This window comes from Telluria sp. ZB4P37 (genome assembly GCF_059685855.1).
Genome location: NZ_JCASID010000003.1, coordinates 57,672 through 170,832 on the forward strand (window position 1 = coordinate 57,672; position 113,161 = coordinate 170,832).

General features: G+C 64.4%; 106 protein-coding genes, 1 tRNA gene and 3 pseudogenes (2 of these 110 only partly in view). 54 read left to right on the forward strand and 56 right to left on the reverse strand.

Going from position 1 to position 113,161, the window contains the following annotated elements; genetic code table 11:
• From AC56K1_RS07560 to AC56K1_RS07570, 3 genes are all read right to left on the reverse strand, one after another.
• Nucleotides 1-519, reverse strand: the 5' portion of a protein-coding gene (locus AC56K1_RS07560) for a transposase (RefSeq protein ID WP_497157235.1). Its footprint begins 192 nt before the window's first position; 519 of the gene's 711 nt are visible here — the first part of the coding sequence; the start codon lies at nt 517-519; the stop codon falls past the left edge of the window.
• Nucleotides 520-800: 281 nt separating this feature from the next.
• A complete protein-coding gene (locus AC56K1_RS07565; protein WP_489874849.1) occupies nt 801-1,481 on the reverse strand; it encodes a response regulator transcription factor in 681 nt (226 codons plus the stop codon).
• An 11-nt stretch (nt 1,482-1,492) separates the two neighbouring features.
• The gene (locus tag AC56K1_RS07570; protein WP_497157236.1) at nt 1,493-2,596 is read right to left on the reverse strand and encodes a PAS domain-containing sensor histidine kinase; all 1,104 of its coding nucleotides are present in this window, start codon (nt 2,594-2,596) and stop codon (nt 1,493-1,495) included.
• Between the two features lie 226 nt (nt 2,597-2,822).
• Here AC56K1_RS07570 and AC56K1_RS07575 point away from each other — a divergent pair, with 226 nt between their 5' ends.
• Complete coding sequence (locus AC56K1_RS07575; protein WP_171087024.1) at nt 2,823-3,071, forward strand: DUF3297 family protein; 249 nt, start codon at nt 2,823-2,825, stop codon at nt 3,069-3,071.
• 244 nt (nt 3,072-3,315) lie between these two features.
• On the opposite strand, the gene AC56K1_RS07580 is transcribed toward AC56K1_RS07575, so the two are convergent.
• On the reverse strand, nt 3,316-6,429 hold the full coding sequence (locus tag AC56K1_RS07580; protein ID WP_497157237.1) for a DEAD/DEAH box helicase: 3,114 nt from the start codon (nt 6,427-6,429) through the stop codon (nt 3,316-3,318).
• A 263-nt stretch (nt 6,430-6,692) separates the two neighbouring features.
• On the opposite strand from AC56K1_RS07580, the gene AC56K1_RS07585 reads away from it, so the two are divergent.
• Nucleotides 6,693-9,059 carry a Tex family protein gene (locus AC56K1_RS07585; RefSeq protein ID WP_497157238.1) on the forward strand — a complete coding sequence of 789 codons (2,367 nt, stop codon included), beginning with the start codon at nt 6,693-6,695 and terminating at the stop codon, nt 9,057-9,059.
• A gap of 45 nt (nt 9,060-9,104) precedes the next feature.
• Here the strand turns inward: AC56K1_RS07585 and AC56K1_RS07590 are convergent, their stop codons facing one another.
• Both AC56K1_RS07590 and AC56K1_RS07595 read right to left on the reverse strand, forming a co-directional pair.
• On the reverse strand, nt 9,105-9,389 hold the full coding sequence (locus tag AC56K1_RS07590; protein ID WP_497157239.1) for a hypothetical protein: 285 nt from the start codon (nt 9,387-9,389) through the stop codon (nt 9,105-9,107).
• A 61-nt stretch (nt 9,390-9,450) separates the two neighbouring features.
• On the reverse strand, nt 9,451-9,762 hold the full coding sequence (locus AC56K1_RS07595; RefSeq protein WP_497157240.1) for a hypothetical protein: 312 nt from the start codon (nt 9,760-9,762) through the stop codon (nt 9,451-9,453).
• A 175-nt stretch (nt 9,763-9,937) separates the two neighbouring features.
• On the opposite strand from AC56K1_RS07595, the gene grxD reads away from it, so the two are divergent.
• Nucleotides 9,938-10,252: a Grx4 family monothiol glutaredoxin gene (gene grxD, locus AC56K1_RS07600; protein ID WP_497157241.1), complete on the forward strand. Its 315-nt coding sequence runs from the start codon at nt 9,938-9,940 to the stop codon at nt 10,250-10,252.
• Nucleotides 10,253-10,269: 17 nt separating this feature from the next.
• Nucleotides 10,270-10,863, forward strand: coding sequence for a UbiX family flavin prenyltransferase (locus AC56K1_RS07605; protein WP_497157242.1), 594 nt, complete (start codon nt 10,270-10,272; stop codon nt 10,861-10,863).
• 14 nt (nt 10,864-10,877) lie between these two features.
• On the opposite strand, the gene AC56K1_RS07610 is transcribed toward AC56K1_RS07605, so the two are convergent.
• The 3 genes from AC56K1_RS07610 to AC56K1_RS07620 all read right to left on the reverse strand — a co-directional run bounded on the left by AC56K1_RS07610 (nt 10,878) and on the right by AC56K1_RS07620 (nt 12,897).
• Nucleotides 10,878-11,051: a hypothetical protein gene (locus tag AC56K1_RS07610; RefSeq protein WP_171087040.1), complete on the reverse strand. Its 174-nt coding sequence runs from the start codon at nt 11,049-11,051 to the stop codon at nt 10,878-10,880.
• 117 nt (nt 11,052-11,168) lie between these two features.
• Nucleotides 11,169-11,585 carry a hypothetical protein gene (locus AC56K1_RS07615; RefSeq protein ID WP_497157243.1) on the reverse strand — a complete coding sequence of 139 codons (417 nt, stop codon included), beginning with the start codon at nt 11,583-11,585 and terminating at the stop codon, nt 11,169-11,171.
• 259 nt (nt 11,586-11,844) lie between these two features.
• The gene (locus AC56K1_RS07620) at nt 11,845-12,897 is read right to left on the reverse strand and encodes an MBL fold metallo-hydrolase (RefSeq protein ID WP_497157244.1); all 1,053 of its coding nucleotides are present in this window, start codon (nt 12,895-12,897) and stop codon (nt 11,845-11,847) included.
• A gap of 129 nt (nt 12,898-13,026) precedes the next feature.
• Between AC56K1_RS07620 and AC56K1_RS07625 the strand changes: the two genes are divergently transcribed.
• The 8 genes from AC56K1_RS07625 to AC56K1_RS07660 all read left to right on the forward strand — a co-directional run bounded on the left by AC56K1_RS07625 (nt 13,027) and on the right by AC56K1_RS07660 (nt 21,760).
• Nucleotides 13,027-13,428 (forward strand): MerR family transcriptional regulator, encoded by a 402-nt coding sequence (locus tag AC56K1_RS07625; RefSeq protein WP_489874838.1) that lies wholly within the window; start codon nt 13,027-13,029, stop codon nt 13,426-13,428.
• A gap of 120 nt (nt 13,429-13,548) precedes the next feature.
• On the forward strand, nt 13,549-14,733 hold the full coding sequence (locus tag AC56K1_RS07630) for an isovaleryl-CoA dehydrogenase (RefSeq protein ID WP_497157245.1): 1,185 nt from the start codon (nt 13,549-13,551) through the stop codon (nt 14,731-14,733).
• 375 nt (nt 14,734-15,108) lie between these two features.
• Nucleotides 15,109-16,947, forward strand: a complete 1,839-nt coding sequence (gene aceK / locus AC56K1_RS07635; protein ID WP_497157246.1) for a bifunctional isocitrate dehydrogenase kinase/phosphatase — start codon at nt 15,109-15,111, stop codon at nt 16,945-16,947.
• Nucleotides 16,940-18,139 (forward strand): acetyl-CoA C-acyltransferase, encoded by a 1,200-nt coding sequence (locus tag AC56K1_RS07640; protein ID WP_497157247.1) that lies wholly within the window; start codon nt 16,940-16,942, stop codon nt 18,137-18,139. The genes aceK and AC56K1_RS07640 overlap by 8 nt, the downstream gene beginning before the upstream one ends.
• 129 nt (nt 18,140-18,268) lie before the next feature.
• Nucleotides 18,269-18,937, forward strand: a complete 669-nt coding sequence (locus tag AC56K1_RS07645; protein ID WP_497157248.1) for an SDR family oxidoreductase — start codon at nt 18,269-18,271, stop codon at nt 18,935-18,937.
• A gap of 33 nt (nt 18,938-18,970) precedes the next feature.
• Entirely contained in the window at nt 18,971-20,098 is a 1,128-nt protein-coding gene (locus AC56K1_RS07650; protein WP_497157249.1) for an acyl-CoA dehydrogenase family protein, read from the forward strand.
• Nucleotides 20,095-20,631, forward strand: coding sequence for a GNAT family N-acetyltransferase (locus tag AC56K1_RS07655; protein WP_497157250.1), 537 nt, complete (start codon nt 20,095-20,097; stop codon nt 20,629-20,631). The genes AC56K1_RS07650 and AC56K1_RS07655 overlap by 4 nt, the downstream gene beginning before the upstream one ends.
• Before the next feature lie 58 nt (nt 20,632-20,689).
• On the forward strand, nt 20,690-21,760 hold the full coding sequence (locus AC56K1_RS07660; RefSeq protein WP_497157251.1) for a hypothetical protein: 1,071 nt from the start codon (nt 20,690-20,692) through the stop codon (nt 21,758-21,760).
• A 12-nt stretch (nt 21,761-21,772) separates the two neighbouring features.
• Here the strand turns inward: AC56K1_RS07660 and AC56K1_RS07665 are convergent, their stop codons facing one another.
• The 4 genes from AC56K1_RS07665 to AC56K1_RS07680 form a co-directional block, all read right to left on the reverse strand.
• Complete coding sequence (locus AC56K1_RS07665; protein WP_497157252.1) at nt 21,773-22,828, reverse strand: S66 peptidase family protein; 1,056 nt, start codon at nt 22,826-22,828, stop codon at nt 21,773-21,775.
• A gap of 96 nt (nt 22,829-22,924) precedes the next feature.
• A complete protein-coding gene (locus AC56K1_RS07670; RefSeq protein WP_497157253.1) occupies nt 22,925-25,774 on the reverse strand; it encodes a TonB-dependent receptor domain-containing protein in 2,850 nt (949 codons plus the stop codon).
• Nucleotides 25,775-25,960: 186 nt separating this feature from the next.
• Nucleotides 25,961-27,748 (reverse strand): ABC transporter substrate-binding protein, encoded by a 1,788-nt coding sequence (locus AC56K1_RS07675; RefSeq protein WP_497157254.1) that lies wholly within the window; start codon nt 27,746-27,748, stop codon nt 25,961-25,963.
• Entirely contained in the window at nt 27,745-29,280 is a 1,536-nt protein-coding gene (locus AC56K1_RS07680) for a serine hydrolase domain-containing protein (RefSeq protein WP_497157255.1), read from the reverse strand. Before AC56K1_RS07680 ends, AC56K1_RS07675 begins: the two co-directional genes overlap by 4 nt.
• A gap of 190 nt (nt 29,281-29,470) precedes the next feature.
• On the opposite strand from AC56K1_RS07680, the gene AC56K1_RS07685 reads away from it, so the two are divergent.
• On the forward strand, nt 29,471-30,709 hold the full coding sequence (locus AC56K1_RS07685) for a nucleoside recognition domain-containing protein (protein ID WP_497157256.1): 1,239 nt from the start codon (nt 29,471-29,473) through the stop codon (nt 30,707-30,709).
• A 10-nt stretch (nt 30,710-30,719) separates the two neighbouring features.
• Entirely contained in the window at nt 30,720-32,204 is a 1,485-nt protein-coding gene (gene dacB / locus AC56K1_RS07690; RefSeq protein WP_497157257.1) for a D-alanyl-D-alanine carboxypeptidase/D-alanyl-D-alanine endopeptidase, read from the forward strand.
• Between the two features lie 89 nt (nt 32,205-32,293).
• Here dacB and AC56K1_RS07695 read toward each other — a convergent pair whose 3' ends face one another.
• A complete protein-coding gene (locus tag AC56K1_RS07695; RefSeq protein ID WP_497157258.1) occupies nt 32,294-33,211 on the reverse strand; it encodes a polysaccharide deacetylase family protein in 918 nt (305 codons plus the stop codon).
• 613 nt (nt 33,212-33,824) lie between these two features.
• Here AC56K1_RS07695 and AC56K1_RS07700 point away from each other — a divergent pair.
• Nucleotides 33,825-33,914 (forward strand): annotated as a pseudogene (locus AC56K1_RS07700) (PEP-CTERM sorting domain-containing protein); the annotation flags it as partial.
• Nucleotides 33,915-33,931: 17 nt separating this feature from the next.
• Here AC56K1_RS07700 and AC56K1_RS07705 read toward each other — a convergent pair.
• From AC56K1_RS07705 to AC56K1_RS07745, 9 genes and pseudogenes are all read right to left on the reverse strand, one after another.
• A complete protein-coding gene (locus AC56K1_RS07705; protein WP_497157259.1) occupies nt 33,932-34,558 on the reverse strand; it encodes a M15 family metallopeptidase in 627 nt (208 codons plus the stop codon).
• The gene (locus tag AC56K1_RS07710; protein WP_497157260.1) at nt 34,555-35,460 is read right to left on the reverse strand and encodes a LysR family transcriptional regulator; all 906 of its coding nucleotides are present in this window, start codon (nt 35,458-35,460) and stop codon (nt 34,555-34,557) included. The genes AC56K1_RS07705 and AC56K1_RS07710 overlap by 4 nt, the downstream gene beginning before the upstream one ends.
• A gap of 330 nt (nt 35,461-35,790) precedes the next feature.
• Nucleotides 35,791-36,573, reverse strand: a pseudogene (locus tag AC56K1_RS07715) (N-acetylmuramoyl-L-alanine amidase); the annotation flags it as partial.
• Between the two features lie 20 nt (nt 36,574-36,593).
• Nucleotides 36,594-37,517 (reverse strand): N-acetylglucosamine kinase, encoded by a 924-nt coding sequence (locus tag AC56K1_RS07720; RefSeq protein WP_497157261.1) that lies wholly within the window; start codon nt 37,515-37,517, stop codon nt 36,594-36,596.
• 90 nt (nt 37,518-37,607) lie between these two features.
• Complete coding sequence (locus AC56K1_RS07725) at nt 37,608-39,212, reverse strand: glycoside hydrolase family 10-like protein (RefSeq protein WP_497157262.1); 1,605 nt, start codon at nt 39,210-39,212, stop codon at nt 37,608-37,610.
• A gap of 20 nt (nt 39,213-39,232) precedes the next feature.
• Nucleotides 39,233-40,375: an acyltransferase family protein gene (locus tag AC56K1_RS07730; RefSeq protein WP_497157263.1), complete on the reverse strand. Its 1,143-nt coding sequence runs from the start codon at nt 40,373-40,375 to the stop codon at nt 39,233-39,235.
• A 68-nt stretch (nt 40,376-40,443) separates the two neighbouring features.
• Nucleotides 40,444-41,739 carry an MFS transporter gene (locus tag AC56K1_RS07735; RefSeq protein ID WP_497157264.1) on the reverse strand — a complete coding sequence of 432 codons (1,296 nt, stop codon included), beginning with the start codon at nt 41,737-41,739 and terminating at the stop codon, nt 40,444-40,446.
• A gap of 44 nt (nt 41,740-41,783) precedes the next feature.
• Nucleotides 41,784-42,662, reverse strand: a complete 879-nt coding sequence (locus tag AC56K1_RS07740; protein WP_497157265.1) for an N-acetylmuramic acid 6-phosphate etherase — start codon at nt 42,660-42,662, stop codon at nt 41,784-41,786.
• 164 nt (nt 42,663-42,826) lie between these two features.
• Nucleotides 42,827-43,570, reverse strand: coding sequence for a GntR family transcriptional regulator (locus tag AC56K1_RS07745; RefSeq protein WP_497157266.1), 744 nt, complete (start codon nt 43,568-43,570; stop codon nt 42,827-42,829).
• Nucleotides 43,571-43,805: 235 nt separating this feature from the next.
• On the opposite strand from AC56K1_RS07745, the gene AC56K1_RS07750 reads away from it, so the two are divergent.
• The 12 genes from AC56K1_RS07750 to AC56K1_RS07805 all read left to right on the forward strand — a co-directional run bounded on the left by AC56K1_RS07750 (nt 43,806) and on the right by AC56K1_RS07805 (nt 57,846).
• Complete coding sequence (locus AC56K1_RS07750) at nt 43,806-45,170, forward strand: serine hydrolase domain-containing protein (RefSeq protein WP_497157267.1); 1,365 nt, start codon at nt 43,806-43,808, stop codon at nt 45,168-45,170.
• Between the two features lie 112 nt (nt 45,171-45,282).
• The gene (locus AC56K1_RS07755) at nt 45,283-46,530 is read left to right on the forward strand and encodes a D-amino acid dehydrogenase (RefSeq protein ID WP_497157268.1); all 1,248 of its coding nucleotides are present in this window, start codon (nt 45,283-45,285) and stop codon (nt 46,528-46,530) included.
• Nucleotides 46,531-46,572: 42 nt separating this feature from the next.
• A complete protein-coding gene (locus AC56K1_RS07760) occupies nt 46,573-47,013 on the forward strand; it encodes a YchJ family protein (protein ID WP_497157269.1) in 441 nt (146 codons plus the stop codon).
• 20 nt (nt 47,014-47,033) lie between these two features.
• Nucleotides 47,034-48,641: a carboxyl transferase domain-containing protein gene (locus tag AC56K1_RS07765; RefSeq protein ID WP_497157270.1), complete on the forward strand. Its 1,608-nt coding sequence runs from the start codon at nt 47,034-47,036 to the stop codon at nt 48,639-48,641.
• Between the two features lie 13 nt (nt 48,642-48,654).
• The gene (locus AC56K1_RS07770) at nt 48,655-49,440 is read left to right on the forward strand and encodes an enoyl-CoA hydratase/isomerase family protein (protein ID WP_497157271.1); all 786 of its coding nucleotides are present in this window, start codon (nt 48,655-48,657) and stop codon (nt 49,438-49,440) included.
• 13 nt (nt 49,441-49,453) lie between these two features.
• Nucleotides 49,454-50,794, forward strand: a complete 1,341-nt coding sequence (gene bioA, locus AC56K1_RS07775; protein ID WP_497157272.1) for an adenosylmethionine--8-amino-7-oxononanoate transaminase — start codon at nt 49,454-49,456, stop codon at nt 50,792-50,794.
• Nucleotide 50,795: 1 nt separating this feature from the next.
• Nucleotides 50,796-51,983, forward strand: coding sequence for an 8-amino-7-oxononanoate synthase (bioF, locus tag AC56K1_RS07780; RefSeq protein ID WP_497157273.1), 1,188 nt, complete (start codon nt 50,796-50,798; stop codon nt 51,981-51,983).
• Entirely contained in the window at nt 51,980-52,810 is an 831-nt protein-coding gene (gene bioD, locus AC56K1_RS07785; protein WP_497157274.1) for a dethiobiotin synthase, read from the forward strand. The genes bioF and bioD overlap by 4 nt, the downstream gene beginning before the upstream one ends.
• 28 nt (nt 52,811-52,838) lie before the next feature.
• Nucleotides 52,839-53,873: a biotin synthase BioB gene (gene bioB / locus AC56K1_RS07790; protein ID WP_497157275.1), complete on the forward strand. Its 1,035-nt coding sequence runs from the start codon at nt 52,839-52,841 to the stop codon at nt 53,871-53,873.
• Nucleotides 53,874-53,938: 65 nt separating this feature from the next.
• Nucleotides 53,939-55,963 carry an acetyl/propionyl/methylcrotonyl-CoA carboxylase subunit alpha gene (locus AC56K1_RS07795; RefSeq protein ID WP_497157276.1) on the forward strand — a complete coding sequence of 675 codons (2,025 nt, stop codon included), beginning with the start codon at nt 53,939-53,941 and terminating at the stop codon, nt 55,961-55,963.
• 27 nt (nt 55,964-55,990) lie between these two features.
• Nucleotides 55,991-56,920: a 2-hydroxyacid dehydrogenase gene (locus tag AC56K1_RS07800; protein ID WP_497157277.1), complete on the forward strand. Its 930-nt coding sequence runs from the start codon at nt 55,991-55,993 to the stop codon at nt 56,918-56,920.
• Between the two features lie 5 nt (nt 56,921-56,925).
• Nucleotides 56,926-57,846: a hydroxymethylglutaryl-CoA lyase gene (locus tag AC56K1_RS07805; RefSeq protein ID WP_497157278.1), complete on the forward strand. Its 921-nt coding sequence runs from the start codon at nt 56,926-56,928 to the stop codon at nt 57,844-57,846.
• A gap of 97 nt (nt 57,847-57,943) precedes the next feature.
• On the opposite strand, the gene AC56K1_RS07810 is transcribed toward AC56K1_RS07805, so the two are convergent.
• Nucleotides 57,944-58,020, reverse strand: a tRNA-Pro gene (locus AC56K1_RS07810).
• Between the two features lie 73 nt (nt 58,021-58,093).
• On the opposite strand from AC56K1_RS07810, the gene AC56K1_RS07815 reads away from it, so the two are divergent.
• Nucleotides 58,094-58,747, forward strand: coding sequence for a cell envelope integrity TolA family protein (locus AC56K1_RS07815; protein WP_497157279.1), 654 nt, complete (start codon nt 58,094-58,096; stop codon nt 58,745-58,747).
• A gap of 55 nt (nt 58,748-58,802) precedes the next feature.
• Here the strand turns inward: AC56K1_RS07815 and rsmI are convergent, their stop codons facing one another.
• A complete protein-coding gene (rsmI, locus tag AC56K1_RS07820; protein WP_497157280.1) occupies nt 58,803-59,714 on the reverse strand; it encodes a 16S rRNA (cytidine(1402)-2'-O)-methyltransferase in 912 nt (303 codons plus the stop codon).
• A gap of 11 nt (nt 59,715-59,725) precedes the next feature.
• Between rsmI and AC56K1_RS07825 the strand changes: the two genes are divergently transcribed.
• From AC56K1_RS07825 to AC56K1_RS07845, 5 genes are all read left to right on the forward strand, one after another.
• Nucleotides 59,726-61,000, forward strand: a complete 1,275-nt coding sequence (locus AC56K1_RS07825; RefSeq protein WP_497157281.1) for a penicillin-binding protein activator — start codon at nt 59,726-59,728, stop codon at nt 60,998-61,000.
• Between the two features lies 1 nt (nt 61,001).
• Nucleotides 61,002-61,361, forward strand: coding sequence for a YraN family protein (locus AC56K1_RS07830; protein WP_497157282.1), 360 nt, complete (start codon nt 61,002-61,004; stop codon nt 61,359-61,361).
• A 67-nt stretch (nt 61,362-61,428) separates the two neighbouring features.
• The gene (locus AC56K1_RS07835) at nt 61,429-62,025 is read left to right on the forward strand and encodes a phosphoheptose isomerase (protein WP_489874799.1); all 597 of its coding nucleotides are present in this window, start codon (nt 61,429-61,431) and stop codon (nt 62,023-62,025) included.
• Nucleotides 62,018-62,638, forward strand: coding sequence for a BON domain-containing protein (locus tag AC56K1_RS07840; protein WP_497157283.1), 621 nt, complete (start codon nt 62,018-62,020; stop codon nt 62,636-62,638). Before AC56K1_RS07835 ends, AC56K1_RS07840 begins: the two co-directional genes overlap by 8 nt.
• A gap of 53 nt (nt 62,639-62,691) precedes the next feature.
• The gene (locus tag AC56K1_RS07845; protein ID WP_497157284.1) at nt 62,692-63,210 is read left to right on the forward strand and encodes a peroxiredoxin family protein; all 519 of its coding nucleotides are present in this window, start codon (nt 62,692-62,694) and stop codon (nt 63,208-63,210) included.
• Nucleotides 63,211-63,214: 4 nt separating this feature from the next.
• Here the strand turns inward: AC56K1_RS07845 and AC56K1_RS07850 are convergent, their stop codons facing one another.
• The 3 genes from AC56K1_RS07850 to AC56K1_RS07860 all read right to left on the reverse strand — a co-directional run bounded on the left by AC56K1_RS07850 (nt 63,215) and on the right by AC56K1_RS07860 (nt 66,221).
• Nucleotides 63,215-63,634 carry a PaaI family thioesterase gene (locus tag AC56K1_RS07850; protein ID WP_497157285.1) on the reverse strand — a complete coding sequence of 140 codons (420 nt, stop codon included), beginning with the start codon at nt 63,632-63,634 and terminating at the stop codon, nt 63,215-63,217.
• 107 nt (nt 63,635-63,741) lie between these two features.
• Nucleotides 63,742-65,724, reverse strand: a complete 1,983-nt coding sequence (locus AC56K1_RS07855) for a helicase-related protein (RefSeq protein WP_497157286.1) — start codon at nt 65,722-65,724, stop codon at nt 63,742-63,744.
• 92 nt (nt 65,725-65,816) lie between these two features.
• Nucleotides 65,817-66,221: a rhodanese-like domain-containing protein gene (locus AC56K1_RS07860; RefSeq protein ID WP_497157287.1), complete on the reverse strand. Its 405-nt coding sequence runs from the start codon at nt 66,219-66,221 to the stop codon at nt 65,817-65,819.
• A 90-nt stretch (nt 66,222-66,311) separates the two neighbouring features.
• Between AC56K1_RS07860 and ftrA the strand changes: the two genes are divergently transcribed.
• Nucleotides 66,312-67,283 carry a transcriptional regulator FtrA gene (ftrA, locus tag AC56K1_RS07865; RefSeq protein ID WP_497157288.1) on the forward strand — a complete coding sequence of 324 codons (972 nt, stop codon included), beginning with the start codon at nt 66,312-66,314 and terminating at the stop codon, nt 67,281-67,283.
• Between the two features lie 59 nt (nt 67,284-67,342).
• On the opposite strand, the gene lipA is transcribed toward ftrA, so the two are convergent.
• The 7 genes from lipA to AC56K1_RS07900 all read right to left on the reverse strand — a co-directional run bounded on the left by lipA (nt 67,343) and on the right by AC56K1_RS07900 (nt 73,212).
• Nucleotides 67,343-68,335 (reverse strand): lipoyl synthase, encoded by a 993-nt coding sequence (lipA, locus tag AC56K1_RS07870; protein WP_497157548.1) that lies wholly within the window; start codon nt 68,333-68,335, stop codon nt 67,343-67,345.
• 27 nt (nt 68,336-68,362) lie between these two features.
• Entirely contained in the window at nt 68,363-69,052 is a 690-nt protein-coding gene (lipB, locus tag AC56K1_RS07875; protein ID WP_497157289.1) for a lipoyl(octanoyl) transferase LipB, read from the reverse strand.
• Between the two features lie 84 nt (nt 69,053-69,136).
• On the reverse strand, nt 69,137-69,424 hold the full coding sequence (locus AC56K1_RS07880) for an HP0495 family protein (RefSeq protein ID WP_497157290.1): 288 nt from the start codon (nt 69,422-69,424) through the stop codon (nt 69,137-69,139).
• Nucleotides 69,425-69,730: 306 nt separating this feature from the next.
• Nucleotides 69,731-71,722 carry a DUF6600 domain-containing protein gene (locus tag AC56K1_RS07885; protein WP_497157291.1) on the reverse strand — a complete coding sequence of 664 codons (1,992 nt, stop codon included), beginning with the start codon at nt 71,720-71,722 and terminating at the stop codon, nt 69,731-69,733.
• Nucleotides 71,723-71,876: 154 nt separating this feature from the next.
• Nucleotides 71,877-72,518 carry a LysE family transporter gene (locus tag AC56K1_RS07890; RefSeq protein ID WP_497157292.1) on the reverse strand — a complete coding sequence of 214 codons (642 nt, stop codon included), beginning with the start codon at nt 72,516-72,518 and terminating at the stop codon, nt 71,877-71,879.
• Between the two features lie 98 nt (nt 72,519-72,616).
• Nucleotides 72,617-72,901 (reverse strand): HU family DNA-binding protein, encoded by a 285-nt coding sequence (locus tag AC56K1_RS07895; protein ID WP_489874787.1) that lies wholly within the window; start codon nt 72,899-72,901, stop codon nt 72,617-72,619.
• An 89-nt stretch (nt 72,902-72,990) separates the two neighbouring features.
• Nucleotides 72,991-73,212 carry a BrnA antitoxin family protein gene (locus AC56K1_RS07900; protein WP_497157293.1) on the reverse strand — a complete coding sequence of 74 codons (222 nt, stop codon included), beginning with the start codon at nt 73,210-73,212 and terminating at the stop codon, nt 72,991-72,993.
• A 197-nt stretch (nt 73,213-73,409) separates the two neighbouring features.
• On the opposite strand from AC56K1_RS07900, the gene AC56K1_RS07905 reads away from it, so the two are divergent.
• Nucleotides 73,410-74,345, forward strand: coding sequence for a DUF808 domain-containing protein (locus AC56K1_RS07905; protein ID WP_497157294.1), 936 nt, complete (start codon nt 73,410-73,412; stop codon nt 74,343-74,345).
• 68 nt (nt 74,346-74,413) lie between these two features.
• On the opposite strand, the gene AC56K1_RS07910 is transcribed toward AC56K1_RS07905, so the two are convergent.
• Nucleotides 74,414-74,899, reverse strand: a complete 486-nt coding sequence (locus AC56K1_RS07910; RefSeq protein WP_497157295.1) for a hypothetical protein — start codon at nt 74,897-74,899, stop codon at nt 74,414-74,416.
• Between the two features lie 35 nt (nt 74,900-74,934).
• Between AC56K1_RS07910 and AC56K1_RS07915 the strand changes: the two genes are divergently transcribed.
• Nucleotides 74,935-75,288, forward strand: coding sequence for an NAD-dependent epimerase/dehydratase family protein (locus AC56K1_RS07915; protein ID WP_497157296.1), 354 nt, complete (start codon nt 74,935-74,937; stop codon nt 75,286-75,288).
• The gene (locus AC56K1_RS07920; protein WP_497157297.1) at nt 75,171-76,196 is read left to right on the forward strand and encodes a zinc-dependent alcohol dehydrogenase family protein; all 1,026 of its coding nucleotides are present in this window, start codon (nt 75,171-75,173) and stop codon (nt 76,194-76,196) included. The genes AC56K1_RS07915 and AC56K1_RS07920 overlap by 118 nt, the downstream gene beginning before the upstream one ends.
• Here the strand turns inward: AC56K1_RS07920 and AC56K1_RS07925 are convergent, their stop codons facing one another.
• The 4 genes from AC56K1_RS07925 to AC56K1_RS07940 form a co-directional block, all read right to left on the reverse strand.
• Complete coding sequence (locus tag AC56K1_RS07925) at nt 76,197-76,967, reverse strand: glutaminyl-peptide cyclotransferase (protein ID WP_497157298.1); 771 nt, start codon at nt 76,965-76,967, stop codon at nt 76,197-76,199.
• 41 nt (nt 76,968-77,008) lie between these two features.
• A complete protein-coding gene (locus tag AC56K1_RS07930) occupies nt 77,009-77,692 on the reverse strand; it encodes an SOS response-associated peptidase (RefSeq protein WP_497157299.1) in 684 nt (227 codons plus the stop codon).
• A gap of 50 nt (nt 77,693-77,742) precedes the next feature.
• On the reverse strand, nt 77,743-78,087 hold the full coding sequence (locus AC56K1_RS07935) for a DUF6644 family protein (protein ID WP_497157300.1): 345 nt from the start codon (nt 78,085-78,087) through the stop codon (nt 77,743-77,745).
• Nucleotides 78,088-78,221: 134 nt separating this feature from the next.
• Complete coding sequence (locus AC56K1_RS07940) at nt 78,222-78,560, reverse strand: DUF6152 family protein (RefSeq protein WP_497157301.1); 339 nt, start codon at nt 78,558-78,560, stop codon at nt 78,222-78,224.
• Nucleotides 78,561-78,668: 108 nt separating this feature from the next.
• Here AC56K1_RS07940 and AC56K1_RS07945 point away from each other — a divergent pair, with 108 nt between their 5' ends.
• Nucleotides 78,669-79,208, forward strand: a complete 540-nt coding sequence (locus tag AC56K1_RS07945) for a GNAT family N-acetyltransferase (RefSeq protein ID WP_497157302.1) — start codon at nt 78,669-78,671, stop codon at nt 79,206-79,208.
• Between the two features lie 22 nt (nt 79,209-79,230).
• On the forward strand, nt 79,231-79,863 hold the full coding sequence (locus AC56K1_RS07950) for a DUF6624 domain-containing protein (RefSeq protein ID WP_497157303.1): 633 nt from the start codon (nt 79,231-79,233) through the stop codon (nt 79,861-79,863).
• Here AC56K1_RS07950 and nfsB read toward each other — a convergent pair.
• Genes nfsB through AC56K1_RS07965 form a run of 3 tightly spaced genes read right to left on the reverse strand, consistent with a single transcriptional unit; the run spans nt 79,850 to nt 82,264 of the window.
• The gene (gene nfsB, locus AC56K1_RS07955; protein WP_497157304.1) at nt 79,850-80,503 is read right to left on the reverse strand and encodes an oxygen-insensitive NAD(P)H nitroreductase; all 654 of its coding nucleotides are present in this window, start codon (nt 80,501-80,503) and stop codon (nt 79,850-79,852) included. The two genes, AC56K1_RS07950 and nfsB, sit on opposite strands and share 14 nt — an antisense overlap.
• 21 nt (nt 80,504-80,524) lie before the next feature.
• Nucleotides 80,525-81,595, reverse strand: a complete 1,071-nt coding sequence (locus tag AC56K1_RS07960; RefSeq protein WP_497157305.1) for an NAD(P)H-dependent flavin oxidoreductase — start codon at nt 81,593-81,595, stop codon at nt 80,525-80,527.
• A gap of 54 nt (nt 81,596-81,649) precedes the next feature.
• A complete protein-coding gene (locus AC56K1_RS07965) occupies nt 81,650-82,264 on the reverse strand; it encodes a LysE/ArgO family amino acid transporter (protein WP_497157306.1) in 615 nt (204 codons plus the stop codon).
• A 95-nt stretch (nt 82,265-82,359) separates the two neighbouring features.
• Here AC56K1_RS07965 and AC56K1_RS07970 point away from each other — a divergent pair, with 95 nt between their 5' ends.
• Nucleotides 82,360-83,253 carry a LysR family transcriptional regulator ArgP gene (locus AC56K1_RS07970; RefSeq protein ID WP_497157307.1) on the forward strand — a complete coding sequence of 298 codons (894 nt, stop codon included), beginning with the start codon at nt 82,360-82,362 and terminating at the stop codon, nt 83,251-83,253.
• 9 nt (nt 83,254-83,262) lie between these two features.
• On the opposite strand, the gene AC56K1_RS07975 is transcribed toward AC56K1_RS07970, so the two are convergent.
• Together AC56K1_RS07975 and AC56K1_RS07980 are read right to left on the reverse strand one after the other, a co-directional pair.
• On the reverse strand, nt 83,263-83,724 hold the full coding sequence (locus AC56K1_RS07975) for a hypothetical protein (RefSeq protein ID WP_497157308.1): 462 nt from the start codon (nt 83,722-83,724) through the stop codon (nt 83,263-83,265).
• Between the two features lie 138 nt (nt 83,725-83,862).
• Nucleotides 83,863-86,115 carry a PhoX family protein gene (locus tag AC56K1_RS07980; RefSeq protein ID WP_497157309.1) on the reverse strand — a complete coding sequence of 751 codons (2,253 nt, stop codon included), beginning with the start codon at nt 86,113-86,115 and terminating at the stop codon, nt 83,863-83,865.
• Between the two features lie 181 nt (nt 86,116-86,296).
• Here AC56K1_RS07980 and AC56K1_RS07985 point away from each other — a divergent pair, with 181 nt between their 5' ends.
• Nucleotides 86,297-89,008 (forward strand): PAS domain-containing hybrid sensor histidine kinase/response regulator, encoded by a 2,712-nt coding sequence (locus AC56K1_RS07985; protein ID WP_497157310.1) that lies wholly within the window; start codon nt 86,297-86,299, stop codon nt 89,006-89,008.
• Nucleotides 89,009-89,168: 160 nt separating this feature from the next.
• On the forward strand, nt 89,169-89,582 hold the full coding sequence (locus AC56K1_RS07990) for a DUF2750 domain-containing protein (protein ID WP_497157311.1): 414 nt from the start codon (nt 89,169-89,171) through the stop codon (nt 89,580-89,582).
• A gap of 8 nt (nt 89,583-89,590) precedes the next feature.
• Here AC56K1_RS07990 and tssG read toward each other — a convergent pair whose 3' ends face one another.
• The 3 genes from tssG to tssE are packed head-to-tail and all read right to left on the reverse strand — an operon-like array spanning nt 89,591 to nt 92,978.
• Entirely contained in the window at nt 89,591-90,670 is a 1,080-nt protein-coding gene (gene tssG / locus AC56K1_RS07995; protein WP_497157312.1) for a type VI secretion system baseplate subunit TssG, read from the reverse strand.
• Nucleotides 90,634-92,475 carry a type VI secretion system baseplate subunit TssF gene (gene tssF, locus AC56K1_RS08000; RefSeq protein ID WP_497157313.1) on the reverse strand — a complete coding sequence of 614 codons (1,842 nt, stop codon included), beginning with the start codon at nt 92,473-92,475 and terminating at the stop codon, nt 90,634-90,636. The genes tssG and tssF overlap by 37 nt, the downstream gene beginning before the upstream one ends.
• A gap of 2 nt (nt 92,476-92,477) precedes the next feature.
• Nucleotides 92,478-92,978, reverse strand: coding sequence for a type VI secretion system baseplate subunit TssE (gene tssE, locus AC56K1_RS08005; RefSeq protein WP_497157314.1), 501 nt, complete (start codon nt 92,976-92,978; stop codon nt 92,478-92,480).
• 213 nt (nt 92,979-93,191) lie between these two features.
• Between tssE and tssK the strand changes: the two genes are divergently transcribed.
• Genes tssK through AC56K1_RS08035 form a run of 6 tightly spaced genes read left to right on the forward strand, consistent with a single transcriptional unit; the run spans nt 93,192 to nt 101,853 of the window.
• Nucleotides 93,192-94,532 carry a type VI secretion system baseplate subunit TssK gene (gene tssK / locus AC56K1_RS08010; protein WP_497157315.1) on the forward strand — a complete coding sequence of 447 codons (1,341 nt, stop codon included), beginning with the start codon at nt 93,192-93,194 and terminating at the stop codon, nt 94,530-94,532.
• A complete protein-coding gene (locus AC56K1_RS08015) occupies nt 94,529-97,366 on the forward strand; it encodes a type VI secretion system Vgr family protein (protein ID WP_497157316.1) in 2,838 nt (945 codons plus the stop codon). The genes tssK and AC56K1_RS08015 overlap by 4 nt, the downstream gene beginning before the upstream one ends.
• 34 nt (nt 97,367-97,400) lie before the next feature.
• Entirely contained in the window at nt 97,401-98,963 is a 1,563-nt protein-coding gene (locus AC56K1_RS08020; RefSeq protein ID WP_497157317.1) for a hypothetical protein, read from the forward strand.
• Nucleotides 98,964-98,987: 24 nt separating this feature from the next.
• Nucleotides 98,988-100,088, forward strand: a complete 1,101-nt coding sequence (locus AC56K1_RS08025; protein ID WP_497157318.1) for a hypothetical protein — start codon at nt 98,988-98,990, stop codon at nt 100,086-100,088.
• Between the two features lie 49 nt (nt 100,089-100,137).
• Nucleotides 100,138-100,401 (forward strand): PAAR domain-containing protein, encoded by a 264-nt coding sequence (locus AC56K1_RS08030; protein WP_497131786.1) that lies wholly within the window; start codon nt 100,138-100,140, stop codon nt 100,399-100,401.
• Between the two features lie 9 nt (nt 100,402-100,410).
• Nucleotides 100,411-101,853, forward strand: a complete 1,443-nt coding sequence (locus tag AC56K1_RS08035; RefSeq protein ID WP_497157319.1) for a hypothetical protein — start codon at nt 100,411-100,413, stop codon at nt 101,851-101,853.
• On the opposite strand, the gene AC56K1_RS08040 is transcribed toward AC56K1_RS08035, so the two are convergent.
• From AC56K1_RS08040 to AC56K1_RS08070, 7 genes and pseudogenes are all read right to left on the reverse strand, one after another.
• Nucleotides 101,850-103,157, reverse strand: coding sequence for a hypothetical protein (locus AC56K1_RS08040; RefSeq protein WP_497157320.1), 1,308 nt, complete (start codon nt 103,155-103,157; stop codon nt 101,850-101,852). The two genes, AC56K1_RS08035 and AC56K1_RS08040, sit on opposite strands and share 4 nt — an antisense overlap.
• A gap of 3 nt (nt 103,158-103,160) precedes the next feature.
• Nucleotides 103,161-104,252: an NAD/NADP octopine/nopaline dehydrogenase family protein gene (locus AC56K1_RS08045; RefSeq protein ID WP_497157321.1), complete on the reverse strand. Its 1,092-nt coding sequence runs from the start codon at nt 104,250-104,252 to the stop codon at nt 103,161-103,163.
• A 461-nt stretch (nt 104,253-104,713) separates the two neighbouring features.
• A pseudogene (locus AC56K1_RS08050) lies at nt 104,714-104,818 on the reverse strand (flavin reductase); the annotation flags it as partial.
• A gap of 59 nt (nt 104,819-104,877) precedes the next feature.
• Nucleotides 104,878-105,330: an SRPBCC family protein gene (locus AC56K1_RS08055; protein WP_497157322.1), complete on the reverse strand. Its 453-nt coding sequence runs from the start codon at nt 105,328-105,330 to the stop codon at nt 104,878-104,880.
• Between the two features lie 41 nt (nt 105,331-105,371).
• Nucleotides 105,372-106,001, reverse strand: a complete 630-nt coding sequence (locus tag AC56K1_RS08060; RefSeq protein ID WP_497157323.1) for an NAD(P)H-binding protein — start codon at nt 105,999-106,001, stop codon at nt 105,372-105,374.
• 169 nt (nt 106,002-106,170) lie between these two features.
• Nucleotides 106,171-106,557, reverse strand: coding sequence for a nuclear transport factor 2 family protein (locus AC56K1_RS08065; protein ID WP_497157324.1), 387 nt, complete (start codon nt 106,555-106,557; stop codon nt 106,171-106,173).
• Between the two features lie 29 nt (nt 106,558-106,586).
• A complete protein-coding gene (locus AC56K1_RS08070) occupies nt 106,587-106,970 on the reverse strand; it encodes a nuclear transport factor 2 family protein (RefSeq protein WP_497157325.1) in 384 nt (127 codons plus the stop codon).
• Between the two features lie 149 nt (nt 106,971-107,119).
• Here AC56K1_RS08070 and AC56K1_RS08075 point away from each other — a divergent pair, with 149 nt between their 5' ends.
• From AC56K1_RS08075 to AC56K1_RS08085, 3 genes are all read left to right on the forward strand, one after another.
• The gene (locus AC56K1_RS08075; RefSeq protein ID WP_497157326.1) at nt 107,120-108,223 is read left to right on the forward strand and encodes an alkene reductase; all 1,104 of its coding nucleotides are present in this window, start codon (nt 107,120-107,122) and stop codon (nt 108,221-108,223) included.
• Between the two features lie 37 nt (nt 108,224-108,260).
• On the forward strand, nt 108,261-109,004 hold the full coding sequence (locus AC56K1_RS08080; RefSeq protein WP_497157327.1) for an SDR family oxidoreductase: 744 nt from the start codon (nt 108,261-108,263) through the stop codon (nt 109,002-109,004).
• Between the two features lie 132 nt (nt 109,005-109,136).
• Entirely contained in the window at nt 109,137-109,781 is a 645-nt protein-coding gene (locus AC56K1_RS08085; protein WP_497157328.1) for a TetR/AcrR family transcriptional regulator, read from the forward strand.
• Between the two features lie 197 nt (nt 109,782-109,978).
• On the opposite strand, the gene AC56K1_RS08090 is transcribed toward AC56K1_RS08085, so the two are convergent.
• Nucleotides 109,979-110,923 carry a LysR substrate-binding domain-containing protein gene (locus AC56K1_RS08090; protein ID WP_497157329.1) on the reverse strand — a complete coding sequence of 315 codons (945 nt, stop codon included), beginning with the start codon at nt 110,921-110,923 and terminating at the stop codon, nt 109,979-109,981.
• A gap of 125 nt (nt 110,924-111,048) precedes the next feature.
• Between AC56K1_RS08090 and AC56K1_RS08095 the strand changes: the two genes are divergently transcribed.
• The 3 genes from AC56K1_RS08095 to AC56K1_RS08105 all read left to right on the forward strand — a co-directional run.
• A complete protein-coding gene (locus AC56K1_RS08095; protein WP_497157330.1) occupies nt 111,049-111,444 on the forward strand; it encodes a RidA family protein in 396 nt (131 codons plus the stop codon).
• 1 nt (nt 111,445) lies between these two features.
• The gene (locus tag AC56K1_RS08100; RefSeq protein ID WP_497157331.1) at nt 111,446-112,576 is read left to right on the forward strand and encodes an NADH:flavin oxidoreductase; all 1,131 of its coding nucleotides are present in this window, start codon (nt 111,446-111,448) and stop codon (nt 112,574-112,576) included.
• Between the two features lie 486 nt (nt 112,577-113,062).
• Nucleotides 113,063-113,161, forward strand: partial view of a type VI secretion system Vgr family protein gene (locus AC56K1_RS08105; RefSeq protein ID WP_497157332.1) — the start only. It continues 2,760 nt past the right edge of the window; 99 of the gene's 2,859 nt are visible here — the first part of the coding sequence; it begins with the start codon at nt 113,063-113,065; its stop codon lies off the right edge, out of view.

The following is a 113,161-nucleotide window of genomic DNA, read 5'->3' on the forward strand; positions in this document are numbered from 1 at the left end:
AGCCGCTTCGCGCTGGAAGGGCGTGTTGCCCATTCCCCAGTACAGCAGGTGGTCGGTGACGAGGCTGTCGGTGCGCACGCCGGTGTGGTGCGCGTAGCTCGACCAGGGGTAGTCCAGCGGCGCCGCCACCAGGTTGGCGCGCACGGGATTGAGCTCGATATAGCGGCTGCAGGCCAGGAAATAGTGCTCGGTATCGATTAGCGACGTGCGGAAACGCCCTTCGAACAGACCGCCAGTGCGTTCGTACTTGTTGTTAAACCAGGGGACGTAGAAGCGGCCGACCTTCTGCATCATCAGTGCCAGGCCGACACCGTCAGAGGGCGTGGCCAGCAGGTGTATGTGATTCGGCATCAGCACATAGGCATGGATCGCCACCTGGTAAAAGCGCGCCGCTTCCTTCAGCCAGGCGAGGAAGCGCCCGTAGTCCGCCTCTTCGCGGAAGATGGGCTGCCGGTCATTGCCGCGCTGGATGACATGGTGCGGCTGGTTCGGGATGATGAGTCGGGGAAGGCGTGCCATGGGAGTGCTCAACGGTCGAGCAGGCAATTCTAGCGGAAAAATTGACTCTGTCCCTAATTAATCGCAAGGCAGCGCGAAAATTGGTTGACTCTGTCCCTGATTAGACTTCAGACGCGCTGGCATGCCCGGCGAGCCCCTCCCACCACAAGCAATTGCTCAACAATTCAACGCTGAGCCTAGTTATCTGCTGAGCAATTGGCCAATAATTGCACTCTGACCCTCATTAATTCAGGCGCGTTTTTGGGCAATTGCTCAACAATTTAACTCTGACCCCAATGGGGTTAGGAGAGGGTGAAGCCGGCGGAGAGGCTGTAGCCTTCGCCGTAGGCGCTGCGCAGGGGGAGGTCCTGGCCGAGGCCGGAGCGGGCCTTTTTGCGCAGGCGGTAGACCAGCATGTCGACGCGGCGGCTGGCGTCCGGGTCTTCGCCGCCCATGCCGGCGACGATGACGTGGCGAGGGACCGGGCGGGTGTTGATGGTCAGGAGGTGCAGGAAGTTGCACTCCTTTTCGGTCAAGTCAATCACCTTGCCGGCCAACTCTAACTGGCGTGCGCTTACGCGCAGCATCCACTTGGATGGCGCAGGCGCCGGATCGGCCGGGCGCACGCGGCGATCCAGCGCTTCGATGTGGGCGGCCAGCTCGGGGAACTTGATCGGCTTGGTCAGGTAGTGGTCAGCGCCCAGGCGCAGGCCGAGGATGCGGTGATCGAATGCGACGCGGCCGGTCAGCACCAAGAGTCCGATCTCCGGATACAGCTGACGCATGCGCGGAATGACGTTGAATCCATCCTCGTCCGGCAGCCCAAGGTCCAGCACCACCACCGCTGCCGGGGTACGGGTCAGGGCAGCCCACATTTCGCTTGCGGTCTTGGCGATGGTGACGTCGTGATCGAGCTCCCTCAGGAACTCGGCCATGTCGTCTGCGTATTCGCCATTGTCTTCAACAATCAGTATCTGCGTCATGGATGGGCCAGTTATTCGTCCGTCCGATTATCACTGCTGGGACTGGATGAGGCAAGTCGTTGTTGCCCGCCGCTTTCCAGTGCCGGCAGCCATAGCCGGAATTCAGCACCGCCCTCGTGCGCGCCCAGGCGCAGCATGCCGCCGTGGACGTCGACGATCGAGCGCGCCATGTAAAGTCCGAGCCCGCTGCCCGGCAGGCCTTCCGCGTTGCGGCCGCGGTAGCCCTTGTCGAAGATGCGCGCCGCTTCGTCCACCGGCACGCCTTTGCCTTCGTCGCGCACCGTGAACTCGACGCCACCGCCGCTGCGGCGCGCGCCCAGCGTCACCTTGGTGCCGGGCGGGGAGAACAGCAGTGCGTTGTCCACCAACACCTTCAATGCCAGCCGCAGCCCCTCGGGTTCGCCGCGCAGCGCCAGCGGCAGCTTGCTTACATCGAGCGCGGCTTCGCGCCCAGCTTCGCGCACCTGTTCCGCGCCTGCTTCGAGCAGGTCGGTCGGCGCGATGGTATTCGGTTGCCGCACCTTGCCGATGGCCGCCATGCGGTCTGGCGACAAGTATTCGTCGAGCATGGCGATCAGGCGGTCGGCTGCCACCGCGATCTTGCGGTAGCGATGGCGGGTCGGTTCGTCGGCGCCATGCGAGGTCGCTTCCAGGCGCTGGATCGCGCCGTCGATGGTGGCCAGCGGCGTGCGAAATTCGTGGTTCAGCATGCTCGCGAAACGGCGCTGGTCGGCGAAATGGGCGCGCTGCTGCGTCAGGTCGCGCAACTGCCCCACCAGCGCGCTGCTGCCGTCTTCATTGCGCATCACGGTCGCGATGACCTGCAGGCCGACCGGATGGCCATCGGCATTGCATACCTCGACGTCATGCACGCTGCGTACGCCGGGCACATGGCCGCCCGCTGTGAGATAGGCGCCCAGGGCGCCCAGGGCGCCGAGGTCGGCGTGGGGGGCGTTGCCCGCGAGCGCCGCCTGCAGTGCGCCGGCGGGATAGCCAAGCAGTTCGGAGAACGCGGGACTCACATAGCGCAGGGTGTGCGAAGGCAGGTCGATGCTGAAGGCGATGTCGCCGGCCAGTTCGGCGATGGTGCGAAACTGCTTGCTGGGGACGGGCATGCCGGCCGCGGATTGTTCCGGGCTATCCGGCGCGGGCTTGGTAACAGGAGTGGCAACATCGGTGCTACAGATCATCGGGCACTTTCTGTTAGCGTTGGAACAATGAAGGTTGTCAGACAGTATATCCCGCCTTTTGCTTACCTGTATAGAAGGCCCAAGAGGACATGCGCGACGCATAAACGAAAAATGCGCCACGGCGCGCGCGGTTGTTAGATAATTCGCCTCTATGAACGATACCGCTACCCTCCCCCCGCTCCCAGACCGGCTCTCGATCGACCCGAGCAGCCCTTTCCATAACCGCGACGTCTTCCAGCACGACATCGGCATCCGTTTCAACGACAAGGATCGCACCGATGTGGAAGAGTATTGTCTCAGCGAAGGCTGGATCAAGGTCGCCGCCGGCAAGACGCTTGACCGCAAGGGCAAGCCGATGCTGATCAAGCTGAAAGGCAAGGTCGAAGCTTTTTACAAGTAAGCTGCAAGGCTCGAATGAAGAAGGGCTGCCGGTCGGTGTATACGGGCAGCCCTTTTTTGTTGTGGCGATTGACCTGCTTTCGTAGGGTGGCCGGCTATGCCGGCCGCGCGTTCAACCGGTATCTGAACAAACGTTACGTTTCTTCGTATTGGGTTGGAACGCGCGGGCGGAAAATCCGCCCGTGATACAAAAAACGCGGCGATGGCATAGGCCAACCGCCGCGTTTTCATTTCATCCAACGAAGTTACTCCTCCAGCGGCGCGAAAATCGCCTGCAAATCTTCCTGCGTCAGCGCCATCTTCTGCGATTCGCCTTCCGACAGGATCGACTGCGCCAGTTCCGACTTCTTCTGCTGCAGCAGCTGGATCTTTTCTTCCAGCGTGCCCTTGGCGATCAGTTTATAGACGAACACCGGTTTATCCTGCCCGATGCGCCAGGCGCGGTCGGTGGCCTGGTTCTCGGCCGCCGGGTTCCACCACGGGTCGTAGTGGATCACGGTGTCGGCCGCGGTCAGGTTCAGGCCAACGCCGCCGGCCTTCAGGCTGATCAGGAAGATCGGCACTGCGCCCTGCTGGAAGGCGGCTACCTGGGCCGAACGGTCGCGGGTTTCGCCGGTGAGCAACGCGTAGCGGATGCCGCGCAGCTGCAGCTCTTCTTCGATCAGGGCCAGCATGCTGGTGAACTGCGAGAACACGAGGATCTTGCGGCCTTCGCCGAGCAGGTCTTCGACCATTTGCATGAGGTCGGTCAGCTTGGCAGAGATCGCGGCCGTGTTCTTCTTGGCCGGCATGGCCTTTACCAGGCGCGGGTCGCAGCAGACCTGGCGCAGCTTGAGCAGCGCCTCGAGGATCACGATCTGGCTGCGCGCCACGCCCTTGCGGTCGATCTCTTCGCGCACCTTCTTGTCCATCGCCAGGCGCACGGTTTCGTACAGGTCGCGCTGCGGGCCCGAGAGCTCGATGCGGCGCACCATCTCGGTCTTTTGCGGCAGTTCCTTGGCCACGTTGTCTTTCGTGCGGCGCAGCAGGAAGGGCTTGATGCGGCGGTTCAGCAGCATGCGGCGCACCGGGTCGTCCTGGCGTTCGATCGGGTGGCGGAACTGGCTGTTGAAGGTCTTCTCGTCGCCCAAGAGGCCAGGCAGCAGGAAGTGGAACTGCGACCACAGCTCGCCCAGGTGGTTCTCGAGCGGGGTGCCGGACAGGCACAGGCGGTGCTGGGCGTCGAGCGAGCCGGCCGTCTGCGCCGCTTTGGAGCGGGTGTTCTTGATGTAGTGCGATTCGTCGAGGATCACCAGGTGATAGTGGTGCTCGCGCAGCTTTTCCTCGTCGCGCGGCAGCAGCGCGTAGGTGGTCAGCACGATGTCGGCACCATCGATCTGGTCGAACAGGTCCATGCGCTCCTTGCCCTGCAGGAGCAGCACCTTCAGGCTCGGCGCGAAGCGTGCGGCCTCGTCGAACCAGTTGGCCATCAGGCTGGTCGGCGCGATCACCAGGGCCGGGCTGGTGAGGCGGCCCGCTTCTTTCTCGATCAGGATGTGGGCCAGCGTCTGCACGGTCTTACCCAGGCCCATGTCATCGGCCAGGATGCCGCCGAGGTCGTACTCGCGCAGGAACTGCATCCACGACAAACCATCGAGCTGGTAGTCACGCAGTGTCGCTTGAAGTCCGGCTGGCGGCTCGACTTTTTTCACGGCGCCGAACTGGCTCAGTTTGCGGCCGGTCTCGCGCAGGCGTTCGCCGCCGCTCCAGCGCAGCTCGAGCCCACGCGCCAGTTCTTCGAGGCGGGCCGCGTCGAGCGTGGACAGGCGAATGCGGCCCTTGATCTTGTCATTGAAATACAACTCGCCCAGCGTGGCCAGGATGGGCTTCAGGCGGCCCCACGGCAGCGCTACGCGCACGCCGTCGGGCAAGGTGGCCAGCATCTGGTCGGCTTCGGCGTGGGCGGCCAGCACGGCCGGGTCGAAATCGGCCGGGGCACTGCGGATCAGCTGCACCAGCACCGGCAGCAGCGGCACGCGCTGGCGCGCCACGATGATGCCCAGCTCCAGCTCGAACCAGGCATTGCCCGCTTCGACCGGTTCGTCGATGTGGGCATACCACTCTTCGACCGGCACCACGTCGTAGCGGTATTTGGCGGACTTCTGGACGTGCCAGCCGGCGTCGCTCAGCGCATCGAGGTCGGCTTCGGCAAAGCGCAGCCAGTGCGCCTGGCTGTCGAGCGCCAGCGCGCCGGCCATGGCGTTGAAAGGCGCGATGACCGGCTTGCGGAAGCCGATCTCGTTCAGGGTGCTGAGCGCCGCGGCTTCGGCCTTCGGGTCGCGTTCGATGATCTCGGTAACGTCGCCGATCTGGCGCACCACGCGCTGGGCCGGGTCGAAGGACACGCGCTGGCCGTCGTAGTCGTAGGCCAGCGCCGCGAAATCGTGCCAGCGCGGCGCGCCGCCGTCGGCCATCTGCACCGAATCGAGCAGCAGGTGCGGAATCGGTTTGACGTCGTTGCGCAGGCGCTGGGTGAGCGGCTGCGGCAGCGGCATCAGGCCTTGCAGGCCGTGCGCCAGCAGCAGTTGCGAAACGCGCTTCTTGTCGGTGCCGGAAAGCGTAGGGGCCTGCGCCACCAGGGCCTGCAGTTCGGCCAGCGAGATGTCGATGCCGCCGCGGTTGAGTTCGAGCGGCCCGATCGACAGGTTGTCGATATACCACGGCGGGTCGGTCGGCAGCATGTAATCGATCTGGTCGGCCGCGCTGTGGGTCGCGCCCTTGGCCGGCTCCACCGACCATCCGAGCTTGGCCACGCGGCCTTCGTCGCGCCAGGCCAGGCTGGCCAGGCGCTGCGGGCCGGCCTGCAGCGGATACACCAGGCCACCGGCCATGTCGGACCACGAGTTCGCCCACAGCAGCTTGCCCTGCTCGAGCAGCATCTGCAGCAGGATCGCGCCGACTTTACCTTTTGGTTCGGTGGCGCTGGTGCCCTGGGCCGAGCCGCTGCGCATGGCGATGAAGAAGCGCACCAGGTCGACGTCTTCGCCTTCGAGATAGGCTGGTGGCGCCGACAGCAGCGAAAACACTTCGCTCACCGGGCTGGCCGCGGCCACGTCGCCGTTCGGGCGCAGGCGCGCCTTGCACAGGCAAATGGCGACATGGCGCCCGCCGCTGGTGGGCGCCATCACGTAGACGAATTTATACTGTACCGCTTTCGGATCGACGATCTCGTCGGTGAGTTTCGGCTGCGGATGCGCCGCCGCTTCAACCCGTTGCAGCCAACTCACCACCGGCGCGGGCAGGGCGGGAGCGCGTGCAGGAGCGCGGGCGACTGGTGCTGCGTCGGCGGCGTTCTCGCGGTGATCATCGACTGTGTGCATTGGGTCTCGTGTGTTCGTACTAAAAACGACAATAAATACCATTATCCTTCATACGGGCACTTCCGTTTTGTTCGGAATCGCACGTAGCGGACAAAAACTCATCCCCGCTACTGAGCGCAGATTTTTCGCATGCGGATGCGTTGCGCACAGCCGACTGTTCTCGCATGATCCGATGCGCCTGTCAAGACTGGCGTATCCACGGGGTTTGCGTATGATTGTTCGCTTGACCTTCTGAACCACGCGCCTGACGCGACCCACGCACCATGCTGCCCTCCATCGAACAACGCCTCGCCCTCGAACTGTCCGCCAAACCAGCCCAGGTGGCCGCTGCCGTCGCCCTGCTCGACGAAGGCGCCACCGTCCCCTTCATCGCCCGCTACCGCAAGGAAGCCACCGGAGGGCTCGACGACATCCAGCTGCGCCTGCTGGAAGAACGCCTGCGCTACCTGCGCGAACTCGAAGACCGGCGCGCATCGATCATCGCGTCGATCACCGAGCAGAACAAGATGACGCCGGAGCTGATGCAGGCGATCGCACTGGCCGAAGACAAGACCCGTCTCGAAGACCTCTACCTGCCGTATAAACAGAAGCGCCGCACCAAGGCCCAGATCGCGATCGAAGCGGGCCTGGCGCCGCTGGCCGATGCGCTACTCGGCGACCCGATGCTGAACCCGGACGAGGTGGCGGCAAGCTACCTGCGCGCCGCCTTCACCAATGAAGACGGCGGCGCCAACCCGGGCGTGCCGGATGCAAAAGCGGCGCTCGACGGCGCGCGCCAGATCCTGATGGAGCGCTTCGCCGAAGACGCGGCGCTGCTGCAGGCGCTGCGCGACCACGTGCGCGAGCACGGCGTGGTCGAATCGAAGGTCGTCGCCGGCAAGGAAGACGCGGGCGAGAAGTTCGCCGACTATTTCGACTACTCCGAGACCCTGTCGACGATTCCCTCGCACCGCGCGCTGGCCTTGATGCGGGGCCGCCGCGAAGGCATGCTGGACGTCACGCTGCGCCTCGATACCGAAGCCGAAAAACCGAAATGGGATGCGCCCCACAATCCCTGCGAAAGCCGCATCTGCGCCGCCTTCGGCATCAAGTCTGCCGGGCGCCCCGCCGACAAATGGCTGCTGGACACCGCGCGCTGGACCTGGCGCGTGAAGAGCTTCATGTATATCGAGACCGAGCTGATGGGCGCATTGCGCGAAAAAGCCGAACTCGATGCCATCCAGGTATTTGCCCGCAACCTGAAAGCGCTGCTGCTGGCCGCGCCGGCCGGCCCGCGCGCCACCATGGGCCTGGACCCGGGCCTGCGCACCGGCGTGAAAGTGGCGGTGGTCGAAGCCACCGGCAAGGTGGTCGATACCGCGACGATTTATCCGCACCAGCCGCGCAACGATTGGGACGGCGCGCTGCACGTCCTGGGCCAGTTAGCCGCGAAGCACAATGTCTCGCTGGTCTCGATCGGCAACGGCACCGCCTCACGCGAAACCGACAAGCTGGCGCAGGACCTGATCAAGCAGCGCCCGGAACTCAAGCTCACCAAGATCGTCGTATCGGAAGCCGGCGCCTCGGTCTATTCGGCCTCGGAATTCGCCTCGCGCGAACTGCCCGACCTGGACGTCTCGATCCGCGGCGCGGTGTCGATTGCGCGCCGCCTGCAGGACCCGCTGGCCGAACTGGTCAAGATCGACCCGAAATCGATCGGCGTCGGCCAGTACCAGCACGACGTGTCCCAGACCCAGCTCGCGCGTTCGCTCGACGCGGTGGTGGAAGATTGCGTGAACGCCGTGGGCGTAGACGTGAACACCGCTTCGGCGCCGTTGCTGGCGCGCGTCTCGGGCCTGTCGTCGAGCGTGGCGCAGAGCATCGTGTCCTACCGCGACATGAAGGGCGCGTTCACCTCGCGCGCGGCGCTCAAAGCCGTGCCGCGCCTGGGCGACAAGACCTTCGAGCAGGCAGCCGGCTTCTTGCGCGTGATGAATGGCGAGAACCCGCTCGATGCCTCGGCGGTCCACCCGGAGTCCTATCCGCTGGTGCAGAAGATCCTGCTGGACCTCAAACGCGACATGAAGGCGGTGATCGGCGACAGCGCGCTGGTCAAGTCGCTCAATCCGGCAAAGTATGCGGACGAGAAGTTCGGCGTGCCGACCGTGACCGACATCCTGAAGGAACTGGAAAAGCCTGGGCGTGATCCGCGCCCGGAATTCACCACCGCCACCTTCAAGGAAGGCGTGGAGGAGATCTCGGACCTGCGTCCGGACATGATCCTGGAAGGCGTCGTCACCAACGTGGCGGCCTTCGGTGCTTTTGTGGACATCGGCGTGCACCAGGATGGCCTGGTGCACATCTCGGCGCTGTCGAACACGTTTGTAAAAGACCCGCACACGGTGGTGAAAGCCGGCCAGGTGGTGAAGGTGAAAGTGCTGGAAGTGGACCCGAAGCGCAAGCGCATCGCGCTGACCATGCGCTTGACCGACTCGGCGCCGCAGCCAGGGGCAAAGCCGGAGCAGCGCGGCGACCGTGACGACAGCCGCCGCCTGGCGCAGCACCAGCAGCAGCAACGCCAGCGCCAGGAAAAGCCGGCCGCTGCGGCCGGCGGCGCAATGGCCGAAGCCTTTGCCAAGCTGCGCAAGTAAGAGCGGGATCGCGGAAACGCGGGGCCTGCCAGGGCCGCGCGTTGGTCAGCTGTGCTTGATGAGCAGTCCGACCAGGTAGACGCCCAGGCAGCCGAAGCCGATCATCAGCATGCGCGACTGCGGCATGGCCGGCACGCCGGTCTTCTTGACGTACCAGGCATCGCGCACCAGCAGCGCCGCGTACGCGAGCGCCGCGATGCCGCAGATGATGTCGCCGGTGCTGCCGCGCGCGGCGCCGCCGGCCAGGTTGATCATGCCCGGAATGCCGAGCAGGGCGGCGATGGCCAGGTTGGCGGCGGCGGAAGGAACGCGTTTGGGTGGCTGTTGCATGGCGAAGACCTGCGAGTGAAAGGAGTCCGCGCGATCATATCACCCGGCCCGTCCCGGGCGCTCAAGCGTAGATGCTGACCGCGGTCGAGGTGACCTTCGCCAGGAAACACAGGATGGCCACGCCGAAGCACAGGTAGCCGACCATGGTCGTGCGGCTCGATTCGAGTTCGGCGCGCTTTCCCTGGCGCGCTTTCAGGGCGCAGTACAGCATAAAGGCGCCCAGGGCCAGCCCCGACACGCTCGTCAACACATCCAGCAGCGGCGCCATGGTCAGTTCGGTCGCCACGTCGTACAGGCCGGGGATGCCGAACAAGATGGCCAGGATCCATAACAGGGGCGTCGGCATGGCGGCAAAGCCTCGGTGATTCGTCACAAGCAGCTCCAGCATCGGTGGAAAAACCCCATCATAGCGGAGCCGTTCTCGCAAAATCTTGCTAATTTTCACTATTGGCAAAAGAATTGGCCCCCCGGACAGGCTGCCGATGTCTGCCCAGCCGAATTCTTATAAAATGTCGCCATCTCACCCATTCTCACTGAAGGCAAACAACATGAGCGACGTTCAAACCTGGATCAAAGACACCGTGACCACTACTCCGGTCGTGCTCTTCATGAAAGGGACTGCCCAGTTCCCGCAATGCGGCTTTTCGGGCCGCGCCATCCAGATCCTGAAAGCCTGCGGCGTCGAGAATATCGCCACCGTCAACGTGCTGGACGATGCGGAAGTCCGCCAGGGCATCAAGGATTATTCGAACTGGCCGACCATCCCGCAACTGTACGTGCGCGGCGAATTCATCGGCGGCTCGGACATCATGAATGAAATGTACGAATCCGGTGAACTCAAGACCCTGCTGAGCAACGGCTAATCCGTCTGCTGAACATCGTGGCCGACCGCCCGCGCCGAATCATCGTCGCCATCACCGGCGCGACCGGCGCGACCTATGGCGTGCAGCTGCTCAAGCGCCTGCACGCCATGCCCGGCGTCGAAAGCCACCTGGTGATTTCCGACGCCGCCACCCTCACCCTGCATCAGGAACTCGGCCTGCAGCGGCGCGATGCCGAAAGCCTGGCCGATGTCGTTCACCGAAACCGCGATATCGGCGCCTCGATCGCCAGCGGTTCGTTCCAGACCGACGGCATGATCATTGCGCCCTGCTCGATGAAAACCCTGGCGGCCGTCGCCCATGGCCTGTCGGACAACCTCGTCACGCGTGCGGCGGATGTGATGCTGAAGGAAAGACGCAGGCTGGTGCTGATGGTGCGCGAAACGCCGTTCAACCTGGCGCACCTGCGCAATATGACGGCGGTGACGGAAATGGGCGGGATCGTGTTCCCGCCGCTGCCGAGCTTCTATCATCGCCCGGCGACCATCGAGGAGATGGTCGAACACACGGTCGACCGGGCGGTCGACCTGCTTGGGCTCGAAAACACCCACGCCCCGCGCTGGGGCGGTATGAAAAGCGCGCCGGACGCCTGAGCAGCGTTGCTGCGTCAGCGTTTGTCGCTGTCGAACGGGTCGTCGGCCTTCTTTGCCTCGCGCGCTTCTTCGATCATCCGCCGTTTGGCATTCCGTTGTCGCATCACTTCGGCATGGCGCGCCGCCGTCATCGGCGGTGCGGTCATGAGTTCCTTGAGCTGGGCGGTATTGGCGTAATTGTTTCGCATGCGGCAGCTGCTCCTTGACGTGACCAGTGGCGGCGGATCCGCTCGCCACTTGACTGATTATGACCCACTCCCGGCCGTTTGTGCGTTCCGGAAGTCACGAAAAGTGCACTTGCGAAACTATTTTTGCTCTGGCTTCTGGTGATTCATGCGCACCAGCATGCGAATGAACTCGCGGGCGAGTTGGCGGTGGTGATCGTCGAGGCGTTGCAAATCCGCGATCAGCTTCACGTCGGCGGACTCAAACCGGGCACCGCCCCCGCCTTCGCTGCCGGCAGCGACGTTTTCGGCGCCGCCGAAGCGCAGCCAGTCGGCAGGCACACCCAGCCACTGGGCGATCATGCGCAGTTTTTCCTGGGTCGGGATGGCTTCGCCCACCAGCCACTTGCGCGCGGCATGGACGGTAATCGGGCGGCCTTCGAAACGGATATTGAATTCCCTGGCGAGGCGGGTCGGGCTATCGGGCGAGTAGTGAGCGTTCTTCAGCGCTTGCTGCAGGCGCTCGCTGAAACTCTCCCGTTCATTGGATGAATTCATCGTGATACTTACAAATTAGATTCGGATGGCCTGGACGGCCGGGCTCTCTACTGCTGAGAAGCCTCGCGGATAATCATACCCTTAAAATTTAACAAAGATGTGATTATTTAATAGAATTCGCTTGTTTTATAAGCGGTGAAACTCTCTACTTACGCAATTAGAGTAGCGAAAAAATATATCCTACCGGAAATTTTATGACGATGCCGCACAATTCGCGGCGATTTTTCCGGAAATGACCCGGTATTTGGCTGGCGAATTGTTACAGAATTTGGAACCGAATGACCCCGTCCTCACCCTTTATCCGGCGCAGCACGCCGTCCTTCCAGAGCTGATGCAGGTGGGCCAGTGCCTCGCCCAGGGCGAAGCTCAGCTGGTGGGCATCGAGTTCGCGCCGGAACATGAGCGGCACGATATCGACCGCCGATTTCGGTTCGGCGCAGGCCGCGACCACTTCGGCCAGGCGCTCGGCATGGTGGTCGCGCAACTGGGCAATGCGGGTATGCAGGCCGCGGAAGGGCTTGCCGTGCGAAGGCAGCACTAATGTATCTTCTGGCAAGTTTGTGAACTTTACCAACGAATCCAGGTAAAGCTTCAGCGGATTGCCTTCCGGCTCGACCGCGAAGACCGAGACATTCGTCGAAATACGCGGCAGCACCATATCCCCGGATATCAGGATATTCCAGGTTTCTGAATACAAGGACGCATGCTCCGGCGAATGGCCGAAGCCGGTGATCACGCGCCAATCGATGCCGCCGATGTCGACCCGGTCGCCATCCTGCAGGCGGGTATAGGCTTCCGGCACGCTCGGCACCAGCGATGGATAGTAATTCTTGCGGCTACGCATTTGCTCGAGCATCGAGGCATCGGTCAGACCATGGCGCTCGAAGTGTGGAATGGCCGACGGGCCATCGACGCCCGGCAAGGCCGCCGCCATCATGCGGGCAAACGCAAACTCGCCCGTGGTGGTCCAGAACGGCGCACCGAAACGCTTGCTGAGCCAGCCGGACAGGCCGACGTGATCAGGATGGCAATGGGTGGCGAACACGCGCAGCAGCGGCGCGCCATCGAGTCCCTCGGCGAGCACCTGCTCCCAGGCGGCGCGGGTGGCGTCGGTGCCGGCCCCGCAGTCGACCACGCTCCAGCCGCTGCATCCTTCCCGCTCATCCTGCAACAGCCACAAATTGATGTGATCCAGCGCAAACGGCAGCGGCATGCGGATCCACGCCAGCCCCGGCACGATCTCGTGCAGGACGCCGGGCGGGGGAACCGTGTCGCCAAAAGGATAGGCCAGCTGGGCTTCGAGCGGGTTCATGGAAATCTTTCGTATTCGTGGGAAGGCGGGCGCGCTACAATGTGTTTAACGTTAACGTAAACGGAAATGCGCCACGAAGTGATTTTAAGCGATTCCGTGCTTTTGCTTCCCTTGCCCTCACCGCCCACCATGGTCACCTATACCATCGCCGAACTGGCGCGCGAATTCGACATCACCGCCCGCGCCATCCGTTTCTACGAAGACCAGGGACTGCTCAGCCCCATGCGCGAAGGCGTCGGCGGGCGCAACCGGGTCTACACCCCGCGCGACCGCACCCGCCTGAAGCTGACCCTGCGCGGCAAGCGCCTCGGCCTGACCCTGTCGGAAATCAAGAGCATCGTCGACATGTACGAGTCGCCGCGCGACACCGTGGCCCAGATCGACCGCTTCCTCGGGGTGCTGGCCCACCAGCGCGTAACGCTGGAACAGCAGCGCGCCGATATCGAGATGGCGCTGGAAGAAATTGCGGCACACGAGGAAGAATGCCGCCGCCTGCTGCTCGAGAGTACCGAGCGCCAGGACGCCGCCTGACACACACATGGGGCTGGTCCAGCCCCTTTTTGCCGCCCCTTGGTTGACGTTTACGTTAACGTAAGAGGCGAGTATGATTCACTGATATTTTTGCCCAACCACCGTTCACGTGAGGACGACATGCTGCATCTCCCAGGCTTGACCTTTGACCATGGCGAAGACATCGCCGCGCTGCGCGAAGCAGTCCAACAGTTTGCTGCAGCCGAAATCGCGCCGCGCGCCGCGGAGATCGACCGCACCGACCAGTTCCCGATGGACCTGTGGAAGAAGATGGGCGAGCTCGGCCTGCTGGGCATCACCGTCAGCGAGGAATACGGCGGCGCCAACATGGGCTACCTGGCGCACATCATCGCGATGGAAGAAATCTCGCGCGCGTCGGCCTCGGTCGGCCTGTCCTATGGCGCCCACTCGAACCTGTGCGTCAACCAGATCAAGCGCAACGGCACCGAAGAACAGAAGCGCAAATACCTGCCGAAGCTGATCTCGGGCGAGCACGTGGGCGCGCTGGCCATGTCCGAACCGAATGCCGGTTCCGACGTCGTCAGCATGAAGCTCAAGGCCGAACTCAAGGGCGACCGCTACGTACTGAACGGCACCAAGATGTGGATCACCAACGGTCCGGACGCCGACACCCTGGTGGTCTATGCCAAGACCGACCTGGAGGCCGGCCCGCGCGGCATGACCGCCTTCCTGATCGAAAAAGGTTTCAAAGGTTTCTCGATCGCGCAAAAGCTCGACAAGCTGGGCATGCGCGGCTCGCACACGGGCGAACTGGTGTTCCAGGATTGCGAAGTGCCGGTCGAGAACGTGCTGGGCGGCCTGGGCAAGGGCGTGAACGTGCTGATGTCGGGCCTGGACTTCGAGCGCACCGTGCTGTCGGGCGGTCCGCTGGGCATCATGTCGGCCTGCATGGATTCGGTGGTGCCTTACATCCACGAGCGCAAGCAGTTCGGCCAGGCCATCGGCGAGTTCCAGCTCATGCAGGGCAAGATCGCCGACATGTATTCGACCATGATGGCTTGCCGCGCCTACGTGTATGCCGTGGGCCAGGCCTGCGACCGCGCGGAAAACGCTGCCGCCGTGCGCGCCCTGCGCAAGGACGCCGCCGGCGCGATTTTGTACTCGGCTGAAAAGGCGACCTGGATGGCCGGCGAAGCGATCCAGACCCTGGGCGGCAATGGCTACATCAACGAATACCCGGTCGGCCGCCTGTGGCGCGACGCCAAGCTGTACGAGATCGGCGCGGGCACGAGCGAGATCCGCCGCATGCTGATCGGGCGTGAGTTGTTTGGCGAGACGATGTAATTAGTTGAATCGTGGCGGGCAGTATTTCGTCCACCGCCTTTTGATCCGTCATCCCGGCGAAGGCCGGGATCCAATTTCTTCGCGTTCCGCCTGCGTCGAAGGTAGGTAGTGCGCACAGAAAATCGGGTTTCCGCCTGCGCGGGAACGACGGTGCTAGGGATGGCGATCGACGATAAGAACTGGGTGCGCATCAAAAGTCGTCGGCGCCAGTGGCGCGTACGACGGTTTGGAAGATAACAATCGATCGCAAGGTCGTGCGACGCCCCGCCTCACCCGATGCGCATGAGCGGGGGCAGTGGCCTGGCTTTGCACCACACACACCAGCAGTTACTGCCCTAAAATGTCCGCTCCCCCAGCCTGCGTGCGAGACGAACGATGACCCAGCAAGCGTTCCCCAAACTGCTGTCTTCCCAGATCGCATTCGACATCGCGCGCACCATACTGGATGGCTTCGACAAGCATTACCGCCTGTTCCGCCAGGCCAGCCAGCAGGCCAAGCGCTATTTCGAGACGGCCGACTGGGGCACTGCCCAGGCAGCGGCGCGCGAGCGCATCGATTACTACGACCAGCGGGTGCAGGAATGCGTGCATGTGCTCGAGGACGAGTACACCCCCGAGGAACTTACCGACCTGGTCTGGCGCGAAACCAAGCTGCACTACATTGGCCTGCTCTCGGGCCACAAGCAGCCGGAACTTGCCGAGACCTTCTTCAATTCGGTCAGCTGCATCATTTTGCACCGCAGCTATTACCATAACGACTATATCTTCGTGCGCCCGGTGATCTCCACCGAGTACATCGAAACCGACGATTTGCAGCCGACCTACCGCGTGTATTACCCGGCGGCGGACGGCCTGCGCTTCGCGCTCAAGCGCGTGGTCACCAATTTCCAGCTGAACCTGCCGTTTGCCGACCTCGACCGGGATGTCGCGCAGGTCGAAGCACGCATTACCGAGGCCTTCGGGCTCGACCAGGCCGAGCCGAATTTGCAGCTGCAAGTGCTGTCCAGCCCTTTCTTTCGTAACAAGGGTGCGTATATCGTCGGCCGTGCCATCAACGGCCCGCGCGACTACCCCTTCGTGATCCCGGTGCTGCACAATCGCCAGGGCGAGCTGGTGCTCGACACGGTGCTGACCGACGTGTATCACATCACCCTGCTCTTCAGCTTTACCCGTGCCTATTTTTTGGTAGACATGGAAGTGCCGTCGGCGTTCGTGGGCTTCCTGCGCAGCCTGATGCCGCGCAAGCCGCGCAGCGAAATCTATACGGTGCTGGGCCTGCAAAAACAGGGCAAGACCCTGTTCTACCGCGACTACCTGCAGCACCTCAAGCACAGCTCGGACCGCTTCCAGATCGCGCCCGGCATCCGCGGGATGGTGATGCTGGTGTTCGAGCTGCCGTCCTTCCCGTATGTGTTCAAGGTGATCAAGGATTTCTATCCGCCCCCGAAGGACACCACGCGCGCGCTGGTCAAGGAAAAATACCTGTTGGTGAAACACCACGACCGCGTTGGGCGCATGGCCGATACCCTCGAATATTCCGACGTCGCCTTCCCACTGGCACGCTTTTCGGAAGAGCTCCTGGCCGAGCTGAAGGAATTCGCGCCCTCGCTGGTCGAGATCGAAGGCGAGCGCATTATCGTGCGCCACCTGTATATCGAGCGCCGCATGGTGCCGCTGAATATCTACCTGGGCAATGCGCAGGAACAGGGAAACGAAGAACGCATCGAACATGGCGTGATCGAATATGGCAATGCGATCAAGGACCTGGTCGCGGCGAATATCTTCCCTGGCGATATGCTGTATAAAAATTTCGGCGTCACCCGCCACGGCCGCGTCGTGTTTTATGATTACGATGAAATCGAATACCTGACCGACTGCCATTTCCGCGATATCCCGGAAGCGCGCAACGAAGAAGACGAAATGTCGGCCGAGCCCTGGTACCCGATCGGCAAGCACGACGTCTTTCCGGAACAATTCGGCCGCTTCTTGCTTGGAAATCCGCGCATTCGTCACTACTTTATGAAACACCACGCGGATTTGCTCACCCGCGATTACTGGCAGTCCCACAAGGACCGTATTTTGGCGGGCGTCGTCGACGACGTCTTCCCGTACCCGCAGCAGATCCGCTTTTGCCATCACCAGGCTATCCCCACCCCGGCGCCGCAGCATTCACCTGCACAGCCAACCTTTTTGGAGAACACACACCATGAATGATCCAGTCGTTATCGTTGGCGCCGCCCGTACCCCGATGGGTGCCTTCCAGGGCGATTTCTCGTCGAAATCGGCGAGCGACCTCGGCGCGGTGGCGATCAAGGCCGCGGTGGAACGCGCCGGCGTGCCTGCCGACAGCGTCGAACACGTCTACTTCGGCAACTGCCTGATGGCCGGCCAGGGCCAGGCCCCGGCGCGCCAGGCGCTGATCAAGGCCGGCCTGCCGATGTCCACCGGCGCCGTGACCCTCTCGAAGATGTGCGGCTCGGCGATGCAGGCCGCGATCTTCGCCCACGACCAGCTGGTGGCCGGCAGCGCCGACATCGTCGTCGCGGGCGGCATGGAATCGATGACCAACGCGCCCTACCTGATCCCGAAGGCGCGCGGCGGCTACCGCATCGGCCACGCGCCGATGTTCGACCACATGATGCTCGACGGCCTGGAAGACGCCTACTCGCGCAACGAGAAGACCGGCGAAGGCCGCTCGATGGGCACCTTCGCCGAGGAATGCGTCGCCACTTACCAGTTCTCGCGCGAAGAGCAGGACAACTTTGCCATTGAATCGGTCAAACGTGCGCAGGCCGCCAACAACGAAGGCTGGTTCAACTGGGAAGTCGCGCCGGTGAGCGTCGCCACCCGCACCGGCGAACTGGTGGTCGAGAAGGACGAAGGCCCGATGAAGGCCAAGGTCGACAAGATCCCGTCCCTCAAGCCTGCGTTCAAGAAGGATGGCACCGTGACCGCTGCCTCGTCCTCGTCGATCAACGACGGCGCTGCCGCCCTGGTGATGATGCGCGAATCGAAGGCCAAGGAACTGGGTCTCACCCCAATCGCCCGTGTGATCGGCCACGCTACCTTTGCCCAGGAGCCGAACCTGTTCACCACCGCCCCGATCGGCGCGATGCAGAAGCTGTTCAAGAAGACCGGCTGGACCGCAGGCGACGTCGACCTGTTCGAGATCAACGAAGCCTTCGCTGCGGTGCCGATGGCCGCCATGCGCGACCTCGACATCCCGCACAGCAAGGTCAACATCCACGGCGGCGCCTGCGCACTGGGCCACCCGATCGGCGCCTCGGGCGCGCGCATCATCGTGACCTTGCTGGGCGCGCTCAAGCGCACCGGCGGCAAGCGCGGCGTGGCCTCGCTGTGCATCGGTGGCGGTGAAGCGACCGCGATGGCGATCGAGCTGGTTTAATTACGAAATGTGGTTAATGCCAGCTCTTTTGCCTGCATTAACCACGTAATGAAATGAATCGCCAGCTCGTAGGGTGGGCTGGAAAACCTGCCCACCCTCTGGAACCCGACTACTCGAAGAGGAGCTGATATGCCCACTGCCCTGATCCTCGGCGCCTCGCGCGGCATCGGCCACGAAATGGTGCGCCAGTACCGTGCCGACGGCTGGCGCGTGATCGCCACCGCCCGCAAGCAGGAAGACTGCGACGAACTCGCGCAGATGGGCGCGGTCTCCCACCAGCTCGACGTCACGGACGCCGACTCGATCGCCGCCCTGGCCTGGCGCCTCGACGACGAACAAATCGACCTGGCCTGGCTGGTCGCCGGCGTCTATGGCCCATCCGGCTCGAGCTTTCCGACCGGCCCGGAATTCGACAGCGTCATGCACACCAACGTGCTGGGACCGATGCGCCTGATCCCGATCGTCGGCCCGCTGCTGGCCGATACCCGCGGCAAGCTGGCCGTGCTGTCCTCGAAAATGGGCTCGATCGGCGCGCGCCACAGCACGGAAGGCACGCTCTACCGCGCCAGCAAGGCCGCGCTTAACTCGGTACTGGCCGATGCCGCCATCACCTACGGCGCGCAAGGCGTGACCTGCGTCGCCTTCCATCCGGGCTGGGTCCAGACCGACATGGGCGGCACCAATGCCACCCTCACGGTCGAACAGAGCGTGATGGACTTGCGCGCCACCCTCAGCAAGCTTGACGCCTCCAGCAACGGCGCCTTCCTGAACCACGACGGCGAACCGATTCCCTGGTAAGCCGCACACCACACAACAAGACAACGAGACACGATGATACTGAGCGAAGAACACCAGATGATCCGCGACGCCCTGCGCAGCTTTTCGCAGGAGCGCCTGGCCCCCGGCGCGGCCCGCCGCGACAAGGAACACAGCTTCCCGAAAGAAGAGCTGAAGGAACTGGCCGCATTGGGCGCCTTCGGCGTCGCGGTGCCAGAGCAATATGGCGGCGCGGGCCTCGACTACGTGTCGCTGGCGCTGGTACTGGAGGAAATCGCGGCCGGCGACGGCGGCACCTCGACCATCATCTCGGTCAACAACTGCCCGGTCTGCAGTATCGCCATGATGTATGCAAACGAAGAACAAAAAGAGCGCTTCCTGCGCCCGCTGGCGCAAGGCGAGATGCTGGGCGCCTTTGCGCTCACCGAACCGCACACCGGCAGCGACGCGGCGGCCCTGCGCACCACGGCGGTCCGCGACGGTGATGATTACGTCATCAACGGCACCAAGCAGTTCATCACCAGCGGCAAATACGGCGACGTGGCGATTGTCATGGCGGTCACCGACAAGGCGGCCGGCAAGAAAGGCATCAGCGCCTTCTGGGTGCCGACCAACACGCCCGGCTATATCGTCGCCGGCATCGAAGAGAAGATGGGCCAGCATTCGTCGGACACCGCGCAGATCCTGTTCGAGAACTGCCGCGTCCCTGGCGCGAACCTGATCGGCCAAGAGGGCATGGGCTACAAGATCGCCCTGTCGGGCCTGGAGGGCGGCCGCATCGGCATCGCCTCGCAGTCGGTCGGCATGGCGCGCGCCGCCTACGAGGCAGCGCTGGCGTATTCGAAAGACCGCGAAAGCTTCGGCAAGCCGATCTTCGAACACCAGTCGGTGCAGTTCCGGCTGGCCGAGATGGCGATGCAGATCGAGGCGGCGCGCCAGCTGATCCTGCACGCGGCGTCGATGAAGGATGCCGGCCTGCCCTGCCTGAAGGAAGCGGCGATGGCCAAGCTGTTCGCCTCGGAGATGGCCGAGCGCGTCGTGTCCAGTGCCATGCAGGTATTCGGCGGCTATGGCTATGTGTCCGACTTCCCGGTCGAGCGCATCTACCGCGACGTGCGCGTGTGCCAGATCTATGAAGGCACCAGCGACATCCAGAAGATCCTGATCGCGCGCGCACTGTGATAGAGATCCGTCCGGCGACTGCCGATGACCTGCCGGCGCTGTTCGCCTACCTGGGCGAACAGCTGGCCGAGAACGGCCGTGATGGCGTGCTGTTCCAGCCGATGGAGCCGATCGATACCGGCGTGCCACAAGCGATGCAGGAACGCTTTGCAAGCGGCGTGGCGACGCCGGTGGGAGAACCGGGCTGGCGCCACGTCTGGATTGCGCTCGACGCGCTTGGCGCGATCGCCGGGCATATCGACCTGCGCGGCTATCCTGAAAAGGCGTCCAGCCACCGCACCCTGCTTGGCATGGGCGTGCGCCACGACCAGCGCCGGGCGGGCCTGGGCACTCGGCTGGTGCAGGAAGCGCTGGCCTGGGCGCGCGCCATACAACTCTTCGATTGGGTCGACCTCGAAGTGCTGTCGCAGAACCACAAGGCGCGCGCGCTCTACGTGCGCATGGGCTTTCACGTCACCGGCGACGTGCCCGACTTGTACCGCATTGGCGGCGTCCCGGTCGGGGCGATGTCGATGAGCTTCGCGCTGGCCTGATCCGGCGGCTTATGCTGCCTGCATTGACTGGGCTGGCGGCAAGCCCAATACTCGCGGGATGACTACCATCCCGCGCCTTTTCTTCGCTTCCCTTCCCCTGTTGTGCGGCCTTGCGTATGCTGCCGAACCGGCGCCCTACATCGGTAAAGCGGACTGCCGCATCGCGGCGGTCATGCCGCGTCCGGCGGGCGACGCCATCTCGTGGAGCGGTGCCTGCAAGGACGGTTACGCCGAGGGCAAGGGCGTGCTCGAATGGCGCGTGCCCGACGAGGGCAAGCGCAAGCTGGAAGGGAACCTGGTGCGTGGCGAAGTGGCCGGCGAAGGCACGCTGACCTACCGCGACGGCAGCTATGTTGGTACGTTCAGGCAGGGACGGCCGCACGGCGCCGGCTATTTCAAGCATACCAACGGCGACGGCTTGTACGAGGGCGGCGTCGTGGACGGCGTGCGTGAAGGCGTGGGCGAGCATGTCGCCCCGGACCGGTCGACCTACGAAGGCGAATGGAAGGCCGGCAAGCGCCATGGGCAAGGCAAGGCCGTGTTCGCGCTGGGCGGCAGCTATGAAGGGCAATGGGCCAACGACCGCTTCTACGGCCAGGGCAAGATCGTGTACGCAGGCAGCGGGCGCGTGGCCAGTGGCGAATTCCGCGATGGCTATCTGGCCAATGCGGCGGTATCCCAGGCCGGGGTGTCGGAACAGCGCTTTGCAATCAAGGACGGCAAGGGGCTCGGATCGATGCTGCGCAGCGACCTTGTGGTCGGCACCGTCCCTCACGATGCCTCTTGGGAGCAGCTCACCGAGCAGCAAAAGAACGTGGTGCGCGACGACTATCTGGGCTTGGCGCCGGGCGACGAGCCGCCCTATCCACTGAAAGGCACGCGTGCGATGCACACCGCCATCGCCAATGTCTACAAAAAGTTCACCGACTACGAAGGCGAGCTGACGCTCTATACCTTGATCGGCAAGGATGGCGTGCCGAAAAATGCGACGATGATCGGCGCTCCACACCCGGACCTGGGGCGCTATGTGGGCATGGTCGCGATGATGCAGCGCTTCAAGCCCGGCATCTGCGACGGCAGCCCTTGCGAACTCATTTATCCAGTCAAGTTCCGATTCACGGCCGAGTAAGACCCGGGCGGTTCAAGACACTGCGGCTTCCAGCAGCGTCACGGTCTGCGCCGCGGTATCGAGCCTGGCGCGTACGCCGATCGGCAGCGTGAACTGGTTGCGGATATGGCCGATCGAGTATCCCGTCACCGCCGGAATCGTGAGGCGGTTCAGGTGCTGCGCAAAACTGTCGTCCAGCGTCAGCGAAGGCCGGTCCGGTTCGGGCTTGCAGTCTTCGCAGATGCCGATCATCACCGCCGCCGCATTGGCCAGCCCGACCGATAAATCGAGCTGGGTCAGCCAGCGGTCCAGCCGGTAGGGGGCTTCGTCGACTTCTTCCAGGAACAGCAAACTGTCGCGGAAATTCGCCGCATACGGCGTGCCGGCGAGCGCCGCCACCAGCGACAGGTTGCCGCCCATGAGCGGCCCGGTCGCCATACCCGCCGTGACGGTACGAATGCCGTAATGCGGCTCGGCCTGGGCGCGCAGCGCGTTCTCCGGCGCCATCGGGATCGTGTACGACGCGCGCGGATCGGTGAGCACGGCCATCATGTGCTCGCGCGAATAGTCCGACAGCGTCGACGAGGCCACCGGGCCGTGGAAAGTCACCAGGCGGGTCTTGTTGTAGATGGCCAGGTGTAGCGCCGTGATGTCCGAGTAGCCGAGCAGGATTGTCGGGTTGCGCCGGACCAGGTCGTAGTCCAGATTCGAGAGCAGCGAAATGCAGCCGGATCCGCCGCGGATCGGCCAGATCATCTTCACTTCCGGATCGGCGAACATCGCATGCAGGTCGGCCAGGCGCTGCTGCACCGAACCCGCATAGTTGCCGTGCACGGCACGCAGGTAGGTGCCCACTTTCACCCGCAGGCCCAGTGCCTCGATGTTGCGGATCGCCTTTTCGATCGAACGGTCGTTGGTGTAGCCGCCGGGGGCGATCAGGCCGACCAGGTCGCCGGGGCGCAGGCGCGGGGGTTTGATGAGCTTGTTGGTTTGACGGCGCGATGCGGCGGCGAGGCCCGGGAAGCTGGCGGCAACGCATGCTGCCGTAAGGGCGCCGAAGCTGCGCCGGCTGAGTTTTATACGTGACATAAGATCAGCCGTCATTCCCGCGAACCCCAAAGAAAAACGGCCCGCGCCGCGGAGGCTTGCGCCTCCCTCGACAGCGGGCCGCTGAAAACGGTCAACTTAGAAGAACTTGTAGGTCGCCATCAGGGTGAACGAGCGGCCGCGCGGGTCGGCCACGCGTGGCTCCCACGAGCTGCCGGCGCCGGTGTTGCTGTCGTAGGTGATCGCGAACGGTGGATCTTCATCGAGCAGGTTCTTGATGCCCGCGGTCAGCGACACGTTCTTGAAGCCGGTATAGGTCGCCGTCAGGTTGAAGATCGAGTACGCATCCACCTTCGGATTGTAGTTGGTCGGCTTCACCAGGCCATTGGCGACACCCGGCAGCACCTGGTCGGTATAGCCCGAACGGTAGAGGTTCTGCAGCATGCCGCTCCAGTTGCCGTATTTGTAGGTCGCGTAGGCGCTGTGCTTCCACTTCAGGCCCAGGTCGCCGGTGAAGACGAAACGGCCCACTTCGCTCGCGCCGAACGGGGCGATGCTCGTGGCGCGCGACTTTTTCTCGAGCAGGCGCGAACCGTCCAGGCCCACGCCCCATTGTGCGCCGGTGCTGAACTTGCCGTTGAAGCGGGCGCCTACCTCGACACCGCGGGTGATGCGCTCGCCCGTGTTGATCCAGCGTTGGTCGACGATCACCAGGTTGCCTGCCGCGTTGCGCACGAACGAGTCCTTGAAATACTCGTAGTTGGCGACCATCGTCGACAGGTTGAACGAATCGATCGTGTTTTCCTTACGAATCTCCCACAGGTCGGCACTGGCCGAGAAGAAGTTCGTCGGCTCGAACACGACACCGATCGAGCCCTGCTTCGCGGTTTCCGGACCCAGGTCTGGCTTGCCGCCACTATAGGTTTCCGGGTTGACCGAGACGCAGCCCGGCTTGCTGCTGTCTACCTTGCCGCCCGGGCAGGTGGCCGGATCGGCCAGGTCCTTGCCCGCGTATGGCGAGATGGTGATGCCGTTGAACAGCTGGTTGAACGACGGTGCGCGGAAGCTTTCGTTGTACGAACCGCGGAACATCAAGGAGGCCAGCGGCTGGTAACGGAAGGAGACTTTCGGGTTGGTGGTGACGCCAAAGCCCGTGTAATCGTCACGGCGGATGGCAAAGGTCAGCTCCAGATCCTTCGTCACCGGTACCAGCACTTCGGTATAGACCGCCTTGATGTCGCGTTTGATGTTGGCGAGGGCGTTGACGTCGTCGAACGGGGCGTTCAGGATCGCGCGGCGATTGGTGATGCTGCGCTCATCGCCATTGAACTTGTACTCTTCACGGCGCAGGTCGGTGCCTACTGCGGCCATGACCGCGCCCGCCGGCAACTTGAATATCTCGCCCGACACCGCAGCATCGAGTTGGGTCATCGTCGAGGTGCCGCCGTACAGCACCACGCCGGCAGCCGACGTCGACTTGATCAAATCGATGGCTTCCTGGGACTGGGACTGACCGGGCAGCAGGAAGGGGTTGATCTTGCCCGAGCCAAGCGCCGCAGCCAAAGGCGCCGTGTAGTTGTAACCGGTGCCCAAGGTCGATTTCGACTCGCTCGAGGCACGGGACAGGCCGACGCGGTAGTCGAAGCGGTTGCCGAACAGGTTCAACGGGCCATCCGCACCGATCAGCACACGCCCGGCCTTGGTCTCGGTCGCGATCTCGCGGTTGCCGCAATCCATGCAGCGCCAGCGGTAGGCGATTGGCAGGCCGTAATTCGCCGAGATGCTCGGGAATTGTTTGACCAGCGCGTTATATACATTGTTATAGGCCGGGCCGGTGCTCGGATAGAACGACGAGGCGCCGAAGGTCGAAGCGGACGGCGAAACCTGGTTCGGCGAGAAGCGCTTGGCCACTTCAACGTTCGAGCCGACGGCTTCGGCGAAGAACTGGTGTTCGCCCGCCTGGAAGGTAGCGCGCAACAGGGCGTTGCTGTTCTTGACCGGCTGCTGCAGCACGGCGGCGCGGCCGGTGTCCCAGGCGCAGCCAAAGGCAGCGCCCGGGCTGTCCCACAGCTTCTCGTCGTACGGGCCCATGCCGTCGATACTGTTACAGCCGGCGCCGCCCGGCAGGTCGAGCAGGCTGATGCCGTTATAAGTGGTGGTGCCGCCGCCCGGGATGGTCGGGCCGGTGCCGGTGCGCGAGAGCAGGCTTGGTCCGACGCTGGTGGCGAAGATGTTCGCAAATGGCGAACCGCGGGTATCGACCGACACGCCGCGATCCGGCTGGAAGGTGTTGACGAAGTCGCGCTGGTTGCCGCGCAGGGCCTTGTTCTGGCTGTGCGCCAGGGTGGCCAGCACGTTCCAGCCGTCGCTCTCCAAGTCGCCCCAGCCGCCGGTCAGCGATGCGCGGCCGATTTCGCCGCCGCTTTCCTGGGCGATGTCGGTGAAGGCCTGGGCTTCCAGGCCCTTGTAGTTCTTGCGCAGGATGAAGTTGATCACGCCGCCGATCGCATCGGTGCCGTAGATGGCCGATGCGCCGTCCTTCAGCACTTCGACGCGTTCCACTGCCGCCATCGGGATCGAGTTCAGGTCGACTGCCGAACCCTTCATGCCGTGGGTCGCCACGCGGCGGCCGTTGAGCAGCACCAGGGTCGAATCCGAGCCCTGGCCGCGCAGGTTGGCCGACGAGGCGCCGTTGTTGCCGCGCTGGGCGCCGGAGGTGACGTCGGCGTTCGAGGCCAGGTTGTCCGAGCCGTTGCCGTTGACGTTGAGCGTGGCGATCAGCTGCTCGGCGGTGACGATGCCCTGGTCTTCGAGCTGCTTGCGCGAGATGATCTCGACCGGCAGTGCGCCTTCCTTGGCGATGCGTTTGATGCTACTGCCGGTGATCTCGACACGCTGGATTTTGCCGGTGACCGGAACATCTTGGGCGACTGCCGGGCTGACGACTCCCATCAGGGCGATCAAATGGGCGAGCTTCTTTAACTTCACGCGTTTCTCCTAACGTTTTCCCTGGGCGGCCGGGGGGTCGTGACCGGCTCGTATATGTGTAATGTCTTGGCATTACGTTATTTTTTCAATTTCAGGGTACGCCGGGTTATTTGGCGCTATCCAATGAAATATCTGGCGGCCAGTATAACTAACAGGAATGTTTTATTTGGGAAAAACTCACGAAATCTAGCGCCTAGCCCGGAAGGAACGTGCTCTTTGCGCAACATCGACATCCAGATAGCGCCACTGGGTAAATTCGACCGGATGACGTTTGTAGTTTTTCAACCACGGATGGCGCAGGTCGCCCGACAGCACATGGGTCAGCGGCACCCATGGGTTGTATGCGTGGATCAGCTGGTTCATCTCGAAATACAGCTTCTGGCGCTGCGGGCCGTCGCGCAAGGCGCGTGCCTGTTCGTAGCGCTGGTTATAGGCCGGCAGGTTGAAGCGCGAGTAATTCGCGCGGCCGGCGTTGGGGCCATAAAGCAGCTGATAAAAATTGTCGCCGTCCGGGAAGTCGGCGATCCAGTTACTTTCGAACATCTGGACCGTGCCAAGGCGCGAGGCCTTGATGATCTCGGTCTTCTTGTCCGATTTGAAGGTCACGCGCAGGCCGATCGCATTCAGGCATTTACGCCACAGCTCGTCGCGCAGGCGCCCACCCACGGTCGCTTCGCTGTGCATGGTGAGGGTGAGCGGGCGGTTGTCGGGCGTGCGGCGGAATCCATCAGGATCGCGCCGCGTATAGCCGTGGCGGTCGAGCAGCGCATTGGCAAGTAGCGGGTCGTAAGGCACGGGGCTGCGGTAGGCAGGGTCGTAACCGAGCACGTTGGGCGGCAGCGGCGACTCGGCCTTGATCGCGAAGCCTTTCTTCAGCAGCGCGATGTCCTCGGCATTGTTGTAGGCCATCGAGATTGCGCGGCGCAGCGCCAGCTTGTCCTTGCCGTAGCCGCCAATGACCGGGTCGGTCATGTTCATCCACATGTAATAGGTCTGCAGCACCGGGAAGCGCGACAGATTGATGCCGCGCGCCGCCAGTTCGGGCTTGAGCTGCCCGTCACTTACCACCATGTCGGTCATCGACTCGGGGATCTGCTCGAGATAATCGTATTCGGCATTCAGGAAGCCGAGCATGCGGCCCTGGAATTCCTCGGCGATGCGCACCTCGACGCGGTCCACGCGCGGCAGGCGCTTGCCGTTCAACGCTGCGGCGATGGCTTTATCCTCGGGGTTATCCCCGGGCGTGGCCTGGAACACGGCGCTCGAATACGGGTTGGCCAGCAGGATGATGCGGTCGCTGCGCTTCCACTCCCCGATCATGAAGGGACCGGTGCCGACCGGGTGGTTGCCGGCCTGGCCGGGATACGCCTCGATCACTTCGCGCGCCACCACGCCGGTGGCGGCGGTGGCCAGGTAAAACAGGAAGTTGTTGTCCGGGGCGTTCAGGCGGATGCGGAGCAGGTAGCGGCTGGGGGCCTGCAGGCCGGCAATGGGCGCGTCAATGTTGAAATTCTTGCGCAGCGCTTCGTCGCCCGCGAGCTTGCCCTCGAACATATAGGCCCAGGGCGACTTGAGCGCCGGGTTATACAGCCGCTTGATGCTGTAGACGTAGTCCTGCGCCGTCATCTCGCGCTTGACCCCCTTGAAGGCCGGGTCGGGGGTGAAGTAGATGCCGGGGCGGATGTGGAAGGTGTAAGTGAGCCCGTCCGCGCTGATGGTGGGCATGCTGGTCGCGGTATTCGGGCGCAGCGTGGCCGGGCGCGCCAGGTAATCGTAGCGCAGCAGCGGGTCGAACAGGTTTTCCAGCAGCGAGAGCGTGGCGTTGTCCGAGGCGGAGGCCGGGTCCAGGCCCGTTTCGCTGGTGGACAGGAACATGCGCAAGACTTTTTCCTGCGGCTGGGCCGCCGGCTGCGCGCTCGCGCTGCCGGCGCACAGCAGGGAGAACATGAGGGCGGCAGTCAGGCGAAGTGTCATGGCTTTACTGGTGTGAGCTCGAGCTCCTGCACCTTGGGGTCGCGTTCGGGCGTGAGCGTGAATTTGACGTCAACCTTCCCGCGCTCACCGATCAGCGGGAAGCTGCCGCGCAGCTGGTTGTCAGCCTTGATCGGGCCAACCGAGATAATTTTACCGATCGGATCGAGCTTTTCGCGCGCGTGCACGATCCAGTCTTCGCGCGAGCGGTCGAGGAAGAAGTTTTCGGCCACGATCGCGCTCCCCAGCGAAGCGTCCCAGGTCTGCAGTAGTTGGGCCACCTGCGGATGACGCGTCGCCAGGATCGGCGATGCGGCAACCGGGCGCGGGCCGAGGTCGGCGCGCTCGAGCAGCATGTTCAGCACCTTCGACGTCGGGCCGTACACCTTCCCGTAGCGCAGGTTGGTAAAAGCAAACACCCCGACCCCGTGGTCCGGTGCGAACCGATACTGGCTGCCGAAGCCGGGTAGCCCGCCCGAATGGCCGTTGATCACCACGTCACGGCTGTCGCGCGACCATTCCAGGCCGTAGCCGTAGAAGGCAATCCGCGGATTCGGCGTCTTGCCGTCACTCAGGGTCGCCTTGGCGGCAAACTCGTCGAACACCTGCGGCCCCTGCATCTCGCGCACCGAAGCACGGCGCAGCGGTCCGCGCTCCGGGTCGTCGCGGGCCGGCCAGGCGTCCAGGTGCAAGGCGACGTAGTGCGCAAAGTCGTCCGCCGTCGTGATCAGCCCGCCCATGGCGGCGCCATCGCCATCGGGCAGGATCGGCTCGAGCTCCCAGTGGTCGCGGTTCCAGCGGTAGCCCAGCGCGAGCTTGCCCGGTGCGGCTTGCGTATATTCCCAGCGCGTGTTGTTCATCCCGAGCGGGCGTAGCACCTCGCGCGTAACGTAATCCTGGAAGCGCATGCCGGACACCTTGCTCACCACCTTGCCCAGGATGATGAACCCGAGATTGCTGTACTCGAAACCGATGCCGGGAGCGTTGGAGAACGACAGCCCGGCGCCCAGCAGCTGCTCAAACCTGGCGTTGGAAGCGGCCATCTGGCGGTCGCCCCAGGGATTGTCCTCGGGCAGCCCGGTGGTCATGGTCATCAGGTGGCGAATCGTCAGCACGGGCGAATCAAGGGTCGGCAGCTGGAGGCGGCGCAGTTCTGGCAGGTAATTGGCGACCGGATCGTCAAGCCGCAGCTTGCCCCCGTCACGCAACTTCAGCGCAGCCATCGCCACGAAGCTCTTCGTCATCGAGGCGATACGGAATTCGGTTGAACCGGTGACGGCTATCTTGCGCTCGACATCGGCCAGGCCAAGCGCGCGGGCATGCACCAGCTTGCCGTCGAGGACCACGCCGTACACCAGTCCCGGCAGGTGCTCCTTGGCGGCAAGCTCCGCGTACATCTTGTCGATCTCGGGAAGCAGCGCAGCCACGCGTTCGCCACGGCCCAAGGCTGGTGCCTGCGCGTAGCCATGTGCGGCGGCGACACTGTTAAGTACCAGGAAGAGGCTGCTCAAGATACGGCGAGACTGGCGTTGCATGCTGGGTTTCCCTCTGGTCGGCGCGAGCTGAAGAAAGATTATGCCTTGAATTTCATGCCATTAAGAAAACAAAAACCATCGGTCTCATAACTTTTGAACATGGCGCAGACGCATTCTTTCATCTATGCAGCTTGTTCCGAGCCTATACTCTCGCTGCACAATCGAACGGTATCTCAGCGGCAGCGAACTCATGGCACTCAATTACATCTGGACCGGTTTCTTCCTCGTCGGCTTCATCGCGGCTCTCGCGCAATGGCTGTTCATGGGCGACACCGAAATCTTCAAGCGCATCATCGACGGGACCTTCGACGCGGCCAAGCTGGCGGTGATGGACATCGCCCTGCCGCTGGCCGGCGTCATGACCTTCTGGCTCGGGATCATGAACGTGGGCGAAAAGGCCGGCCTGATCCAGCGTTTCGCCCACCTCATCGCGCCCTTTTTCTCGCGCATCTTCCCGGGCGTGCCGCGCGACCACCCGGCCAACGGCCACATGGTGATGAACTTCTCTGCCAACATGCTGGGCCTGGACAACGCCGCCACGCCCTTCGGCCTGAAGGCCATGGAAAGCCTGCAGTCGCTGAATCCGCAGAAGGACGAGGCGACCGACGCCCAGTTGATGTTCCTGGTGATCCAGACCTCGGGCCTGACCATCATCCCGCTGGCCGTGATGGCGCAGCGCGCAGTGCTGGGTGCGGCCAACCCGGCCGACATTTTTATCCCGACCCTGATCGCGACCTATACCGCGACGATCGCCAGCATCATCCTGGTCGGCCTGCGCCAGCGCATCAACCTGCTCCACCCCGTGGTGTTTGCCTGGATCGGCGGCACCGCCGCGCTGATCGCCTCGATGGTCTTCAGCTTCACCTATTTCCTCGACAAGGCCGAGATCCAGATGGTCTCGAGCGTCATCGCCAACCTGGTGCTGTTCTCGGTGATTGCCGCCTTCATGACGGCCGCCCTGCGCAAGCGGGTCAACGTGTTCGAGACCTTCATCGAAGGCGCCAAGGCCGGCGTCGAGACCTCGATCAAGATCATTCCCTACCTGGTCGGCATGATCGTGGCGATCAGCGTGGTGCGCAATTCGGGCGTGCTGGGCCTGATCGTGAGCGGCTTCGCCTGGGTCTTCAATGCGCTCGGCCTGCAGACCGATTTCGTCGGCGCGCTGCCGACTGCGCTGATGAAATCCCTGTCGGGCAGCGGCGCGCGCGCCATGATGATCGATGCGATCAAGACCTATGGCGTCGATTCGTTCGTCGGTCGCCTGGCCAGCATCCTGCAGGGGGCGTCCGACACCACCTTCTACATCATCGCGCTGTATTTCGGTTCAGTCGGCATCCGCAAGACGCGTTATGCGGTCAGCTACGGCCTGCTGGCCGACCTGATCGGCATCATTGCCGCCATCTTCGTCGCTTATCTCTTCTTCGGTTGAAAGGATTGCCATGCTGCGTCGCTTGACCCTCGCCACCGCTCTCTTTGCCATCCTGGGCGCGGCCCATGCCCAGCTGCCGGCGCCGATCGCGCAGGTGATGGCGCAGCAGGGCCTGCCGGAAAATTCACTCGGCGTGCTGGTGCTCAAGGGTGATGCGGTCGTGCTCTCGCACGGGGCGGCCCAACCGATGCAGCCGGCATCGACGATGAAACTGGTAACGACCCTGGCCAGCCTGGAGCGCCTCGGGCCTGCCTTCCGCGGCCGCACGGAGCTGCGCACCACGGGCACGATCGACAAGGGCGTCCTGCGCGGGAACCTGATTTTAAAAGGCGGCGCCGATGCGGACCTGTCGGGCGAAGACCTGGAGAACATGCTGCGCGCCCTGCACTACCAGGGCGTCCGCCGCATCGAGGGCGACCTGGTGCTGGACCGCCAGCTGTTCCAGCCGGCGCGCATGGACGTGGGCATTCCGCCTTTCGACGAGTCGCCCGAAGCCTATTACAACGTGATCCCCGATGCGCTGCTGGTCAACAAGAACATGCTGCAGCTCGACATGCGCTCGACCGGAAAACAGCTCAAGCTGAAGATGCAACCGGCGCTGGACCGCGTGACGATCGGCTCGGATATGACGCTGGTCGACGCCGACTGCTCGAAATGGGAAGACGGCTGGAAGCTGCCGGAAGCCGTGCGCCAGAAGGATGGCCGCATCAAGGTGGTCCTGCACGGGACCTTTCCCAAGGATTGCGCCCGCAGCTACAGCGTCAACGTGCTCGATCGCGACGACTACATCGACCGCCTGTTCCGCCAGAAGTGGAAGGAACTAGGCGGCAAATTCAGCGGCAAGGTGGTAGGTGGCGTAGCGCCCCCGGGATCGACCCTGCTGGCCGAGCACACCTCGCGCATGCTGCCCGAGCTGGTGCGCGACACGAATAAACCGTCCGACAACCTGCTGGCGCGCACCCTGTTCCTGAGCCTGGGCAGCCTGCAGGCGGATCCGGCGGCCGGCAGCTTTGCCGTTCCTGCCAATGGCGAGAGCACGGTCGCGCGGTCCGATGCCGCCGTGCGCGAGTGGATGCGCAGCCATCGGATCGACGATGCCGGTTTCGTGATCGAGAATGGCTCGGGCCTGTCGCGCCTTGAACGCATCTCGGCGCAGCAGATGGCGTATTTGCTGCAGGCCGGCCTGCGTAGCAACTGGGCGCCCGAATTCCAGTCCAGCATGCCGATTGCCGCCATTGACGGCACCCTGCGGCGGCGGCTGCACGGCACCGCGGCTGCGGGGCGTGCGCGTTTGAAAACCGGGACGCTGCGCAACGTGGTGGCGCTGGCCGGTTATGTGCCGGATGCGAACGGCGTGCCGAACGTGTTCGTGGCGATGGTAAACAGCGAGCAGGCGGGCAATGGGCGTGGGCGCGCGGTGGTGGAGGCGCTGGTAGAGTGGGTGGCGCGCTCGGGAAGCGTGCAGCCGCAGGTGGCGGCGCCTGCGGCGCCGTGAAGCGATATCAGTAGGCGCCTACGACTTCCCGCGCAGGCGGGAATCCAAGTTTGCATGCAACCAGGTAGCTTAAGCATTACACGCAGACGCTAAAGCCCCTTTGCCCCCAACGCCTCAATCTCAGCATCCCCATCATCCATCAGCCGCAGCCCCAGGTCCGCCGTCGATAGACCCAGACTCCTCCCCATCGACAGCAGCAAGCTCTGCCCCGGCGCCGCCCGATCCGGCATCAGCTGGTAGACCGGATCGGCAAACGCCTCGCTTGGGGTCGTGATTGCCCACCCCATCTCCTTGAACTGCTTGACAACGTCATCCAGCCACATCGCATTGATCAGGTTATGGTGCAGCAGCAGCACCTGCGGGATGTCCCTGCCCTGAAGGCGTTGGGCCAATGCCCGGTAAGCCAGGGCGCGCTGGCGGATATGCGCCAGGTAGGCCTGGCGGATCGGCTCCACATTGGCCTGTGGATTCTTGTCCAGCACCTCGACCAGCTTGTCGTTCAGGCGCCAGTCGCTGGTGTCGAGGGTGACATAGGCGTTGCGGTAGCCGTGCTGGCGGAGAAAAGCGCGCATGCCGTCGCGCTTGTCCTTGGTGTTCCCTTCGCGCAGATAGGTAAAGCGAAACCATTTCTGGTAGCCCGGCAGCGCGGCGATGATGCGGTCGCAGTCGAGCACTTCTTGCTGGTAGTGCGCCAGGCTGACCTTGGCGCTGTCCAGGTCCGGGTGGGTCATCGTGTGGTTGGCGACGGCATGCCCGGCCTGCCCCCAGGCGCGCGCCAGCGCCAGGCCTTCGAGACGGTCGGCGCCATTGCCGGCCGTGACGAACAGCGCAGCCCTTACCTTGTGCTTGGCCAGGGCCGACAGCATGGCCTCGTTGCGCGCCTGCGGCGACAGGCGCGGGGTCGTGGCCAGCGTCGGGCCGTCGTCGAAGGTAAAGGCGACCGACTGGGCGGCGGCGGGGACGGATAGCAGCAGGGAGACGAAAGCCGCAGGCAAGAAGAAGCGCATCGTGGCAGGCAGGAAGATTGAAAAGCCGACTATAGCCGGGCAGCGATGAGGTGTCGAAAATATTTACAGCTGGGCCTGCAGATGACCCTAAGCCCTTGATATTGCTACATGGCACACTAGTTGCTTAATGTAATTTATTCTTACAATATATCAACTAGGGCCTACCATGAACTTCCTGAAAAAGATCTGCACCATCGTCCTTCTCGCCGGCGCCACCGTCGCCAACGCCACGCCGCTGGCCTACACCTTCACCGGTCCGAGCTTCACCAGCGTGCAGGCGCCGTACACCAGCGCCAGCAAGATCACCGGCGAGGTCGGCTTCGATTCCGCGCTGCTGGACGCGAATGGCAACGGCAATGTCTATTCGTACTGGGGCAATTCGAACCCGGGCTTCGCCTGGTCGTTCGAGGATGGCTTCAACCGTTTCGACAACGTCAATACCATCTACAACTTCCATATCAGCCTGCAATTCACCAATTTTGCCGTGACCGGCTGGTATCTCGACACCACCTACGGCTGGACCTACAACGATATCTTCGTCGACCAGAACCACAACCACAGCGTCTACCAGGGCGTGATGTCGTATGGCCCGCAAGTGACCGCCGCCAACTGGAGCAAGGTGCCGGAACCAGGCAGCATCGCGCTGGTGGGCCTGGGACTGGCCGGCCTGGCCGGCATGCGCCGCCGCAAGCAGGGCAAGTAAAGAAGAGGCGCCGCGGGTCAGAGCACGCGGCGGAAAGTGCGGCGCACCAGCTCGCGGTCGCCGCAATCGAAATGCCACCACTCGGTCTTGATGCCGAGGAAGCCGGCGTCCAGCATGGCGCCGCGCAGCAGGCGGCGGTTGGCTACCTGCTGGTCAGTCAGCTGGCCGGCCACGAGGAAACCTTCCTCCAGCGCCGGATGCGACAGCTCGGTCATGTCGTCGAAACCGGTGCCCATGTCGAGCTCCACGCCCGCTTCATCGAGCAGGGTGATGTCGAGTGCCATCCCGTACGAATGGATCGAGCCTCGCACCGGGTTGGCCAGGTACATCTGCAGGCCCGTACCTTCCAGGGCATTCCACAGCTGTTCCTGCACGCGCTGCGGGCGCAGGGCGTCGAGCACCAGCGCGGTGTAGCCGGGACGCTCCTGCGCCAGCCAGGCCACGACCTTTTCCAGCGCCTCGGCGGCATCGCGGTGCAGCCAGGCGCAATCGAAGGTCGAGTACAGGTCGCGCCCGACGAAGTTATTGCTGCTTGCGTAGCGCAGGTCGACGGCAATGCCCTCGATGCTCGAAAGATGGCGGAATTCCGGGCTGCCGGCGATGTCTTCGCTGGCCACGCCCGATTCCAACCCGATGCTGGTCATGCACGACCCTTGTCGAGACAGGCGCGCGCGGTCGCGCCGATACAGTTGGCCAGCTCGCGCGCCCCGTGCGACAGCGGGGAATGGCTGGCACTGAGCAAATACAAATGCACCGGGATCGCCGGCGCCCACTCGCGGCACTGCACCTTGCCCGGCGTGGCCGAGGCGGCGGTGAATGGGTCGAGCACGGCCATGCCGGCGCCGGCTTCCACCAGCGAACGGGCGATCTGGTAGGTCTGCACCACGGTGTGGTAGACCGGCTGCACGCCCTGGGCTTCGCAGGCCGCGACCACGATCTCGCCGAGCGGGTCGCCGTCGTTCAGGCCGATGAGTTCACCGACCAGGCCTTCGGCGCCGAAAGGCAGGGCCAGTTCTTCTTCGGTCCACGTCCCACTAGGTGCCATCACGGTCAGGTTGCCGTGGGCGATCGGCTCGGCCACGATGCCGGGGTGGCGCGGGTCCTGCAGCGATAGCGCGAGGTTGGCTTCGCCCAGGCGCAGCGCGTTGACGATCTCGCTGGTGTGGTGGGTCGCCAGTTCGCAGCGCGCCATCGGGAAGTCGCGGCGCCAGGCCGACATCGCCTGCGGCAGCACGCTGATGGCGATGGTGGGCGTCGATACCAGGCGCACGGTTTCGACCGCGCGGCCCTTCAGGCTGGCCGCCAGGCGGCGAATGCCCTGCAGGTCGCGGTTCAGCTTTTCGGTTTCCACGAACAGGCGATGCGCTTCCGGTTTCGGATAGAGCTTGCCGCGCACGCGCTCGAACAGCGGCATGCCCAGCTGCAGCTCGGCGTGCTGCAGGACCTTCGTCACCGCAGGCTGCGAGATGTGGAGAACCTGGGCGGCACCGCTGATGGTACCGACCTGCATGATGGCGTGGAAAACTTCGATATGACGCAGGCGCATCGCTTTATCCTTCAGTAGAGTCTCCGCGCACCGGGCGCGGATTGGTCGAAGGATACAGGGAAAACCCGGCTGGGGCGACCGTCACGGCGTGTTCGGAACGGTTGCCGCCGGCGCCCCGGCCGCGGTCGCCGGTGTCGTCGTCGGGACTGGCGGGCTGACGGGCGTCGGCTCCGGCGCCGGTACCGCCGGACTCGGGAGCGGCAGCGGTGCGGCCGGGGCGGGCGCCGCTTCCGGGATGACCGGGGCCGGCGGGGTCGCGGGCGGCAGCGGCGGCACCGGCATCGTGATCACCGGCGGCACCACAGGCAGCGGCGCGTTGGCCGGCGTGGTCAGCACTTCCAGCAGCGAGGCGGTTTCGGCGTCCAGGTTGCCGGCGATGTCCGCAGGACGGTATTTCATCTGGAAGGCCGACAGCACGGTGCGGGTCTGCGGGTCCAGCAGGCCGCTTTGCACGATGCTGTAGCCGTGGGTAGCCAGCTTGCGCTGGAACCAGGCGGCGTCCGGCAGCAGAGCCTCGAAGGCCGGGCGCACGGCGGCCACGCGGTTGGCGTCTGGCCACGCGACCAGGCCGGCCTGGGCCAGCTGCTGCCACGGGAACAGCGGACCCGGATCCTGCTTGCGCTGCGGGGCGATGTCGCTGTGGCCCAGCACGTTCTCGGGCGCGATGCCGTGGCGCTGGACGATGTCCTTCACCAGCCCCACCAGGGCGTCGACCTGGGTCTGCGGGAAAGGCGCGTACACGCGGCCGGCCGGCGTGTCCTTCCAGCCGGCGTTGACGATCTCGATGCCGATCGAGCTGTTGTTAAGCTGCGTATAGTTCTTCCAGCTCGAATTGCCGGCATGGTAGGCCGCCCGGGTCTCGTCGACCAGGCGGTAGATGACCGGCTGGGGCGCGTCCGTGAGCAGGTAGTGAGCGCTTACCTGCTGTTCGGTCAGGATCTTGATCGAGGCCGGCGTATCGGCCACCGTGTAATGCAGCACCAGGAAGCGGGCGCGGCTCGACTGGCCCTTGGCGTTGTAGGTCGTGTCGATCTTCGGACCCAGGGGTTCGACGGGCGCGGTGGCGCAGCCTGCCAGCAGGGCGAGGATGACGGGGACGATCAGGGTTTTCATCTTGGAACAATCCTGTACTGTTATTGGGTGGGTGCGGCGGCCAGCCGCGCGGCCGCGTAGTGGGCGCGCAGGCCGGTCTGGCTCAGCGTGGCGTCTGGCGGCAGGGCCGCGCGCATGGTTTCGACGATGGCCGGGTGCAGCTCGGCGGCGCGGCCGGCCAGCGCCACCGGGCGCGGGCCGAAGCGCCGGATCAGTGCCAGCGCCAGGCGCGCCAGCTCGGTGCCGGCTTCGCGCAGGATAGCAGCGGCCGCCGGATCGCGCTCCGCGGTCGCGGCCACCGCGATCGCCAGCTTGCCGACTTCGCCGCGCTCGCGGCCATAGATGAACTGGCGCGAGAACGACCAGTCCGAGCCGCCCACGTGCTGGAACACCGCGTGCGCCATCGGCGACTCTTCCCAGGCGCCGGGGCGCTCGTCCTCGAGGCGCCAGATGTGGCGCAGCGCTTCGCGCGCAATCCAGAAGCCGCCGCCGCCGTCGTCCAGCACCACGCCGCGCCCGCCCGCGCGGTGAAAACCGCCGCGCTCGTCGATGAAGGCGCCGATCGAGCCGGTGCCGGAATACACGAGATAACCCTCGCCCGGCTTGAAGCTGGCGAGGTAGGCGATTTCGATGTCGTTGCTAAACGCTACCGCGCCGGGGGCCAGGCCGAGCAGGCTGCCCAGCCATTGCTGCAGCTGTTCGCCTTCACCGCCAAAGCCGGTCAGGCCGGCGCGCACCGCGGCCGGTCGGCCCTGCGCCAGCACCGCGCGCGCGATGCCGGCAAAGGCGGCCTGCACGGAATCGCGCCCTTCGGCGCTGCCCATCTGCAGGGCCGACAGGCCCGGCGCAGTGCCCTCGGCGACGATGCGCCCGCCGGGCGCGGCCAGGGCCCAGCGGGTCTGGGTGCCGCCGGCATCGATGCCCAGGCCAAGGCCTTCTTGCTGCTGCTGTTCGGAGTTAGACATAGTCCGCAAGTGTACGTCGTGGCCGCGCCTGCACGCGAATGAATGCTGGCGGTGTTCATATGAACAAAGCTTATGAGCCTTGTATCGTCTTTACGGTTTGCTCCAGGCCTGCACGCGAGCGCCCTCGTTGCCGAGGCGGTCCACGGCGCTCACATACACCAGGTTGGCCGCGCCCAGCCTGGCGTCGTCCGGCACTGTCCAGTCCACGCGCGAAGCCGGGGCCACCGCGAAGCGCCACTCGCTGCCGTGGCGCGCCCAGATCGCATACAGCGCGGTCCCCTTGCCCGCCTTGAGTTTCAAGCCGACGCCGTCCTTGCGCAGCGCACTCGTTACCTGCGGCGTACCGGGGCGCTCACTGGAGAGCCAGGTGGTGGCCGGCACCAGCGCCTGCCCGCCATACGTGGTGGCGCGCAGCTGGTCGCTGATGCCCTTGCGGTTCTGCGTGAGCGCGACCATGCTGAAGTGGACGTGGCCGGTGGCCAGCGGGCGGGCGCGCGTGACGGCGATCTGCTGCAGGATCTCGTCCGGCTCGAACTGCTTGGTCGGGGCCGGCGCGCCGATGCGGCTGGTGAACAGGCCCGGCCACATGTGGCGGCCCTGCGTGTTCTGGCCGATCCAGTAATCGAGCAGCACCGGGTAGGACTGGGCCGGCTGCGCGATCGACCAGTATAGCTGCGGCGTGAAGTAGTCCAGCCAGCCGTTTTGAAGCCATAGCTCGGCATCCGCATACAGCTTGTCGTACTGCGAAAAGCCCAGGATGCCCGGCGGGCGGCGGTCCGGGCGGCCCAGGCCGAAGGGGCTGATGCCGAAGCGCACCCAGCTCTTTTCGCGGTGGATGCCCTTGTACATGGCCTCGATCAGGCGATTGACGTTGTCGCGGCGCCAGGACGGGCGATCGAGCTTGCCGCCGCCCGCCAGGTAGCGTTCCCAGGCCGGGGTGTCGGGGAAGTCCAGCTCCGGCTTGGCCGCTGCTTTTCCATTGCTGTTGCCATCGAGGGCCGATGCATTGCCGGCGACGTCAGGCGCTTCGATCGGATAGGGATAAAAATAGTCGTCGATGTGCACGCCGTCGATGTCGTAGCGGCGCACCACGTCGAGGATTACGTCCATGGTCTGCTTCGAGGCGGCTTCCTCGCCCGGATCCATCCACATGAACTTCCCGTAGCGCTTCACGGCGGACGGGATGGTATTGGTGATATGGTTCGGCGCGCTTGGGGAGCGTGCATTGTCGTGGCGCGCGCGGTAGGGGTTGAACCAGGCGTGCAGCTCCAGCCCGCGCGCATGCGCCTGGCTCACCCAGAATGCCAGCGGGTCATAGAAAGGCTGCGGCGGCTTGCCCTGCGCGCCGGTCAGGTATTCGGTCCAGGGCTCGATCTTCGAGGGATAGATCGCATCGGCGGCCGGGCGCACCTGCAGCACGATGGCGTTCAACTTGAGCCCCACGGCGCGGTCGAGGATGGCGATGGCTTCCTGCTGCTGCTGCGCGGCGGGCAAGCCCGGCTTGCTCGGCCAGTCGATGTTGGCAACCGTCGACACCCAGGCCGCGCGGAATTCGCGCGGGGCCGGCGGTGGCGCGGGGGCTGCATCTTCCGGCTTGCCCGGCTGCGTGGTGCAGGCGGTCATCAGGCCGCCGAGGGCCAGCGCACTGGTCAGCCCAGCCAGCGTCAGCGCGCGTTTCTTCAAATCGGGTTTCAATTTCGCTCCAATATTCTTGTTCAGACTTTAACGAACCACCGCTTGCGCCACATGGCATACGCGATCGCGAACATGCAGGCGTTGAACAGGATGGCATATAACAGTGAGGTGTTGACGGGGCCCAGCGGCAGCGCCTTGATCGGCGCGTACAGGCTGCGGCCCAGCGGGAGCTGGCTGCCATCGGGCTGCGCCAGCTTGATAAAGCCGAGCATCTTGGCCACGAAGCCGGAGAACGCGAAGATGAACAGCGCGTTCATCCCGTAGACCACAAACGGTTTCGCCCACACGGCAGCGCGCTCGCGCACCAGCGCATGCGGCGCGGCGTCGAGCAGCCAGAAGAAGACACCGAAGGCCAGCAATGCCCAGCCGGTCATCCACAGGCAGTACGACACCGTCCACAGGCTTTTATTGATCGGCATAAGCACCGCATCCAGGCTCGATCCCAGCGCCAGGAACACCAGGCCGGCGAACAGCATCCACACGGTTTGCTCGATGCGCGGCAGGTGTGAGCCCAGCACGCGTCCGGCGAGCACGCCGAACAGCTGGCTGCACAGGGCCGGGATGGTGCTGACCAGCCCTTCCGGGTCCCAGGTTTTCGATTGCACCCACATGTGGCCATCCAGCACCATGCCGTCGACCCAGGCGCCGAAGTCCTTGCCCGGTTCGAGCACGCCGGCCCCGATGCCGGGCACCGGTACCCACAGCATCAGCAGCGCGTACAGCGCCAGCAGCGCGCTCGCGACCGCGAGCTGGGCGCGCCAGCCGAGGTAGACCACGATCGGTGCGGCCAGCAACGTGCACAGGGCGATGCGCTGCAGCACACCCGGGATGCGCACGGCGCCGAGGTTAAAGTGCGGGATCAAATTGAGCACGAAGCCGATCAAAAAGATCAGCGCGGCGCGCCGGGCCAGCTTGCGCAGCAGGCGCGGTTTGTCGGCGCCGCTTGCGGCCAGGCGCCCGAGCGAAAGCGTCATGGCGACGCCGCCGATGAACAGGAAGAAGGGGAAGATGCAGTCGGTGAAGGTCCAGCCGTTCCACTTGGCGTGGGCCAGCTGGGCGTGCAAATTGCCCCAGTCGCCCGGGTTATTGACGAGCACCATCGCGGCGATCGTGAAGCCGCGGAAGGCGTCGAGCGAAATCAGGCGCACCGGTGCATCGCGCATTGCTACATATTCTCCTGGTGTCTGTTTTGTAGGGTGGCGGGTCTCCCGCCCACCCTACGAGCTTGTGGCTACTTCTTGCCGAATTCCGGGTCGATCTTCACGAGGGCCGCCATGATGAAAGCGGGAATCGTGGACATGCAGGCCCAGATGAAGAAATGCTGGTAGCCGAGGTATTCCTGCAGATCGCCGCTCCACATGCCCGGTACCATCATGCCCAGCGCCATCAGGCCGGTGCAGATCGCGTAGTGGGCGGTCTTGTGCTCGCCCTCGCAGACCATGATCATGTACAGCATCATCGCGGTGAAACCAAAGCCGTAGCCGAACTGCTCGACCGCCAGCGACGCGCACACGAGGGCGAAGCTGGTCGGCTGGGCGTGCGACAGGTAGACGAACACCAGGTCCGGCAGGTGCACGGCGAACACCATCAGCCACAGGCAGCGCTTGAGCCCCAAGCGCGAGATCAGGTAGCCGCCGGCCAGGCCGCCCAGGGTCAGGAAGGCGATGCCGATGGTGCCGTAGGCGATGCCGTATTGCGCGGTGGTGAGGCCCAGGCCGCCCTTGGCCAGCGGGTCCTTCAGGAAGGGCGCCACGAGTTTGAGCAGCTGTGCTTCGCCAAGGCGGAAGGTCAGGATGAAGCCGAGGATCAGCCAGATGTCGCGCTTGCGGAAGAACAGCGCGAAGGTCACGAAAAAGTCGCGCAGCGGGTTGTCGGTGCGGGCGACCTTGTGGTCGGAATCGGGGCGGGGCAGGATGAAGCCGTGCCACAGGAAGGCCAGGAAGAAGAACGCGGCGAGCACGAAGAACACGATCGACCAGGCCTGGTGGACGTCGCCTAGCCGGGTGGCCAGGTAACCGGCCAGCACCACCAGCGGGCCCTGGCCGGCCAGCGTCGCCAGGCGGTAGAAGGTCGAGCGCACGCCGACGAAGGCGGCCTGCTGCTTCTGGCGCAGGCCCAGCATGTAGAAGCCGTCGGCCGAGATGTCGTGGGTGGCCGAGCTGAAGGCCATCAGCCACATCACGGCCAGGCTGGCAACGAAGAAATTCGGCAGGTGCAGCGTCAGGCCCACCGCAACGAGCGAAGCGGCCACCCCCAGTTGCAGCAGCACCGTCCAGCGGCGCTTGGTGCCGAACATGTCGACGATGGGCGACCACAGGGGCTTGATCACCCAGGGCAGGTAGAGCAGGCTGGTATAGAAGGCGATGTCGGAGTTCGAGATCCCCATGTCCTTGTACATGATCACCGACAGGCTCATCACCACCACATAGGGGATGGCCTGCGAGAAGTACAGGGAAGGTATCCAGGCCCACGGATTGGCCTGCGGCGGGCTGGAAGGCGACGGGCTTTTTGCTAACGAAGTCTGCATAGGTCTTTCGTGTTGCGCAGGCGCGCGCTGCGCCCGGTGCTGCGTCAGGCGATGGCGTCGCGCACGCTGCCGTGGGCCGAGGCCAGCAACGCCCGCGCCTGCTCGACGGTGGTTTGTTTGGTCAAGGCCACGATCGCGGTCTTGACGTGGTAGCCGCACTGCTCCAGCACTGCCTGCGCGGCCGCCTCGTCGGCGCCGGTGGCGAAGACGGTGAGGCGGATGGCACGGCGTACCAGCTTGGCATTGGTCGCCCGGAAGTCTACCATCAGGTTGCCGTAAACCTTGTTCAAACGCACCATCAGCGCGCTGGAGAAGGTGTTCAGCGCGATTTTCTGCGAGGTGCCCGCTTTCAGGCGCGTGGAGCCGGAGATGACTTCCGCACCGGTGTCCAGGGTGATGCCGATCTCGGCGCCGTTCGCAACCGGCGCGTCGGCATTGTTGGAAAAGCCGATCGTCAGTGCGCCGGCTTCGCGCGCCGCGCGCAGGGCGCCCAGCACATAGGGGGTGTGGCCCGATGCCGCCAGCAGCAGCACCACGTCATCCGGGCCGACGTCGACGCTCTTGAGGTCGGCCGCGCCCTGCTCGAGGTCGTCCTCGGCGCCTTCGACCGCCACGAACATGGCGTCGGCGCCGCCGGCCAGCAGGGCCACCGCGCGGCCGTGCGGCCAGGAGAAGGTCGGGTTCAGCTCGACGCTGTCGAGCACGCCCAGGCGGCCGGAGGTGCCGGCGCCGGCGTAGATCAGGCGCCCGCCCGCTTCCATCCGCGGCAGCGCCGCAGTGACGGCGGCAGCGATGCGTGGCGCCGCGGCGCGCACTGCTTCGACCGCGCGGGTCTGGTCGTCGATGAAGACATTCACCAGTTCGACGGTCGGATACTGGTCAAGCGTCGCGTGGTCCTGGGCCGGGGTTTCGGTTTTCAGCATGGACGGGTCTCTTGGAGCGGAGTGATCGATAAAACCAGTGTAATACCAATTGCCAGCCTCATCCCATGAAAGCTGGGACCGGCATCATGCCGAAAAGTTATGCTGCTTATGAGCGTCTACAAAATTCTCAGGGCAAGACGGTGCAACGCAGCACTGAGGGTTTTTTAGACGCTCGGACGGCGCAGCTCGGCGACGAAGTCGTAATGATCGCTCAGGCAGTACGAGTGGGTCAGCTCGACCGGTTCATTCGACTCCAGGTAGCCGATGCGGGTAATGAACAGCACCGCGCGGCCTTCCGGCACGTCCAGGCGCGCCGCCAGTTCGCGGGAGGCATTCATGGCGCGCAGGTGCTGCAGCGCGCGCACCGGCATGTGGCCGGTCTTGGCCAAATGGGCATACAGCGAGCCGCCGACGTTCTCGGGACGCGGCAGCACGGTGGCCGGGAGGATGCTCACTTCATACGCCATCACCACGCCGTCGGCCAGGCGCAGGCGCTCGAGCCGCGCCACCCGCGTATTGGGCGACAGGCCGAGCGAGAGCTGCTCGTCGGCGTCGGCCGACACGACTTCGCGCCGCAGCCAGTGGCTGCTGGGCGTATAGCCGCGCTGCTGCAGCTGTTCGGAAAAGCTCGACAAGTCCGACAGCGGCTGCTCGATGCGCGGCGCGATGTAATTACCGGAGCCGCGCTTGCGCACCACCAGGCCCTGGTCGACCAGCTGGTCGATCGCCTTGCGCGCGGTGACGCGGGAAACGTCGAGCCGTTCGGACAGGGTGCGTTCGGAAGGCAGCGCCTGGTCGGCCTGGTAGCGGCCTTCGCGCACGTCCAGCGCGAGCTTGCGCGCCAGCTGCATGTACAGTGGCGAGTTGTCGTTCAGGTCGAGCTGGAAGGCGGGGCTGGTCGTGGTCATCGGCGTGTAAAAGGTGCGTACAAAGTGTAATGGCGACAGCGTCGCCCGACACCATGCGGCCCATGAAAAAGCGTTGTCATCGCATTCACTGGACTTATAAGCATACCACTTGATACCAATATAAAACGGTTATGCCACCGCCACGGCTATTCATTTGGCAAGGCTCCCTGTCACTCCGTATGCTCGTCAGGACGCAATGACAATAACAAGCCGCAAGGGCGAAAAGGGAGACCGGATGAACCAAAGCAGGCGATCCTTGCTGGGCATGGCTTTGCTGGGCAGCGTCGAACCGCTGTTCGCGGCGCCACCCTCGGCGGCTAGCGCGCCGCTCCTCTCCCTGGAATCGCGCCGGGCGCTCGATGCAGAACTCGCGGCGGTCGCGGGCGATCCGTCGATGCAACTGGCCAGCCTGTCGGTGGTCGCGATCCGCGGCGGCCAGCCGGTGTATGAACAGGCGTTTGGGCGCCGTTTCATCGGCAACGGCGCCCTGCCCGACCGCTTGGCCACGCCGGCGTCCCTGTACCGCATTGCCTCGATTTCCAAGATGATGACCACCCTGGGCCTGATGCGCTTGGTCGAGGCAGGCCGGGTCGACCTGGACGCCGACGTCTCAGGCTACCTGGGCTTCAGCATGCGCAACCCGCATTTTCCCCAGCAGGCCATCACCCTGCGCACCCTGCTCACCCACACATCCTCGCTGCGCGATGACGGCGGCTATTCGTGGCCGCTGACCACCGCCCTGAAGGACGTGCTGGTGCCGGGCGCCCCGCTTTACGCAGCAGGCAGCATGTGGTCGGATCGCGCCGGACCGGGTGTTTATTTCACCTACTGTAACCTCGGCTGGGGCGTGATCGGCACCGTGATGGAGCGCGTCACGGGCGAGCGCTTCGACCTGCTCATGCAGCGTTTGCTGCTGCAGCCGCTGGGCATTGTAGCGGGCTATAACCCGTCGGCGTTGCCACCGGCGGCGCTCGACAATCTGGCGACGCTCTACCGCAAGCGCACCACGGACACCGAAATCTGGAACGCGGAAGGCTCGTGGATCGCGCAGGTGGATGACTATTCCACCAAGCCGCCGGCGCCGCCGGCCGGCATCGCCAGCTATGTCCCGGGCGCCAACGCCACGCCCTTCAGCCCGACCGGCGGCCTGCGCATCTCGGCGCGCGACATGGGCGTGGTGATGCGCATGCTGATGAATGGCGGCATGCACGGAACGACACAGCTGGTCCAGCGCGCGACGCTCGAGCGCAAGTTCGCGCGCCAGTGGACCATTGATGCCAAGGGCGGCAACGGCGATTCGATGAACGGCTTCTTCAATGCCTGGGGCCTGGGCAACGCCCAGTTCCCGGACCGCCCCGGCATGGCGCTGGTCGAGGGCGGCGGCTTCGAGGCCGTCGGCCACCTGGGCGACGCCTACGGCCTGCGTTCGGTATTCGCCTTCGACCCGGCGCGTGGCAACGGCCTGATCGTGCTCGCCGGCGGCAGCTCGCATGACCCGGCCCTGCAAAAGGGCCGCTACTCGGCCATGGCGCGCTACGAGGAACGCATCCTCACGGCGCTCTACCGGCATGCCATCGTCGGCCAACGGGCGGCATCGTGATGCCAAGCCCATATTTATATACCGTGGTTATGGCGTCCGGCGCGACTTTCATTGGCCGTGATGGGGCCCAGCACCTAAGCTCTCACCCCATGTCCAAGAAGAAAAGTGCAGGATGCAGCAGATAATCGTCATCGGCGGCGGCGTGGTCGGCCTGACCTCGGCCTGGTGGCTGGCCGAAGCCGGCTACCGCGTCACCGTGCTCGAACGCGCGCCGGAAGTCGGCAGCGGGTCCAGCTACGGCAATGGCGGGCAGCTGAGCTACCGCTACGTGTCGCCGCTGGCCGACGAGGGCGTGCCGCTGAAAGCCCTGCAGTGGATGTTCCAGGACACCGGCCCGCTGCACTTCCGTCCCGAGGCCGACCTGCGCCAGTACCGCTGGCTGGCCAGCTTCCTGGCCCATTGCCGCGCCGACGTCAACCGCAAGACCACGGCCAGGCTCTTGGCCCTGGGCGAACTGTCGCGCCAGGGCATGAAGCAGCTTGAAGTGAGCATCCCGCTCGACGAATTCGACTGGCGCGACGCCGGCAAGCTGGTGGTCTACCGCTCGCGCGACGTGTTCGTGAAGGCGGCGGGCAAGGCCGGCGCCGGCGAAATCTGGTCTCCTGCCGAATGCGCCGCGCGCGAACCTTCGCTGGCTGCCGCCGAACCGCTGCTGGCCGGCGGGATCTATAACAGCGGCGAAGCGGTGGCCGACTGCCACGCTTTCTGCCTGGCGCTGGCTTCGCGCCTGCGCGCCCATCCGCGCTTCCAGGGTTTCGTGGGCGGCGAGGCGCGCCGCCTGCTGGCCGACAGGGGCCGCATCACCGGCATCGAAGTGCAGGATGGCACCGGCGTCCGCACCATCGCCGCCGACAGCTATGTGCTGGCGGCCGGCATGCAGAGCCGCACGCTGTCCGATACCGTCGGCATCACCCTGCCGCTATACCCGCTCAAGGGCTACAGCCTGACCGCGCCGATCCGCCCGGACGACGTGGCGCCGGAAATCAGCGTCACCGACTTCGAGCGCAAGGTGCTCTACGCGCGCATCGGCAACAAGCTGCGCGTGGCCGCCATGGTCGACATGGTGGGCGAAGACCTGAGCCACAATCCGAAACGGGTCGATAGCCTGACCCGCCAGGTGCGCGAGACCATGCCGCGCGCGGCCGACTACTCGCAGCTCTCGGTCTGGGCCGGCCTGCGCCCCGCCACCCCGAGCAGCGCCCCGATCATCGGCGCCACGCCCTACGCCAACCTGTGGCTGAACGTCGGCCACGGCCCGCTGGGCTTTACCTTCGCCTGCGGCAGCGCCGCCCTGCTGGCCGGCGCGATGCAGGGCGAAGCGCCGCCGTTTTCGCTCGATGGGCTGACCCTGCGCGGCTGACCCGGTCCGTACGCCCGCCGGAAATGGCGGATAATGGCGCCCATGTCCAAGACAAGCACTCCTGGCGCCTGCCCCTGCGGCGGGCCGTCGCTGGCCACCTGCTGCGGCCCCTTCATCGCTGGCCAAGCCCTGCCGCCCACGGCCGAGGCCCTGATGCGCTCGCGCTATACCGCCTACAGCCAGAAGAACGAGCCTTATTTGCTGGCGACCTGGCACCCGAGCACCCGCCCGGGCGAGCCCGTCATCGACGAAAAAGAGCCGATCCGCTGGCTGGGACTTGAGGTAAAATCTGCTTTACGTTTACGTCAACGTCAAGTAAATTTGCCGGACGATCCAGACCGTGACACCGTCGAATTCGTCGCCCGCTTCAAGGTGGGAGGACGGGCGCACCGGCTGCACGAAGTGAGCCGTTTCCTGCGCGAGCCTGACCCGGAGACCGGGGCGCCGCGCTGGTACTACGTGGACGGCAGTTTCCCGACATAGAACAACAGAAGAGACTAGACATGCCCCAGATCGAGAGCAAACTCAACCCGCGCGGCGACGACTTCAAGGCCAATGCGGCAGCCATGCAGCTGATCGTGGACGACCTGCGCGCGAAAGTCGCGCAAGTCGCCCAGGGCGGCGGCGAAGCGGCCAGTGCCAAGCACCTCGCACGCGGCAAGCTGCTGCCGCGCGACCGCGTGCAAATGCTGCTCGACCCGGGCACGCCCTTCCTTGAATTCTCCCAACTGGCGGCCTACGAGATGTACGAAGGCGCGGCACCTGCGGCAGGCATCATCACCGGCATCGGCCGCGTGGCCGGCCAGGAATGCGTAATCGTCTGTAACGACGCCACCGTCAAGGGCGGCACCTATTACCCGATGACGGTGAAAAAACACCTGCGCGCCCAGGAGATCGCCGAGCAGAACAACCTGCCCTGCATCTACCTGGTCGATTCGGGCGGCGCCAACCTGCCGAACCAGGACGACGTGTTCCCGGACCGCGACCACTTCGGCCGCATTTTTTATAACCAGGCCAATTTGTCCGCCAAGGGCATCCCGCAGATCGCGGTCGTGATGGGCTCGTGCACGGCCGGCGGCGCCTACGTGCCGGCGATGAGCGACGAATCGATCATCGTCAAGGAGCAGGGCACCATCTTCCTGGGCGGCCCACCGCTGGTGAAAGCGGCGACCGGCGAAGTGGTCACGGCCGAAGACCTGGGCGGCGGCGACGTCCACACCCGCCTGTCTGGCGTGGTCGACCACCTGGCGCAGAACGATCTGCACGCGCTGTCGCTGGCCCGTACCATCGTCTCGAACCTGAACCGCACCAAGCCGGTGCAGGGCGCGTTGCGCCAATCGCTTGAGCCCCGCTATGCGCCGGAAGAACTGTACGGCGTGATTCCGGTCGACACCCGCAAGCCCTTCGATGTGCGCGAAGTGATTGCCCGCGTGGTGGACGGCAGCGAATTCGACGAGTTCAAGGCGCGCTACGGCACCACGCTGGTATGCGGCTTCGCCCATATCTACGGCATGAAGGTCGGCATCATCGCCAACAACGGCATCCTGTTCTCGGAATCGGCGCTCAAGGGCACCCATTTCATCGAGCTGTGCTGCCAGCGCAAGATCCCGCTGGTCTTCCTGCAGAACATCACCGGCTTCATGGTCGGCCGCAAATACGAAAACGAAGGCATCGCCCGCAACGGCGCCAAGATGGTCACGGCCGTGGCTACCGCTTCGGTGCCGAAGTTCACGGTCATCATTGGCGGCAGTTTTGGTGCCGGTAACTACGGCATGTGCGGCCGCGCGTTCTCGCCGCGCTTTTTGTGGATGTGGCCAAACGCGCGCATTTCCGTCATGGGCGGCGACCAGGCCGCATCGGTGCTGGCCACCGTCAAGCGCGACGGCATCGAGGGCAAGGGCGGCCAGTGGTCGGCCGACGAAGAAGCCGCCTTCAAGCAGCCGATCAAGGAACAGTACGAGCACCAGGGCCACCCGTATTATGCGTCGGCGCGCCTGTGGGACGACGGCGTCATCGACCCTGCCGATACCCGCACCGTGCTGGGCCTGGGGCTGTCGGCTGCGCTGAACGCGCCGATCGAGGACACGAAGTTCGGCGTGTTCCGGATGTAAAGGGAACTTGACAATGGAATATCAAACGCTCACCATCGCCATCGACGAAAAGGTCGCTGCCGTCACCCTGAACCGCCCGGACGTACGCAACGCCTTCAACGAGCACGCCATCGCTGAGCTGGCGCTCGCTTTCGACGAACTCGGACGCATTGATGCTGTGCGCGCCATCGTGCTGGCTGCAAACGGCCTGGCCTTCTGCGCCGGCGCGGACCTGAACTGGATGAAGAAGATGGCGGGTTACTCGCACAGCGAGAACCAGGAAGACGCCACGCGCCTGGCCGACATGCTGCGCACCATCTACCTGTGCCCGAAACCGACCGTGGCCAAGGTGCAGGGCGACTGCTACGCCGGCGGCATGGGCCTGGTCGCGGCCTGCGACATCGTAGTCAGCAGCGAGGTCGCCAACTTCTGCCTGTCCGAGGTCAAGCTCGGCCTGATTCCAGCCACCATCTCGCCCTATGTCATCAAGGCGATGGGCGAACAGGCGGCGCGCCGCTACTTCCTCACTGCCGAGCGCTTCGACGCGAAAGAAGCCCATCGCATTGGCTTCGCGCATGAAGTGGTGGCAGCGGACATGCTCGACGCCACCGTGGCCGGCATCGTCAAGTCGCTGGTGACCAATAGCCCGCACGCCGTCGTAGAGGCCAAGAAACTGGTGCGCGAGGTCGTGGGCCAGCCGGTCACGGACGCGCTGCTGCTTGATACCGCCAACCGCATCGCCGCCATCCGCGCATCGAACGAGGGCAAGGAAGGCGTGGCCTCCTTCCTCGAAAAGCGCAAGCCGACCTGGCTGAACTAACACTGGAACCATCTTGAAGCCGCAAACCTCTTCCGACTGGATCGCACGCAGCCTGCGCAGTGTGTGGCACCCGTGCACCCAGATGCAGCACCACGAAGAGGTGCCGCTGATTGCGGTCAGCCACGGCAAGGGCCCCTGGCTGTACGACCATGAAGGGCGGCGCTACCTGGACGCGATCAGCTCCTGGTGGGTCAACCTGTTTGGCCACGCCAATCCGCGCATCAACGCGGCCCTGAAAGACCAGCTGGACAAGCTGGAACACGCGATGCTGGCCGGCTTCACCCACGAACCGGTGATCGAACTGTCCGAGCAGCTGGCGGCCCTCACCGGCCACGCGCTGGGCCACGCCTTCTATGCGTCCGACGGCGCCTCGGCGGTGGAAATCGCCATGAAGATGAGCTTCCACTCGTGGCGCAATGCCGGCCACACGGGCAAGCAGGAATTCGTCTGCCTGCAGGGCAGCTACCACGGCGAGACCATCGGCGCGCTATCCGTCACCGACGTCCCGCTGTTCAAGGATGCCTACGGTCCGCTGCTGCGCGCCTCGCATGTGGTGCCGGCGCCGGACGCGCGCAATGCCCACGAGGGCGAGTCGGCCCAGGACGTGGCACGCCGCGCCATCGGTGACGTGCGTGCCCTGTTCGAGGCACGGGGCGAGCGCATTGCCGCCATCATCGTCGAGCCGCTGGTGCAATGCGCGACCGGTATGGCGATGTACGAGCCGCTTTACCTGGAACTGCTGCGCGAGCTGTGCGACCAGCATCATGTGCACCTGATCGCCGACGAAATCGCGGTGGGTTGCGGCCGCACCGGCACCTTCTTCGCCTGTGAGCAGGCCGCTATCTGGCCGGACTTCCTGTGCCTGTCGAAAGGCATCAGCGGCGGCTACCTGCCGCTGTCGCTGGTGCTCACCAGCGACGAAATCTACCAGTCCTTCTACAGCGAAGACATCACGCGCGGCTTCCTGCACTCGCATTCCTATACCGGCAACCCGCTGGCCTGCCGCGCGGCGCTGGCCACGCTGCAGATCTTCAAGGACGACGACGTCCTGAACCGCAACCGCGAGCTGGCTACCAAGCTGACCGTGGCGCTGGCGCCGCTGGCCGAGCACGACCGCGCGCGCCACTTCCGCCAGCGCGGCATGATCTTCGCGTTCGACGCGGTCGAACCCGACCCGGCGCGTGCTTCGAGCTTCTCGCGCCGCTTCTTCACGAGCGCGGTCGAGAACGAACTGCTGCTGCGCCCGATCGGCCGCACCGTCTACCTGATGCCGCCTTATATCTTGAATGACGAAGAGATCGCCGGCCTGGCCGAGCGCACCCAGCGGGTATTCGAATCGGTGATCGCGGACTGACATGAACCTGATCGCCGCCATCGACCGCAAGCTCGACACGCTCGCCGCGCACAGCCTCACGCGCCGCCTGCGCGTGGCTGACAGCGCCTGCGCGCCGCGCCAGGTCGTCGATGGACGCCCGATGCTGGCCTTCTGCAGCAACGATTATCTTGGGCTGGCGGCGCACCCGAAGGTGGTCGAGGCGCTGCGTGAAGGCGCCAGCCGCTACGGCGCCGGCAGCGGCGCCTCGCACCTCGTCAGTGGCCACAGCCGCGCGCACGCACTGCTGGAAGAGCGCCTGGCCGAATGGATGTCGCCGCATATCGACAAGCCGCGCGCGCTCTACCTGTGCACCGGCTACATGGCCAACCTGGCCATCCTCACCGCCCTGGGCGCGGACCTTGACGCGATGATCTTCTCGGAAGCGCTGAACCACGCCTCGCTGATCGACGGCGCCCGCCTGGCGAAAGCGGGCGTGACGGTCTATCCGCATGGCGACGTCGCCGCACTGGATCAGCTTCTACAGGCCAGCAGCGCCGCCACGAAAATCGTGGTCACCGACAGCGTCTTCAGCATGGACGGCAACCTGGCGCCGCTGCCCGAGCTTCTGGGGCTGTGCGAACGCCATGGCGCCTGGCTGGTGGTGGACGACGCCCACGGCTTCGGCGTGCTGGGGGCGAACGGCCGCGGCGCGCTCGAGCATTTCGGGCTGCGCTCGCCGAACCTGGTTTACATGGGCACGCTGGGCAAGGCGGCCGGCGTGGGCGGCGCCTTCATTGCGGCGCATGCCAGCGTGATCGAGCTGCTGGTGCAGCGCTCGCGCCCCTATATCTACACGACCGCCGCCCCGCCCGCGCTGGCGCATGCCCTGCAGGCCAGCCTGGACATCATCGGTGGCCCGGAAGGCATGCAGCGCCGCGCCCACCTCGCGGCGCTGGTGGACGGCCTGCAAGGCGCGCTGCGTCTACAGCGCTGGCAGCTGGCGACCTCGAACACCGCGATCCAGCCCGTCATCATCGGCAGCAACGGCGGTGCATTGCGCGCGGCCGCCGGGCTGCACGAGCAGGGCCTGTGGGTGCCGGCGATCCGCCCGCCGACGGTGGCGCCGGGCACCGCACGCCTGCGCGTGACCCTGTCGGCCGCGCACACGGTCGAGGAAGTGGCGCTGCTGGCCGGCGCGCTCAATGAACTGGAAAGGGCCACGACATGAACAACCTGAATGAGCCGGTGGCACTGACCCCGGACGTAATCGCCCCGGGTCACGCGCAAGGCGTCGCCGAAGTGGCCGACCCGGTGCTCGAGACGCAGCCGGAAGCACGCGCACTGGATGCCATTCCGTCGCGCTTCTGCTGCTTCGTCACCGGCACCGACACCGAGATCGGCAAGACCCTGGTCTCCAGCGCCATCCTGCACAAGCTGGCCAGGAGCGGGCGCCGTGCCTGCGGTATGAAGCCCGTGGCGGCCGGCGCCACCATGGTCGACGGCGAGCTGCACAACGAGGATGCCGACATGCTGCGCGCCGCCGGCAACGTGCACTTCCCAATCAGCATCACGACGCCATTCATGCTCAAGGAGCCCGCCGCGCCGCACATCGCCGCCGCGCTGGAAGGCGTGACCATCGAATCGGTGCCGATCCTGGCCGCGTACACTGAAATCCAGGCGGCGTCCGACGCCGTGGTGGTCGAAGGCGTGGGAGGTTTCCGCGTGCCCTTCAGCGACGGCTTCGACAGCGCCGACCTGGCCGCGCAACTGAACCTGCCGGTGATCCTGGTGGTAGGCCTGCGCCTGGGCTGCATCAGCCACGCGCTGCTCACGGTCGAAGCGATCGTCGCGCGCGGCCTGGTGCTGGCCGGCTGGGTCGCCAATACCGTCGACCCGGACATGCGCTTCGAGCGCGAGAATATCGAGGCGCTGGAGCAGCGCATCCCGGCGCCGCTGCTGGGCCACGTGCCGCGGCTGGAAGAGCCGACGGCCGCCGCCGCCGCCGAATTCATCGACCTTGCGGGACTGCCGGGCTGGCACTCCCCACGTCCGTAATCAAAGAATAGTCACTGAAGGAACCACCATGTCCCAAACCAATACCGTCGCCCTGCACCGCCCCGTCGCCGCCATCAAGCAGGCGGAGAACGCCACCTGGCCGCTGGCCGACGTGCTGGCGCTGTTCGAGCTGCCGTTCACGGAGCTGATGCACCGCGCCCAGACCCTGCACCGCGCGCATTTCCCGGACGGCGACGTCGAACTGGCCACCCTGCTGTCGATCAAGACCGGCGGCTGCGAAGAAGACTGCGGCTACTGCCCGCAGGCCGCGCGCTACGACACCGGGGTCGAGGCCAAGAAGATCCTCGACCTCGATACCGTGCTCGATGCGGCGCGCCAGGCCAAGGCCAGCGGCGCCACGCGCTTTTGCATGGGCGCCGCATGGCGCAGCCCGAAGGAGCGCGACATGGAAAAGGTCGAGACCATGGTGCGCGAGGTAAAAGCACTGGGCATGGAAACCTGCGCCACCCTCGGCATGCTCGAGGAAGGCCAGGCCGAACAGCTCAAGCGCGCGGGCCTGGACTACTACAACCACAACATCGACACCGCGCCGGACTTCTACGACAACGTGATCTCGACCCGCGAATACCAGGACCGCCTGGACACGCTGGGCCGCGTGCGCAGCGCCGGCCTGAAGGTCTGCTGCGGCGGCATCGTGGGCATGGGCGAGACGCGCGAACAGCGCGCCGGCCTGATCGCCCAGCTGGCCAACCTGAATCCGTATCCGGAATCGGTGCCGGTCAACCACCTGGTGCAGGTGGAAGGCACGCCGCTGCACGGCATCGAGAAGCTCGACCCGATCGAATTCGTACGCACCATTGCCGTCGCGCGCATCACCATGCCGGAAGCGCGCGTGCGCCTGTCGGCTGGCCGCCGTGAACTGGGCGAGGCCGTGCAGGCCATGTGCTTCATGGCCGGCGCCAACTCGATCTTCTACGGCGACAAGCTGCTCACCACCGGCAACCCGGAAGCGGACGACGACCGCGTGCTGCTGGAAAAGCTCGGCCTCAAAACCCGCGCCGCCACGCTGGATTCGGCCCCGAAGGCGGCCTGCGGCTGCTAATACAGGTTGCGGCCGGGGAGACACGGCCGCTCATGAACTGATCATCAAGAAGCGAAAGACAACGCATGTTCACCAAAATCCTCATCGCCAACCGTGGCGAAATCGCCTGCCGTGTCGCCGCCACCGCGCGCCGCATGGGTATCCGCACCGTCGCCGTCTATTCGGAAGCCGACGCGGGATCGAAACACGTGGCGGTCTGCGATGAGGCAGTGTTGATCGGCCCGGCCGCCGCCAAGGAAAGCTATTTGCGCGGCCAGAAGATCATCGAGGTGGCGAAAGCCACGGGTGCCCAGGCGATCCACCCGGGCTATGGCTTCCTGTCCGAGAACGCGGAATTTGCCGAAGCCGTGCAGGCGGCCGGCCTGGTGTTCATCGGACCGCCCGGTTCCTCGATGCGCGCGATGGGTTCGAAGTCCGCCGCCAAGCAGCTGATGGAAGGCGCCAACGTGCCCCTGGTGCCGGGCTACCACGGCGACAACCAGGAACCGGTTTTCTTGCGCGAACAGGCCGACCGCATCGGCTATCCGGTGCTGCTGAAAGCCAGCGCCGGCGGGGGCGGCAAGGGCATGCGCGTGGTCGAGCGCTCGGAAGACTTCGAAGCCGCGCTGGCCTCGTGCAAGCGCGAAGCGATCAGCTCGTTCGGCGACGACAAGGTGCTGGTCGAGAAATACCTGATCCGCCCGCGCCATATCGAGATCCAGGTGTTCGCCGACACCTTGGGAAACTGCGTCTACCTGCACGAGCGCGACTGCTCGGTGCAGCGCCGTCACCAGAAGGTGCTGGAAGAAGCGCCGGCGCCGAACATGCCGCCAGACCGCCGCGCGGCGATGGGTGAAGCGGCCGTGAACGCTGCGCGTGCCGTGGGTTATGTCGGCGCCGGCACGGTGGAATTCATCGCCAACCAGGACGGCTCGTTCTACTTCATGGAGATGAACACCCGCCTGCAGGTGGAGCACCCGGTCACCGAGATGATCACCGGGACCGACCTGGTCGAGTGGCAGCTGCGCGTGGCCGCGGGCCAGCCGCTGCCGAAGAAACAGAGCGAACTGGCGATCCACGGTCATTCGATCGAAGCGCGCGTTTATGCCGAGAACCCGGAAAAGGGCTTCTTGCCCTCGATCGGCACGCTGCGCCACATGGACACGCCAGCCGCCGTCGAGTTCGAGCTCGGCGCTTTTGGGCTGGACCCTGCCGCCGTGCGCGTCGATTCGGGCGTGCGCGAGGGCGATGCCATCTCGCCCTTCTACGATCCGATGATCGCCAAACTGATCGTCTGGGGCGCGGACCGCACCCAGGCGCTGGCCCGCCTGTCGCAGGCCCTTAGCGAATTCCAGATCGTGGGCCTGGCCACCAATATCGCCTTCCTGAAGCGCCTGGTCGAAGGCGAGGCCTTCTCGAGCGCGGACCTGGACACCGGCCTGATCGAGCGCCACGGCGAGACCCTGTTCCCGGCGCCATCGGCAGCCCCACTGGGCGCGCTCGCGCTGGCCGCGCTGGCACTGAGCACCGGCGAAACCCAGCGCGGGGCCGCCAATCCCGCCGAGCCGTGGGCGCAGGCCAGCGGCTGGCGCATGAACAGCGCCTACCGCCGCGTGCTGTCGTTTGCCGATGAGTTCACGGGCAAGGAAGGCGGCTACCAGGTGGGCCTCACTTATACCTCCCACGACTGGGAGATCGATGCGAATGGCGAGCGCCAGCCGCTCGCGCTCGTCCGCCAGGATGGCGCCGAACTGACCATCCGCCTGGGCGAGACCTCGCTGCACGGGAGCGTGCGCCGTGACGGCGATGTGTTCCACGTCTTCACGGGCGGCCGCCATTTCACGCTGGCGTACAATGACCCGATGGCCCATGCGGGCGAACAGGAAGCCGCCGGTGGCCGCCTGACGGCGCCGATGCCGGGCAAGGTGGTGGCCGTGCTGGCCGTGGCCGGCAAGGAAGTGAAGAAGGGCGAGCCGCTGGTAATCATGGAAGCCATGAAGATGGAGCACACGATTGCGGCACCGAGCGACGGCCTGGTGGAAGAAGTGCTGTACCAGGTCGGCGACCAAGTGGCCGATGGCGCACCCCTTTTAGCGTTCAAGGCGGCCTAACAACACCACACAAGAGGGGGAGTCATCATGCGCGTACTCCTGTTTCGCGAAGACGGAGTGATCGAGCCATGGGCGCGCGAATTCGCCGCCCTCATGCCGCACGTGGAAACCGTCGCCTGGCGGGAAGGCGAAGCCCTGCCGCCCTGCGACTACGCCGTGCTGTGGAGCCCCACGCCGGCCTTGCTGGACCAACTCGCGCACGTGCGGGCGATCTTCCTGATGGGCGCTGGTGTCGACGCCCTGCTCAAGCTCGGCGACGCCTTGCCCCCGGTGCCGATCGTGCGCCTGGGCGATGCCGGCATGGGCGTGCAGATGGCGGAATACGTGGCGCATGCCGTGCTGCGGTATTTCCGCCGCTTCGAGGAATACGAGCAGCAGGCGCGCCACGGCGCCTGGAACCCGCTCCCGCAGATCCAGAAACAGGATTTTTCGGTCGGGATCATGGGTCTGGGCAGGCTGGGCCTTCCGGTGGTCGAGGCGATGCGCCTGTTCGGCTTCCCGGTGCGCGGGTGGAGCCGCACGCCCAAGGACATCCCGGGCGTCGACTGCTTCCATGGCATGGACGGGCTGGATGCTTTCTTGCGCGGCACCCGCGTGCTGGTCTGCATGCTGCCGCTCACGCCGGAGACGGCCAACCTGCTCGACCGCCACAACATGGGCAAGCTGCTTCCGGGCGCCTATCTCATCAACGTCGCACGCGGCCCGATCCTGGCCGAACCCGACCTGATGACCCTGATCCGCTCGGGCCACATCGCGGGCGCGACGCTCGATGTGTTCCGCCACGAGCCGCTGCCAGCGCCGCACCCGTTCTGGAACGAGCCGCGCATTTCCATCACCCCGCATATCTCGGCGCTCACCGTGCGCCATGACGCCGTGCGCCAGATCGCCGACAAGGTCGCAGCGCTGGAAAGCGGGCAACCGGTCGCCGACCTCGTCGACCGCCAATTAGGATATTGATCAGCATGAACCAACAAGCCAGCCTGCCGAAGAAGGTCAAGATTGTCGAAGTGGGGCCGCGCGACGGCCTGCAGAACGAGAAAGAGGCGCTGTCGGCCGCGGTAAAAATCGAGCTGGTGAACCGTCTCGCGCGCGCCGGCATCCCGAATGTCGAGGCGGCGTCATTCGTGTCGCCGAAATGGGTGCCGCAGATGGCCACCAGCCTGGACGTCATGGCCGGCATTGAACGCCTGCCGGGCACGATCTATTCGGCGCTGACGCCGAACATGCAGGGCTTCGAAGCGGCGCTTCAAGCGAAGGCCGATGAAGTCGTGATCTTCGGCTCGGCCTCGGAAGCCTTCTCGCAAAAGAACATCAACTGTTCGATCGCGGAATCGATCGCGCGCTTCGAGCCGGTGGCGAAGGCCGCCAAGGCCAACGGCCTGCGCCTGCGCGGTTCGATCAGCACGGCCTTCGGCTGCCCCTACCAGGGCGAGGTTCCGCTCGATGCAGTGGCCGACGTGGTGCGCCGCATGCGCGACCTGGGTTGCGACGAGATCGATATCGCCGACACCATCGGCGTCGGAACGGCGCGCCAGACGCAAAGCGTGATGCTGGCCGCCAGCCGCGAATTCCCGCTGCTGCAGCTGTCGGGCCACTTCCACGATACCTATGGCCAGGCGCTGGCCAACATCTACGCGGCGCTGGAAGTCGGCGTAGCCATCTTCCACTCGTCGGTGTCGGGACTGGGCGGCTGCCCGTATGCAAAGGGGGCCACCGGCAACGTGGCGACCGAGGACGTGCTGTACCTGCTGCACGGTTTGGGGATCGAGACCGGCATCGACCTGGACCAGGTGGTCGACGCCGGGCAGTTCATTTCACAGCAGCTGGGCCGCAAGGGCGCCAGCCGCGCGGGGAATGCCATCGCGGCCAAGCGGGCGGGCTGACCCGCTTCCCCCCCGGTGCCGGGCCGCTCCCGGCTGCCGGGCAGGGCCGAAAACGAAAAAAGCCGACAGTTTTCACTGTCGGCTTTTCTCTTCATGCTGGTCGGAGTACAAGGATTCGAACCTTGGACCCCCTGGTCCCAAACCAGGTGCGCTACCGGGCTGCGCTACACTCCGAAGACCAAGATCATATCGGGGAAGCAGGCTTCGGTCAAGGTTTAAGGGCAAAATAAGTGACCCGCCGTATTCTTTGCCTCGTCATTTCGACAATGATCAGGCAGACAATATTGTGAATTTTGCAGCACATGAGGACATGGGCGACGACAGGGCGCGAGGGGACCGGCGTTTTCTCGCGGGCATCGGCGTGTCGATTGCCGTGCACGTGCTGGTGTTGTTTGCTTATCGCCACAGCGGGACGACGATGCCTGCCTTCGAGCCGGAACCGGAGCCAATGATGGTCTCGATACGGCCACTGCCGCCGCCTGTGCCGCCGCGTGTGGAAGAAGCGCCGCAAGTGCCTGCCGCCGAGGCAAGGTCGCCGCGCAGCACCCCCAAGTCGGCGAAGAAGCGGGTGATTGCGGTGCCGGAGTCAAGGGAGCAGTCGTGGCCGGATGCGTTTGCCGTGCAGCAGCAGGAGGAGTCGGCGCCGGCCGCCGATGAGGCGCCGGCCTTCGATATGAATGCGGCAAAGCAGACTGCGCGCAATCTGGCGGGCCGGACCAAGCTCGGCCGCGAGGACACGGCGCTGGCGCAGTTTCCGGAGCCGCCGCTGGAGACGGAATCGAAGGCGGCGCGGGCAATCAGCAAGGCCAAGCGGCGCAATTGCAAGGATGGGATACCGGGTGGGTTGCTGGCGCCGCTGTTTTTGGCGATGGACAAGAAGGATAGCGGGTGCAAGTGGTGAGTCGAGGGCGCATTCGTTAGTTGAACGCGTGGGCGGAATCCGCCCATCCTACGGGCTAGCTTTGACTCTCCTTGATTTGCAAGGCGCGGTCGTACAAGGCGTTCTTCTTGCGGCCCGTGATTTGCGCTGCCAGGTTGGCGGCCTGTTTCACCGAACATTCCGTCAACAGGATTTGCAGGATGCGCTCGGCTTCAACATCCTGCGCGTCGGTCTCGGCTACTGCGCCTTCGACCAGCACGACGAATTCGCCGCGCTCGCGGTGCTGGTCGGCCTTGACCCAGGCCAGCGCGTCTTTCAGTTCGCAGCGGTGGATTTCTTCGAACATCTTGCTCAGCTCACGTGCGAACACGACCTGGCGGGTCGGCTCGAAAGTCGCCACCAGGCCTTCGACGCATTCGACAATCCGGTGCGGCGCTTCGTAGATAACCAGGGTCGAGGACTCGCGGGCCAGCAGCGCCAGCGCCGATTCGCGCTGCTTCGGCTTGGCCGGCAGGAAGCCGACAAAGTGAAAACGGTCGTTCACCAGGCCGCTGGCCGACAGCGCCGTGATCGCGGCCGATGGTCCCGGCAGCGGCACCACGTTCAGGCCTGCCGCGCGCACCGCGTCGACAATCCGCGCGCCCGGGTCCGACACGGCCGGGGTGCCGGCGTCGGACACCAACGCCACGCGCTGCCCGCCCTGCAGGCGCTCGACGATCTTGTCCGCGACCTCGCGCTCGTTGTGCATGTGCGCGGCAATGGTCTGCTTGGCCAGGCCGAAACGCTGCAGCAGCGCACCGGTCTTGCGGGTGTCTTCGCAGGCCACGACATCGGCCAGCGCCAGCAGGTGCAGCGCGCGCAGCGTGATGTCGGTGACGTTGCCGATCGGTGTAGCCACGACATACAGCGTTGCGGTAGGATAGGACTGCTGGGCCGCTTCGCCCATGACGGGTAGCCGGGCGATGTCGATGGTCTGCTGTTCTGTCATAAGGGGTTCCGATGCTGAATGAAAATATCAAGGCACTGCTTGCGACAACTGCGCTGGCCTCGTTCGGCCTGCTGGCGGGATGCGGCAGTACGCCCTTGCCACCCGACACCGGCTGTGGCGTACCGGGCGGATTGTGCGCGCCCGCCGCGCCGAGTGCAAGCCCGCTGCCTACCGAACCCGGCTATACGCCCCCTCCTCCCCTTGAGCCTGCGCGCACCAGTCCGGTCGAACTGCCGCCCCCGAGCGACGGCCGTCCGCTCGCCGCCGATGCGCTTGCCAAGGGCGTGCGCATCGCCCTGCTGCTGCCCTTGCAGTCGGGCTCGCTCGCCCAGCCTGCCGAAGCGGTGCGCGCCGGCTTCATGGCCGGTTACGAGCGCGACCGCACCGGCGTGACCGTCAACGTCATTCCCACCAGCGATTCCACCCAGGACACGCTCGACGCCTACGCGCGCGCCGCCCCCCAGCACGACATCGTGGTGGGGCCGCTGGCCAGGCCCGCCGTGGCTGCGCTGGCGACCAGCGGCGCCGTCAGCCGGCCGACGATTGCCCTGAACCATCCGCAAATCGACGGTTCGCTGCCGCGCCAGATGCTGGTGGTCGGCCTCTCGCTCGAAGACGAAGCGCGCCAGGTTGCCGACTGGGCCGCCGCCGAACAGCCGGGCGGCCGCGCCCTGGTGCTGACCGGTTCCGCCACCTGGCAGCAGCGCCTGACCGGCGCCTTCACCAGGCGCTGGTCGGAGCTGGGCCTGAACAATTCCGTGGTCGACCTGCCCAGCAGCGATGGTTATGTCGACGGCAACTCCCTGGCCGAGCTGCGCGCACGCATCCAGGCCGACCCGCCGCAGCTGATATTCGCGGCGCTCGACGCGGTGCAGCTGCGCCAGGTGCGCAGCGCCATCGGCACCTCGCTGCCGACGTATGGCACCGCCTCGGTCAATCCGGGACGCGACCCGGCGACCCAGGCGCCCGAACTGGCCGGCGTGCGCATCCTCGACCTGCCCTGGACCGTGCAGCCCGGGCACCCGTTGGTGGCGAGCTATCCGCGCTGGGGCGGCGCCCTCGATGGCTTCGACATGCAGCGCCTGTACGCGCTCGGCATCGATGCCTACCGCATCGCACGCGAGCTGGCCCTGCGTCCCACCGGCGCATTCCAGCTCGACGGCGTCACCGGCCGCCTGTCGATCGACATGGGCAATGGCTCTAGCGCTCCATCCTTCCGCCGCGTGGAGACCGGGACGGTCTACCGCGACGGCGGCAACTTCGAAGCGGCAGCCTTCGCGCGCTGACATGTGGCCGCTGCGCCTGTCGTTGCGGCAGGCCCAGGGCCGTGACTGGGAGCAAGCTGCCCTGCTCCACCTGAAACGCCAGGGGCTAAAACCGGTCGAGGAAAACTTCCGCTGCAAGGGCGGCGAAATCGACCTGGTCATGCGCGATGGCGCTACCCTGGTGTTCGTCGAGGTGCGCCAGCGCGCCGGCACCGAACACGGCGGTGCGGCCGCGAGCATCACGCCTGCCAAGATCCGCCGCCTGCGGCGGGCGGCGCAATGTTACTTATTGCGTTTCCCCGTCACCCCGCCTTGCCGCTTCGACGTGGTCGCCATCGACGGCAGCCGGGTCGAGTGGTTACAGGATGTCATCATTGACTAATTGAAATGTAAGCAATTTTTACCGAGGTTGCCCGCCCCGGGTTGCTACTACACTATAATCCCCGGCTATGAATACTCAACGCATCCTCGCTCACTTCCAGGAGAGCGCCGACCTGAAAATGAAGTCGGCTGCTACTCTCGCCCAACCTATCTCGCAGGCGATCGAACTCATGTTCGGCGCTTTGTCCAACGGCAACAAGATTCTGGCCTGCGGTAACGGCGGTTCCGCCGCCGACTGCCAGCACTTTGCTGCCGAACTCGTAGGCCGTTTCGAACGCGAGCGCTTCCCGCTGCCCGCTATCGCCCTGACCTGCGATACCTCGATCATGACGGCGGTCGGCAACGACTACAGCTTCCGGGAGATCTTCTCGAAGCAGGTACAAGCCTTCGGCCAGGCTGGCGACGTCCTGCTGGCGATTTCGACCTCGGGCAACTCGGCCAACGTGCTGGCTGCGGTCGAGGCGGCGCTGGAACGCGAAATGCGTATCGTGGCCTTCACCGGCAAGGACGGCGGCGCGCTTGCCAAGCTGCTGACAGATGCCGATGTCCATATCAACGTGCCGCACGCACGTACCGCTCGCATCCAGGAAGTCCATCTGGTCGCGATTCACTGCATTTGCGACGGCATCGACGTCGCATTGTTCGGAGGAGATGAGAATGAATAACAAGCGCCCGCTGGCCGGCCTGGTATCAAAAATCGTACTGGGCACCGCGCTGGCTGCCTCGCTGTCGGGCTGTATCGGCCTGGCGGTAGGTGGCGCTGTGATGACCGCTGTCTCCGCGAATGACCGCCGCACCATCGGCATGCAGACCGAAGACAAGTCGATCAACGTCAAGGCCGAGATCAAGATGCAGCAGCTCACCGGCGAGCATGGCCACGTCAACGTCACCAGCTACAACCGCAAGGTGCTGCTGACCGGCGAAGTCCGCGACGAGGCCATGAAACAGGCCGCCGAGCGCGAAGTGCGCGAGATCTCGAACGTGGTCGCGGTGATCAACGAGCTGGAAGTGGCCGGCCCGTCGAGCTATACCTCGCGTTCGAGCGACGCCCTGATCACCACCAAGGTCAAGGCCAGCCTGGTCGACAAGAAGACCATCTCGGCCACCTCGGTCAAAGTCACCACCGAGCGCGGCGTGGTCTACCTGATGGGCCTCGTCACTCCGCGCGAAGGCAATATCGCGGCCGACGTCGCCAAAGGCGTCGCCGGCGTGAATCGCGTCGTCAAGATCTTCGAGTACATCAGCGAAGAAGACGTCAAGTCGGGCCAGGCTTCGTAAGCCTGCTTGCTGCGGCAGGACTTCGGTCCTGCCATTTTCTTATCCCCTTCCCCATGACCGCATCCACCTCTTCCCGCTCCTGGTTCAGGCCCGCCGCCATCGGCGCGGTCGTGCTGGCGCTGGCCGGCATCGGCTACGCGTCCTTCAACGGCAGCAGCGCCGCGCCCGACGTCACCTTCATCAGCATCAAGGGCGACAAGATCAGCACCCAGTCCATGCGCGGCAAGGTCGTGATGGTGAATTTCTGGGCGACTTCCTGCGTCACCTGCGTCAAGGAGATGCCGCAGATGGTCGAGACCTACGAGAAGTACAAGGCACAAGGACTGGAATTCGTGGCGGTGGCGATGCAGTACGACCCGCCCAACTACGTGCTGAACTTTACCGAGACGCGTAAACTCCCCTTCATCGTGGCGCTCGACTCGGGCGGCGACATCGCCAAGCAGTTCGGCGACGTCACCCTGACGCCGACGACCTTCCTGATCGACAAGAACGGCAAGATCATCAAGCGCTATGTCGGCGAGCCGGAATTCCCGGCCCTGCACAAGCTGATCGAGAAAGAGCTCGCCGGCTGATCGTTTACTTCGGGTAGAGGATCATCTGGGTGCAGCGGAACAGCGCAATCGTCTTGCCGCTGTCCTTGTCCGTCACGATCGCATCCCATACCTGCGTCGTGCGCCCCAGGTGCACGGCGCTCGCCACCACGGCAATGGTGCCCTGGCGCGCGGTGCCCAAATGGTTCGATTTCAATTCGATGGTGGTGAAGCTCTGGGCGCCTTCCGGCAGGTTGGCGATACAGGCGTAGCCGGCCGCGGTATCGGCCAGCGTGACCACGCTGCCCGCGTGCAGGTAGCCGTTCGGGGCCAGCAGGTGCGTTTGTACCGGCAGCTCGGCGCAGACGCGGCCTTCGGCCACTTCGGTGATGCGGATGCCAAGGTGGCCGGGAAGGAAGGGCTTGCCGAATTCGTTGAAGGATTCTGGGGTGTGTTTCAGGGTCATGGGGTCGCTTTTGGTGCAAAAGCGGGGATCGTACACTGGGTGGGGATATCTTGCTGCCGAGGCTATTGGCTGAGCAAAGGCCGGGATCCAATTTCGTACCGCACCCGCTAGCGCCTGCGCTTGCCCTGCGCCTTCTGCCCCCCACCCTTCTGCCTTGCCGCCGTATTCTGCTGCTGCAGCATCGCATCCACCCGTTCCGACGCTTCGCGCGCCAGTTGCTGCGCCAGCTCGATACTCGGGAAGTATTCCGGCTCGCGGTAGCCCAGCCAGGCATAGGCCGAATACAGGCGGCAGGTGTCCTCGACCTCCTGCAAATTCATGTAGAACAGCTCCTGCGTGGGCGGGGTCAGCTTGCAGATGCGCTTCCTGGCCAGCGACAGCGCCCAGTGCTCCCAGGCGCTTTGCAGGGTCGGCACCCTGCTCGAAATCGGCACCAGCGACAGCATGAACTTGTCCGCCACGCTCAGGGGCAGCGTATCCAGCCATTCGGCGCGCTCGTTCTGCTCCTCGGTGATGCGCGGGTAGAAGAAGCCGTCCGGGACGTCGATGTTGTGGACAAAACGCCGCAGCAGCTTGACCAAGGACGTCTCGCCCGTGACTGACGAAATGCGGTGAAGCTGCTCGAGCGAGGGCGCCACCGCGAAGCCGTTGGCCGCCACCGGCGGGATCTTTTCCTTCATTAGCGAGCGCATCACGGCGTGGGTCTCGTCGTCGTAGCCGGCGACAAAACCTTCCTCGTGCACGCCGTAGCGCCCTGCCCGGCCGGCAATCTGCTTGGCCAGCGCCGCCGAGATCTCTTCTTCCTCAACGCCGTTGTATTTGACCGCCGTGGTCATCACGATGCGGGCGATCGGCATGTTCAGGCCCATCGCCAGCGCGTCGGTCCCGACCACGATGTCGGCCTGGCCCTCGCGGAAGCGTTCCGCCTGCGCGCGCCGCACTTCCGGCGACAGATTGCCGTAGACGGTGGCCACCGACAGGCCCTTCTCGGTGATCATGTCGCGCCACATCAGGACGTCGCGCCGCGAGAAGGCGATGACCGCGTCGCCACGCCTCAGGTTGCCCAGTTTGCGCACCGGCCCCGCTTCCATCGCCAGCGGCGCCATGCGTTTCAACACGTGCACCTCCAACGGCACTTCGAGGCGCTCGGCCAGCGCCTCGATGGCGCGCCGTGCTTCCGGTGCGCCGACCAGGAACACGGTGGAAGCGGGCGCGCCGCACACCGCCGCGGTCCAGGCGGCCCCGCGGTCGCGGTCGGCCAGCATCTGGATCTCGTCGATGACGGCCACTTCAACCGGTGTCTTGGTATTCAACATCTCGACCGTGCTGGCGACGTGGGTCGCGCCTTCGGCGATGCGGCGCTCCTCGCCGGTGACCAGGCTGACCTTGATGGGTTTGCCATGCGGGCGCGCGGCTTGCAGGCGCTCGTAGTTTTCCAGCGCCAGCAGGCGCAGGGGCGCCAGATAGACGCCGCTTTCAGCCTTGGCCAGCGCCTCCATCGCCCGGTGGGTCTTGCCAGAATTCGTGGGACCCAGCAGGGCGATGAACTTGCGCTGCATGCGGCTGGCCACGTCGAAGGACTCGGGATACTCGGCCAGGTTGATGCTTTCCTTGGTGCGCGCCGCGTGGCGCTCCTCCTGCTCGCGCTCGACCGCGTGCGCCAGGCGTTGCGTGATGCGCTGGAAGACGTATTCGGCCGGCTCCGAGGTTTCCAGCTCGTCGAGCACGTCGAGGAAGAGCATCGGGTTCCAGCCGAAATCGTCGGCTTCTTCAGCGATGTGGCGTACGAAGTCTTCGGCCTCGGTCTGCAGCTGCTCGAGCGCGTCGGGCGTGGCGCGTTCCTCCAGCACGTCGCGCCTGGCCAGCAGGTCCATCTTGCGCCACTTGCTCGGCTTGGCCAGCACGCCGCGCGAGGGCACCAGGCGGTAGGGGACGCGCAGGCCTTCGTAGCGCACTTCGCCCGAGAAGCGCAGGAACACGCGGCCTTCCATTTTTACAAGCTCGACGCCGCGCTCGGCAAAGTCGAGTTCGCGCTCCAGAAAGTCGTCGTCGTGCTGGGTGTCGTCTGGGTCGGTAGGGGAGTGCGTCATGGTCGCTTGCGTGATGTCTGGTTGCCATCAACTATATCGCAGGCAGCCACCACGCACGGCTCGCCAGCGCACCGAGGCGGGCGATGCGCCCCTCAGGTGCCGCCGGCAGTCGACAGGGGAAAGCCTTCGTCCAGCCAGCCGGCGATCCCGCCGATCATCAGCTTGACCGGCCGCCCCAGCCTGGCGAGCCGCTCGGCGCCGCGGTGCGCGCCATTGCAGTGCGGGCCGGCGCAATAGACGACGAACAGCGTGTCCAGCGGGTAGTCGCGCAGCTTGGCCTCGACAATCTTCCCCTGCGGCAGATTGAGTGCACCGGGCGCATGGCCCCTCGCGTACAGCGCGGGGCTGCGCACGTCGAGCAGCACGAAATCCTGGCGCCCCGTGGTGACTGCATCGTGCACGTCGGCGCAATCGGTCTCGTAGGCGAAGCTCGACGAGAAATGGGCGAGAGCCTGATCGGGAGATGCTGCGGGTACTGTGGAAACTGCTGAAGTCATCGTGAACCTCCTCATAAAAGAGTCTCAGTGTGACGGCCAGGGCCGGGGGCGGCTACCGGCCTGCATGACAGAAACTGGTAACATCGCGCCATGCCGCACCATGTCGCCATCCTCGCCTACGACGGCCTGTGCACCTTCGAATTCGGCTGCGCCGTCGAGCTGTTCGCCCTCGATCGTCCCGAGCTCGGCGTGCCCTGGTATTCGTATGCCGTGTGCGCTGCCGAACCCGGGCTACTACGCGCCACCGGAGGCCTGCGCATCGAGGTGTCGCATGGCCTGGCGGCGCTCGATACTGCGGATACGATCGTCATTCCCGGCTGGCGCGACGTCGCCGAGCCGCCCCCACCGGCCCTCCTCGATGCCCTGCAGCGTGCGTACGCGCGCGGCGCGCGCCTGTGCGCGATCTGCTCGGGCAGCTTCGTGCTCGCGCATGCGGGCCTGCTGGACGGCAAGCGGGCCACCACGCACTGGCGCTACCTGGAGCAGATGGCCGCCGGCTTTCCTGCCGTGCGCGTGGAGCAGGACGTGCTGTATGTGCAGGACGGGCGCATCGTCACCTCGGCCGGTTCGGCGGCGGGCCTGGACATGCTGCTGCACCTGGTGCGTAGCGACTTCGGCCTGGAGCTGGCCGGCCGCGTCGCCCAGCGGCTGGTGATTCCCGCGCACCGCGACGGCGGCCAGGCGCAGCGGGTGGCGCGCCCCCTGCCCTCGGTGGGCGAGAATGGCATCACCCACCTGATGGACTGGGTGCGCGAGAACCTGCGCGTGGACCATACGGTCGAGTCGATGGCCGCCCGTGCGAGGCTTGGCAGGCGGACCTTCCAGCGCCGCTTCAAGGACCGCACGGGCCTGAGCCCGCTGGCCTGGGTGGTGAAGGAAAGGGTCGCGCTGGCGGCGCAGATCCTGGAAACCCGCCCGGCGCTGGCGATCGAGGCCATCGCCGACCTGGCCGGGCTGGGCTCGGCCGAATCGCTGCGGCGCCATTTTCGCAACCAGGGATTGCCGCCGCCGGCCCGCTATCGCCGCCTCGGCGCTCTGCAGCGCGCCACCACGACAACGTAAACGCACACCGGCCGGCGCCGCATGCTGCGGGGCCGGCCGGCGTCAAGGCAGAACGCTGCTTACGCCGCGACGCCCGCGTTATGCGCCTGCTGGTCCGCGTGATAGGACGAACGCACCATCGCGCCCACGGCGGCGTGCACGAAGCCCATCTCGTAGGCGGCTTCCTCGAACTTCTTGAACTGGTCGGGGTGCACGTAGCGGCGCACCGGCAGGTGCGAGTTCGACGGCGCCAGGTACTGGCCGATGGTCAGCATCTCGACGTTGTGCTCGCGCATGTCGCGCATGACCTGCAGGATCTCTTCGTCGGTCTCGCCGAGGCCGACCATGATGCCGGACTTGGTCACCGCGTGCGGGTACAGCGCCTTGAAGTCGCGCAGCAGCTCGAGCGAGTGCTTGTAGTCGGCGCCGGGACGGGCTTCCTTGTACAGGCGCGGCACGGTTTCCAGGTTGTGGTTCATGACGTCCGGCAGGCCGTCGGCGAAGATCGCCAGCGCCTTGGCCAGGCGGCCGCGGAAGTCCGGCACCAACACTTCGATCTTGGTGGCCGGGCTCTGGGCGCGGGTCTTCTGGATGCACTCGACGAAGTGGCCGGCGCCGCCGTCGCGCAGGTCGTCGCGGTCCACCGAGGTGATCACGACATACGACAGGCGCAGGTCGGCGATGGTCTTGGCCAGGTTGCCCGGCTCGTTGACGTCGAGCGGGTCCGGGCGGCCGTGGCCGACGTCGCAGAACGGGCAGCGGCGGGTGCACTTGTCGCCCATGATCATGAAGGTCGCGGTGCCCTTGCCGAAGCATTCGCCGATGTTCGGGCAGCTGGCTTCCTCGCACACCGTCACCAGGTTGTTGGCGCGCAGGATGTCCTTGATCTCGTAGAAGCGCGACGATGCGGTCGCGGCCTTCACGCGGATCCAGTCCGGCTTCTTCAGGCGCTCGGCGTCGGCGATCGGCACGATCTTGATCGGGATGCGCGAAGTCTTGTTGGCGCCTTTTTGCTTGTCGGTGGCGTTGTAGACTGGGACAGCTGCAGTGCCGGTATCGGTTTCGGTGGTCATTTGGCTCATACCCTGGCGGGCTTCCATTCAGAGGTTGTTCGTTGCTGGTTCGACCGCTTCGGTCGTAGCCAGTTGGCGCACCAACTCGCGCGCCAGCGCCTGCTGGACATCCTCCAGCGGGGCTTCCACACCCATCGTGCGCATGTCGACCGTGGCCAGGCCCGAGTAACCGCACGGGTTGATCCACGTGAACGGGGCCAGGTCCATCGCCACGTTCAGCGAAACCCCATGGTAGGTGCAGCCGTTGCCGCGTACCTTGAGGCCGAGGGCGGCGATCTTCGCACCCTTGCGCGGGCCGCTTGCCATGTAGATGCCGGGCGCCCCGGCAACACGTTCGCCCACGAGATTATACGCCGCCAGCACGTCGATCACCGCCTGTTCGATTTTCTCCACAAACTGGCGCGCATACAGCTTGCCGCCCGGTTTGTTGCGGCGCAGGTCCATCAGGAGGTAGATCACGACCTGGCCGGGACCGTGGTAGGTCACTTCGCCGCCGCGGTCGGTCTGGATCACCGGCACGCCATGCGGCGCCAAGACGTGAGCGCGGTCGGCGCCCAGGCCCAGGGTGAACACGGGCGGGTGCTCGACGATCCACAATTCGTCCTGCGACTCGGGCGTGCGCGCGTCGGTAAAGGCACGCATCGCGGCGAAGGTCGGTTCGTAGTCGGCGCGGCCGAGCGCGCGGATGAGCGGCGTGGCAGGACGGGTCGGGAGCATGGGTATCAAGCGGGAATATGGACAGCCCTGTCATTATAAGCCAGCGCGATAGCCTGCGCCCGCCAAGGCCCTCCCGCTGTGGCTTTACAGTACCATCTTGACCATGGGGTGGGTCGACAGGGCGCGGTAGATGTCGTCCAGCATTTCGCGGCTGGTGACCCAGACGTTGACGGTCAACCCAGTGTAGTTGCCTTTGGAAGAAGGGCGGGTCTCCACTTTGCCGGCATGGAAGGTCGGGTCGAAACCGGTCACGATCTCGATGATCGTCGGTGCAAAATCGATGTGCGTCGGCCCCATCACCTTGATCGGGAAGTCGCTCGGGTATTCAATGAGGGAATCTTTCGGGTCGATGAGGGAATCTTTCGGGTCCATGGCTTTTCGTCCTGTGCAAAGCAGCATTGTAGCTGCTTCGATATGGTGCTGCACTGCCGGAAAAAAAGAGGCCGGCAAGTAGCCGGCCTGAACTATTTCCGTATACCTGGGAGAAATAGCGGGACATTCGGGCCGCTCGGAGCAGCGCTGCTGCCTCGAGCGAGTGATGCCACTTTATCCAGGCGGCGCCCACGCCGCGAGCGGAATGTGACGAACTGCGTTTTGCCGCGACGGGCGGCGCAAAGCATGGAATGGACAGCATCCGCACGTAAAAAAAGGGCCGGATGATCCATCCGGCCCTGCCTGTCAGCGTTCCTGCTCGCGCACGCCGCGCGCTTCGCGCGCCCGTCCTTCCCGCTGGCGGCTTGGCGGCGGACCGGATTGTTCGGGCGCCGGTGCCGCCATGGCACGTGGCGGAGGCGGAGGCGGGGGCGGCGCCATCACCTGCGGTGGCGGTGGGGCCATGACCTGGGCCTGGGGCGGCGGTGCCTGCATCTGCGGCTGCATCTGCGGCTGCGGCATGGCCTGCGGACGCTCGCGGCGGGCCTCGAAGCGCTCGCCGCGGTCGGCACGGTCGAACCCGCTGCGATCGTCGTCGCGTTCGCCACGGCGCCAGCCTTGCGGACGGGAAGGCTGGACCACCACCGCTGCCGGCGCTGGTGCGGTCGTGATCACGCCCTGCTGGAAGGGCGCCTGTGCCGGAGCTGCCTGCGGAGCAGGCGCTGCCGCCACCGGTGCCCGCGGCACCGGATTGGTCGTCAGCACCTGCTGGCGCTGGCCGCGGTTGAAGCGGTCGTCGTCGCGGCCGCGGCCATCGCGGTCGAGGCGGTTCGGGATGCCGTCGCCATCCCGGTCGCGGTCAACGCGGTTGCGGAGTCCGTCGCCATCGCGGTCGCGGTCGGCCCGGTTGGGGATGCCGTCGCCATCCCGGTCGCGGTCGATGCGGTCGGGAATGCCGTCGCGATCAAGATCGCGACGCGCGCCCGGGCCGCGCCATCCCTGCGGAGGCGGTGGCGCCGCGCCCGGTGCGCCTGGTATGGCCAGCTGTGGCGTGGCGCGCGGCACATTCGACACCACGACCTGCCCGCGCCCGCCGAAGTTTGCATGCGGGACCACGGTCAGGCCGCGCTGGCGATAATCGGGCTTTCCATCGCCGTCGCGGTCGCGGCGGTGGTCGTCGCGGCGGTGGTCGTCGCGGCGGCCGCCATCGCGGTCACGCCAGCTGTTCATCCGGCGCAGGCGCTCGTCCGACAGCCGGTATCCCGGCACGAAATGGTCGCGCGGACCGAGCGGATACCAGCCGGTCGCCGGACGCGAGCCATGCAGATTGAAATTCACGTTCCAGCCGCTGCCGCCGACCCAGCCGACCAGCGCCGGCGCCCAGATCGGGCGGCGCTCGCGGTGGCCCGGCGCCCAGGCCCAGCGGTTGCGCACGTGCACCCAGCGGCCGTAGTGCGAAGGCGCATAGCCCCAGGGCGCGTTGTCGACCCAGGTCCAGCCCCAGGGGGCGATCCAGGTCCAGCGGCCGTCGCGGTAGGGCACCCAGCTTGACGCCACCTGCGGGATCCAGAGGGCGCCGTATTCGGCATCGTCCTGCCAGATGCCGTGGCGGTCCAGCTCTTCGTAGCCGGTCATCTCGGTGGTGACGTAGCGGCTTGAGCGCGCGCCGTCGTCGAGGCGGTCGCGCGCCAGCGACCAGTCATCGAAAGCGTCGCGCCGGGCCTGCAGGGTGCGCACGTCGTCGTCGCGCAGCTCGGCGCTGCGGCCGGCGCGGACGGTCAGGCTGGCGCCGCCGCCATCGACCTGGGCTTCGCCGTCGAACACGCTCACCACGCTGGTGTCGCGCACGCGCTCGGCGTCCACCCGAAGGCGGCCCGGCTGGAGCATGCGCACGCGCCCCTGCGGCGTGAGCAGCTCGAATTCGCGCAGCACGTCTTCGCTCAGGATGCGGATGCTGGCGCTGCCGTAATGCAGACGCAGGCGTACGCTGTCGTCGTCGAGCTCGGTGACTTCGAGCGAGCTGTCGCCGTCGACCCGGATCGCGGTCGAGCCGATGCGCAGCTCGGTGCGGCCGTTGGGCGCGGTGGTGATCAGGTTGCGGGTGGTGACCGGCCAGTTGACCAGTGCCTCGGTGGCGGTGTCGCCCACGTCGGTGCTGATGCTGACCTTGCCCTGGGCGAGCGAGACGCGGCCGACGCGGCCCGGCGGCTCGGTATCGAGCGTGCCTTGCGCCAGCGCGGCAGTGGATAGCGCCGTGAGCGCGAGCATCACGGCAGTCTTGGCGAATCGGTTATTCATGGTGTGCTCCGGCTGGAGGTCTGCAAAGGGCGTGGACGAAGTGCGGCTACCTGATTACAACGCACAGGGACGCACGAAGACTACGGTACTTACAGAAAGTTGCAACTGCTGTGTAAGGGATACAAGGCGGGATACAGGGATCCAACACGCGCTCTCAGGCGGCGCGGCGCCCCGGCTCGACCAGGAATAGCAGCGAACCCATGAGCACCAGTACGGCCCCGAAGATGCGGTTCTGGATCTTCACGGCGCGCACGTCGCGGAAGAAGCGCTGCATCGACGAGGCCAGCGCGGCGTAGCCGTGCATGACGATCGAGTCGATGGTCACCATGGTCACGCCCAGGATCGCCAGCTGCGGCAGCAGCGGCGCCTCCTTGGAGATGAACTGCGGCAGCACCGCCACCATGAAGATGATGCCCTTCGGGTTGGTGGAATTGGTCAGGAAGCCGGTCATCACGCGCTTGCCGAAGCTCGGGTGCGCGGCCAGGCCAGCAGTGTTCACCGAGGTCGCTTCGGCCTTGGCACGCCAGGACTGGATGCCGAGCCACATCAGGTAGAGCGCGCCGATGGTCTTGACGATGGTGAAGGCCAGGCTCGATGCCAGCAGCAGCGAACCGACGCCGGCGCCGGCAATGACCAGCACCAGGATCAGGCCGAACTGCAGGCCGAGCACGGTGGCGCTGGCTTTCTTCAAGCCGTAGGCAAGCCCGTGCGACATCGACAGCACGGCGCCGGAGCCGGGCGAAATGGCGATCAGGGTACCGGCGATGACAAAGGCGATCCAGGTAGCGAAGCTCATGCTGCGGGCGGGGAGAATGGGAGAGGAGGGCGAAACGAAAAGGGGCCGGCGCGCGTGTCCGGGGGTACCGGTGCGCAGCGCGAGCCCTGGGACCTGCCTTACTTTTTCTTTGGATTGACAGCGGCTTTCAGGGTAGCGCCGGCAGCGAAGCGTGGGGACTTCGATGCAGCGATCTTGATGACATCGCCGGTTGCCGGGTTGCGGCCCTTGCGCGCAGCGCGCTTGGTGACCGAAAACGTGCCGAAGCCGGTGATACCGACGGTGTCACCTTTCTTCAGGCGCTCGGTGATGATCTCGATGATCGTGTTCACGGCGCTATTGGCGGCAGCGCCGGACATCTCGGTGCGCTTCGCGAATTCCGCGATCAGTTCGCCTTTTTTCATAAGTCTCTCCGGGGTTAAAAGAGCGGGAAGATTAGCATAAATATTGCTATGTGTAATCTCGCTCGCCGGAGGCGAATCCAGCCCGGGTCTTAAGCGAGCCCCGTTTCACCGGCCGGTGCGGCCAGGCGGTGGCGCAAGGCGGCGTTGATCAGGGTCTGGTAGCCGGTGCCGCAGCGCTCGGACAGGTTGCGGAATTCGTTCAGGACTTCGTCGTCGAGGTAGATCGTGATACGGGTCTTGCGCTTCGGCGGGCGGGCACGGCGCGCTGGTGCTGCAACGTGGGCTGCCTGCAGGGTCGGTTCGGTATTCATGGCGTCTCCTTCGGTGGGCGAGGCTGCTGTACCGCAGCCAACAGTGTGCAATATACGTACGCACCCGCGCCGGCGCCCGCCAAAAGCGACGAGATGCAGATTTACGCTCCTGGAATGCAAAAAACCGCGCTGAACCGTGTGACTGGGAATCCTGCGTCCGGTAAGATGATGCAAACTTGACACAATTGGAGCAATCGATGGCTGGCAGTCTGCTGTTATTACTGGACGATATCGCAAGCGTCCTCGACGACGTAGCGGTGATGAGCAAGGTGGCGGCGAAGAAGACCGCCGGCGTGCTGGGCGACGACCTGGCCCTGAACGCCCAGCAGGTGACGGGCGTGCATGCCGAACGCGAGATTCCGGTCGTGTGGGAGGTGGCCAAGGGCTCGTTCAAGAACAAGGCGATTCTGGTGCCGGCGGCGCTGGCCATTTCGGCCTTCGTCCCCTGGCTGATCACCCCGCTCCTGGTGATCGGCGGCGCTTTCCTGTGCTTCGAGGGCGCCGAAAAGCTCGCCCACAAATTCCTGCACAAGGAGGAAGACGCCCAGCACAAGGCTGAACTGTCGGCCGCGCTGGCCAATCCGACGGTCGACATGGTCGCGCTGGAGAAGGACAAGATCAAGGGCGCTGTGCGCACCGACTTCATCCTGTCTGCAGAAATCATCGTGATCGCCCTGGGCACCGTGGAAAACGCCCCATTCAGCCAGCAGGTCATGGTGCTGGTCACCATTGCACTGGCGATGACGATCGGCGTGTACGGCCTGGTGGCGGCTATCGTCAAGATGGACGATGCCGGCCTGCACCTGAGCGAAAAGACCGGCAGCCTGGCGCGCAACACCGGCAAGCTGCTGCTGGCCACGGCCCCGCGCCTGATGAAATTCCTGTCGGTGGTGGGCACCGCGGCCATGTTCATGGTCGGCGGCGGCATCATTGCCCACGCCTGGGCGCCGCTGCATCACTTCTCGGAAAACGCAGCCCATACGACCGCGGGCGTGCCAGCCATCGGCGGCGTGCTGGCCGCGATCACCCCGACCGTGGTCGATGCGATTGCCGGCGTCGTCGTCGGCGCCCTGGTGCTGCTGGTGGTCACGCTGGTGCAGCGCATGCGCGGCAAGAAGGCCGTCGCGCACTGAGCTGCGTCTTTCCGGCATAAAAAAACGCGCCCTCCGAAGCATCGGACGGCGCGTTCTTTCTTTCTGCTCTAGACTGATCGCGGCGGTTCGTCCTTGCGGGTGAGCGCGGTGCCGGCAGCCAGTCCGAGCGCCAGGGCGGCATACACGATCGCCAGGCCCGGGGTGGAAATGTGCTTCTCATAGCCGGGCTGGAGGCGCTTGGGCGTGAGCTTGTAGTCGGCAAAGGCGGCAAAGGCCGAGGTTGCGGCCGAGGCGGTGAGGATGCCCACCGGCGTTTTGCGATCAAGATATTTACCCGCCACTTTTTCGAACATGATCGACCAGAAGGTGGCGCTGGCATGGTGGATCAGGTAGCCCGGCACAGTGTAGCGCAGCGAGGCCCCGCTGTGGCGCGCAGCCTTGTCGCCATGCACGTAATGGCTGACCGCATTGGTCGGCGCGAAAGCGCTGCCGGTTTCCTTCTTGCCGACAATGGCCAGCGCGACGGTCGAGAGAATGCTGGAGGCGGCGCCGGAGACGAGGCCGCGCTGTAATGTCGTGGTCCAGTTTTGCATGAAGTCCCCTTGTTGATTGGTGAAAGGAAGCATGGATGCGGGTCTTGCTGACGGGCGCCAATGGCTTCATTGGACAGCACCTGCTGCGGGCGCTGCTGGCCGGAGGTCACCGCATCATTTGCGCAGGGCGCAGCGCTCCAAAGGGTAGCGATCCGCGCCTGGCAAGCATCCATGCCGACTTCACCTACGATACCGAACAATCGATGTGGCTGGCGCGCCTTTCCGGCAGCCGGTGTGACCGAACCCCAACCCATTTTTCAAGGAGAACCTCATGCGGGCTTACCAGATTGTTCCCGGCGCAAACATCGACGGGCTGCAGTGTGTGGATTACCCGGACCGCGACCTGGCACTGGGCGAGGTGCGGATCCGCGTGCATGCGGTGTCGCTGAACTACCGCGACCTGATGGTCGCCAGCGGTAACTACCTGGTGACGGTGGACGACCCGATCATCCCGTGCTCGGACGGCGCCGGCGAAGTGCTAGCGACCGGGCCGGGCGTGACGCGCGTGCAGGTGGGCGACCGGGTCGTCGGCTCGTTCTTCCCGCATTGGGCCGACGGCAGGACGTCGCCCGAGAAAATCCGCCGTTCGCTCGGCGGCGACATCGACGGCATGCTGGCCGAAGAAGTCGTGCTGCACGAGGACGCGCTGGCCAAGATCCCGGCCAGCCTGAGCTTCGTGGAGGCGTCCACCATGCCCTGCGCCGGCGTTACCGCCTGGAATGCGATTTTCGTATCGAGTAACGAGATCAAGCCTGGCGACACCGTGCTGCTGCTGGGGACTGGCGGCGTCTCGGTACTGGGCATGCAGCTGGCCAAGGCGGCCGGCCTGCGCACCATCATCACCTCGTCGAGCGATGACAAGCTGCAGCGCGCCAGAGAGCTCGGCGCCCACCACACGATCAACTACCAGGAGATTCCGGAATGGCATGAGGAAGTGCTGGCCCTGACGCAGGGGAAGGGCGCCGACGTGGTGCTGGAAGTGGGCGGCAAGGGCACCGTCAACCGCTCGGTGTCGTCGGCGGCGATGGGCGGGACGGTGGCGATCATCGGCGGCGTGAGCGGCTTCGGCGGCGAAGTGAACCCGGCGTCACTGCTGGCCACGGCCAAGCGCCTGGTCGGTATCTTCGTGGGCAGCCGCAGCATGCTGGACGACGTGATGCGTTTTGCCGACGTGGCCGGCATCAAGCCCGTGATCGACCGCGTCTTCCCCTTCGGCCAGGCGCAGGAGGCCTACCGCTACATGGAGTCGGGCTCGCATTTCGGGAAGGTGGTGATCGACGTGACCGATCGCAGCTGACTAGCGCTTCAGCGGCACCAGCTCGATCTCGAACACCTTCGGCCACAGCTTGCCGGTGACGAACAGGCGCCGGCGCTTGCTGTCCCAGGCGATGCCGTTCAAAACGGCGTCCGGGTCGGCGGTGCCGCGCTGTGCGGGCGGCAGCAGGCCCTCTAAATTGATCACGCCCTTGACCTTGCCGGTAATCGGGTCGATGCGGATGACCAGATCGCTGCCCCAGACGTTGGCAAACAGCTCGCCGTCGACCATTTCGAGCTCGTTGAGCCGCGTGATCGTCTTGCCTTCATGCGTCACCTGGATGCGGCGCAGTTCCTGGAAGTTGTGTGGCGCGAGGATACGGATAGTGGCACTGCCGTCGCTCATGTAGACCTGCTTGCTGTCGCTGGCCAGGCCCCAGCCTTCGCCCGCGTACTTGAAGGTGTTCTTGAGCTTGAAGGTCTTCATGTCGAACACATAGCCGACCTGCGAGGTCCAGGTCAGCGCCACGATGTCGTGGCCGACGGGCGTCGAGCCTTCGCCGAAGACGTCGGCCGGCATGTCCGCCTTCTGCAGCACCTTGCCGCTGCCCAGGTCCACCTTGCGCAGCGACGAGCTGCCGGCGCGGCCCGTGGTCTCGAACAGGTGGCCGTCGCGGAAGAACAGACCCTGCGTGAAGGCCTTCTGGTCGTGCGGATAGGCATTCTTGACGACGAAGCCGTACAGGGGAACGGCCGCCTGGGCGGCGCCGGCGAGCGTGCAGGCGAGGGCGAAAGTGGTGAGTCGTTTCAGCATGAAGTAGGAGGTCGAAAGCCGTCAGGCGAATGTAGCACGATTCAGAACAACGACAGGTTCGGCGACGGCTCCACCACCTTGCGCACCGTCTGCGGCGCCGGCCAGTCCTTCATGCGCTCCGCCGGATACGGCCGCAGGAAGCTGCGCGCCATCTCCACGTCGCGGCAGGCCAGCCAGTCCGCGACTTCCTCCGGCGCGATCACGACCAGCGAGCGCTTTTCGTCGTCCGGCTTGTGCATGCGCGACATGAGCGGGTGGTGGTCGGCATTGATCGTGATCTGGGTGAACGAGGACGACATCGTGCCGTCGGCCTCGCTCCACTCGCGCCACAGGCCCGCAACGAAGAACAGGCTGTCGTCCTGCATCCCGATCGCGTGGCGCTGCGCGCGACCGCTTTCGTAGCAGGGCTCGTAGAACCAGGCCATCGGCACGGCGCACAGCTGCAGCCGGCGCCAGGCTTGTGCGAACGAGCGCCGCTCGCCCAGCGATTCGGCGCGCGCATTCATGGTGTCGAAGGGCTTGACCCCTGGCGGGATGTGCCGGCGCGGCACCATCCCGTAGCTGGCCAGGCAGGGTTCCAGCCGGCCATCGCTGCTGCTGCGGATGATCGGGGCCAGGTAATCTTTCCAGACTTCCTCGGGCCAGCGCCAGTCGGCCGGCAAGTCGCTGAAGGCGCCGAGCGTGCCGAATTGCTCGCGGGTGGGGGTATGGTAGTTGACGCACATGATGTGGCGAGCATAGTGCGGCGGGCGCGCCTTGGCAACCGCCGTCGAGACTAGTAGTAGGCAATCAGCCGCCCGGCAGTGATCACGGCAATCCACAGTGCCAGCGACAGCAGGGCGTGCAGCACGGCCACCGGCGGCGCACCGCCGGACCACAGATCGGAATGACGATAAGGCCCCGCATGGAAGGCGAGGGCGTTGACGCCGGCAACCAGGATCAGGCCGAGCTTGACCAGGAAGACGCGACTGGCCAGCAGCGCCACCGGATCGGCAATGAACAGCAGCAGCCCGGTGGGAACGACCAGCAGCATGCTGCCGGCCGACCACGGCAGCAGGTGGCGCGCCAGCGCCTTGACGGGCAGCTGGCGCCCGAAACCGAGCACGCGCAGGTCGAACATCGCCGCCGCCCCCACCAGCACGGCAAAGCCGAGGATGTGGAGCGTTTCGACGATCGGGTAGAGCCAGGCGTGCTCGCGCAGGGCCAGCGCCAGCGGCAGGGACGCGGCCCAGGTGGCCGCTTCCTGCAGCGCGGTCAGCGCAGCTCCGTGGTCTTGTCCTTGATCGTGATGCGCTCGGCGCGCAATTCGTCCGCCTTGCTGCGGTGTGGATAACCCATCACCGTGGCTTGCGCGCCGACCGCGAGGTTTTCCTTCGGCAGGCCGCGGTTCTCCATGCGCCCGGGCGGGGCCAGCACCACCAACCAGGTCTTGTCGGCCGTCTTGAGGCGAACGTAGCCATGCGGCTGCATGTAGCCGGACTCCGCGATGGTGCCGGCCAGCGAAAGGGGCTTGTCGGCGTTGTACTCGCTCCAGCCGTGGTGGGCGGAAGCCGTGGTGGCCACCAATGCGGCCAGCAGGAACCAGCGTTTCATGGGCACACTCCAGTGATGGAAAGGACAAGCCATTCTACGCCCGGGTGGTGCGAGCCGCCGTCAGTTTTCGGCGACAGGCGCGCGCCGGCTGCCGCATCGGCTAAGCTGGTGCGTTCCTCCACCTCGACCCCGACCGCCATGCCGAACCAGCGTCCCGCCACCCAGGCCGACCTTGCCGCTTTATGGGCCCTGCGCACCCGCGCGGTCCGCGCTTCCTGCGCCTCGCACTATCCGGCGGAGGTGATCGACACCTGGTGCGCCAGCCCGGCGCCGGAGTCGCTCCCAGGCCTGGTGGCCGCGGGCGGCGCACTGGTGGCGGAAGAAGACGGATGCATGCTCGGCTACGCCATCCTCAACCTGGACAGCGGCGAGGTCGATGCGGTCTTCGTCGATCCAAGCCAGCAGGGACGCGGCATCGCCTTGCGGCTGCTGGCGGCGCTCGAAACGATGGCGGGGGCGCGCGGCTTGCAGCGGCTGTTCCTGTCGGCCTCGCTCAACGCCGTGCCCTTCTACAACCGTGCAGGCTTTGTCTCGCTGCGCGAAGAGCTTTACCCGCACCGCAGCGGAATCGGGCTGCGCTCGGTTTTCATGGAAAAGCTGCTTCCATGCGGCCCGCATGGACCGGGGCAGGGCGGCTCGGTAGACTAGGCTGGACACTTCCGGAGAAACGATGCACCGCACCACCTTACTTGCCACGCTGCTGGGCGCCTTCCTGGGCTTGGCGGCTTCCGCGCAGGCCGCCCAGCCTTGCGACGGTATTGCCGCCGACCTTGCGGCCATGACGGGTGCCGACCAGGCGCTGCGCAATCGCCTGGACTTCCTCGATCCGGAGAGTCCTGCGCAGGTGAAGCTGCGCGGGCAGCTGCTGCTCATTGACCGTACCAACACCGAACGCCTGAAGGCATGGGTGGCGCGCTGCGGCTGGCCGACCAAGGCAAGATATGGGGAACAGGCTGCGGGCAGCGCCTGGCTGCTGGCACAGCATGCAGACCACGACACCGCGTTCCAGAAGCAGGCGCTGGTACTGATCGAGCAGGCGGCCGCCGCGAGCGGCGAGGGCGTGAACAGCAATCTCGCCTATCTCGCGGACCGGATCGCGGTGGCGGAGAAACGCCCGCAGCCCTATGGCACGCAGCTGGAATCGACGTCCAGCAATCCATGCGGCCTCGATTTCTCGCCGCTGGACGAGCGCGAGAAAGTCGAAGCGCGCCGCGCGGCGCTCAAGCTGCCGCCGCTGGACGCCTACAAGCAGTTGGTGCTGGACATGCACCACTGCATGGGCGGCGAGGTCAAACGAATGTAAACGTCATTTCCTGCGGCAGGCGCGATTTCGGCAGGCCCGCATTGAAGTCCGCACCCGAGTGATAGCCGAAGCTGGCCAGCACCACGCTGGCCAGGCCCTGTTCGTGCAGGCCGAATTCTTCATCCAGGATCTTCTGGTCGAAGCCTTCCATCGGCGTGGCGTCGATGCCCAGCGATGCAGCGCCCAGCAGCGCGGTGCCCAGCGCCAGGTAGACCTGCTTTTCCAGCCACTGCGGCATGTCGCGGCTGCCGAAGCGGTGCTGGCGCACGTAGCCACGCCGGCCTGCATCCTGTCCTGCGCGGGCGGCATCGTCGCGGAAGCGGCCGTCGCGCCCTTCCTGCGCCAGCAGGCGTTCCAGGTGGGCGTCGTCCATGTCGATGCGCGAGCAGAACACGATCACGTGCGAAGCATCCTGGATCTTGGCGCTGTTGTAGACATAGCCTCCCTGCGCCGCTTTCGCCACGCGCGCCCTGCCTTCCGCCGTATTCGCGACGATGAAGTGCCAAGGCTGCGAATTCACCGACGAAGGGCTGTGGCGCAGCAGACCGTACACCTGCTGCATGAGTTCCTCGGGGACGCGGCGTTCGCTGTCATAGGCTTTGGCGGTGTGGCGCTTGCGGGCTGCGGCGAGAATATCCATCTGGGTAAAGTCCTTGTCTGTTCAGGGTGTTGATTGTGCTGCGTTGATTTCGGCGACCAGGGCGGCAACCAGTTCGCCGGCCGGAATGCTGCGCGCCTGTGCGAAGCCGGTGCCACCCCAGTTGACGGAGTAATCCTGGCTGCCCTTGCTGGATGCCGCGGCGTGCAGCGCCTTGGCGGCGTCGTAGGCGATCGGGTAGTCCGGCAGCGGCGGATGGCCGGGCGCGCCGGCGTCGAGGAACAGGCGGTTGACGATGCCGCGCGCCGGCCGTCCCGAAATGACGGGCGTGAGTTCGGTCTGCAGCCCGGCACCCTGCGCGATCAGCGCGCGGTGGTGCGGCGGCGCAGAGGATTCCGGGCAGGCGATGAAGGCGCTGCCCATCTGGACTGCGCTGGCGCCTTGCTGGAGCGCAGTGCGGATATCTTGCCCGTCCATGATGCCGCCGGCGGCCACCAAGGGCACCGACACCTTGCCGGACAACTGGCGCAGCAAGTCAAGCGTGGACAGCGCCGCGTCTAGCGCGGAAGGATCGAACATGCCGCGGTGCCCGCCCGCTTCGATGCCCTGGGCGACGATGACGTCGATGCCGGCCGCTTCGATCTGCAGCGCTTCCTCGAGCGAGGTCGCGGTGGTGAACAGCACGATGCCGGCCTTCTTCAACGCATCGATGTGCCTTTGCGCCGGCAGGCCGAAATGGAAGCTGACCACGGCCGGGCGCTCGGCCAGCAGCAGCTCGAACATGGCGTCGTCGGCCAGGAAGCTGCGGTAGATCTCAGTCAAGCCCGCCGGCGGTTCGGCGCCGAAGCGGGCGAAATGCGGGCGCAGCCACGCCAGCCAGGCAGCTTCGCGCGCCGGGTCGCTTGTCGCGGGCGCATGGGTGAACACGTTGACGTTGAAGGGCTTGTTCGTTTTTTCGCGCACGGCGGCGATGGCCGCACCTGCCTGCTGCGGCGTGCTGGTGCCCACTGCAATCGAGCCCAGCCCGCCCGCTTCCGAAACGGCCGCTGCCAGTGCCGGGGTCGAGATGCCCGCCATCGGGGCCTGGATGATCGGGTGGTGGATGTTCAGCATCGACAGCAGGTTGGCTCGCATGATCGGCTCCGGCGAAATGAAGGTCGGAACACGAGTATAACGAGAGCTGCGCGCTTACGCTGGGCGCACCAACAGGACGGCCAGCACCAGCATCAGGGTCCCGGTGAAGGCTTCGATGGCGCGCCATACCGCCGGGCGGCCCAGCACCGGAGCGTAGCGCCGGGCGCCGAGGCCCAGACCCGCGAACCACAGCACCGACGCCGTCATCGCACCGGCCGCGAACGAGGGCCTGGCGTCGCCTGCCAGGCTGCTGCCAACCGCGCCGAGCAGCACCACGGTGTCGAGATAGACGTGCGGGTTCAGCAGCGACAAGACCAGCACGGTGGCCAGCGCGCGGCCCAGCGTCTGCGCCCCCTGCCCCGACAGTTCGACCGACGCGCCGCCCTTCAGGCTGCTCTTCCAGCAGCGCCAGCCATACCAGGCCAGGAAGGCCGCGCCGCCGTAGCGCGCCACCGCCAGCAGAACAGGCGAGGCTTCGACGATCGCGCCCAGCCCCGCAATGCCGAGTGCGATCAGGAGCACGTCGACCACGATGCAGGCGAGGACCGTGGCCAGCACGTGCTGCCCGCGCACGGCGGTGCGGATGACGTGGACGTTCTGGGCGCCGATGGCCATGATCAGGCTGGCGCCCAGACCCAGCCCCTGCAGATAAACCTGTTGCGAAAACATGCGGACTCCTTGTGAGAACCGGCATGTTCCATGTCAAGGCGCTTTAATTCAAATATATTCATGATATTTAAAGACGCGTAAGAAAAATTAATCCAATGCAAATCGATCCCCGCCGCAGCGCCGCCTTCATGGCCGCCGTCGATACCGGCAGCCTGGAGCTGGCGGCTGCGCAGTTGGCCATCACGCCATCGGCCGTCTCGCAGCGCATTTCGGCGCTGGAGCAGGATTTCGGCACGCCGCTGCTGGTGCGCAGCCGTCCCTGCCGCCCAACGGGCCCGGGCACGCGCCTGCTGCAATACCTGCGCCGCAGCACCCTGCTGGAATCGGAATTCCTGGCCGAGATGGGCATGGACGAGGGGCCGGTGCGGGTGGCGCTGGCAGTCAACAACGACACCCTGGCCACCTGGCTGCTGCCGGTGCTGGCGCCGATATTGAATGCGGAAGAGCTGCTGGTCGAATTCGTGCTGGATAACCAGGGCCATACCTTTGCCCTGCTCGAACAGGGCCGGGTGGTGGCCTGCATCTCCGGAGAGGCCGCGCCCATGCATGGCTGCACGGTGAGCACCCTGGGCCTGATGCGCTACCGCATGGTGGCCTCCAGCAGCTTTGCGCGCAGCTGGTTCCCGGATGGCTTCAGCCGCGAAGCCGCGCAACGCGCGCCGGTAGTGGTATTCGACCGCAAGGATTCGCTGCAGTCTGCCTTCTTGCTGAAGCACTTCGGGCTGCCGGAAGGCGCCTATCCCTTTCACTATGTGCCGGCGAGCGATCCATACGGCCAGGCGATCCGCCTGGGCATGGGTTACGGCCTGCTGCCGCTGGAGCAGTGCGACGCGATGCTGCTCGACGGGACCATGGTCGACCTGACGCCACAGCTGCACGTGGACGTGCCGCTGTACTGGCACGCCTGGCGCATCCAGCCGCCGCGCCTGGAGCGCATGGGCGCGGCGCTGCTCAAGGCCGCGCACGGCGTGCTGCTGCCGCTTCTGTAAGACGACGAACTAGGGCGAGGAAGACAGGTGCACCAACCGCAGGCGCGCGGGTCGGCGGCGCTCCATCGCGGGCGACCGTTCCACCGGCCAGCACTGCGCCACGCCCCACAGCACCTCCGGGATCAGGAACAGCCACACCAGGGGCAGCCCGCCCTCGGCCAGCGCCCAGATCATCCAGCCCGCGAACAGGAAGCGCCCGACCCCGTCATAGCGCCCCAGTGCAAGGCTGGGCTGGAACAGCCGCATGGCGGACCACAGCATGACCAGGCTGCCCATCAGGCAGGTGATCAGGATGTTCACCAGCGCGAACGGCGCCAGCGGCTCGCCGCCCATCCAGACATTGGTGCTTGATAACTGGGCATGCAGCATGGCGAAGGTCCAGGGGGTGGCGAAGGGCGCGGTCACGACGATGTCGTACAGCGCGCTGGCGCGCGTAATGTGGAAGTAATGTGATAACGACATGGTCGGCATGGCCCGCTCCTGCAGCAAAGATTGCGCATTCTTGATGCTGCCACGCCTGCCTTGAACGCTTCTTGCGATGAACGAAAAAAAGGGCCGGATGCCTGCGCATCCAGCCCGAAGGGAAACGGAGAACGGTTGTCGAAACAATCAGGTGCCGATGCGGCCCCCGTCATTTTTCGTAATCACGATCGTCGCCGAGCGCGGGCGCTTGCCGGCGCCGTAGCCCGCATTCGATGGCCACTGGCTGGTGTATTTGGTCGGGTCACCCACATTCGCGGACGCCGTGCTTTCACCCGGGTGCTGGATGTTCACGAACAGCGCCTTGCCGTCCGGGGTCTCGGCGATGCCGGTGATTTCCGAACTGACCGGGCCGACCAAAAAGCGCTTGAGCGTGTCCGGGGTCGCCGCCAGGCCGACATAGGTGTCCACGCTCAAGCTGGTACCGTTGGCGCGCGGGTAGCTCAGCGAGACCTTCTTGCCGTCGCCGACCTGGCCCGGCACGCCGGCCAGCATCATGCAGTTGGTGACGTCGGTATAGGCGCCGTCGTCGGTCTGGAACCAGCAGATGCCGGTGGCGGCGCTGAAGGCCAGGCCGTCCGGGCTGGAGAAGTCCTGGTCGGCGCTCAAGCCGGACAAGTTGACCGTGGCGGCGGCGGCGGCTTCGGCGCCGAACAGGTAAACGTCCCAGCGGAAGCCGGTGGCAGCCGAGCCGGCGGCGCCTTCCCTGACGCGGATGATGTGGCCGTTCGGGTTGCCCACCTGCGCAGCCGTGCCCTTCATGTCGGTGTAGACGCGCGGGTTGGCGGCATCCGGCGCGCTCTGGCTCGCGCCGCTCGGCTCGACGCGGCGGTTGCTGTTGTTGGTGAGCGTGAAGTAGATCTCGCCGTTGACCGGGTTCACCGCGCACCATTCGGGGCGGTCCATTTTGGTCGCGCCCACAGCGTCGCCCGCCAGCCGGGCATTGACCAGCACGTCGGCCTGGTCGGCGAATGCGTAGCCGGCATAGCCGGCGATCTGGGGATTGGCGATCGACAGCTCGATCCACTGGCCGCTGCCGTCGGCCAGGAATTTGGCGACGTACAGCTTGCCGTTATCGAGGTATTTGTCGCCGGTGGCGATGCGGTCCAGCGGCGCTGCATCGGCAGCCGTCCACAGTGCGTTCGACACATATTTGAAGATGTATTCGTTGCGCGAGTCGTCGCCCATGTACACGGCCAGCGGCTGGCCCACCACCACCTTGCCGAAAGCCGCGCTCTCGTGCGCGTAGCGGCCCAGCGCGGTGCGCTTCTTGATGACGCGGGTCTTGTCATAGGCGTCCATCTCGACGATATAGCCCATGCCGTTCATCTCGTTGCGGTAGTCGTCGCTGCCGTCGAGCGAGGCGCCCTTCCGGCTCAGGTTCCAGCGCGCGTACTTGTCATCCAGGCCGCCCGTCTCCCAGCCGTGGCGCGAAGCGGCGCCGGCGTCGCGGCCGTAGCGCTTGAGCGAGACCACGCTCTTGTCGGCGCGCGCGGCATCGTCCGTGCTCGCGCGGGTGAAATAGCCCGACCAGTTCTCTTCGCCTGACAAATAGGTGTTCCATGGGGTCTTGCCGGTGCCGCAGTTGTTCAGGGTGCCGCGGATCCTGGTGCCGTTGGTCGAATACCTGGTGACCAGCAGTGCATTGCCGCGCACCGGGCCCGAGATCTCGATCTCGGTCTGCTGGTGCACGCGGCGGTTGAAGGGCGAATCCTTCAGGTATTCCCATTTGGCGCCGTTCCTGCGCACTTCGACCACGGACAGGCCGTGCAGCGCCATTTCCTTGTCCACCTCGGCGGCCGGGCGCGGCAGGCTCATGGTGCCCCCGTTCGGGTGCAGGAAGAAGGCGGACAGCTTCTCGTCGATGGTGGCTTCATGGTTGATCGCCAGCAGGCCGCGCTCGTTGGCACTGGTCGAGACCGCGCCGGTGCCGGAGAGCGGGAAGAATTCCATGCCGTCGTGCTGGTCGCCGGCGCGGTTCTCCATGTCGGTGTCGGTGCCATCGTTCTTGAACGCGGCTGTCGAAGCGGTGAGCGGGTCGCCCGTCGCGTACAGGACGCTGGCCGTGTAGCCGGCCGGGACCACCACGGCATCCAGCAGGCTCTTGGACACGGCCGTGAAGCCGAGCAGCTTCTCGGCCGGCGGCGTGACCACGACCGGCGGGGCGCTGGTGGCCGGGGTGCCGTCGTTCGAGCCGCCGCAGCCGCCCAGGCCCAGGGCCCCGAGCATCGCGGTGGCGGCCGAGGCGGCGCCGCCGCGCAGCAGGCTGCGGCGGCTCAGGCGCGCTTCCAGCACGCTGCTGAAATGGTCATTCGACGAGACGTTCGTATCGATGTCGTCGTGGTCGACAGGGATGCGGGCGATGTCTAGCGGCTTGTTCACGGGTGATCCTGTTGTTGTGGAGAAGTCCCTGCATGGTAGGCAGCCTTGATGACTGCCTTGTGACGGCTCGATAACAGTTCCGTGACAAAGCGCGTATCCAGCGCCCTCCGCCCCGCCATCCGGATATACTGCCGAGGACCCTCCCATATCGCGCAGCAGCGGCCCACCAAGGACAGATTGCATGCAGCATCGCAGTACCCCCGCCCCGACCATCGACCCGGCCGCCCTCGGCCTGCAACTCTTCGAAGCCAGTCCCGACTGCGTCAAGCTGCTCGACGCCGAGGGCCGCATCGTCGCGATGAACCATAACGGCCAGCGCGCCATGGACATCACCGACGTCACCCGGCTGGTCGGCGACGTCTGGTCGACCCTATGGCCCGATGCCAGCCGCGCCGGCATCGACGCGGCGATCGACGCTGCGCGCAGCAGCGGCAACGGAAGCTTCCGCGGCGCCTGCCCGACGGCCGCTGGCACGCCAAAATGGTGGGACGTCACGGTCAGCGCCGTGGGCGCGCCAAGCAACGGGCTGCTGGTGATATCGCGCGACATCACGGCGCAGGTCAACGCCGACGCCGAGCGCGAACGCCTGGTGCGCCAGCTGCGCGCCGCCAACGACCGGATGGAAGACGTGTTCCGCCAGGCGCCGGCCTTCATGTGCGTGCTCACCGGCCCGGACCACGTGTTCGAGATGATCAACGAGCGCTACCTGGAGCTGGTCGGCGGTCGCAATCCGGTCGGCGTGCCGCTGCACGTGGCGCTGCCGGAAATCGCCGGACAGGGTTTCATCGAGCTGTTAGACCGGGTCTACCGCACCGGCGAGCCGTTCACCGGCACCGACGTGCCTGTCATGCTGCGGCGGCGCCCGGGCGCGCCGCTCGAGCGCCGCTTCGTCGACCAGGTCTACGTGCCGATGCGCGATGCCGAAGGCAGGGTCACCGGGATCCTGGTGCACGGCGTGGACCAGACCGAGCGCAAGCTGGCCGAGCTGGAGCTGTACGAAAGCCGCGAGCGCTTCGAGAAAATCGTCAGCCAGGCCGCCACCGGCGTGGTGCAGATGGATCCGGAAGGGCGGATCACGCTCGTCAACCAGAAATACTGCGACATGGTGGGCCGCGGCGAAGCCGAACTGCTGGGCACCAGCGTACTGGACCTCACCGCGCCCGATTCGCTGCCCGTCACGCTCGAGGCAGTGCGCCGCCTGGCCGAGGGCGAGGCGGGCGTCATCGTCGACAAGCAGTACGAGCGTCCCGACGGCTCCCTGATGCCGGCCACCAGCAGCGTCAACGCGCTGCGCGGCCCGAACGGCGAATTCCAGGGCCTGGTGGCGATCGTGGTCGACACCACCGACGCCAAGCGCGCCGCCGAAAAGCTGCGCGCCAGCGAGGAACGCTACCGCACCCTGTTCGAATCGGTCGACCAGGGCTTCTGCATCTTCGAGATGATCTACGACGAGCAGGGGCGGCCGGTCGATTACCGCTTCCTCGAGATGAACAAGATGTTCGAGTCGCACACCGGCCTGCACGATGCGATCGGCCGGACCGCGAAGGAGCTGCTGCCCACGCTCGACAGCTTCTGGTTCGAGACCTATGGCCGGGTCGCGCAAACGGGCGAGCCGGTGCGCTTCGAGAACGAGGCGCCGGCCATGGGCCGCTGGTTCGACGTCTACGCCACCCGCATCGGCGCGCCGGGCAACTACAAGGTAGCGCTGCTGTTCAGCGACATCACGACCCGCAAGCAGTCCGAAGATACCCTGCGCAAGCTGGCCGCCGACCTGGCCGAGATGAACCGCCGCAAGACCGAGTTCCTGGCCACCCTGGCGCACGAATTGCGCAATCCGCTGGCGCCGATCCGCAGCGGCTTGAGCGTCATGCGCCTGAAGGGCGACAACGCGGCCACGGTGGCGCGGGTGCGCGAGATGATGGAACGCCAGGTCAGCCACATGGTGCACCTGATCGACGATTTGCTCGACATCGCCCGCATCAGCGGCGGCAAGCTCGAACTCAAGAAGGAGCGTGCCGACCTGCGCGCCGTGCTCTCCAGCGCCATCGAGACCAGCCTGCCCCTGATCGAAAGCGGCCGGCACGCGCTGTCGGTCGAGCTGCCGGAGGCGCCGGTGATGTCCGACGTCGACGTCACCCGCATCGCGCAGGTGGTGGCCAACCTGCTCAACAACGCGGCCAAGTACACGCCGGCCGGCGGCAAGATCGGCCTGTCGATGGTGGTCGACGATTGGGAAGCGGTCATTACGGTGTCGGACAACGGCATCGGCATCCCGGAAGACGCGCTGGCCTCGGTGTTCGAGATGTTCAGCCAGATCGGCGACCATACCGACCGCTCGCAGGGCGGCCTGGGGATCGGCCTGTCGCTGGTGCGGCGGCTGGTCGACATGCATGGCGGCTGGGTATCGGCCGCCGGCAGGGGGCTGCAGGCGGGCAGCGTGTTCACGGTGCGCCTGCCGCTGGCCGCGCTCGACGAAGACGCTGCTACCGCGGGCGCCACTGCCACCGCCAATGCAGGCAGCGCCGCCGAAGGCATGAAGATCCTGGTGGTGGACGACAATGTCGACGCCGCCGTGACGCTGTCGATGATCCTGGAAGCCTGCGGCTACACGGCGCAGGTGGCCCACGACGGCGCCGCGGCAGTGGAGGTGGCGCGCAGCTTCCGCCCGCAAGTGGCCTTCCTCGACATCGGAATGCCGGGCATGGACGGCTACGACACCGCCCGGGCGATGCGCCGGGTCCCCGGCCTGGAGGGCATGACCCTGGTGGCGCTCACCGGCTGGGGCGCCGACAGCGACCGCCAGAAGTCGAACGAGGCCGGCTTCGACCATCACCTCACCAAGCCGGTGCAGCTGGGCGTGGTCCAGGAGCTGCTGGGGCAGATCGCGGCTTGAGGCGGCTTGGCCTGGCGCCCTCGCCTGTGGAAAACCTTAATCTTATCCACAGCTGCCCGCGCCGGCCGATTGGCGTGATCCGGCTTGACCCGCCTGCGCCGCCGTTTCGCGATGTGGCGTATTCTCATGCTCACGGCATTAAAGCCGGCAACGACATGCGGTGGACACCTTGAGCGAGCACACTCTTTCAGCAATCAAGCTGGGCGCGCAGCAGCTGGCGGACGTCGTTACCTTGCCCGCGCCGCGGCGCTACACGCATTTCGTGCGGCAGGTGGCCGAGAACGGCGAAGTCTGGGGGCTGTACCGCGACGGCTGGGCGCTGGCCAAGACCGATGACGGCACCCTGGTCTTTGCCATGTGGCCGGCCAGCGAGTTCGCCGACCTCTGCGCCGAATTCGAATGGGACGGCTACGAGCCGCAATCTTTCCCGCTCGACGACCTCATGACCGAGCTGCTGCCGCAGCTCGAGGAAGACGGCGTGTTGCCGGGCATTTTCTATACGCCGGGCGACCGTGGCCTGACGCCGACCATCTACATGTTGCGCGTCGACCTGGAGCGGGCGCTGAACCGCTAGCGGCTGTGCTACAGGCTGTGCAGCTCGTAGCGCACGTCGCGCCGGTCTTGCGTCTGCAAGCCTTCCACCAGGTAGGCATCCCATCCCAGGCGCCCTTCATCGCCGGCCAGCCGGATGTTATGCACTTTCGCCGCCAGCAGCACCAGCTCGACTTCGTACTCGAGGCAGAGACCCGTAAACATCGACAGCATGCTCTTTAACGCGCGCGCGGCCGGACCGCCCGGCAAAAAATTGTTGAAGCCGGCGCGGTCGAGCGGCCCCACCACCAGCCGCAGGCGCAGGTCGCGTTGCCAGACCCGGGCGCCGGCGATGGCCCCCACACCCAGCACCGCATTGTCGCTGCCCAGGATGGTCTGCTGGCTTGGGGGCACGTCGTACCAGCACCCGACGAACTGCTCGGCGACGACTTGCTGGCCAAAATATTCCGACAGCACCCGCGCCAGTTGCACGCTCGAAGCCGGGCGGTGCCGGATCGAGGCCGCGAAATAGGCCAGCGATTCATCCAGCACCGTGCCATCCTCGCTGCCCGCCAGGCGCCGTCGCAGCGACTTGTCGCCCAGTCCCGCCAGGCTCAGCAGCAGCGGCAGGAAGCTGTCCTGTCCGTCGAGCTGGTATTGCAGCGCCAGCCGGTATTTGCGCCAGGCTTGGTAGAACAGGGCCAGCGAGCGGTTCGAGAAGGTGTCCAGGAAAGCCCGCGCGCCTTCGTCCTTTTCCAGCGCCTGGTGTTCGGCGATGCGCTCGGTGTAGTGCAGGGGCAGGATGCCCTGGCCACCCAGCAGCCCCATGAACGAGGGCGTCAGGCGGATGTATTTGAGGCTGCCGTCCTGCAGGGCCGCGCCCAGGGCCGCCGCGCAGGGTGTGAGGTCGCGCGGTTCGGTTTGGATCGCTTCGACCTGGCTGGCCGGGAAACCGAGCGAGAGCGAATTCTGGAAACGCAGGAAGTTCGCCACCAGTTCCTTGCGCGGCAGGCCGCGCCGCCGCGCCCACAGTTCGAGCATGCGCACTGCCTGGAAATACTCGAAGCGGTAGGGCTCGCGGAACAGGCGGTCGATTACAGCAGGCTCAAATCGCCGCTGCGTGGCTGGCATGTCAATAAGTCTTCTCCGGTTTTGTTCGACACGATCACCAGCTGGGTAAAGCTGTTGGCATGCACATAGAGGGCGAGGAAGCGCTCGATGATCTGGGCAAACGCGTGGATGCCGCTGCCGACAAAGGCTTCTTCATCAATACTCAGGCGCACCTCGACGCCGCGCACCAGGCAGGTGAACGGATTACCGGCTAGCCAGGTGGTGGCCGGGCGCTGCGCGATCGCCTTGATGCCGCCGATCTGGCGCTGCGACGAGGGCGAGCGCGGCAGGTCGTACAGCGCCAGCATCTCGCGGAAGGCCTCGACCCCGCCATCGGCCAGCGACAGGTGGTTCAGCGCCAGGTGCGAGATCAAACGCCAGTGCGCGCCCCGGCCGCTGGCGAAGCGGTAGGAGGCCGTGGGTTTGCGCAGGAAGGCGATCGCACGCACGCTCGATCCGCCTTCGAGGAACAGGTCGCCGCCCGCTTGGCCGTAGCTTAATGAGGCGGGCAGGTCGCGGTTGGTGCAGGTGAGCTCGATGTTGAGGATATCGGTCTCCACTTCGGCCGGGTCGAAATCGATGTCGACAATCGAGACCTGGGTTTCGAAACCGGGGCTTTTATCGGCCAGCGATTCGTCGCGCCGCACCGCGTAATAATGGCCGGCGTCTTCCGGTGTCTGCGCATGCCGCAATGCATAGAAGGGGCGGAACTGCACCAGCGTTTCGCCCTGCGGCGTCTGGCGCATCAGGCTCAGCGATTCGATCGCATACACCTCGTAGGCAAAGGCGCGCCGCGCATCGGCCAGCACCGGATAGCTGGCGCTGGTATGCGTCACGCGGATCGGCTCGCCGCGCTGGCGGAACAGGTTGATCACCGGCGTGCAGCCCAGCTGGACGTTGTTGGTGGACAGGGTGCCGAGCATGCGCGCGGTGTTCGAGTCCGAGCGCAGGCCGGACAGCGCCAGGTGCAAGGTCACGCTGCGCGTCCCGGGCGGCGCGGCGGCGGCCAGCGCGGCCAGGTCGATGTCGAAAAAATTGAATTTTTCGGGAAAACAAAAATATTCGGTGAGCAGCCGGTAGGCGGCATGCGAGCGCGCCGGGAAGTCGATCAGGGCTTCGTCCTCGCCGAAGCCGGCCGGGCGCACCGGCACTGGCGCCAGCGCCGTCCAGCGCCCGCTGCTTCCTGCTTCGACATAGGCGCTTACCGTGCGCATGAACAGCGCGTCGCGCAGGGCGGCGCAAAACGAAGGCTCGCCGTCGATGAACACGCGCAGGCTGGGCAGCGCGAGCTGGGCCAGCGAGCCCTGTTCGGCGGTGCAGTCGAGGGTGAGGCTGATGCTGGACGATGCGGCCCCCGGCAGGCGCACGGCCTCGGGCGCGTCGATGATGGCGGAAAACCTGGCCCGGCTCAAGGCCACCGGCGCCACGTCGACCGGATACACGGTGCGGAAGGTACAGGCGGCGCCCCGCACCGGCCGCGTATTGAGCTGGGTGCCGCGCGCAATGGTGCTGGCGCCGCCCTGCCTGGCTGCTCCGCTCACATCCATGCGTGCGATCGAGCAAGAGGGGAAGGGGCGCAGGTAGTGCGGGTACAGCACCTCGAACAGGGCTTCGGTGAATTCGGGGTAGTCGTCGTCCAGGCGCCGCGCAATGCGCGCATTGAGCAGCGCGAAGGATTCGATCATGCGTTCGGTATGCGGGTCTTCGCAGACCTCGCCACTGATCAAGAGGCGCCCGGCAATGCGCGGATAGCGTTCGGCAAATTCGCGCAGGTTGCGGCGCAGGTAACCCAGCTCGCTTTCGTAATACGGGAGCAATTGTTCCATGCTCATGCCCCAACCGGTGCCGGACGCATTACCTTGCCGGCCTTGCAGATGCTGTATTGCAGGGTCGAGGGCGTGAGCACGGCGTCGAAGTTGACCGGTTCCTGCGACACGCTCGCCACTAGCACGGCCGTGATCGAAAAGTTCAGGCGGTTGACGGCATCGTCGCGGATCTCCAGCAGTGCGCGCACGTTGCGCAGGCGCGGCTCATGGCAGCCGATGGTTTTTTCGATGCTGGCGCAAATGGCCGCGCGGTCGGTCGGGCTCGACAGGCAGAGGTCGGCGAAGTCGTTCAGGCCATAGGTGACCATCGAGCGGCTGCATTCCGGGTAGGCCTTCAAGTCGCCGTCCGCCATGCTCGAGCGGGTGTTGAGGAGCGACTCGAGGTCGCGCGCCACCGTGTCTTTCAATTCCTCGATGGTCATGCGCGCCGCCGCGGTCTGGCCCGGCCCGCGGTTCGGCACACCGAGCAGGCGGTCGAACAACCCCGGCGTAAATCCCTTCATGGGGCTCCCCTTTCTTGTTCCCCGGTCAACCCGAGCGGCGTGTGGACGGAAAAAAACCAAACCCGATGTTGCCACGCCGCGCAGCACCAAGGTTTGATCAACTTCACATAGGCAACCCTTTCAAGTTGTTATGGTTTCCGGAGAGTTGTTCCACCAAGAGCCCTCATTGTCAGGCGCTCACCATCCGACGAAAACTTGAACGAAGGCAGAGACATGACCAGCAAGGTTCTCTGGGGCGAAGGCCTGTTATTGCGTCCACAGCACTTCCAGCGGCAAGACCACTACCACGAGCAATGCCTGCACAAGGGCATCAAGGCCGTGCACCCCTACGCCTGGGGCGTCGAGGGCCTGCAGGTCGACCGCGAGGCGCTGGCCAACAGCATGCTGCGGCTGCTTTCGCTGTCGGTGCGCTTCCAGGACGGCGAGCTGGTCGATGCGCCCGAGATCGACGCGCTGCCCGAGCCGGTGGACCTGAGCCTCTTGCAGCAGTCGCAGCAAACCGTGACCTATTACGTCGCCCTGCCCGGACTAAAACCGTTCAGCGGCAATTTCGCGCCGCCGGGGCAGGCGACCAATACGGCGCGCTTTGTCCAGGCCAACGCCGACACGCCCGACCTGTACACGCAAGCCGCGCCGGTGCAGCTGGCCTACCTGAAAAAGGCGGTGCGGCTGGTGTCCGAGTTCGAACCGCGCGATTGCTATGTCCACTTCCCGCTGCTGCGGCTGCGGCGCGCGGCCACCGGTGGCTTCGAGATCGATGACAGCTTCGTGCCGCCTTCGTTGTCCCTGGGCGCGGCGCCGGTGCTGTTCCAGGGCTTGCGCCGCCTGCTCGACGCACTGCAGGCCAAGGTCGCCGCGCTCTACGGCCACCATCGCGAGCCCAGCCGCAACGTGGTGGAATTCCGCTCCGGCGACATGTCCTCGTTCTGGCTGCTGCATACGGCCAGCTCGGCCTACGCCAGCCTGACCCACCACTTCCATCATCCCGCGCTGCATCCGGAGCGCCTGTATGAGGGCTTGCTCGACGTGGCGGGCGGCCTGATGACCTTCTCCAAGAGCTGGACGCTGGCGGATTTGCCGCCCTACCAGCATGGCGATCCGGGCCCGGCTTTTGCCAAGCTGCAGATCATCATCCGCGAGCTGCTCGATACCGTGATCTCGTCGAAGTATTTCGCGATCGCCCTCAACGAAGTGCGGCCGTCCTACCACATCGGCATGCTCGACTCGGGAAAGATCGACGAGAAGACCACCTTCTATGTCGCGGTGTCGGCCGCGATTCCCGCGGTGGAACTGGTGGACGTGGTGCCGCTGCGCTTCAAGGTCGGCGCGCCGGACGATGTCGAGAAATTCGTGCTGTCTGCGTTGCCGGGCGTGCGCCTGCAGTACGCGCCGCAATTGCCGGCCGCGGTGCCGGTGCGTCCCGAGACTTGTTATTTCATCCTCGAGGCGAAGGGACCGATGTATGAGCGCATGCTCAAGGCGCAATCGATCTCGATCTATGTCCCGGCCGGCATGAAAGAGCTGCGCCTGGAACTGCTGGCCGTCGCTGCATGAACGCGGCACTGGATGTGGCCGCCCTGGGCGTGGCGCTGGGGCTGTTCGGTACTGGGCTGAGCCAGCATGCGCGCCTGATCACGCTGGCCAGCGCCCAGGACAGCGGCCTGCCCGAATCGCTGGTGGCGGAAGGGTTCAGCGCGGTCGAGGCCGTCAACGAATTGTTCGCCTTCGACGTGGAGGCGCTCAGCACCTCGACCGACCTCGACCTGGCACTATTCATCGGCGAAGAACTCACCGTCGGCCTGCTGCAGCCCGATGGCAGCCGGCGCATGTGGCACGGGCTGTGCACGGCAGCGTCCTGGCTGGGCGCGGACGGCGGCGTGGCGCGCTACCGGCTGCGCCTGGAACCGGCGCTGGCCATGCTGGCGCTACGCCGCGACAGCTATATCTTCCAAAACAAGAACGTCCGCGGCATCGCCTGTGAATTACTCGCGGATTATCCACAGGTGCGTTTTGATTTCGAGGTGTCGCAAGACCTCGCGCCGCGCGCCGTCTGCACCCAGTACCGCGAGAGCGACCTGGATTTCCTGCTGCGCCTGCTGGCTTCGGAAGGGCTGAACTGGCGTTTCGAACACGACCAGGCCGAAGATGGTGGCGACGGCCCGCACGGCCAGGCGCGCCACAAGCTGGTGATCTTCGATAGCCGGGCGATACTACCCTCGACGCCCGGTGGCGAGGTACTGCGCTTCCATGGCGTGCGCGCAACAGAACTCGACGATGCCATCGACGGCTTTCGCGCGCGCCGCACGGTGCAGGCCAATGCCGTGTCGATCAGCAGCTGGGATCCGGCCCAACTGCTGGCGCCAGGCGCGGAGCACGAGTCCGTGCTGGATGCCGGCGATTTGCCCTTCTTGCAGGTCTATGACGGCAGTGGCGAACGCATCGTCGCCGAGCGTCAGGCTGCCGACTCGCACAGCGAACTGATGCTGCAGGCACTTGAGCTCGAGAACAAGGTATTCGAGGGAACGGGCGCCGTGCGCAGGCTCGCAGCCGGCTGCGCCTTCCAGCTGACCCGGCACGACCGTTATCCCGAGGGATCGAATGCATTCAAGGTGCTGTGGGTGCGACATGAAGCCCGCAACAATTTCCAGACCGGGATCGTTGGACTGGGTGCGGCCGCTGTCGAGAATGGAACTTACCGCAACATCTTCGCCTGCGTGCGCGAAGTGGTGCCCCTGGTGCCGCGCGCGACTGCCGCGCCGCAGCGCATCACCGCGCCCGGGCCGCAATGCGCGCTCGTTGTCGGGCTGGCGAATGACATCTCGACCACCAACCGCGACCACCAGGTGCTCGTCCAGTTCGCCTGGCAGCGCGGCGCGAGTCCCAACGCGGGCGGCATGGCGCACAACTCGGACGAGAAGGGATGCGCACCGGGCAATGAGACCTCCGGCACCTGGGTGCGCGTGGCCGAGGCGCTGGCCGGGCCCAACTGGGGCACGCTGTTCACGCCGCGCATCGGCACCGAAGTGCTGGTGGATTTTATCGAGGGCGATATCGACCGGCCGGTGATCGTGGCCCAGCTGTACAACGGCGCGGATCTGCCACCCTTCTCGGCCGGCGTGGATTCGGGCGCCAATCACGCCGGGGCTTTATCCGGTATCCACACCCGGAACTTCGATGGCAGCGGCTACAACCAGTGGCAGATCGACGACACGTCCGGGCAGGTGCGCATGCGCCTGGCCACCAGTGTCGGGGCCACGCAGTTGAACCTTGGCTACCTGATCCACCAGGAGCCGGGCACGGCGCAGCGTGGCGCCTGGCGCGGCAGCGGATTCGAGTTGCGTACCGATGCCTGGGCGGTCATCCGAGGCGGGGAGGGCGTGCTGCTGTCGACGCGTGCGCGTCCGGTTCTCGGGAGCAGCGTGAGCTCGACCCAGATGGATGTGGCGGAAGCCGTTGCGCAGTTCAAGGGCGCGCAGGAATTGACGACTGCCCTGGGGGATGCGGCGGCGGCGCAGCAGGCGCTGTTCAGCAAGGATGCGGCAAAGGCGCTGGCGGAGCTGATTGAGCAGGTCGATCCGCAGGTAAAGGGCAAGTATGACGGGCCAGTGAACGGGCAGCCCGCGTTCAAGGGCAAGCCAGGTTCGCGCGAGGTCGACTCGTCGCAGCCTGTGGAAAAGTTCGGCTCGCCCATCGTGTTGATGGACTCGGCGGCCAGCATCAACTGGGCAACGCCGGCATCGACCGTGCTGTATGCCGGAAAACACCTGCATTGGACCACGCAGTCGGATGTGCACATGACGGCGGGGCATACGTTTTCATCCGTCGCGGGTGGCGCGGCCAGCTTCTTTACGCATGCGGGCGGGATCCAGGCGATCGCGGCGAATGGGCCGGTGTCGCTGCAGGCGCATACCGATGCATTGGAGATTTTGGCGGACAAGGAAGTCGTCGTGATCTCGGTGAATGACTGCATCGAGATCAAGGCCAAGGAAAAAATCGTGCTGCAGGCGGGGGAGTCGTCGATCACGCTGGAGGGTGGGGATATTACGTTTGCGTGTCCGGGGACGTTGTCGGTGAAGGGGGGGCAGCATGTGTTTGATAAGGGGGGCCGCCAGAGTGCCAATCTGCAGAACTTGCCGAGCGAGTTAAGCGAAGAGCCGCCCAATTTCATCGCGCTTGACTACCTGGACGCAGACATCGGTAAAGGTATTCCCGATGTGGAGTACGAAATCCATTTCGACAAAGGGCCTGTCCTGACCGGGACATTGGATGGAGATGGAAAGGCGCGGCACGAAAACGTTGAGAACAAACCGGTGAAAAAGGTCGTCTACAAACCGCGCAAGCCAAAGAAAGAGAAACCGCACGACCCATTGCAAGCCTTGCTTGGGTAATGACGTTCTCGTGTCCTGTCCCGTGGAGTGATGTATGCCCGAAATTAACCCGACCCAGATGCGGAACGCGCTTGCATGGACAACCGACAAACAGCCCGTCGAAGAAGAAGTAAGTTCGAACCCCTGGGAATGGTTTTGGCAAGCGGTGCAAGGCGACTTCAACGACAACCGCTCGACTGGACAGATTGTTGTCGATGCAGCGATATCGATGATCCCACTGGTAGATCAGGTCTGTGACGTGCGCGACTTGATAGCAAACTGCAAGAAATTGCGGCAAGACGCTTCCGATACATGGGCCTGGGTCGCACTTGCCCTGACATTGATAGGCCTCATTCCGTTCTTGGGATCCTTTTTAAAAGGGGTACTTAAAGTCTTCTTCGCCTTTATTCGGCGCGCAGGGGGCGATGCGATCGCAGCCGCGGTAAATGGAGCTCTGACATGGGTTGTGACGCTGATGCGCCGACAAATCTTTCAGAAATATTTGCGCGACCATCATATTGATGAAGTTTTCAATTGGCTCGCGAAAGAGCTTAAGGACGTCAAGTCGAAAATCACGCCCGTAGAACTGCTAAAGGCTTTCGACTCGGCCATCGGCACGATGCGCCAATTAGTTGGCAAGGTGGAGCATATTTCATTAGTTGGCAAGCGCGCGTCCGATGCGCTTGAACAGGTACTGTGGGTTCGCTCGAGAGCGGCTGAAGGGATAGCGAAAGTCGATCTGACCATTGACGCTATATTCGAAAAGATAATTTTGCTGGTGGAAGGTCAAGCAGCGCTCAGCAGGAAAGCGATCGTTAACCTGGACAACGTCCACTATCGCGGTGCATTGCCGGAGGCGACTGCGGTTACCTTGATGCGTCGGCCGAATCCGTGTCCGAGTTGGCTTAACGATGACATGAATATCCGATGGCCTGCCGCAAATCCTAATCTCAATCAACAAATGGTTTCGGATGCCGTTAAAAATGGCCATCCACCCCTAAATAATACGAATATTGCGTCATTCCATAAGCTGGCTGCAGATGAAATCAAAGGACCATCCAAGCTCATTCGGATCCTATCGCCGAATAGCCGTGCAATGAGCGACTGTTGGATCAGCGAGAAAGTGTTCAACGATATACAGAATTCTCCTGATCCAAAAGCTGCTTGGAGAAAGTTTCTTGCGGTTTGGCCTGATTGGAATGTCAACGGCCAGTTCGTCGTTTACAACGTGAAGCCTGGGGAAACGCTAAAAATATGGCGGGGGCCGGCTTCCAGCCAAACGAAAGACGGTGTACCGGGCCGGCATTTAGAAGGTGGATATGAGCAGATCATCTTTAACCTCAGCAGAACGGACTCACGCAACGACACCATGCGCTACTACAAGAAGAATACGACTGGAAACAATGTTACCGAGGAGTGGATTAATCAAAAAAATTTCGACAACCTTACTGATGCCCAGAAAGCACTACATGTCGGAATTCGCGAGAAACTCAATCATCCGAATCTTAGTGGACCGTTTGAGACGGGATGGGGCTATACCGATTTCAATGGTTCAGGTCTGATGGACAAAATTGGCCTGCCGACTCTGCCAGGACAACTCACCTCGCTCAACCAATAAAACGTCAAACTTCTTGGAGGCTGTATGACATCGACGAGCACATTGACATCGTGGCAAAAGAAACAAGCTGCCTTGCTTTATTTCTTTGCATCCTATAACTACCTGGAGGGGCTATATGAACGTGTACATCAGCTTCAGGACTTCGCTGATGGGATATTAGATAAAAGTCGCCTGGAAGGCAGGGATAGGTTTCTTCGAGATGCTCGCTGGGGTAATCGAGATACAAGCGAAAATTGGGGAAATAACGCTTGGTCATTTCTGAGGGACTTTGGGCTTTCCACAATCCGAGCCATGGCGGATAGGCAATCGAAAATTTATCACATTACAGGAGCGAATCAATGTGCTCGTGGCATGGCCGAATTCTCGATGCAATGGACCACGGTAGAGGAGGAGCAAAAATTCGACGATATGCTTGAGTCAGTCGTGAGGTACGCGATGTATATCGATCAGACAATGGACAGGTCTCATCGTGCTGGACGATGGAGTGACTTTGGATTGACCATGACTTGGGCTAGACACTCCGCTCACTTCGTAAATTTTCCAAAATTCAGGATTCTGGAAAGCATCGTCGGCGAAACCGGAAAAATTCCTCCAAGAACGGGAGTGTATATTTCGACCGATCATCCTGACGGATCCTTGCAGTTCGCATGGAACGGCGATGAATATGGAATACTGCGGGAATGTTCGATTTTTAACAGCTTGGGTAAAGATGCGCTGGCCACAGTAGGCAGATCGAAGTTATGGGTGGATGGAGATGCAATGCTTGGCTTCGTCCAGCAAAACCTTAATTCGCCTGAGTTGCTTGACGATTGGTATTTCGCGCAATCGCATACCCCCGTTCTTGCTCCTAGCCTCGTTGCGCGAAACGCGTTCACCTCTGCACCTTCAAAATGGTGTTATGTAGAACTGGTAGAAGGGAAGTTTGAGAAGCTGGAAGGCGAGGCTGATCCATTGACATTCATTGAGCAGCGTTTCGAAGCCGGTGAAGAATGCACAATGAACGGATTTTATTTCACCCCAGCCTCTGCCGACTCTCGTCGGTATTTTCGTGCTGGAGAAATGTTCCCCGCGGTGGGCTCAGCCTATGGAAAAGCCATCTGGCAGTGGGACCAACACCAGAACTAGAAAATCTCGTCTGAAATTCAGAAGCTCATAGCGATGATAGGAGAAAATCATGGCAGGCCCATTAATCAAGCTTGGTGACAAAACTTCACACGGTGGAACTGTTATCGAAGCTTCGACGCAAAGTGATACTGGCGGCGTCGGTATCGCCCGCATGGGTGACAAGACGGTATGCCCTAAACACGGCTCCAGTCCGATCATCAGCGGCGATTCAAGCCTGATCATCGACGGCAAACCCGCAGCGCGCCATGGCGACAAAACCGCCTGTGGCGCCTCCTTGATCGCGGGCCAGCAGGCAACGATCGACAAACTCTGAGCGACAGCCATGACAACTATTTCAGCCTCGGCCCCACCGGAACCAACGCGCCAACCTGCCGAGTGGCTCAAGCTCGGCGCAGTAGTCGCAACCACCTTTGTGGTGTGCTGGGCAATCGTGATCTGGTATTGGCATGCGACCAATCACAATCCCGGAACGGGTGACCTGGCGCTGGCGCTGTTCCTTTTGCCGCTGGGCTTGCTACTCGGTTTTTGGGGTGGCCATAAAGCGATTACCGCGCGGGCTTCTGCGCTGCCTGCTGCAGACCTGTCGAAACCGGCCACAGCTTCACCGGCAGCCCATGCGGCAGTGACAGCGCCTGTAGTGGCCGTCCTGGCCACAGCGCTGCGTTCCCCCTACGGTGCGTCGGTGGACGAGCTTGCCGGCGCCATCGCTGACAATGAAGCGCGCGCCGACCTGGACCAGGAACTTGTGGACGACAATGGTTTCCCGGTCATGGCGGCACGTGTCGATGATGCAGAGGACGAGGCGTTACAGGATGAGATCGCGGAATGGCTGGCCAGCCAGGGTATGCCGGTAATGGATTTCACCGAAGAGCAATGGCGCGCATTGGTCCTGGCGACCGGCGTGGCAGGTGAACTTGCCAGCCTAGCAGCCGCCGATTGCATGCCGCCCGAGGGACAGCCTCCGATGCTGCAGCTGAAGCTGCTGCTGCCCCACGACTGGACCGTGGAAGTTCGCCGCGCGGCAATGACGTGGCTCAGGCATACCGTCAGCCAGTACGGCTGGCCGGACACTGCCATTGCAACGCCGGGACCCGAGCAACTCCATCTGAGTACCCTGAACACCGTTCTCACGCAAGTGCTGCCGCTGCCGTCAACAGATCACAAACCCCTGGTGGCAATCGTGATTGCCTGTGTCTCCCTGATCGGCCAGGAAAGCGTCGACCGCCTGGCGGCAAACTCGGCTTTGTTCAACCCATCGAAAGGCAGCGGCCACATCCCGGGCGAGGGCGCTTGCGGATTGCTGCTGACCGACCTGCGCCAGGCAGAGGCGATCAAGGGCACAGATATGGTACTGCTGGGCCCGCTCCATGAGCGCCTCCGGGACAGCTCGGCCGATGACGCCCGCCGCGCCGATCCGGCGCTGCTGCTGGAGATGACGGAGCAGCTCTGCAAGGCCAGCGCCATCGAACTGGCGCAAATCGCCATGGTCGTGGCCGATACCGCCCACCGCCCCAACCGTGTCCTCGAGCTGATGAGCCTTACCGCACCGGCAATCCCGCAACTTGATGCCTCCGACGATGTCGTACGCGTTGGCCTCGGCAGTGGCAACTGCGGCGCCGTGCCTTTCCTGACGGTGCTGGCCCTGGCATGCCACTATGCGCGCGAGCGCAGTGCGCCGGTCTTGTGCATCAGTAACGAAGATCCCTACCTGCGCGGCGCCGCACTGGTGCGCCCAGCGAACTGCGCAGCCGAGGGAAACAGCTAGACGTCGAGCGTGTTCACTACCAGCTTGCGCTTGCCGTTTGCTGCTAAAGGAATATCGTCTTCTTCCTGCAGCGAGATGTCGAAGAAGCCGCCCCAGCGGCGTTGCTGGGCGTCGAGCACGAAGGCGCGCTGTTCCGGGTTCAGGCTTCCGTGACGCGGCACCACGGCCAGCGTGATCTCGCCGGCCCGCGCCTGCCGCACCTGGTAGAGGCGCACGAAATCCCAGGTCACCTCGTCGATGACGATGGCTAGTCCAGGAATGCGCTTGCCGGCCCGGTCGACCAGGAATTCATGACCGCGGCCGTCGACCATCGGGCAGCGGCCGTCCCCATCGATGCGGCCATAGTCGCCCGTGCGGTAACGGATCAAGGGCATCACATCGTTCCATAGCGACGTACCGACGATTTCGGCGCGCTCGCCATCCATGCGGTTTTCATTCCAGCCGTAGAGCTGCTGGAACATGTAGTCGGATTTGCCCTGGTCGTCCACGTTCAGAAAAGCCAGGTTGGTGCGCTCGGACAATCCATAGTTCAGCGACACAGGGGCCCCGAACAGCCGGCGGATCGATGCGAGCTGCGCCGGCGTGGCCGGTTCCGACGCCAGCAGCACCGCTTTTACTTGGACGTCGAGTTCGCCCGGCTGCAAGAGTTCGGCAAGCGCCGTGACGGAACTCGGGTACCCGTGCACGTACTCGGGTCGGAAGCGACGAATCGCATCGCAGATCGCCGCCTTGTGCTGCCCGTGCACGTGATATGGCGAGAGCATCAGGCGGTTGCCGACCACCCGACATGGTTCTTCATGAGCCAGGCGGCGCGCGTCGGCGCCAATGCGCAGGATGCGGGACTTGTCGAAGGAAAAGCCGAGCTTGCCCCATTCATGGGTGAAGAAGGCTTTTTCGATGTCCGCCAGCCGCTTGGTGCGCCACATCCCGATGCCCTGGCCGGACGATCCGCCGCTGGTGGCGTACATCAGCTTGGACGGGTCGAGCCGGTCGTCGAGGAAATCGCGCTGCTGCGCCATGACCTCTTCCTTGGCGAGATAAGGGAAGGCTGCCAGTACCTGCTGCAAGGGTTCGTTCGCCGCCTCGAGCGCGCTGAGCTTGACCGTGCGGCGGTAGTGCGGCACGTGCTCCAGCGCATGGACCAGGATCTGGCGCAGGCGCAGGCCCGCCTGTGCGGCGATGGCGGTGCTGTCCTGCGCCAGCAATTCGCGCACGCGGAAGAAGTCGGGGTGATAAAGGACACGGCTGGGGATATAGCGGCGCCACGCGTAGTAATGCTTGGAAAGGACATCGTGCAGTGCCACGCGTCACCCGTTCAGGATGCGTTTGAATTCGTCCGGAGACACCTCACCCAGTCCCAGGCCGGCCAGGGTGCGCGCCTCCGCGCTGAAGTCGCGGTCGAGCAGGCCGCTGGCGATCACGATCAAGGCATCGGCTGTGGGCGTGGGCACCCCCATCAGGCGGCCGATGGAGGACAGCAGCGCCAGTCCCATGGGCACGTCTTCGGTAATGAAGCGCGTCTGCAGGGTAGCCGGTCCCTTGGGCCCGCCTTCGGCTGCATAGCGGCGAAAGACGGATAGCGAAGGCTGCGACAGGTCTTCTTCGTTGCGGAACTTGCACTCGTCGAAATAGGGCGAGGGCTTGCCGCCGGTGGCGGCAATGACCGCGCTTTTTTCTGCATCGAGCCGGTACAGCAGGTTCAGGACGGAAGGTGTAAACGCTTCGCGGTACATCCAGAATTCGCCCTGCGCGTATTCGATGCGGCTGGCCGACAACAGCGAGCCGATGGTGTGCACGATCAGGTTGGGGTTGTGCATCGCCGACTCGACCACGTTGCTACGCGTTGCGACATAGGTCGGGAACAATTGCGCGGCGCGTTGGAGTCCTTCGTCCGCACGCTCGCGCGGCAGGAAGGCCAGCGCATTGCGCGTATTGCGGAACAGGACATTGATCACGCCCGGCGCAGTGATGCGTGCATCGTAGGGCAGGCTTTCGCCTTCGGCCAGCAGGAACCCTTCCCTGGCCTGGTAGGGCAGGAAGTAGCAGGAGCCCATGTAGCCGGGCGCCAGCAGCACCAGCTGGTGCGCCTTCAGGTAGGGGCCGATCAGTGCGGCGATATCGGCATGGCAGTGGGTCTGGGTGGTGATGTAGACGACGTCCGGCGTAACTGCAAAGGCTTCGTCGACGTCCCGCGTGGCCAGCGCGATCGAGGCCATGCTCGTCTCGCCTCCTTTGGGATTGCTGACGATGCGGATCGTGCGCGATTCGCACACCGTGTCGAAATTCTCGTCATGCAGGGAGTGGGAGGTCTTGAACAGGACGACGCGGTTTCCTTCCTGCGCAAGGATTGCGCCGAGCGCACATCCGGCATTACCTGCACCAACCATTAACACGTTCATGCGTCCTCCATTCGACCAAGCAAGGGCACGACGCGGCGAGCGTCAACGACCCGGTCCGCAAGGCAGCGGCGGCTTGATTAACAGGTTCATCAGAAGCGGCAACCGGGCTTGGCATCACGCACATGCGCGCTCCGGGAGGACACACAAGGTGCGTTCCACCTCGCCGCCCGAAGCAATTTACAACGGACTAGCAATACTCTTGGCTGCTCATCGATGAAATTTAAGATAAGTTTGTTCATTTGCGAAGTCAACCGAATTCCCGCCTGAGCTGGGCAAGCGAAGACGCAGAAATCCAACGAAAATTTCCGCTGTTCACCTTGCTAACACGGCGGAAGCCGCATGGGCTCTAGCATGTGCTGTCGAGGCGCGTTGCCCCTTGTCATTAAGTAAAAAAATACGCCTGAAGAGCTCGCACTCTTCAGGCGTTTTTGAACGAATCGAATCAAGTTTGTCAAACAGCAGGATGCGGCCATCACATTGTTGATGCCAGCGTGACGAGCCGACACCAGGACGGTTGGGCCATGGTTAATCAGTCGAAAGGTCTTGTCCAGAGATAAGGCGGCAATGTTGCGGGTCCATTATTTCTCGAGTAACTCAGGGCTCGCTGAGTGGCGCCCGGATTCGTTTATTGGTTTGCCGACGGCTGGGCCAGATAAGCTTTCAGGCTGTCGTGACCACCGACGATCAGCGCGCGGATTCCTTCAAGCTGTTCAGCCTGGTGGTCCTGCTCACGATGGTCGAAACTGGCGGACCATTGGATGAGGGTACTGGCTTGACCTGTGATGGGAATGAGCTTGACTGTCATCACATAATTGTCGACCGGTAGCGGTGCTTCTTCAAAACGGTAGGAAAAGCTGAGCCCACCTTCGTCGACCGCAAGCAAGCGTTCGCGCAGCACGGCGCCATCCTGCAGGACCAGACGACGAACGCATCCGACAAGGCCGTCGATCTCGTCGTGTTCGATCATGCTTTCGCGGATCGAAGGGTGCCATTGACTGATGCCACCAAACTGCTTCAGCACTCGCCAGGTACGAGCGGCGTCGCTATCGACAACCGCGTTATATTGAATTAAAGGCATGGAATCTTTCTTAATATTCGAATAGAAAAGTCGGGTACGGATCAAACCATCTGTTCAGCCGGGATGATGCTGACTCCCTGCCGCGGCAAAAGCGCAGCGTTAAGTAGCTCTCTTGCGATGCTGGATACCGGATTCGGCCGCCAGCGCCTGGGCAGTAGCGGAGCGGCAATGCGCATCGCTCTGAGCATCATTTGCTCGCCTGGGCGATATTCGGTGCGGTGCCCATCGATCAGGCCTGGGCGCACCAGTGCGAGCGAATCGAATCCAAGCTGACGCAGGTCGTCTTCCAGTTCACCCTTGACCCGGTTATAGAAAAACCGCGAACGCGCATCGGCCCCGATCGCCGAATTGAGCACGTAAACGCGTGTGCCTTGTGCATGGGCCAAACGCGCTACGGCCAATGGATAATCATGATCGACACAATGGAATGCCTTCCGCGAACCGGCTGAACGCATGGTGGTGCCCAAGGTACAGATGACAGCATCGGCGCGCCAGCAAGAGGCATCCGTGTCAAGGCGTTCATAGTCAACCAGCAACGTCGTTAGCTTGGGATGCGCCGGCAGTTCACGCCTTGCCAGCGCGGTCACCGATCCGATCCGAGGATCGCTCATTGCCTGCTCGAGCACTTGGCGTCCCACAAGCCCGGTCGCGCCAACCAGCAGCAGCTTCATGTTTTCCATACTCAGGCGCGTGCCAGTGTCCGCAATAGATATCCGGCTCACGTTCAATTCCTCTAAATGGGTTAACGACAAGTTTGGCAGTCGGCGTCGCCCGAAAATTCAAGTAGGGCTATCGAAGTCGAGCGGGATGCGCACACGCCGCCGCATCCCGCGCCATCTATCACCCTTCGAACTGGTGATAGACCTTTGCGATCACTTTCCATTTTCCGTCGATCCGGATCAGCGTCAGGTAGTCGTTGTAGTCGGCGCCGATGGCGTCCTTCTCCATGTCCACTCGCACCACGGCGGTAGTCGGTGTGATGGCAAGCACATCGAGACGTGTGGTGATCTCGGGCGCCTTGCCGTGTTTCTTGACGAAGTCAAACAGGTTCGTGATCGGCCCACCCAGCAATTCGCCGTTGGTAAAGCCGTACATCACGGCGTCCTGGTGGAATGCCCGGCCAACACCCTCGGCACTGCCTTCACGCAGGCCGTCGACGTATTGTTGAGCAACCGCGATCACGGCGTTGTATTCGGCGGTCGGTACTGCCTTGACGTTCTTGGTCATGCTAGCTCCTTGGGGATGAACAGATTGAATTATGAGGTGACGTGGGTGTGATAGATCTTGCTGACAACCATCCACTTGCCCTCGACCTTCAATAGATTGAAGAAATCGGTGAAGCAGAAGCCGGAGATGTCGTTGGTGTCGATCCGGGCGCTCGCGGCCGTGCCAACGATATCGATGCTGGCGATGACGCCACACGCTTCTGGCGACGGCCTGAAGACCGAATCGATCGTGTCGAACAAGCCCTGGATCGCGCCTCCGATCAGCTTTCTATTGGCGTCGACACCAAAAATCGTGGCCTGGTCACTAAAAGCCGGTTTCATGATGCTGCTGCGTGCCTGTTTCCCGCCTTCGTTGTAATGGCTGAGCACTTCGACGATTGCGTCGTACTCCTGGACGTAGTCTGGCTTGGACATTTGCTTCTCCTAATAGGTAGTCGTACATGGATTCACTCCTAGCGCGCCGCGAGGCCAAACCACGCATCTGTAACACGCGCTACAGAAGTAGGTGTATTATATAGCGCGTGCTACAGATTGTGCCAGCTAATTCAATTTAAGGAAAACCTATGACTGACCGCTCTACCCAGACCGACTTGTTCTCGCCCTACACGATGGGCGCTTTGCAACTGGCGAACCGCATCGTGATGGCCCCCGTCACTCGCAGCCGCTACAGTGAAGAAGGCATTCCGGACGAACTACATGCCACCTACTATGCGCAGCGTGCCGGCGCTGGACTGATCGTGGCCGAAGCCACCAATATCTCGCCCCAGGGACGTGGCTACGCCGCGACACCGGGCATCTGGAGCGAAGAGCAGGTAGCAGGATGGAAAAAGGTCACCGATGCGGTCCACGCCGCCGGCGGCAGGATCGTTTGCCAGCTATGGCATGTTGGCCGCTTCTCGAGCGTCGAGTTGCAGCCTGACGGCGCGGCCCCGGTCGCCCCGTCGGCCATACAGGCGGAAGGCAATACCTACACCGTCAACGGGTTCGTGCCGGTCTCGATGCCGCGCGCCCTGGAGACCGATGAAATTCCCGGCATCATTGAACAGTACAAAATCGCGGCCACTAATGCCAAACGCGCCGGTTTCGATGGGGTTGAAGTGCACTCCGCTAACAGCTATCTGTTGGACCAGTTCCTGCGCGACTCGACTAACCAGCGGACCGACCAGTATGGCGGTTCAATCGAAAATCGGGCCCGGTTGACCCTGGAAGTCACCCAGACGATCGTCGGTATCTGGGGTAGCGACCGAGTCGGCATCCGCCTGTCTCCGGTGACGCCAGACGCCGGCAACACGCCGCCCGACAGCAATGTAATGGCGATGTACGGCTACCTGATTGGCGAACTCAACCGCTTCAATCTCGCCTATCTGCATGTCGTGGAAGGTGCGACCGCCACCTCGCGCCACGTACCTGCCGGCGTCGACCTGGATGCACTGAGTGCTCAGTTCACAGGCCCGTATATCGGCAACAACAACTACGACCTCGACATGGCAATCGAGCGCCGGAAGCAGGAGAAGATCGATGCCGTGGCCTTTGGCCGACTCTTCATCTCGAATCCCGACTTGGTGGAGCGCCTGCGCTACGGCGCCGAGCTGACGATCGCCCCGCGTGAGTCCTACTACGGCGGTGGAGCCAAGGGCTACACCGATTGGTTAAACGGAACGTACTGATTCCACCTGAACACTCTATTCACCCACTAGGAAAATCATGAATTATTTGAAAGAAAAGACCGTAGTTATTACAGGCGCTTCGTCTGGCATCGGGGCGGCCTCGGCACGGGCGCTGGCGGCACGAGGCGCAAAGATTGTCGTCGCTGCGCGTGATCCGGACGGGGTTGAGATGATCGTCGGCGAGCTGAAAGCCGCAGGCGGCCTGGCCATTGGCCATGTGTGCGACGTCACTAGCCGCGCCGAGATGGTCGCGCTTGCGCAGTTCGCGCAGGACAGCTTCGGCGCCATCGACATCCTGATCAACAACGCCGGCGTAATGCTGTTTTCCAATTGGTCGGATCTGGCGACCGATGACTGGGACAAGATGGTCGATGTCAATATTAAAGGGTACCTGAACGCCGTTGCGGCCACCTTGCCGTTCATGTTAAAGCAGAGGTCCGGACAAATCCTCAACATGGATTCAGTGGCGGGACATCAGGTCGGCGCGGCGGCCGGCGTCTATAGCGCGACCAAGTTCTTCGTGCAGGCGATGACGGAATCGATGCGTAAGGAACTCGGCGTGCACCATGGCATCCGGGTCAATACAATTAGTCCAGGCGTGATCAACACCGGTTGGGCCGATAAAGTGACAGATCCCGAGGGCAGGAAAGCGGCGCAGGAACTGAACAGGATTGCCATTTCGCCAGAAGACATCGGCCGTGCCGTCGTCTACGCACTCGACCAGCCGGCCAATGTTACCGTCAATGACGTGATCATTTCGCCAACCCGACAGGATTGGTGATAGGCGCACGAAGAAATGCGGACCACTGCGGATTCGCATGTGGTCTGCTTTGCATTGCGCTGCGTGATATCGGGTCGGTATACTCGACGGCTACGTCGTACACTCTCACATTCAATATAGGCGGCGCGCACAATGTCTAGTACCGAAACTTCTACCGCGGCCATACGCATCAAGGGGCGGCCACGCGGCTTCGATCGCGCACAAGCGTTGACTCTGGCACTGGACGTGTTCTGGCGCAGGGGATATGAACCTACGTCCGTGGCGGAGCTGTGTTCGACTATGGGAATCAACCCGCCCAGCCTGTACGCCGCATTCGGCAACAAGGCCAAGTTGTTCCTCGAGGCGGTCGACTTCTACGAGCGTACCTACTGGGATCACACTTGGGCGCGCATGGAACAGGAACCCGATGTCTATCTTGCGGTGGACCGCTTCTTCAAGGACGCCGCCGGCATTCTGCTCTCGCCCCTGGTACCCTGCGGCTGTCTTGTGGTGATCGCGGCGATCAACGTCTCCTCCGAGTCAGCTGAGGTATTCGAGGCAATGAAAGCATTACGTCAAGAAGGCATCATCCACTTCACCAGAACGCTGAACCGAGGCGTACTCGACAAACAGCTCCCTGCGCAAACCGACGTCGCCTCGCTCGCGGCAGTACTTAATACGCTGCTCGAAGGCATGTCCATCCACGTCCGTGATGGGGTGACGCTTCCTGAAATGGAAAAGGTAGCGGCTCACGCTGTTAGATTGTTGCCTGGCTTAAAAACAGCAGTCTCGAAATAGTTCGCTAATTCTTGCAACAGAGACTTGGGTGACGCTCATCAAGACGCTTTGACTGAGGTCGCCGTCGCTGACACACAATATATGCCGAGGAGCGGCTCAAGGCCGAGATCGTCGCGGAGGCGCTGACAAAAAAGTGGTAGCGCCATCTCAGCGGCGAGAGATGGCGTTACACCGAAACAGAAACGTGTTCTTGCCGCTTAACCTCTACTTTTAGCGTGCTCTAAAATGGGGGGATTACCAATAAGCTTGTTTCGCGCTCCGGTGCTGGCGGCGCCCTGTGCACGCAGCCAGTTTCGCGCCGCCGTGACATGCGGCTCGGGCGCATATCCCGCACTGCTGACCAGGTGGTAGGTATGCCCGGGAAGGGTGGGTCCTGGCAGCCTTACCAAGCGCCCAGCCTGCAGTTCCCCGGCCAGCAATTCCAGGCTGAGCAGCGCAACACCTTGACCTGCGAGAGCGGCTTGGATGGCATGACCCTCGTTGGAAAAGCGGAGCTGGCCAGGACGTACCGCCCAAGGCAGACCGACGGCCGTGAACCAAGCCTGCCAAGTCGGATTCAGCGGGTCTTCGCGCATCCAGCGGAAGTCGATCAATGGCAGTCGCTCGTCGGCGAGGTCGGCGTCGGCCAGGGCCGGGCTGGCTAGCGGCGCGAAGCTGTCCGAGAACAGGGGGGTCGAATGCATGCCGGGATACGGTCCGTGCCCATAGCGGATGGCAATGTCCGCTTGGCCGAAACCCAGTTCGATCGGCTGGTCCGAAGCGTGCAGTTCGAGATCGATATCGGGATGACGGCAGCGAAAGTCCGCAACGCGCGGCGCGAGCCAGTGGGCCATGAAAGCGTTTGTCGCCGAGATCACCACCTGGCGCCGCGGCGCCGCGTTGGTAAGTCGCTGCAGGATTGTTTCAAACGCATTAAATCCGTCGCGCAGAACTGGGTACAACGTAGTGCCTGCTTCAGTCAGGACGACCTTGCGTACCTGACGCTCGAACAGCAATAGGCCGGTGTACTCCTCAAGGGATCTAATCTGGTGACTAACCGCGGTCGGCGTGACTGCGAGCTCGGCAGCAGCTCGCTTGAAGCTGCCATGTCGGGCCGCCGCCTCGAAGGCGCGCAGCGAAGAAAGCGGAGGAAGACGTCGCATGGTTTGACGGGTGAAATAAATTCAGCTTATGCCTGATAATTTCAAGTTTGTCAATGCAACCGTGGAAGCCTATCGTGGCAATACCGGCCGACGGCCACCAACCGACATCATCGAAAGGATTCATCATGTTGGAACGCATCGTTACCCAACCCGACAACTACGAACCATTCCTACTGTCGCAGGGCATTCGCTTCGGCGACCTGCTGTTCATCTCGGGCCAAGCAGGCGCAGGCGACAATGGCAAGATCGTCGAGGGCGGCTTCCTCGCGCAGGGCAAGCAAGCCTTCGCCAACCTGCGGCGCGCGCTCGAGGCGGGCGGCTCGAGCCTGGGGGACGTCGCCAAGGTCACCATCTTTGTCACCGATATGGGGCATTTCCAAGACGTCGTCGCGCTGCGCCGCGAGTTCTTCTCGGCGCCGTTCCCGGCTGATACGATCGCCGAAATCCGCGCACTGTACGATCCCAAGGCGATGATCGAGATCGAAGCCATCGCCGTCGCCCGCCACGCCACGGGGAACTAAGATGGGTACCCAGCACAGGAACGGTTGCAGTTTGTTCGCCCCGCTGGTTATTGGCCGGATGGCACTGAGCAACCGGCTGGCGGTGGCGCCCATGACGCGCGTCAGTGCTAGCGCAGACGGCCACGCGAACGCACAGATGCTGGACTACTACGGCGCGTTTTCGACAGGCGGCTTTGGCCTCGTCATCACCGAAGGCATCTATACCGATAAGGCGTTCTCGCAGGGCTACCTGCATCAGCCCGGGCTGTCCGACGCCAGCCAGCGGGAGGCCTGGAAGCCTGTGGTGGCCGCTGTCCATGTTGGTGGTGCCCGTATGGTCGCCCAACTGATGCACGCCGGTGCGCTGTCGCAGGGGAATATCCATCGCGCTGGCACACGCGGGCCTTCGGCCGTGCAGCCGAAGGGACAGCAGATGACGTTTTACCGCGGCAATGGTCCCTATCTGCTGCCGCACGCTATGTGCGAAGCCGAGATCGATGAAGCGGTGCGCGGTTTCGCCGAGGCCGCCAGCCGGGCGCGCGAGGCCGGCTTCGATGGCGTAGAGATTCATGGCGCCAATGGTTACCTACTGGATCAATTCCTGAGCGAAGGGATCAACGAGCGCAGCGACCGCTATGGCGGCGATGTGGAAGGGCGCTTCCGCCTGATCGGCGAGGTCGCGGCAGCGGTGCGCACTGCGGTCGGCGCGGACTTTACGGTAGGGGTGCGGATTTCCCAAGGTAAAGTCAACGATTTTACGCACAAGTGGGGCGGTGCCGAAAGCGACGCGGCACTGATTTTTGGCGCGGTATGTCAGTTGCCGGTCGATTACGTTCACACCACCGAATTCGAGGCCTGGAAAAGCGCATTCGGCAGCGGCCCGAGCCTGGCAGCCTTGGCGTGCCGGCATATTGGCTTGCCGGTGATCGCTAACGGTTCCTTGCACGACCCTTCGCGCGCGGCGGCACTGGTCGACAGTGGCGAAGCCGACATGGTGTCCTTGGGACGGGGGGCGTTGACCCATGTCGACTGGCCGCAGCGCGTGCGTGACGGCAAGCCGATATGCGATTTCGAGCGCGAGATCCTTTCGCCGATTGCGGACTTAGCCAACGCCGACCGGCGCCGCGCCGAACGCCTGTCCCCGGTTTGCTGACAAGATAGGGCCTGGGCCGGGCTCCGACACAGGAGGATTACCCATGTAGCCAGATCATGGCACACATGGGCTGCTACATCAGTAAGTGTCTAACGCCTGTTGTTCAGCCAAGGTTTGACGAACTTTGCTCTTATTTGCCAAACATAATCTTTCGCTAACAAACATAATTCAACGTCTTCAAATGCAGTCCTTAAGTGACAAATGTTAAGAAAAATTCTCCCTATTCCGACCGACGCTACGGATAATTTCAAGGTCCTCGCCATCGCCTATCCCGCGACGTTGGCGGTGTTGGGCGTGGCGCGGTGGTCGAAACCCAGCCGCTAGTCAGCCTGCCACCAGCCGAACATTTCAGCGCCGATTGATCACGAACAACAATGTGCATAGGCAAGCTCGTAACCTGTTCAGGTTGCCGGAGTGCACCCCGAGCACGCACTGAACCTCCCCCTCAGAAATCTAGCCCTGGTTTTACTTCAATTAATGGCGTGTATGAGCATAGCCCTGACTGCACAGATCACTACCGCATTAACGCAGTTCTCCAGTGCAACTCGACTGTACGCACTCACCCTTCGTGACGACATCACCAAC

Coding starts and splice junctions, on each gene's coding strand:
- lipB (WP_497157289.1), bottom strand. CDS start 69,052: ATGCTCCCGACCCGTCCTGCCACGCCGCTCATCCGCGCGCTCGGCCGC.
- AC56K1_RS08090 (WP_497157329.1), bottom strand. CDS start 110,923: ATGCGACGTCTTCCTCCGCTTTCTTCGCTGCGCGCCTTCGAGGCGGCG.
- AC56K1_RS07705 (WP_497157259.1), bottom strand. CDS start 34,558: ATGACCAGCATCGGGTTGGAATCGGGCGTGGCCAGCGAAGACATCGCC.
- AC56K1_RS07905 (WP_497157294.1), top strand. CDS start 73,410: ATGGCTGGCAGTCTGCTGTTATTACTGGACGATATCGCAAGCGTCCTC.
- AC56K1_RS08060 (WP_497157323.1), bottom strand. CDS start 106,001: ATGAAGCTGCTGCTGGTTGGCGCGACCGGGCTTGTGGGACGCCAAGTG.
- AC56K1_RS07845 (WP_497157284.1), top strand. CDS start 62,692: ATGACCGCATCCACCTCTTCCCGCTCCTGGTTCAGGCCCGCCGCCATC.
- AC56K1_RS07580 (WP_497157237.1), bottom strand. CDS start 6,429: ATGCACACAGTCGATGATCACCGCGAGAACGCCGCCGACGCAGCACCA.
- grxD (WP_497157241.1), top strand. CDS start 9,938: ATGAGCGACGTTCAAACCTGGATCAAAGACACCGTGACCACTACTCCG.
- AC56K1_RS07915 (WP_497157296.1), top strand. CDS start 74,935: ATGCGGGTCTTGCTGACGGGCGCCAATGGCTTCATTGGACAGCACCTG.
- AC56K1_RS07610 (WP_171087040.1), bottom strand. CDS start 11,051: ATGCGAAACAATTACGCCAATACCGCCCAGCTCAAGGAACTCATGACC.
- AC56K1_RS07650 (WP_497157249.1), top strand. CDS start 18,971: ATGATACTGAGCGAAGAACACCAGATGATCCGCGACGCCCTGCGCAGC.
- AC56K1_RS08095 (WP_497157330.1), top strand. CDS start 111,049: ATGTTGGAACGCATCGTTACCCAACCCGACAACTACGAACCATTCCTA.
- AC56K1_RS07950 (WP_497157303.1), top strand. CDS start 79,231: ATGCACCGCACCACCTTACTTGCCACGCTGCTGGGCGCCTTCCTGGGC.
- AC56K1_RS07735 (WP_497157264.1), bottom strand. CDS start 41,739: ATGCAGACTTCGTTAGCAAAAAGCCCGTCGCCTTCCAGCCCGCCGCAG.
- tssK (WP_497157315.1), top strand. CDS start 93,192: ATGACCAGCAAGGTTCTCTGGGGCGAAGGCCTGTTATTGCGTCCACAG.
- AC56K1_RS08020 (WP_497157317.1), top strand. CDS start 97,401: ATGCCCGAAATTAACCCGACCCAGATGCGGAACGCGCTTGCATGGACA.
- bioD (WP_497157274.1), top strand. CDS start 51,980: ATGAACAACCTGAATGAGCCGGTGGCACTGACCCCGGACGTAATCGCC.
- tssF (WP_497157313.1), bottom strand. CDS start 92,475: ATGGAACAATTGCTCCCGTATTACGAAAGCGAGCTGGGTTACCTGCGC.
- AC56K1_RS08030 (WP_497131786.1), top strand. CDS start 100,138: ATGGCAGGCCCATTAATCAAGCTTGGTGACAAAACTTCACACGGTGGA.
- AC56K1_RS07745 (WP_497157266.1), bottom strand. CDS start 43,570: ATGACCACGACCAGCCCCGCCTTCCAGCTCGACCTGAACGACAACTCG.
- AC56K1_RS07615 (WP_497157243.1), bottom strand. CDS start 11,585: ATGAATTCATCCAATGAACGGGAGAGTTTCAGCGAGCGCCTGCAGCAA.
- AC56K1_RS07720 (WP_497157261.1), bottom strand. CDS start 37,517: ATGTCTAACTCCGAACAGCAGCAGCAAGAAGGCCTTGGCCTGGGCATC.
- AC56K1_RS07570 (WP_497157236.1), bottom strand. CDS start 2,596: ATGCCCGTCCCCAGCAAGCAGTTTCGCACCATCGCCGAACTGGCCGGC.
- tssG (WP_497157312.1), bottom strand. CDS start 90,670: ATGCCAGCCACGCAGCGGCGATTTGAGCCTGCTGTAATCGACCGCCTG.
- AC56K1_RS07835 (WP_489874799.1), top strand. CDS start 61,429: ATGAATACTCAACGCATCCTCGCTCACTTCCAGGAGAGCGCCGACCTG.
- bioB (WP_497157275.1), top strand. CDS start 52,839: ATGTCCCAAACCAATACCGTCGCCCTGCACCGCCCCGTCGCCGCCATC.
- lipA (WP_497157548.1), bottom strand. CDS start 68,335: ATGACCACCGAAACCGATACCGGCACTGCAGCTGTCCCAGTCTACAAC.
- AC56K1_RS08070 (WP_497157325.1), bottom strand. CDS start 106,970: ATGTCCAAGCCAGACTACGTCCAGGAGTACGACGCAATCGTCGAAGTG.
- AC56K1_RS07960 (WP_497157305.1), bottom strand. CDS start 81,595: ATGCGAGCCAACCTGCTGTCGATGCTGAACATCCACCACCCGATCATC.
- AC56K1_RS07740 (WP_497157265.1), bottom strand. CDS start 42,662: ATGCTGAAAACCGAAACCCCGGCCCAGGACCACGCGACGCTTGACCAG.
- AC56K1_RS07925 (WP_497157298.1), bottom strand. CDS start 76,967: ATGCTGAAACGACTCACCACTTTCGCCCTCGCCTGCACGCTCGCCGGC.
- rsmI (WP_497157280.1), bottom strand. CDS start 59,714: ATGACAGAACAGCAGACCATCGACATCGCCCGGCTACCCGTCATGGGC.
- AC56K1_RS08055 (WP_497157322.1), bottom strand. CDS start 105,330: ATGCCTTTAATTCAATATAACGCGGTTGTCGATAGCGACGCCGCTCGT.
- AC56K1_RS07895 (WP_489874787.1), bottom strand. CDS start 72,901: ATGAAAAAAGGCGAACTGATCGCGGAATTCGCGAAGCGCACCGAGATG.
- AC56K1_RS07585 (WP_497157238.1), top strand. CDS start 6,693: ATGCTGCCCTCCATCGAACAACGCCTCGCCCTCGAACTGTCCGCCAAA.
- AC56K1_RS08025 (WP_497157318.1), top strand. CDS start 98,988: ATGACATCGACGAGCACATTGACATCGTGGCAAAAGAAACAAGCTGCC.
- AC56K1_RS07860 (WP_497157287.1), bottom strand. CDS start 66,221: ATGACTTCAGCAGTTTCCACAGTACCCGCAGCATCTCCCGATCAGGCT.
- tssE (WP_497157314.1), bottom strand. CDS start 92,978: ATGAAGGGATTTACGCCGGGGTTGTTCGACCGCCTGCTCGGTGTGCCG.
- AC56K1_RS07900 (WP_497157293.1), bottom strand. CDS start 73,212: ATGAATACCGAACCGACCCTGCAGGCAGCCCACGTTGCAGCACCAGCG.
- AC56K1_RS07800 (WP_497157277.1), top strand. CDS start 55,991: ATGCGCGTACTCCTGTTTCGCGAAGACGGAGTGATCGAGCCATGGGCG.
- AC56K1_RS07840 (WP_497157283.1), top strand. CDS start 62,018: ATGAATAACAAGCGCCCGCTGGCCGGCCTGGTATCAAAAATCGTACTG.
- AC56K1_RS07710 (WP_497157260.1), bottom strand. CDS start 35,460: ATGCGCCTGCGTCATATCGAAGTTTTCCACGCCATCATGCAGGTCGGT.
- AC56K1_RS07890 (WP_497157292.1), bottom strand. CDS start 72,518: ATGAGCTTCGCTACCTGGATCGCCTTTGTCATCGCCGGTACCCTGATC.
- AC56K1_RS07930 (WP_497157299.1), bottom strand. CDS start 77,692: ATGTGCGTCAACTACCATACCCCCACCCGCGAGCAATTCGGCACGCTC.
- AC56K1_RS07640 (WP_497157247.1), top strand. CDS start 16,940: ATGAATGATCCAGTCGTTATCGTTGGCGCCGCCCGTACCCCGATGGGT.
- AC56K1_RS08080 (WP_497157327.1), top strand. CDS start 108,261: ATGAATTATTTGAAAGAAAAGACCGTAGTTATTACAGGCGCTTCGTCT.
- AC56K1_RS07675 (WP_497157254.1), bottom strand. CDS start 27,748: ATGACACTTCGCCTGACTGCCGCCCTCATGTTCTCCCTGCTGTGCGCC.
- AC56K1_RS07665 (WP_497157252.1), bottom strand. CDS start 22,828: ATGTCACGTATAAAACTCAGCCGGCGCAGCTTCGGCGCCCTTACGGCA.
- AC56K1_RS07985 (WP_497157310.1), top strand. CDS start 86,297: ATGCAGCATCGCAGTACCCCCGCCCCGACCATCGACCCGGCCGCCCTC.
- AC56K1_RS08085 (WP_497157328.1), top strand. CDS start 109,137: ATGTCTAGTACCGAAACTTCTACCGCGGCCATACGCATCAAGGGGCGG.
- AC56K1_RS07645 (WP_497157248.1), top strand. CDS start 18,269: ATGCCCACTGCCCTGATCCTCGGCGCCTCGCGCGGCATCGGCCACGAA.
- AC56K1_RS07910 (WP_497157295.1), bottom strand. CDS start 74,899: ATGCAAAACTGGACCACGACATTACAGCGCGGCCTCGTCTCCGGCGCC.
- bioF (WP_497157273.1), top strand. CDS start 50,796: ATGAACCTGATCGCCGCCATCGACCGCAAGCTCGACACGCTCGCCGCG.
- dacB (WP_497157257.1), top strand. CDS start 30,720: ATGCTGCGTCGCTTGACCCTCGCCACCGCTCTCTTTGCCATCCTGGGC.
- AC56K1_RS07625 (WP_489874838.1), top strand. CDS start 13,027: ATGGTCACCTATACCATCGCCGAACTGGCGCGCGAATTCGACATCACC.
- AC56K1_RS07750 (WP_497157267.1), top strand. CDS start 43,806: ATGAACCAAAGCAGGCGATCCTTGCTGGGCATGGCTTTGCTGGGCAGC.
- AC56K1_RS07830 (WP_497157282.1), top strand. CDS start 61,002: ATGTGGCCGCTGCGCCTGTCGTTGCGGCAGGCCCAGGGCCGTGACTGG.
- AC56K1_RS08100 (WP_497157331.1), top strand. CDS start 111,446: ATGGGTACCCAGCACAGGAACGGTTGCAGTTTGTTCGCCCCGCTGGTT.
- AC56K1_RS07590 (WP_497157239.1), bottom strand. CDS start 9,389: ATGCAACAGCCACCCAAACGCGTTCCTTCCGCCGCCGCCAACCTGGCC.
- AC56K1_RS07850 (WP_497157285.1), bottom strand. CDS start 63,634: ATGACCCTGAAACACACCCCAGAATCCTTCAACGAATTCGGCAAGCCC.
- AC56K1_RS07685 (WP_497157256.1), top strand. CDS start 29,471: ATGGCACTCAATTACATCTGGACCGGTTTCTTCCTCGTCGGCTTCATC.
- AC56K1_RS07880 (WP_497157290.1), bottom strand. CDS start 69,424: ATGGACCCGAAAGATTCCCTCATCGACCCGAAAGATTCCCTCATTGAA.
- AC56K1_RS08075 (WP_497157326.1), top strand. CDS start 107,120: ATGACTGACCGCTCTACCCAGACCGACTTGTTCTCGCCCTACACGATG.
- AC56K1_RS07935 (WP_497157300.1), bottom strand. CDS start 78,087: ATGTTCGACCTGCGCGTGCTCGGTTTCGGGCGCCAGCTGCCCGTCAAG.
- AC56K1_RS08015 (WP_497157316.1), top strand. CDS start 94,529: ATGAACGCGGCACTGGATGTGGCCGCCCTGGGCGTGGCGCTGGGGCTG.
- AC56K1_RS07660 (WP_497157251.1), top strand. CDS start 20,690: ATGACTACCATCCCGCGCCTTTTCTTCGCTTCCCTTCCCCTGTTGTGC.
- AC56K1_RS07855 (WP_497157286.1), bottom strand. CDS start 65,724: ATGACGCACTCCCCTACCGACCCAGACGACACCCAGCACGACGACGAC.
- AC56K1_RS07885 (WP_497157291.1), bottom strand. CDS start 71,722: ATGAATAACCGATTCGCCAAGACTGCCGTGATGCTCGCGCTCACGGCG.
- AC56K1_RS07565 (WP_489874849.1), bottom strand. CDS start 1,481: ATGACGCAGATACTGATTGTTGAAGACAATGGCGAATACGCAGACGAC.
- AC56K1_RS07965 (WP_497157306.1), bottom strand. CDS start 82,264: ATGTTTTCGCAACAGGTTTATCTGCAGGGGCTGGGTCTGGGCGCCAGC.
- AC56K1_RS07730 (WP_497157263.1), bottom strand. CDS start 40,375: ATGCGCGATGCACCGGTGCGCCTGATTTCGCTCGACGCCTTCCGCGGC.
- AC56K1_RS07630 (WP_497157245.1), top strand. CDS start 13,549: ATGCTGCATCTCCCAGGCTTGACCTTTGACCATGGCGAAGACATCGCC.
- AC56K1_RS07695 (WP_497157258.1), bottom strand. CDS start 33,211: ATGCGCTTCTTCTTGCCTGCGGCTTTCGTCTCCCTGCTGCTATCCGTC.
- AC56K1_RS07970 (WP_497157307.1), top strand. CDS start 82,360: ATGCAAATCGATCCCCGCCGCAGCGCCGCCTTCATGGCCGCCGTCGAT.
- AC56K1_RS07755 (WP_497157268.1), top strand. CDS start 45,283: ATGCAGCAGATAATCGTCATCGGCGGCGGCGTGGTCGGCCTGACCTCG.
- aceK (WP_497157246.1), top strand. CDS start 15,109: ATGACCCAGCAAGCGTTCCCCAAACTGCTGTCTTCCCAGATCGCATTC.
- AC56K1_RS08065 (WP_497157324.1), bottom strand. CDS start 106,557: ATGACCAAGAACGTCAAGGCAGTACCGACCGCCGAATACAACGCCGTG.
- AC56K1_RS07620 (WP_497157244.1), bottom strand. CDS start 12,897: ATGAACCCGCTCGAAGCCCAGCTGGCCTATCCTTTTGGCGACACGGTT.
- AC56K1_RS07765 (WP_497157270.1), top strand. CDS start 47,034: ATGCCCCAGATCGAGAGCAAACTCAACCCGCGCGGCGACGACTTCAAG.
- AC56K1_RS07575 (WP_171087024.1), top strand. CDS start 2,823: ATGAACGATACCGCTACCCTCCCCCCGCTCCCAGACCGGCTCTCGATC.
- nfsB (WP_497157304.1), bottom strand. CDS start 80,503: ATGGATATTCTCGCCGCAGCCCGCAAGCGCCACACCGCCAAAGCCTAT.
- AC56K1_RS07825 (WP_497157281.1), top strand. CDS start 59,726: ATGCTGAATGAAAATATCAAGGCACTGCTTGCGACAACTGCGCTGGCC.
- AC56K1_RS08045 (WP_497157321.1), bottom strand. CDS start 104,252: ATGAACGTGTTAATGGTTGGTGCAGGTAATGCCGGATGTGCGCTCGGC.
- AC56K1_RS07760 (WP_497157269.1), top strand. CDS start 46,573: ATGTCCAAGACAAGCACTCCTGGCGCCTGCCCCTGCGGCGGGCCGTCG.
- AC56K1_RS07975 (WP_497157308.1), bottom strand. CDS start 83,724: ATGCCGACCATGTCGTTATCACATTACTTCCACATTACGCGCGCCAGC.
- AC56K1_RS07680 (WP_497157255.1), bottom strand. CDS start 29,280: ATGCAACGCCAGTCTCGCCGTATCTTGAGCAGCCTCTTCCTGGTACTT.
- AC56K1_RS07940 (WP_497157301.1), bottom strand. CDS start 78,560: ATGAAACGCTGGTTCCTGCTGGCCGCATTGGTGGCCACCACGGCTTCC.
- AC56K1_RS07805 (WP_497157278.1), top strand. CDS start 56,926: ATGAACCAACAAGCCAGCCTGCCGAAGAAGGTCAAGATTGTCGAAGTG.
- AC56K1_RS07770 (WP_497157271.1), top strand. CDS start 48,655: ATGGAATATCAAACGCTCACCATCGCCATCGACGAAAAGGTCGCTGCC.
- AC56K1_RS07920 (WP_497157297.1), top strand. CDS start 75,171: ATGCGGGCTTACCAGATTGTTCCCGGCGCAAACATCGACGGGCTGCAG.
- ftrA (WP_497157288.1), top strand. CDS start 66,312: ATGCCGCACCATGTCGCCATCCTCGCCTACGACGGCCTGTGCACCTTC.
- AC56K1_RS08035 (WP_497157319.1), top strand. CDS start 100,411: ATGACAACTATTTCAGCCTCGGCCCCACCGGAACCAACGCGCCAACCT.
- AC56K1_RS07795 (WP_497157276.1), top strand. CDS start 53,939: ATGTTCACCAAAATCCTCATCGCCAACCGTGGCGAAATCGCCTGCCGT.